Source organism: Corallococcus sp. AB032C, from assembly GCF_003668935.1.
GTDB classification, from domain to species: domain Bacteria; phylum Myxococcota; class Myxococcia; order Myxococcales; family Myxococcaceae; genus Corallococcus; species Corallococcus exiguus.
This window is the reverse complement of record NZ_RAWP01000022.1, coordinates 1-105,919: the sequence shown is the minus strand read 5'-3', so window position 1 is coordinate 105,919 and position 105,919 is coordinate 1. Positions and strand designations below refer to the sequence as shown.

83 protein-coding genes and 1 pseudogene are annotated in these 105,919 nt (G+C 68.8%); 53 read left to right on the top strand and 31 right to left on the bottom strand.

Annotated elements, in window-relative coordinates:
• The coding region (hrpA, locus tag D7X99_RS12825) for an ATP-dependent RNA helicase HrpA (protein WP_233613329.1) at nt 1-3,681 on the top strand (3,681 nt) is incomplete at its 5' end.
• 47 nt (nt 3,682-3,728) lie between these two features.
• Here hrpA and D7X99_RS12820 read toward each other — a convergent pair.
• Nucleotides 3,729-4,088, bottom strand: a complete 360-nt coding sequence (locus D7X99_RS12820; protein WP_121778047.1) for a spore germination protein GerW family protein — start codon at nt 4,086-4,088, stop codon at nt 3,729-3,731.
• Between the two features lie 168 nt (nt 4,089-4,256).
• Between D7X99_RS12820 and D7X99_RS12815 the strand changes: the two genes are divergently transcribed.
• The gene (locus D7X99_RS12815; protein WP_121778046.1) at nt 4,257-5,186 is read left to right on the top strand and encodes a methyltransferase domain-containing protein; all 930 of its coding nucleotides are present in this window, start codon (nt 4,257-4,259) and stop codon (nt 5,184-5,186) included.
• Here the strand turns inward: D7X99_RS12815 and D7X99_RS12810 are convergent.
• A complete protein-coding gene (locus tag D7X99_RS12810; RefSeq protein WP_121778045.1) occupies nt 5,078-6,343 on the bottom strand; it encodes a hypothetical protein in 1,266 nt (421 codons plus the stop codon). The two genes, D7X99_RS12815 and D7X99_RS12810, sit on opposite strands and share 109 nt — an antisense overlap.
• Nucleotides 6,344-6,563: 220 nt before the next feature.
• Between D7X99_RS12810 and D7X99_RS12805 the strand changes: the two genes are divergently transcribed.
• The 3 genes from D7X99_RS12805 (at nt 6,564) to D7X99_RS12795 (ending at nt 10,744) form a co-directional block, all read left to right on the top strand.
• A complete protein-coding gene (locus D7X99_RS12805; RefSeq protein ID WP_121778044.1) occupies nt 6,564-7,883 on the top strand; it encodes an amidohydrolase in 1,320 nt (439 codons plus the stop codon).
• Between the two features lie 195 nt (nt 7,884-8,078).
• The gene (locus tag D7X99_RS12800) at nt 8,079-10,100 is read left to right on the top strand and encodes a hypothetical protein (protein ID WP_233613328.1); all 2,022 of its coding nucleotides are present in this window, start codon (nt 8,079-8,081) and stop codon (nt 10,098-10,100) included.
• A 38-nt stretch (nt 10,101-10,138) separates the two neighbouring features.
• Nucleotides 10,139-10,744, top strand: a complete 606-nt coding sequence (locus tag D7X99_RS12795) for a Crp/Fnr family transcriptional regulator (protein ID WP_121752466.1) — start codon at nt 10,139-10,141, stop codon at nt 10,742-10,744.
• Here the strand turns inward: D7X99_RS12795 and D7X99_RS12790 are convergent.
• From D7X99_RS12790 to D7X99_RS12780, 3 genes are all read right to left on the bottom strand, one after another.
• The gene (locus D7X99_RS12790) at nt 10,722-11,363 is read right to left on the bottom strand and encodes a DUF4386 domain-containing protein (RefSeq protein ID WP_121778051.1); all 642 of its coding nucleotides are present in this window, start codon (nt 11,361-11,363) and stop codon (nt 10,722-10,724) included. The two genes, D7X99_RS12795 and D7X99_RS12790, sit on opposite strands and share 23 nt — an antisense overlap.
• 351 nt (nt 11,364-11,714) lie before the next feature.
• Nucleotides 11,715-12,776 carry an alpha/beta hydrolase gene (locus tag D7X99_RS12785; protein ID WP_199733811.1) on the bottom strand — a complete coding sequence of 354 codons (1,062 nt, stop codon included), beginning with the start codon at nt 12,774-12,776 and terminating at the stop codon, nt 11,715-11,717.
• An 11-nt stretch (nt 12,777-12,787) separates the two neighbouring features.
• A complete protein-coding gene (locus D7X99_RS12780; RefSeq protein WP_121778042.1) occupies nt 12,788-13,987 on the bottom strand; it encodes an MFS transporter in 1,200 nt (399 codons plus the stop codon).
• Nucleotides 13,988-14,190: 203 nt separating this feature from the next.
• Between D7X99_RS12780 and D7X99_RS12775 the strand changes: the two genes are divergently transcribed.
• Entirely contained in the window at nt 14,191-15,096 is a 906-nt protein-coding gene (locus tag D7X99_RS12775; protein ID WP_121778041.1) for a LysR family transcriptional regulator, read from the top strand.
• Between the two features lie 137 nt (nt 15,097-15,233).
• Here D7X99_RS12775 and D7X99_RS12770 read toward each other — a convergent pair whose 3' ends face one another.
• Together D7X99_RS12770 and D7X99_RS12765 are read right to left on the bottom strand one after the other, a co-directional pair.
• Complete coding sequence (locus D7X99_RS12770) at nt 15,234-19,325, bottom strand: ELWxxDGT repeat protein (RefSeq protein WP_158627000.1); 4,092 nt, start codon at nt 19,323-19,325, stop codon at nt 15,234-15,236.
• Nucleotides 19,326-19,506: 181 nt separating this feature from the next.
• Nucleotides 19,507-20,880 carry a S41 family peptidase gene (locus tag D7X99_RS12765; protein ID WP_158626999.1) on the bottom strand — a complete coding sequence of 458 codons (1,374 nt, stop codon included), beginning with the start codon at nt 20,878-20,880 and terminating at the stop codon, nt 19,507-19,509.
• A 95-nt stretch (nt 20,881-20,975) separates the two neighbouring features.
• Between D7X99_RS12765 and D7X99_RS12760 the strand changes: the two genes are divergently transcribed.
• Nucleotides 20,976-21,578 carry a helix-turn-helix domain-containing protein gene (locus D7X99_RS12760; protein ID WP_121778038.1) on the top strand — a complete coding sequence of 201 codons (603 nt, stop codon included), beginning with the start codon at nt 20,976-20,978 and terminating at the stop codon, nt 21,576-21,578.
• 114 nt (nt 21,579-21,692) lie between these two features.
• Nucleotides 21,693-23,354: an invertase recombinase-like protein gene (locus D7X99_RS12755; protein WP_120595571.1), complete on the top strand. Its 1,662-nt coding sequence runs from the start codon at nt 21,693-21,695 to the stop codon at nt 23,352-23,354.
• Nucleotides 23,355-23,569: 215 nt separating this feature from the next.
• On the opposite strand, the gene D7X99_RS44260 is transcribed toward D7X99_RS12755, so the two are convergent.
• Complete coding sequence (locus tag D7X99_RS44260) at nt 23,570-23,698, bottom strand: hypothetical protein (protein ID WP_255428684.1); 129 nt, start codon at nt 23,696-23,698, stop codon at nt 23,570-23,572.
• On the opposite strand from D7X99_RS44260, the gene D7X99_RS12750 reads away from it, so the two are divergent.
• Nucleotides 23,697-25,037, top strand: coding sequence for a S41 family peptidase (locus D7X99_RS12750; protein WP_120595590.1), 1,341 nt, complete (start codon nt 23,697-23,699; stop codon nt 25,035-25,037). The two genes, D7X99_RS44260 and D7X99_RS12750, sit on opposite strands and share 2 nt — an antisense overlap.
• 35 nt (nt 25,038-25,072) lie before the next feature.
• Here the strand turns inward: D7X99_RS12750 and D7X99_RS12745 are convergent, their stop codons facing one another.
• Both D7X99_RS12745 and D7X99_RS12740 read right to left on the bottom strand, forming a co-directional pair.
• The gene (locus tag D7X99_RS12745) at nt 25,073-25,780 is read right to left on the bottom strand and encodes a hypothetical protein (RefSeq protein ID WP_147454529.1); all 708 of its coding nucleotides are present in this window, start codon (nt 25,778-25,780) and stop codon (nt 25,073-25,075) included.
• On the bottom strand, nt 25,777-27,756 hold the full coding sequence (locus tag D7X99_RS12740) for a hypothetical protein (RefSeq protein WP_147454528.1): 1,980 nt from the start codon (nt 27,754-27,756) through the stop codon (nt 25,777-25,779). Before D7X99_RS12740 ends, D7X99_RS12745 begins: the two co-directional genes overlap by 4 nt.
• 389 nt (nt 27,757-28,145) lie before the next feature.
• On the opposite strand from D7X99_RS12740, the gene D7X99_RS12735 reads away from it, so the two are divergent.
• The 3 genes from D7X99_RS12735 to D7X99_RS42800 are packed head-to-tail and all read left to right on the top strand — an operon-like array spanning nt 28,146 to nt 30,680.
• Nucleotides 28,146-29,636, top strand: coding sequence for a sigma-54-dependent Fis family transcriptional regulator (locus tag D7X99_RS12735; protein WP_120595568.1), 1,491 nt, complete (start codon nt 28,146-28,148; stop codon nt 29,634-29,636).
• Nucleotides 29,637-29,686: 50 nt separating this feature from the next.
• A complete protein-coding gene (locus tag D7X99_RS42805) occupies nt 29,687-30,181 on the top strand; it encodes a hypothetical protein (RefSeq protein ID WP_120595567.1) in 495 nt (164 codons plus the stop codon).
• A gap of 7 nt (nt 30,182-30,188) precedes the next feature.
• Nucleotides 30,189-30,680 (top strand): DUF4347 domain-containing protein, encoded by a 492-nt coding sequence (locus D7X99_RS42800; protein WP_158626998.1) that lies wholly within the window; start codon nt 30,189-30,191, stop codon nt 30,678-30,680.
• A 12-nt stretch (nt 30,681-30,692) separates the two neighbouring features.
• Here D7X99_RS42800 and D7X99_RS12725 read toward each other — a convergent pair whose 3' ends face one another.
• Nucleotides 30,693-34,058, bottom strand: a complete 3,366-nt coding sequence (locus D7X99_RS12725; RefSeq protein ID WP_158626997.1) for a bifunctional serine/threonine-protein kinase/formylglycine-generating enzyme family protein — start codon at nt 34,056-34,058, stop codon at nt 30,693-30,695.
• A gap of 261 nt (nt 34,059-34,319) precedes the next feature.
• On the opposite strand from D7X99_RS12725, the gene D7X99_RS12720 reads away from it, so the two are divergent.
• Entirely contained in the window at nt 34,320-35,219 is a 900-nt protein-coding gene (locus D7X99_RS12720; protein ID WP_158620698.1) for a serine protease, read from the top strand.
• A gap of 63 nt (nt 35,220-35,282) precedes the next feature.
• Here D7X99_RS12720 and D7X99_RS12715 read toward each other — a convergent pair whose 3' ends face one another.
• The 4 genes from D7X99_RS12715 to D7X99_RS12700 form a co-directional block, all read right to left on the bottom strand.
• The gene (locus D7X99_RS12715) at nt 35,283-36,242 is read right to left on the bottom strand and encodes a M12 family metallopeptidase (RefSeq protein ID WP_120596657.1); all 960 of its coding nucleotides are present in this window, start codon (nt 36,240-36,242) and stop codon (nt 35,283-35,285) included.
• A gap of 61 nt (nt 36,243-36,303) precedes the next feature.
• Nucleotides 36,304-37,221, bottom strand: a complete 918-nt coding sequence (locus D7X99_RS12710) for a hypothetical protein (RefSeq protein WP_120596658.1) — start codon at nt 37,219-37,221, stop codon at nt 36,304-36,306.
• Between the two features lie 7 nt (nt 37,222-37,228).
• A complete protein-coding gene (locus tag D7X99_RS12705) occupies nt 37,229-37,732 on the bottom strand; it encodes a hypothetical protein (RefSeq protein WP_120596659.1) in 504 nt (167 codons plus the stop codon).
• A 140-nt stretch (nt 37,733-37,872) separates the two neighbouring features.
• Nucleotides 37,873-38,736: a caspase family protein gene (locus tag D7X99_RS12700; RefSeq protein ID WP_121778035.1), complete on the bottom strand. Its 864-nt coding sequence runs from the start codon at nt 38,734-38,736 to the stop codon at nt 37,873-37,875.
• A 314-nt stretch (nt 38,737-39,050) separates the two neighbouring features.
• Between D7X99_RS12700 and D7X99_RS12695 the strand changes: the two genes are divergently transcribed.
• Nucleotides 39,051-39,866 (top strand): hypothetical protein, encoded by an 816-nt coding sequence (locus tag D7X99_RS12695; protein WP_121778034.1) that lies wholly within the window; start codon nt 39,051-39,053, stop codon nt 39,864-39,866.
• A gap of 159 nt (nt 39,867-40,025) precedes the next feature.
• Here D7X99_RS12695 and D7X99_RS12690 read toward each other — a convergent pair whose 3' ends face one another.
• The gene (locus D7X99_RS12690) at nt 40,026-40,658 is read right to left on the bottom strand and encodes an MXAN_6652 family MXYO-CTERM-anchored protein (protein WP_121778033.1); all 633 of its coding nucleotides are present in this window, start codon (nt 40,656-40,658) and stop codon (nt 40,026-40,028) included.
• Nucleotides 40,659-40,675: 17 nt separating this feature from the next.
• The gene (locus tag D7X99_RS12685) at nt 40,676-41,878 is read right to left on the bottom strand and encodes an MxcI protein (protein ID WP_233613327.1); all 1,203 of its coding nucleotides are present in this window, start codon (nt 41,876-41,878) and stop codon (nt 40,676-40,678) included.
• A 221-nt stretch (nt 41,879-42,099) separates the two neighbouring features.
• On the opposite strand from D7X99_RS12685, the gene D7X99_RS12680 reads away from it, so the two are divergent.
• Nucleotides 42,100-42,627, top strand: coding sequence for an ureidoglycolate lyase (locus D7X99_RS12680; protein WP_121778031.1), 528 nt, complete (start codon nt 42,100-42,102; stop codon nt 42,625-42,627).
• A gap of 8 nt (nt 42,628-42,635) precedes the next feature.
• Here D7X99_RS12680 and D7X99_RS12675 read toward each other — a convergent pair whose 3' ends face one another.
• A complete protein-coding gene (locus D7X99_RS12675; protein ID WP_121778030.1) occupies nt 42,636-44,012 on the bottom strand; it encodes a hypothetical protein in 1,377 nt (458 codons plus the stop codon).
• Between the two features lie 68 nt (nt 44,013-44,080).
• Here D7X99_RS12675 and D7X99_RS12670 point away from each other — a divergent pair, with 68 nt between their 5' ends.
• Complete coding sequence (locus D7X99_RS12670; RefSeq protein ID WP_158626996.1) at nt 44,081-44,890, top strand: SAM-dependent methyltransferase; 810 nt, start codon at nt 44,081-44,083, stop codon at nt 44,888-44,890.
• Between the two features lie 4 nt (nt 44,891-44,894).
• Here D7X99_RS12670 and D7X99_RS12665 read toward each other — a convergent pair whose 3' ends face one another.
• On the bottom strand, nt 44,895-45,809 hold the full coding sequence (locus D7X99_RS12665) for a DMT family transporter (protein WP_121778028.1): 915 nt from the start codon (nt 45,807-45,809) through the stop codon (nt 44,895-44,897).
• Between the two features lie 123 nt (nt 45,810-45,932).
• On the opposite strand from D7X99_RS12665, the gene D7X99_RS12660 reads away from it, so the two are divergent.
• From D7X99_RS12660 to D7X99_RS12645, 4 genes are all read left to right on the top strand, one after another.
• The gene (locus D7X99_RS12660) at nt 45,933-46,877 is read left to right on the top strand and encodes a LysR substrate-binding domain-containing protein (protein WP_121778027.1); all 945 of its coding nucleotides are present in this window, start codon (nt 45,933-45,935) and stop codon (nt 46,875-46,877) included.
• Nucleotides 46,878-46,980: 103 nt separating this feature from the next.
• Complete coding sequence (locus D7X99_RS12655) at nt 46,981-47,298, top strand: hypothetical protein (RefSeq protein WP_121778026.1); 318 nt, start codon at nt 46,981-46,983, stop codon at nt 47,296-47,298.
• 182 nt (nt 47,299-47,480) lie between these two features.
• Nucleotides 47,481-48,035: a MarR family winged helix-turn-helix transcriptional regulator gene (locus D7X99_RS12650; protein WP_121778025.1), complete on the top strand. Its 555-nt coding sequence runs from the start codon at nt 47,481-47,483 to the stop codon at nt 48,033-48,035.
• Complete coding sequence (locus D7X99_RS12645; protein ID WP_121778024.1) at nt 48,022-49,911, top strand: chloride channel protein; 1,890 nt, start codon at nt 48,022-48,024, stop codon at nt 49,909-49,911. Before D7X99_RS12650 ends, D7X99_RS12645 begins: the two co-directional genes overlap by 14 nt.
• A 10-nt stretch (nt 49,912-49,921) precedes the next feature.
• On the opposite strand, the gene D7X99_RS12640 is transcribed toward D7X99_RS12645, so the two are convergent.
• Nucleotides 49,922-50,908, bottom strand: a complete 987-nt coding sequence (locus D7X99_RS12640) for an NAD-dependent epimerase/dehydratase family protein (RefSeq protein WP_121778023.1) — start codon at nt 50,906-50,908, stop codon at nt 49,922-49,924.
• A 108-nt stretch (nt 50,909-51,016) separates the two neighbouring features.
• Here D7X99_RS12640 and D7X99_RS12635 point away from each other — a divergent pair, with 108 nt between their 5' ends.
• From D7X99_RS12635 to D7X99_RS12610, 6 genes are all read left to right on the top strand, one after another.
• Nucleotides 51,017-51,640 carry a TetR/AcrR family transcriptional regulator gene (locus tag D7X99_RS12635; protein WP_171805199.1) on the top strand — a complete coding sequence of 208 codons (624 nt, stop codon included), beginning with the start codon at nt 51,017-51,019 and terminating at the stop codon, nt 51,638-51,640.
• Nucleotides 51,641-51,814: 174 nt separating this feature from the next.
• Nucleotides 51,815-52,636: a TadE family protein gene (locus tag D7X99_RS12630; RefSeq protein WP_121778021.1), complete on the top strand. Its 822-nt coding sequence runs from the start codon at nt 51,815-51,817 to the stop codon at nt 52,634-52,636.
• 2 nt (nt 52,637-52,638) lie between these two features.
• Complete coding sequence (locus D7X99_RS12625; RefSeq protein WP_121778020.1) at nt 52,639-54,264, top strand: pilus assembly protein; 1,626 nt, start codon at nt 52,639-52,641, stop codon at nt 54,262-54,264.
• Nucleotides 54,264-55,352: a pilus assembly protein gene (locus D7X99_RS12620; RefSeq protein ID WP_211483853.1), complete on the top strand. Its 1,089-nt coding sequence runs from the start codon at nt 54,264-54,266 to the stop codon at nt 55,350-55,352. Before D7X99_RS12625 ends, D7X99_RS12620 begins: the two co-directional genes overlap by 1 nt.
• A complete protein-coding gene (locus D7X99_RS12615) occupies nt 55,349-56,206 on the top strand; it encodes a hypothetical protein (RefSeq protein ID WP_121778018.1) in 858 nt (285 codons plus the stop codon). Before D7X99_RS12620 ends, D7X99_RS12615 begins: the two co-directional genes overlap by 4 nt.
• Nucleotides 56,203-56,403 carry a hypothetical protein gene (locus tag D7X99_RS12610; RefSeq protein ID WP_121778017.1) on the top strand — a complete coding sequence of 67 codons (201 nt, stop codon included), beginning with the start codon at nt 56,203-56,205 and terminating at the stop codon, nt 56,401-56,403. The genes D7X99_RS12615 and D7X99_RS12610 overlap by 4 nt, the downstream gene beginning before the upstream one ends.
• A gap of 16 nt (nt 56,404-56,419) precedes the next feature.
• Here D7X99_RS12610 and D7X99_RS12605 read toward each other — a convergent pair whose 3' ends face one another.
• A complete protein-coding gene (locus D7X99_RS12605; protein WP_121778016.1) occupies nt 56,420-57,163 on the bottom strand; it encodes a hypothetical protein in 744 nt (247 codons plus the stop codon).
• Between D7X99_RS12605 and D7X99_RS12600 the strand changes: the two genes are divergently transcribed.
• Nucleotides 57,162-57,812: a hypothetical protein gene (locus tag D7X99_RS12600; RefSeq protein WP_233613326.1), complete on the top strand. Its 651-nt coding sequence runs from the start codon at nt 57,162-57,164 to the stop codon at nt 57,810-57,812. The two genes, D7X99_RS12605 and D7X99_RS12600, sit on opposite strands and share 2 nt — an antisense overlap.
• Here the strand turns inward: D7X99_RS12600 and D7X99_RS12595 are convergent.
• Nucleotides 57,793-58,413, bottom strand: a complete 621-nt coding sequence (locus D7X99_RS12595) for a hypothetical protein (RefSeq protein ID WP_233613325.1) — start codon at nt 58,411-58,413, stop codon at nt 57,793-57,795. The two genes, D7X99_RS12600 and D7X99_RS12595, sit on opposite strands and share 20 nt — an antisense overlap.
• A gap of 190 nt (nt 58,414-58,603) precedes the next feature.
• Between D7X99_RS12595 and D7X99_RS12590 the strand changes: the two genes are divergently transcribed.
• Nucleotides 58,604-60,286 (top strand): DUF1800 family protein, encoded by a 1,683-nt coding sequence (locus D7X99_RS12590; protein ID WP_121778014.1) that lies wholly within the window; start codon nt 58,604-58,606, stop codon nt 60,284-60,286.
• A 5-nt stretch (nt 60,287-60,291) separates the two neighbouring features.
• Nucleotides 60,292-61,839 carry a DUF1501 domain-containing protein gene (locus D7X99_RS12585; RefSeq protein WP_121778013.1) on the top strand — a complete coding sequence of 516 codons (1,548 nt, stop codon included), beginning with the start codon at nt 60,292-60,294 and terminating at the stop codon, nt 61,837-61,839.
• A gap of 65 nt (nt 61,840-61,904) precedes the next feature.
• On the opposite strand, the gene D7X99_RS12580 is transcribed toward D7X99_RS12585, so the two are convergent.
• Nucleotides 61,905-62,789 carry an NAD-dependent epimerase/dehydratase family protein gene (locus D7X99_RS12580; RefSeq protein ID WP_121778012.1) on the bottom strand — a complete coding sequence of 295 codons (885 nt, stop codon included), beginning with the start codon at nt 62,787-62,789 and terminating at the stop codon, nt 61,905-61,907.
• 93 nt (nt 62,790-62,882) lie between these two features.
• Here D7X99_RS12580 and D7X99_RS12575 point away from each other — a divergent pair, with 93 nt between their 5' ends.
• Nucleotides 62,883-63,803, top strand: a complete 921-nt coding sequence (locus D7X99_RS12575) for a LysR family transcriptional regulator (protein WP_121778011.1) — start codon at nt 62,883-62,885, stop codon at nt 63,801-63,803.
• A 6-nt stretch (nt 63,804-63,809) separates the two neighbouring features.
• Here D7X99_RS12575 and D7X99_RS12570 read toward each other — a convergent pair whose 3' ends face one another.
• Nucleotides 63,810-64,895, bottom strand: coding sequence for an aldo/keto reductase (locus tag D7X99_RS12570; RefSeq protein ID WP_121778010.1), 1,086 nt, complete (start codon nt 64,893-64,895; stop codon nt 63,810-63,812).
• Between the two features lie 94 nt (nt 64,896-64,989).
• Between D7X99_RS12570 and D7X99_RS12565 the strand changes: the two genes are divergently transcribed.
• The 4 genes from D7X99_RS12565 to D7X99_RS12550 all read left to right on the top strand — a co-directional run bounded on the left by D7X99_RS12565 (nt 64,990) and on the right by D7X99_RS12550 (nt 68,545).
• Entirely contained in the window at nt 64,990-65,397 is a 408-nt protein-coding gene (locus tag D7X99_RS12565; protein ID WP_169825038.1) for a MarR family winged helix-turn-helix transcriptional regulator, read from the top strand.
• 87 nt (nt 65,398-65,484) lie between these two features.
• On the top strand, nt 65,485-66,867 hold the full coding sequence (locus D7X99_RS12560; RefSeq protein ID WP_147476141.1) for a hypothetical protein: 1,383 nt from the start codon (nt 65,485-65,487) through the stop codon (nt 66,865-66,867).
• 324 nt (nt 66,868-67,191) lie between these two features.
• Nucleotides 67,192-68,310: a hypothetical protein gene (locus D7X99_RS12555; protein ID WP_199756338.1), complete on the top strand. Its 1,119-nt coding sequence runs from the start codon at nt 67,192-67,194 to the stop codon at nt 68,308-68,310.
• A 7-nt stretch (nt 68,311-68,317) separates the two neighbouring features.
• Nucleotides 68,318-68,545 carry a hypothetical protein gene (locus tag D7X99_RS12550; protein WP_121778008.1) on the top strand — a complete coding sequence of 76 codons (228 nt, stop codon included), beginning with the start codon at nt 68,318-68,320 and terminating at the stop codon, nt 68,543-68,545.
• Here D7X99_RS12550 and D7X99_RS12545 read toward each other — a convergent pair.
• Nucleotides 68,532-68,861 carry a DUF3817 domain-containing protein gene (locus D7X99_RS12545; RefSeq protein WP_121778007.1) on the bottom strand — a complete coding sequence of 110 codons (330 nt, stop codon included), beginning with the start codon at nt 68,859-68,861 and terminating at the stop codon, nt 68,532-68,534. The genes D7X99_RS12550 and D7X99_RS12545 overlap by 14 nt on opposite strands.
• Nucleotides 68,858-69,226: a hypothetical protein gene (locus tag D7X99_RS12540; protein ID WP_121778006.1), complete on the bottom strand. Its 369-nt coding sequence runs from the start codon at nt 69,224-69,226 to the stop codon at nt 68,858-68,860. The genes D7X99_RS12545 and D7X99_RS12540 overlap by 4 nt, the downstream gene beginning before the upstream one ends.
• Before the next feature lie 163 nt (nt 69,227-69,389).
• Between D7X99_RS12540 and D7X99_RS12535 the strand changes: the two genes are divergently transcribed.
• Complete coding sequence (locus D7X99_RS12535) at nt 69,390-70,403, top strand: GlxA family transcriptional regulator (protein WP_121778005.1); 1,014 nt, start codon at nt 69,390-69,392, stop codon at nt 70,401-70,403.
• Here D7X99_RS12535 and D7X99_RS12530 read toward each other — a convergent pair.
• Nucleotides 70,336-71,268: an MBL fold metallo-hydrolase gene (locus D7X99_RS12530; RefSeq protein WP_121778048.1), complete on the bottom strand. Its 933-nt coding sequence runs from the start codon at nt 71,266-71,268 to the stop codon at nt 70,336-70,338. The genes D7X99_RS12535 and D7X99_RS12530 overlap by 68 nt on opposite strands.
• 113 nt (nt 71,269-71,381) lie before the next feature.
• Here D7X99_RS12530 and D7X99_RS12525 point away from each other — a divergent pair, with 113 nt between their 5' ends.
• The 11 genes from D7X99_RS12525 to D7X99_RS12475 all read left to right on the top strand — a co-directional run bounded on the left by D7X99_RS12525 (nt 71,382) and on the right by D7X99_RS12475 (nt 94,946).
• Nucleotides 71,382-72,269 carry a LysR family transcriptional regulator gene (locus D7X99_RS12525; RefSeq protein WP_121778004.1) on the top strand — a complete coding sequence of 296 codons (888 nt, stop codon included), beginning with the start codon at nt 71,382-71,384 and terminating at the stop codon, nt 72,267-72,269.
• Nucleotides 72,270-72,308: 39 nt separating this feature from the next.
• On the top strand, nt 72,309-72,896 hold the full coding sequence (locus D7X99_RS12520; RefSeq protein WP_120547129.1) for an NYN domain-containing protein: 588 nt from the start codon (nt 72,309-72,311) through the stop codon (nt 72,894-72,896).
• A 27-nt stretch (nt 72,897-72,923) separates the two neighbouring features.
• On the top strand, nt 72,924-74,672 hold the full coding sequence (locus D7X99_RS12515) for a DUF885 family protein (protein WP_121778003.1): 1,749 nt from the start codon (nt 72,924-72,926) through the stop codon (nt 74,670-74,672).
• Nucleotides 74,669-75,547, top strand: a complete 879-nt coding sequence (locus tag D7X99_RS12510; protein WP_147476140.1) for an alpha/beta hydrolase — start codon at nt 74,669-74,671, stop codon at nt 75,545-75,547. The genes D7X99_RS12515 and D7X99_RS12510 overlap by 4 nt, the downstream gene beginning before the upstream one ends.
• A 174-nt stretch (nt 75,548-75,721) precedes the next feature.
• Nucleotides 75,722-82,504, top strand: coding sequence for a polyketide synthase (locus tag D7X99_RS12505; protein ID WP_199756337.1), 6,783 nt, complete (start codon nt 75,722-75,724; stop codon nt 82,502-82,504).
• Nucleotides 82,501-88,956 (top strand): non-ribosomal peptide synthetase, encoded by a 6,456-nt coding sequence (locus D7X99_RS12500; RefSeq protein ID WP_121778000.1) that lies wholly within the window; start codon nt 82,501-82,503, stop codon nt 88,954-88,956. The genes D7X99_RS12505 and D7X99_RS12500 overlap by 4 nt, the downstream gene beginning before the upstream one ends.
• A 28-nt stretch (nt 88,957-88,984) precedes the next feature.
• Nucleotides 88,985-89,761, top strand: a complete 777-nt coding sequence (locus D7X99_RS12495) for an alpha/beta fold hydrolase (RefSeq protein WP_121777999.1) — start codon at nt 88,985-88,987, stop codon at nt 89,759-89,761.
• Entirely contained in the window at nt 89,761-90,600 is an 840-nt protein-coding gene (locus D7X99_RS12490) for an alpha/beta fold hydrolase (protein WP_120595094.1), read from the top strand. Before D7X99_RS12495 ends, D7X99_RS12490 begins: the two co-directional genes overlap by 1 nt.
• 122 nt (nt 90,601-90,722) lie before the next feature.
• The gene (locus D7X99_RS12485) at nt 90,723-91,160 is read left to right on the top strand and encodes a hypothetical protein (RefSeq protein ID WP_121777998.1); all 438 of its coding nucleotides are present in this window, start codon (nt 90,723-90,725) and stop codon (nt 91,158-91,160) included.
• Nucleotides 91,161-91,492: 332 nt separating this feature from the next.
• Nucleotides 91,493-93,634: a hypothetical protein gene (locus tag D7X99_RS42305; protein ID WP_147476139.1), complete on the top strand. Its 2,142-nt coding sequence runs from the start codon at nt 91,493-91,495 to the stop codon at nt 93,632-93,634.
• Nucleotides 93,635-93,896: 262 nt separating this feature from the next.
• Nucleotides 93,897-94,946 carry a LuxR C-terminal-related transcriptional regulator gene (locus D7X99_RS12475; protein ID WP_121777996.1) on the top strand — a complete coding sequence of 350 codons (1,050 nt, stop codon included), beginning with the start codon at nt 93,897-93,899 and terminating at the stop codon, nt 94,944-94,946.
• 20 nt (nt 94,947-94,966) lie between these two features.
• Here D7X99_RS12475 and D7X99_RS12470 read toward each other — a convergent pair whose 3' ends face one another.
• Entirely contained in the window at nt 94,967-95,656 is a 690-nt protein-coding gene (locus tag D7X99_RS12470) for an iron-containing redox enzyme family protein (RefSeq protein WP_121777995.1), read from the bottom strand.
• Nucleotides 95,657-95,742: 86 nt separating this feature from the next.
• The gene (locus D7X99_RS12465; protein WP_121777994.1) at nt 95,743-96,537 is read right to left on the bottom strand and encodes a GNAT family N-acetyltransferase; all 795 of its coding nucleotides are present in this window, start codon (nt 96,535-96,537) and stop codon (nt 95,743-95,745) included.
• Between the two features lie 207 nt (nt 96,538-96,744).
• Here D7X99_RS12465 and D7X99_RS12460 point away from each other — a divergent pair, with 207 nt between their 5' ends.
• The 6 genes from D7X99_RS12460 (at nt 96,745) to D7X99_RS12435 (ending at nt 103,628) form a co-directional block, all read left to right on the top strand.
• A complete protein-coding gene (locus D7X99_RS12460; RefSeq protein ID WP_121777993.1) occupies nt 96,745-98,409 on the top strand; it encodes a bifunctional aspartate transaminase/aspartate 4-decarboxylase in 1,665 nt (554 codons plus the stop codon).
• Nucleotides 98,410-98,735: 326 nt separating this feature from the next.
• Entirely contained in the window at nt 98,736-99,263 is a 528-nt protein-coding gene (locus D7X99_RS12455) for an RNA polymerase sigma factor (RefSeq protein WP_158626995.1), read from the top strand.
• A complete protein-coding gene (locus D7X99_RS12450; RefSeq protein WP_147454495.1) occupies nt 99,250-99,642 on the top strand; it encodes a hypothetical protein in 393 nt (130 codons plus the stop codon). The genes D7X99_RS12455 and D7X99_RS12450 overlap by 14 nt, the downstream gene beginning before the upstream one ends.
• On the top strand, nt 99,639-100,367 hold the full coding sequence (locus D7X99_RS12445; RefSeq protein ID WP_121777990.1) for an ImmA/IrrE family metallo-endopeptidase: 729 nt from the start codon (nt 99,639-99,641) through the stop codon (nt 100,365-100,367). The genes D7X99_RS12450 and D7X99_RS12445 overlap by 4 nt, the downstream gene beginning before the upstream one ends.
• A 2-nt stretch (nt 100,368-100,369) precedes the next feature.
• Nucleotides 100,370-101,557, top strand: a complete 1,188-nt coding sequence (locus tag D7X99_RS12440; protein ID WP_121777989.1) for a hypothetical protein — start codon at nt 100,370-100,372, stop codon at nt 101,555-101,557.
• A 19-nt stretch (nt 101,558-101,576) separates the two neighbouring features.
• Nucleotides 101,577-103,628, top strand: a complete 2,052-nt coding sequence (locus D7X99_RS12435; RefSeq protein WP_121777988.1) for an ATP-binding protein — start codon at nt 101,577-101,579, stop codon at nt 103,626-103,628.
• A 79-nt stretch (nt 103,629-103,707) separates the two neighbouring features.
• Here the strand turns inward: D7X99_RS12435 and D7X99_RS12430 are convergent, their stop codons facing one another.
• Nucleotides 103,708-104,070, bottom strand: a complete 363-nt coding sequence (locus D7X99_RS12430; protein WP_121777987.1) for a hypothetical protein — start codon at nt 104,068-104,070, stop codon at nt 103,708-103,710.
• Nucleotides 104,071-104,354: 284 nt separating this feature from the next.
• On the opposite strand from D7X99_RS12430, the gene D7X99_RS12425 reads away from it, so the two are divergent.
• On the top strand, nt 104,355-105,725 hold the full coding sequence (locus D7X99_RS12425; protein WP_121777986.1) for a hypothetical protein: 1,371 nt from the start codon (nt 104,355-104,357) through the stop codon (nt 105,723-105,725).
• Nucleotides 105,726-105,729: 4 nt separating this feature from the next.
• On the opposite strand, the pseudogene D7X99_RS42795 reads toward D7X99_RS12425, so the two are convergent.
• Nucleotides 105,730-105,919, bottom strand: a pseudogene (locus tag D7X99_RS42795) (hypothetical protein); the annotation flags it as partial.

The window sequence follows — 105,919 nt, the reverse complement described above, 5'->3', positions numbered from 1 at the left end:
CCCGGCGACTTGCCCACCCTGCGCTTCCCCCCTGAGCTCCCCATCTCGAGCCGGGTGGAGGACATCACCGCGGCCATCTCCGCCCATCAGGTGGTCATCGTCGCGGGGGCCACCGGCTCGGGGAAGACGACGCAGCTGCCGAAGGTCCTGCTCGCCATGGGGCGCGGCCGCCCGCGCCAGATTGGCGTCACCCAGCCCCGGCGTATCGCCGCGACGAGTGTGGCGGCGCGCGTGGCTCGCGAGCTCGGCACGGAGCTGGGCACGGACGTCGGCTACCAGATCCGCTTCGAGGACCGCTCGTCCCGGCGGACGGCCGTGAAGTTCATGACGGACGGGGTCCTGCTCGCGCAGATCCACAGCGACCCGCTCCTGAGCCGCTACGACACCATCGTGCTCGACGAGGCTCACGAGCGCAGCCTCACCATCGACTTCCTGCTCGGGTGGCTCAAGCGCATCCTCCCCAGACGCCCCGACCTCAAGGTGGTGGTGAGCTCGGCCACCATCGAGACCGAGCGCTTCTCGCAGTTCTTCGGGGGCGCTCCCGTCATCCAGGTGGAGGGCCGTACCTTTCCGGTGGACGTACTCTACGAGCCGCCCCCCGAGGACGACGAGCTGGCCGACTCCGTCGCCAATTCGGTGGCGAACGTGCTCTCGCTCGACCCGGACGGGGACGTGCTCGTGTTCCTCCCTGGTGAGCGGGAAATCCGTGAGGCCGAGAATGCCCTCAACGCGCGCGAGCTCCGCGGCACGGTGGTGCAGCCCCTGTATTCGCGCCTGTCGGCCTCCGAGCAGTCGCGCGTCTTCGCCACCATCCCCCAGCGCCGGGTCATCCTCGCCACCAACGTCGCGGAGACGTCGATCACCATCCCGGGCATCGTGTACGTCGTGGACACGGGGGTGGCGCGCCTGTCGCGCTACGACCCACGCTCGGGCACCACGCGCCTGCAAATCGAGCCGGTCTCCCAGGCCAGCGCCGACCAGCGCAAGGGGCGCTGCGGACGCGTGCGCGAGGGCATCTGCGTGCGCCTCTATGACGAGGTGGGCTTCACCACGCGGCCCGCCTTCACCGACCCGGAGATCAAGCGCACCGGGCTCGCGGGGGTCATCCTGCGGATGAAGTCCCTCGGCCTCGGTGACGTCGAGGACTTCCCCTTCCTCGACCCGCCCCAGTCGAGGGCCATCGCCGAGGGATGGCGGGTGCTCGAGGAGCTCGGGGCCATCGAGGGCAAGGAGCGCACCTTGACGCCGCTCGGGCACCAGCTCGCGCGCTTCCCGGTGGACCCGCGCATCGCGCGGATGATTCTCGCTGGCGCCGAGTACGGGTGCGTGGACGAGGTGCTCATCGTCGCCGCGGCGCTCAACCTGCAGGACCCGCGCGAGCGGCCCCGGGAGCTCGCGCAGAAGGCGGACGAGCTGCACCGGCGCTTCCGTGACGAGCACTCGGACTTCACGGGGCTGCTCAAGCTGTGGGCGTTCGTGCGCGAGGCCGAGGAGCGCGGGACGTCCCACCTGCGGCGCGTGTGCCGGGACAACTTCCTGTCCTTCCTGCGGGTGCGCGAGTGGCGGGACGTCCAGCGCCAGCTCGAGGAGACCGTCCGCGAGCTGCGCCTGCCGCGCAAGGGCCGGGGCGCCCCGGCGCGCGGGGACGTCCTGCACCAGGCGCTCCTCACCGGGCTGCTGTCCCGAATCGGCCAGTGGAATCCGGAGCAGCGCCACTACACGGGCGCGAAGCAGACGCGCTTCATGGTTCATCCCTCGTCGGCGCTTTCGAAGAAGCCCCCTGCCTGGGCGATGGCGTTCGAGCTCGTGGAGACGACCCAGCTGTTCGCGCGCACCGTGGCGAAGCTCGAACCGGAGTGGCTCGCGTCGGCGGCCCCCCACCTGCTCAAGCGCAGCTACTCCGAACCGCACTGGTCGGAGAAGTCCGCGCGCGCCATCGTGAAGGAGAACGCGACCCTCTTCGGGCTTCAGGTCTTCAAGGAACGCCCCGTGGCCCTGGCCAGCATGGACCCCGCCCGGGCACGGCTGATGTTCCTCGAGCATGCCCTGGTGCGCGGCGAGTACCGCACCCGGGGGGCGTTCCAGGAGGAGAACCAAGAGGTGCTCGATCGCGTGGCGAGCCTGCGGGACAAGGCCCGGCGCAGCGAGCTGCTCGACAGCGAGGCGCTGCTGACGTTCTTCGACCAGCGCGTCCCGGCGGACGTGACGGACGGAGCGGGCTTCGAGGTCTGGCGCCGCAAGGCCGAGGCGGCCGACCCCGACGTGCTCATCCTCTCGATGGAGGATGCCCTCTCGCACGACCCGGGCCTGTCCCCGGCGCACTACCCGGACGCCATCACCCTTCACGGCGCGTCCGTACCGGTGACGTACACCTTCGACCCCTCGGCCGAGGACGACGGCATCACCCTGAGCGTGCCGCTGCTGCTGCTCGCCCAGCTCGTCCCAGGTGAGCTCGACTGGACCATCCCCGGTTGGCAGCGGGAGAAGCTCACCGCCCTGCTCGAGCAGGTTCCCCGCGCCCTGCGCAAGCAGTTGGGGCCGGTGCCGGCCCTGGTCGACCGTCTCGAGAAGGAACTCGTGCCCTTCCGCGGGCCGATGATTCCAGCGCTCGCGCGTGCGGTGTCCCGGCTGTGCGGCGTGGACGTGCCCGAGGAGTCCTTCCGGGCGGATGCGGTGGTGCCGTACCTGCGCATCACGCTCCGGGTTCTCGACGAGCGGGGCAAGGAGCTCGCGAGGAGCCGCGACGCCGACGCGCTGCTCGAGCAGCACGGGGGACATGCGCGGGCGGCGCTGCGCAGCGTGGCACCGACTTCGGACTGGGAGCGCAAGGGGCTGACGGCCTGGACCTTCGAGCTGCCCCCCGTGGTCACGCGGCGGGTCGGCGGGCTCGAGGTCCGCACCTACCCCGCGCTCGTCGACCGGGGCGCTGCCGTGGACCTGGTGCTGCTCGAGACCTCCGCCGCCGCCGACGCGGCCACGCGCACGGGGGTCCGCAGGCTCCTGATGCTCGCCGCGCGCGGACACGTGGCCGTCAGCGCCGCGCGCATGCCGCTGCCCTTCCCGTCCCTGGACGGCGCGCCGCCCGCGCGGGGCCTGGCCGACGCCTTCCGGGCGCTCGTCCTCACACGCAGCGTCGACGATGCGTTCAAGCTCGCACCGGGTGCACCGCTGCCCCGCACGAAGGCGGCCTTCGAGGCGCTGGTCCGTGAGGGCTCACCGCGCATCGAGCAGACGGCCCGGGACTGGACGAACGTCGTCGTTGCCACCTCCGCGGAGCTCGCTGAGACGCTCGCCGCACTCAAGGCAGCCTCCAAGGGGCAGAGCGGCGCGGCGGCCGTGCGGGACATCCGCTCGCAGCTCGGGCAGCTGTTCCCCGCGAAGCTCATCGAGTGGATTCCCTTCGCGCGCCTGCTGAACTACCCGCGCTACCTCCGCGCGGCCCAGGCACGGCTGTCGCGTGCGGTGGCGAACCCCAGCAAGGACGCAGGGAAGGCCGCGCCCTTTACCCCCTTGTGGGACACCTTCCTCGCCAGGAGCGCCACCGTGCGTGACCAGGAGGCGGCGCAGGAGCTGCGGTGGGCCTTCGAGGAGCTCCGCGTGGCCATCTTCGCTCCGGAGGTGACGACGCCCGTGTCGGTGACGGTGGCGAAGGTCGGCGCGGCCCTCGCGGCGCTGCGCTAGAAGCGAGCGGCTGTGCGTGCGCGACGAGAGCTTCGGCCGGGGACGGCCTATCGCCGGCCACTCAGCCGCGTGCGCGAGTAGACGAGCAGGGCAATGCCAGCCAGTACCTGCAAGCCAAGAACGATGCGTGTGGGCTCCACGACAGGCAGCCACGACACCTTGTCTCCGCGGATGACAAAGGCGCCGGCCGGGCGCGCGCTCAGCCCGAAGCCCGTGCCCTCCCCACGTCCCATGCCTTCCTTCGAGTGGCCCTCATGGACCGGGCCCTCGCCCCCACCGCCGCCTCCACCGCCCCTCACGTGCGCGACGGGAATCACGGTGACCTCGCCCTGCTGGATGGGTTGGCCGAAGACGCAGCGCGCGGAGATGCTGTCGCGGGTCCGGTCGATGAGGTCGATGATGTCCATGGCGGATAACCCCTTCGAGTGCTCCCGCCAGAGATAGGCACGGAGGGAGCGCGCGCCATCACACCAGGCCACCGACCCGGGGCCAGGCTCGCCGTCAAGTCTGGAGCGAGGTTCCCGCAACCGCGTCCGCCAGCATGGAACTCGGCTGGTTGATACAACTCCTGACCCATGGCGCCCTCTCCCCCCGTTCCCCCCGCCGCGCCCTGGTGGGTTGAGCGCGCAGAAACGCTCCTGGCCCCCAGCGATTTGCGGACGATGGGCCTGGGCGCGCAGTGGGAGCTCTTCGAGCGGTTCGCCTTCGTGCAGGAGAACGTCGAACCGGAGTTGCTCCTGCTGGATGTGCGGGCCCGCCCGGAGCTCCAGGCGCTCTGGACCGCGCTCCAGGCGCGTGCACTCCTGGTGACCGCGGCGCTGGATGCGTCCGGAGACGACGTCGCCCAGCAGCTTCGAACGGGAGACCTCTCGCCAGCCCGCTTCCGGGAGCAGTGGGAGGGGCTCGGCTTCACCGAGGCCACGGGCCGCGCGAGCACGGCGGCGGATGACTGGCTCGAGGGCCTGCTACGCATTTCACGTATCACCACCGGCCAGGACCGCCCCCCGTTCGGTCAGGTGAACATGGCCTCGCGGGCCCAGCGCATCTCCGACTTCCTCTCCACCACGAGTCCGGGGCCGCGCGACACGGTCTACGATCTCGGCTGTGGCAACGGGAAGTTCGCCATCACCGTCGCGGCCAGCTCCTCGGCCCGGGTCAAGGGCGTGGAGTATGGAAAGACATACGTCGAGTCCGCGCGCAGCAACAGCGCACGTTTCGCGCTGCCGAACCTGGAGTTCATCCACGCGGATGTCCGCGATGTGGACCTGTCGGATGGCACCGCTTTCTATTTGTATTTCCCCTTCTGGGGAGAGGTGGCGCACGCGGTGGCCCGGATGCTCGGGGACGTCGCGCGGGCGCGGGACATCACCGTGTACGCCTCGGGTCCCCGCCATGACTACGGCGAGCACTTCCTCGAGCAGGTGTCGCAGGGAGCGCTGTGTCTTGCGCCGCAGCGCCACGACTTCGCCGACGTGATGGTCCTGCGCAGCGCCGCCTTCGCGTGAGGGGCCTGGCGTTCCCCTGCCTCTTCATCCGTGTCGCCCCAAGCCACCGGAACCGGCGGGGAGTCGGCCAATGTCTCTCGCACCCACGCGAGCTGTGCTGACTTCTCCCTGGCCAGGAGCGGCCCGGGCGAGGCGGCGGTGAGCGCCGGCTGCTGGCTGAGCGGCTGCAGCTCACGCTCGTAGTCACACGGACCAATCCGCATCATCGTGCAGAGGACGCAGGCGCCCCTGGGGCGCCGCAGGTGCCCGGTCCGTGGATTCATGGCGAGCCGGCCCGCCCTCGCCTCCTCCAGGAGTTGCTCGATGACCCGCGCTCGGGACTTCTCGAAGTCGGCGGAGTCCCCGGTGCTGTGAGGCGCGAAGATGACTCGCGCCCCCAGCTCGCTGCCATCCGGCGCGGCGCCGAACCTCAAGCGGATCTCCCGGGACATCAGCGACTCCAGCGGCTCCCCTGGCTGGGGAGCGCCCTTCACGAAGAGAGGCTTCAACTCGGAGATGAGCGCGTTCGCGGTGCTCTGGCTGAAACACAGCAGCACGGAGGGCAGGCTCTGGAAGAGCTGTCGGAGGAAATACCTCCGCTCGCGGAAGCACTCGCCGACGATGCCATCCCGCTGGGCGACCGTCATCGGGGGCAGCTTCGGATCCTCCGGGGAGGCTCTCGTGGTCCACTTCGCCGAGGGACACGCCACCATGTTCCCGTAGGAGAGATCCTCCCCGACCCGGAGCTTGTGACCGCTCCAACCCATCCCCTCCGCCACGGCGTCCAGCAGCCCCTGATACGTCTCATACATCTTCTGGGGCTGGAGCTTGAGGGGCACCCGGCGAGCACCGGTCTCGTCCGCGGGCACTTGAAGCTCGAAGTCGGAGTCCGGGGTGTCCTGCTCGCCGCCGCCGAAGCGCTCGTAGTCGGCGCGCGGCACCTCCAGCTTGTCCACCGCGCGGTACCGGAAGTAGTGCGCGTATTGCTGGTAGTCGTCGAACAGCGGGTAGAGCGACTGGCGCTTCGCGCTCCACCACGCCGGGAGGTTGGGGTTGATACCCACCGCCATGATGGGGGCCTTGCGGCAGCCACTCAGCGCCTCGGGGACCAAGGGGGCGCGCCCTACGTACTTCGCCGGGTGGACGATGCCTGGCTCGGGAGGCGGGCGGTCCTCCACGTAGTCGTAGCTGTGGTAGCTCCCCCCACTGACGGAAATAGGCGCAGGGATGGGGCGGCCGGAGGGGTTCCTGCGCCGAGCGCATGGCGTTGCAGGGCATGAGTTCGTAGATGAGCTCGACCTCAATCGGAAGATTGCTCGTGGACATAGGTCCCCCCGACTCGAATGTATGCCTCGCCCGAGTACAGTGAGGGCTCCCTGACGGTCAGGAGACCCCCTGGTGAAAACGCTCCCCCTGCTTCCCCTGCTCTTCGCCTGTGTCGCGGCGCCCGGCGGCCTCGCGCTCGCGGAGGCGCCCCCTCCCACGGTCCTCGCGGGCCTGGACGCGCTGTACCCCGAACTGGACGCGCTCTACCGCGACCTGCACCAGACGCCCGAGCTGTCACTCCAGGAGGAGAAGACGGCCGCGAAGCTGGCCGAGCGCCTGCGCAAGCTCGGCTTCGAGGTGACACCGAAGGTGGGCGGGCACGGCGTGGTGGCCCTGTTGCGCAACGGCAAGGGCCCCACGGTGATGCTGCGCACGGACCTGGACGGGCTTCCGGTGGAGGAGAAGACGGGGCTGCCCTACGCCAGCAAGACGAAGGCGAAGGATGCAGGCGGGACGGAAGTCTCGGTGATGCACGCGTGCGGGCACGACGTGCACATGACGTCATGGATTGGCACGGCCACGCTGCTGGCGCGGACGAAGGACCGGTGGCGTGGCACGCTGATGCTGGTGGGGCAGCCCGCCGAGGAGATTGGAGCGGGGGCCCGGCAGATGCTGGCGGACGGCCTGTTCAAGCGCTTCCCCAAGCCGGACGTCGCCGTGGCCATGCACACCGTGGCCAACGCCGCGGCGGGGACGGTGCAGTTCACCCCCGGCTATGCGCTGGCGAGTGTGGACTCGGTGGACGTCACCCTCTACGGCAAGGGCGGGCACGGTGCGTACCCGCACACCACCGTGGACCCGGTGGTGATGGCGGCGCGAACCATCCTCTCCCTGCAGACACTCATCAGCCGGGAGAAGAGCCCGCTGGAGCCGGCGGTGCTCACGGTGGGCTCCATCCACGGAGGCACCAAGAGCAACATCATCCCGGACGAGGTGCGCCTGCAGCTCACGCTGCGCACATACAAGCCGGAGGTCCGCAAGGCGCTGCTGGCCGGCATCGAGCGCATCGCCAAGGCGGAGGCGATGGCATCTGGAGCGCCCCGCCCCCCCACCGTCAACGTCACCGAAGGCACGCCCGCCACCTACAATGACCCGGAACTCACGAAGCGGCTGGTGGCCGCGGTGGGCAAGGTGCTGGGCGAGAAGAACCTCAGCGAGACGCCATCCGTCATGGGCGGAGAGGACTTCTCCGAGTACGGCCGCGCGGGCGTGCCCTCGGTGATGCTGTGGCTGGGCATCACCGAACCCAAACGCTTCGCCGAGGCCAAGGGCACGGAGGAGGCACTCCCCTCCCCGCACTCGCCCCTCTACGCGCCGGACCGCGAGCGCGCGCTGCGCACCGGCGTCACCCTGATGACCACCTCCGCGCTGGAGCTGCTGGGCAAACCCTGACGTCCCCACCCGGGCGCCTCGGGCTTTTCATCCGTTATTGACGGAGTGCCAATAGAGGCCTATCGTTTCGCTTAGCGAGGCGCCCGACCCTCATCCTCCGCGCGCCCCTCCGCCTCGCCGTCAGCAAAGTCAGCCGCGAAGCAGGAGGAGCTCATGCGCGTTGTGAGAAGGCCGTTCGTCGGAAGCGGCGCCGCCGTGCCATTCGTTCGCATGCTGTCTGTCATGGCGGCGTTGGCGGTGCCTGGCGTCGGCGCCGCGAGTGATTTGCTGGGGAGCAGTCGAGGCGGCTCGGCGCAGTGGGACTTCTGCTATGGCAAGCCGGACAGTGCGCTCTTGCCGGTGGATCCTCGGACCCTGGTGCAGCCCGGCATCAGTGACGGGCGGGCGGTGCACTTCAATGCCTACTGGAAGAATTGTCATGTCGACCCGGAGGTCGTGAAGGAGCAGGGAGCAGCGAAGAGCTGTGGCGAACTGCGTGCGCGCTTCGCGCATGGCGAGGGGCTGCTGACCAATGGCCATCCCGGAGTGGGCGTGCTGTTCACCGGCACCAACTACACGCGGCCCGAGGCTGCGTTCGGCATCGCGACCTTCTCCGCGGCGCAGTACAACGAACTGTGGCGCGTCTGGGGCTTTCCCTTCCGTCCCGACAACTTCGACACCCTGGTCTCCCAGCGCTACGGGTCGGGGCAGAGCACCGCGCGCAATCCCTATCCATTGCCCGGGCAGCTTCCGAATCTCTCCAACGGCGGGAGCGGACAACTGCCGCAGATGCTCACGCAGCTTCGCAACCCGGATGGGAGCTGGAGCGGCCGCATCGGCGTCACCTGTCATGCCTGCCACAGCGGCATGGTGGGCAAACCCGGGGATGGCCCGGGCCTGGGGGTGCAGGTGGGCGGCGGCAGCAGCCTGGCGGACCTGGACCTGTTCCTGAGCGACCTGTTGCCCCTGGGCTACCCGGCGTCGCTCGCCACGTTCCTGAACCTCAACCGGACCCGTGGCACCAACAACGCCAGCGACATCAACCTCGCCTTCCTGTTCCCGGACGAGAACCTGCTGACGCCTTCCGAGGTGATTGGGCTCATCAACTCCGGCTCGACCGCCGGAATGGATACGCCCGCCTGGTGGAACATGGGGCACCGGCCGGTGAAGTTCGTCGACGGCGTCTTCCCCATGGATGCGCCGCGCGTGGACATGGTGTTCTACACGCCGTTCATCGGCCTGTTCGGAAGCGCCGGCGGGCCGCTGAGTGAAGCGGGCCAGGACTGGATGCGGACCAACGGCCCGGCGCTCAACACCTGGGTCGATTCCCTCAAGTCACCGCCCTATCCACTGCCCATCAACCAGACGCTGGCCGAGCAGGGGGCGGTGCTGTTCCACACGCTCGACATGTGGGCACCGGCGCGCAACAACGCCGTGCCGCGGCCTCAGGGCAACGGCTCGTGCGCGAGCTGCCATGGGGCCTACTCGCCCCGCTACGTCAACAACCCGGCCTTCCTGGCGACACCGGCGCTGGAGGGCATGGCGAGCTACATCGCCCCACTGAGAATCATTGGCACCGACCCGGTCCGGGTGAATACCAACAACGCGGCGGTTCAGTCCGCGGGCGCCAAGAACTTCTTCGGCTACCCCTCAACGGCTGGCACCGCCAACGACTGTGGTCCGCAGAACCAGCCGCACATCCGTGGCAATCGGGAACTCGGCTACCTCGCGCCGCCGCTGTACGGGGTCTGGGCCACCTCGCCGTACTTGCACAACGGCTCGGTTCCCAATGTCTGGGAGGTGCTCAAGCCCGCTGACCGCAAGCCCATCTGGCGCCGGGTCTCCGCGCCGCCGCGGTGGGATCAGCCGCTGAGCCTCATGGGCTTCGACACGGACCTGCAACGCGCCTACGACTCCACCAGGCTCGGCTGGAAGTACGACACCATCCCCTGCAAGTGGCGCACGCCCCTGAATCCAGCGGTGTCGCCGTACATCAACTGCCAGCCGGGCGACGAGTTCACCACTCCCCTGGCGCAGGAGATGATGAACGTGCTCTTCAGCAACCTGGCTCTTTCCTGGAACATCCTCTTCCCGCCCACCCGCACGCGGCAGCAGCTCGAGGACCGGAAGATCTACAACACCAACGCCTTCGGCCAGGACAACGGCGGCCACGAATTCAACTCCGTGCTCACCGACCCGGAGCGTCTGGCCATCATCGAGTACCTCAAGACGCTCTGACTTGAGAAGATGGGGCCCCGCCGTCGCGCGGGGCTCCCATGAAGAACAAGCTCGTCGACTACTTCCGCCGCATCGCTCCTCTGTCGGATGAGGAAGCCCAGGCCATCCTGGACAGCATGGTGGTGAGGACCTGTCCGAAAGGCACTCACCTGCTCATGGCGGGCCAGGTCTCCACCGAGGCCTACTTCGTCCTCCAGGGCTGCGTCCGCCAGTACGCCCTCGTCGACGGGGAGGAGCGGAGCAACGGGTTCTTCAGCGAGGACGAATGGGTCCTCTCGATTCACAGCATGATGAATCGGACCCCGGCGGATCACTTCATGGTCTGCGCGGAAGACACCACGGTGGTCGTGGGCACCGAGCAACGCGAGGGGGACCTGTATCGGCGCTTCCCGCGCTTCGAGAGCATCTCCCGGAGGGTGATGCAGAAGGTCCTGGCGGAACAGCAGGAGCGGTTCGCTTCCTATCTCACTGAGACGCCGGAGCAGCGCTACCTCAAGCTCTCGAAGGCGCGGCCGGACATCCTCCAGCGGATTCCCCAATACCAGCTGGCCAGCTACATCGGCGTGAAGCCCGAGTCGCTGAGCCGGATCCGGAAGCGCATCGCCACGCGCGGCAAGCCGGCTACGCCGCGACGGAGGGCGTGACCGTCCGGAACCCCCGGGCGATGAGCCAGCCGCCGAGGATCAGCTCGAACAGGCCCCCGGGCCCGGAGAAGTGGATGCCCCACGGCAGCCCGAAGAGCTCCAGCACGGCCCCCAGCGCCAGAAGCCCGTAGCCCACCGCGCCCACCAGCGGGAGCCACGAGGGAAGAAGCCGGGAGCGGTACAGCGACAGGCAGAACGCCACGCTGCCGACCCCCAGGATGATCATCGCGAGCTGGTACGCCCAGAAGTTCCCTTTCGACAGCAGCTGGACCAGCGTCGCCTGCCCTTGCGCGGATTCTCCGAGCTCAAGGATGCACAGCAGGAACACCACTCCGACGATGAGGGTCAGCGCCTCCATCACCCGCGTGCAGACGTACGCGACGGCGATGCCCGGGCTCCGCTCACGGAGGAGGGGAAAGAACAGCACGCCAATTCCGACGACGAAGAGGGAGTTCAACAGGAGCAGCAGCGCGCCCCCCACGAACAGCGTCCTCTGTCCGGCCAGGTGCTCCGGCTCATTCAGGACGGAGGTGACGAGCGCGGTGCCGATGCCGTAGGCGAAGAACGGAAGGAGAAAGAGAGCTCCCAGGGAGCGGGAGTGAAGGCGGGAGGTGTTCATCACGAGGGCACCAGAACGTTCAGCGACGTTGTGGCCTCCAGACTGGAGGGGGGAGCCCTCGCCCGCATTGACGAGGATCAAGAAGTGGGCACGGCCCGGTCCACCCTACCCGCCACGCGGGTCCATACTCCGCGTGAACCCGGGCTTGCGGCGCGCGTGCGAAGCCTGCTCGTTGAGCTTGATGACCGAGCACAGCGGCAGGTCCTCGATGCGGCCGAGCGCACGGATGCGCCCGAGGTAGGCCTCAGTCAGCCCGCCCGCAGCTCCGCGACCGTCGCCGCTTCGAGCGCGAAGGCACCGGCCGTGGTGGCCCCGATGCCTCCTCCGGGAGGAAGGGCCCGCTTGCCTCGGTCACTTCAGGTTCGTCATGAAGAACGTGGTCAGCTTTTCAAAGGGAATCCGGCCGACGCGGTCGTAGAGGTCCACGTGACCCGCGCCGGGCACGAGGACCCGTTCCTTGGGTTCACCGGCGAGCCGGTAGGCCTCGTCGCTGAACTCCCGGGAATGGGCGTTCTCGCCCGCGATGAAGAGCATCGGCCGGGGAGAGATCGTCTCGATGTCCGTGAACGGGTAGAAGTTCATGAACCGGGTATTGCTGCTGAGCGTCGGGTGCGTCGTGGTGTTCGAGTGGTGCCCACGCGCGGTGCGATAGAAGTCGTAGAACTCGCGATCCGTCGCAGTGGATTGGTCATTCAGGGTCTCGGGCGTTCCGCTCGTATATTTCGTTTCACCGCCCGCGAACTCCACATCGCGCTGCAGGGCTGCCTCCTCGATGTACTTCTTCCTCTGCTCGAGGCTCACCGAATGCCGGAGCCCGTTCCGGTTGGCGGCGCCCATGTCATACATGCTGACGGTCGCGATGGCCTTGATGCGAGGATCGATCTTGGCGGCGCTGATGACGAAGCTCCCGCTGCCGCAGATTCCGATGGCGCCCACCCGCTCCTTGTCGACAAACGGCTGGGAGCGCAGGAAGTCCACCGCGGCGCTGAAGTCCTCGGCATAGATGTCCGGCGCGACGACATTGCGGGGTTGGCCCGCACTCTCGCCCCAGAAGGACAGGTCCAGGGACAGGGTGACGAATCCCTGCTCCGCCATCTTCGTGGCGTACAGGTTCGCGCTCTGCTCCTTGACCGCACCCATGGGATGTCCGACGACGATCGCCGGGGTCTTCGCGTCGCGGTTCAGGCCTTTGGGAACGAACAGGTTCCCAACGACATCCATCTTGTATTGGTTCTTGAAGACAACCTTCTCCACGGTGACCTGGTCGCTCGTGTAGAAGTTGTCCGCACCGTTGGATGTGTCACCAGACGCGAGGCCCGGTGTTGGACGCGCCACTGCTGCCGACGGCGATGCGCAGGCCGCGAGCGCGGAGAGGGACACCCGCAAGAGCGCGCCAGGCAAACGTGATTTCATTGTCTTCATCCTCATGGGTTGATTGAGCCTTCAGGCTTCGACGCTCGGATGGCCAGCAGGGCCGCGCCCCCGAGCAGCAAGGCGCTCACTCCGAACGAACTCCGGTAGCCGCTCCGGTCGAACAGCAGCCCTCCAAGCGAAGCGCCCACGGTGATGGCGAGTTGGATGGCCGCGACCATGAGGCCGCCGCCAGCCTCCGCGTCGCGCGGCAGTGTGCGGCTGAGCCACGTCCACCACGCGACCGGTGCCGCCGTGCCGATGAGTCCCCACCCCACCAGCAGGACGGCCGTTGCCGCGAGGGATGGGCCGAAGACGATGAGCAGGACCGCGATGACGGCCATCGCCACGGGGGCTGAGATGAGCACCGCGGACAACCGCCTGCCCACGAGGAAGCCGATGAGGTACGTGCCCAGAAGCCCCGCGACGCCCATTCCCAACAGGAGCAGCGAGAGGGTGGACACCCCGACCCGTGTGACGGTTTCCAGGAAGGGACGCAGGTACGTGAAGAGGGCGAACTGGCCCATGAAGAAGAGCGTGACCGCCAGGATGCCCCACCGCGCCTTCGGGCGCCGGAGGATGGCGAAGGTGCTCGGAGGCGGAGCGGCGCGCTCCGTGGGCATTGGGGGCAAGGTGGAGGCCTGCCACACAAGGGTGATGGCCGCGAGCGGAACGACCGCGAAGAACGCGCCCCGCCACCCGATGTACTGGCCCAGGAAGCTGCCGAGCGGCGCCGCGATGGTGGCGGCCAGCGCGTTGCCACCGTTCAGCAGGCCAAGCGCGCGCGGTACCTCGTCCCGGGGGACCAGGCGCATGACGGTGGCCGCGGACAACGACCAGAAGCCGCCAATGACGACGCCGATGAGCGCACGGCCCACCATGAGCACGGCGTAGCTGGGCGCGAAGGCGGTCACGAGCCCCGAAGCCAACATGACGCCGGTGAGACCGAGGAGCAGCCTCCGGCGGTCGACGGACCTGGCCAAGGACGTGATGAAGAGGCTCGTCAGCACGGCGAAGAGACCGGAGACGGCGATCGCCTGGCCCGCGCGGCCTTCGCTCAGGTGAAGGTCCGACGCGATGGGCGTCAGGAGGCTCACCGGCATGAACTCGGACGCGATGAGCGTCGAGACACACAGGGTGAGCGCGAACACGGCGCTCCATGACGCGGAGCGCGGGGCCGGCGCCACGGACGCGCCAGCGAGTGAGATGGACATGAGGCTCCCTCAGGTTGTCGGGCGCGCTGGAAGGCTTCGACGTCCGCAAGGCCCTTGCCGTGCGCGTCATGCCCCCGAAGCAGCAGGGCCCGGTGAAAGAACTACGCGGCGCACCCTCCGAGGACTAGATGTCGAGGAGCGAACGGGCCGTTAAGCAGGAGTTGATGGTGGCCCGGCGATTCGTGCCCCAGAGGAGTCCCGACATGAAGACGGTCCTCTTCCAGCAGCTGCACGTGTTCCTTGCCGTCGCGCGGCTTCAGAGCTTCCGTGGCGCGGCGCGCGAGCTCGGCGTCTCCACGGCCGCCGTGAGCCAGTCCGTCCGGCAGCTGGAGGAGCAGCTGAGCGTGGTCCTGCTCCACCGCACCACTCGCAGTGTGTCCCTGACGGATGCGGGACGGCGGCTCGTGGAGGAGGCCGGTCCGGGCCTTGCTCAGGCGGCCGCCGCGCTCCACGGTGCCTCGGCCGAGCCAGGGGAGGTCGTCGGACGGCTGAAGCTGTCCGTGCCACGAGCAGCGGTGTCCCTGCTCATCGCGCCCGTGCTGTCAGCCTTCCGCGCGCGATACCCCCGCGTGGAGGTGGACATCATCGTCGAACAGCGCCTCATCGATATCGTCGCGGAGGGCTACGACGCAGGCGTGCGTCTGAGCGAGACCATCGAGCGCGACATGGTGCAGGTACGTCTGACGGATGCCTTCCGCTTCGTGGTGGTGGGTGCACCGGCCTATCTCGATAAGCGCGGGGCTCCTGAGCGCCCCGAGGACCTGCTCCAGCACGAATGCATCGTCCTGCGCTCACAGACGACCGGAACTCCCTATGCCTGGGAGCTGGAGCGCGAAAGCAGGACCTGGCGCATCCCGGTGCGCGGCAATGTCGCCACCAACGACGAGATGGCCGGCGTGACATTCGCCATCGAGGGGCTGGGGCTGGCGTACGTCCAAGAGCCAGCCATCCAGGAGCATCTGGATTCCGGACGCCTCGTGCGGGTACTGGAGGACTACGCGCCCTTCGTGCCGGGTTTCTTCCTCTACTCCCCCAGCCGCGCACAGCGCTCGGAGCCCCTGCGCCGCTTCATCGGGGCAGCGAAGGAGCTGGCTGGCAGGGCGGGCTGAATTGCTCGGGTGCCGCGCCTTCGCGGAGCAGTTCCAGGTGGCCATTCGTGGCTGCGCGGAGTCGCCCCATCCCACGCTCTTGAGCACCAGCAGGTCCGGGACGCCCTGCACGAGGGAGTGGCCCCGGGCCCTTTGCCTCAACACTCCCGGCGGGAACGCCTCTGGAGCCAGAAGGCGCTCCCCAGGAGCGCGAACCACGCGGCGCCTCCACCACCGCCGGAAGCCTCCGCCGAGCACGCGCACCCCGTCGTCACCTCCCCGCCCGCCGGTGGGGGCACGAAGTACGCCACCGTCACCTGGAACGTGCACGAAGCGGAGAGGCCTGACGCATCCTGGGCCGTCGCTGTCACGACCGTCGCGCCGCGCGGAAACCCACTGCCAGACGCGTGGCTGTAGGTCACGGGAACCACCGGCGTCACCGCATCCCGGGCCACGGCCTCCGGGAAGGTCACGACCGTGCCCTCGTCGCTCCCGGTCTTGATCACCACATCCGAGGGGCAGCTGAGCTCGGGGGGCGTGGTGTCCCTCACGGTGATGGAGAAGGCACACGTGGCGGCATTGGACGCCGCATCCGTCGCCGTCACGGTGACCTCCGTGGTTCCCAGCGGGAAGCGGGCCCCCGCACTGGCGCTGGACGTCACCGAGGGGAAAGGCGTCACCGCGTCCCGGGGATTCACGAGAAGGAACGGAACGGACGCGCCGTCGGGGCCCTCTGCTTCGGCCACGAGGTCCCCCGGACAGCCCACTTGCGGCGGCGTGGTGTCGCGCACGGTGACGGTGAAGGCACAGCTCGCCGTGCGCCCTCGTTCGTCACGTGCGGTCGCCGTCACCAACGTGTCCCCCAGCGGGAACACGCTGTCGCTCGCGGAGCTGTACGTCACCGACACCCCGCCGGTCCCCGTGGCGCTCGCTTCCGGGTAATGGACGGGCGCACCCGTGGCGGCAATGGCCTCGGCCTGGATGTCCACCGGACAGGTGATTGCCGGTGCTGGCGTCTCCGCCACCTGGACTTGGAAGGCGCACGAAGAGGAGTTCCCGGCGGCATCCGTCGCCACGACCGTGACCTTGGTGAGCCCCAGACCAAACCGTGTCCCGGTCGCATGGCTGTATTCGAGCGTCGCGGCGGAGACCGTATCCGTCGCGATGGCGTCCGGATACTCCACCGTGGCGCCGTCATTGGCCGTCGCCCAGGTGCTCACGTCCACCGGACAGGTGAGTTCCGGCGGCGTGGTGTCCCACACGTCGACCGTGAAGGAGCAGGTGGCGCTATTGCCCACGGCGTCGGCTGCGGTGACGACCACCGACGTGGTCCCCAGCGGAAACGGGGTCCCGCTCTCCTGGCTGTAGCGGAGCGTCGGAGTCTCCCCGCGCTCATCGGTTGCCGTCACGAGCGGGTAGTCCACCGTCGCACCCTGGGCGCTCGTCGCCTCGGCCACCAGGGACGCTGGGCACGTCAACCGGGGTGGCGTCTGGTCTATGACCCGCGGGAGGCGCCACACCTCACTCCCGTGCAACCCGTCGTAGGCGACGAAGATCAGATCGTCGCCCAGCTGCGCCAGCTGCCCCGGATTGGACCACTCCCCGCCTCTCGCGAAGGGCTGCGTCCCCGTCGACGTTCCATCGCTCTGCCAGATCGTCGTTCGGCCCTGGCCAGACAAGGTTGTGAACAAGAGCGTTCCCCCGACGACCACGAAGTTGCTGGGATAGGAACCCCCGACGCCGGGGACGAGGTCCTTGACACAGACCGTGCCCGCCTCGGAGCCATCCGTGCGCCACAGCTCGTTGCCCTGCTGGCCGTCGAAGAATCCGAAGAAGAGCTGCCCCTGGTAGACCTTGAGATTGGATGCGGAGATGGTGGAACTGGCGCTCCCAGGAGAGAGGTCCTTGACGCGCACGGTGCCTTCTTCCGTGCCGTCACTCCTCCAAAGCTCCGTGCCACTCGAGCCATCATTGGCCATGAAAAAGGCCACTCCGTCCACATCGACGAATTGGCCCCAGTCGGGCGTCCTGCTGCTGGCGGTCCCGGGCCAGATGTCCTTCACCCGCATGGTGCCGGCCTCGGTGCCGTCGCTCTTCCACAACTCGGAGCCCGTGACGCCATCATTGGCGAAGAAGAAGAGCTGCTCGCCCACCGTGGAGATGTCGATGGGGGTACTGCTCCCGCTGCCCACGGCGATGTCCTTCACCCGCACGGTGCCCGCCTCGGTCCCGTCGCTCTTCCACAGCTCGTAGCCCGAGGTGCCTTCGGAGGCCGTGAAGTAGACGTGGTCCTTGAGGATCGCGAGCCCGGGAAGGGGCGGAATGCTTTGCGCCACGGGATCGATGTCCTTCACCCGCACGGTGCCTGCCTCGGTCCCGTCGCTCCGCCACAGCTCTCGCCCCCCGATTCGCTCCGAGGCCGTGAACAGCAGCAGGTTCCCCAGTCGCCGCAGGTTCGCGACATCCCTCCCTCCTTCGGGAAAGCTGTTCAGCACCTGCATGGTGCCTGACTCGGTGCCGTCGCTCTTCCACAACAGGGAGGACCCCGCGGCGTCCAAAGCCGTGAAGTAGAGCAGGCCCCCCATCGGCGTCAGTTGCGTGGGCATGCCCCGCTTCTGCCCTGGCAAGAGGTCCTTCACCAACGCGGTTCCCGCCGGAGTGCCATCCGTCCGCCAGAGTTCCCGCCCATGCGGGCCATCCTCAGCGCCGAAGTACAGCACGCCATTCAAGGCCACGCCGAAAGAGGGAGCGGAGCTCTTCTTGAAGGTGGAGATATTCCGCATCTGCACGGTGCCAGCCAAGGTGCCATCGCTCCTCCAGAGCTCGCGGCCGCTCACCCCGTCATCGGCCGCGAAGTAGAGCGCATCCCGGACGACCCGCAGGGAGGAAGGCGCCGAGCTGGCGGCACCAGGCCACAGGTCGACCGCCCGGACCGTCCCGGCTTCCGTGCCGTCGGTGCGCCACAACTCGGCTCCGCTCGTCTCATCTTCGGCGGTGAAGTACAGCAGGCCCTGGAAGGCGGCGAGCGAAACGCGCTCTTGCACCGAGCTCCCGCGACGGATCACCATGACGCGCTGGGTCCCCGACTCCGAGCCATCGCTCTTCCACAACTCGCGGACGCCCGCCCCGGTGCGACGGGTGAAGAAGAGGAGGTTGCCCACCACGGTCAGAGACTGCGGCCTGTCTTCTTCCCGGGAGGCGGGAAACAGCGAGACCTCGACCGTCCCCTCCGCGGTGCCATCGCTCTTCCACAACGCGACAAGGCTTCGATCCTGAGCGGTGAAGAAGAGCGTGCCATGGACGTTCGTGAAAACACCAAGCCGGTTGTCCGCGCCACGGGAGGTGATGTCCTTGATGCGCACGGTGCCCGCAGCCGTCCCATCGCTCCGCCACAGCGCCCGTCCACCCGATGGCTTGGGCCCCTCGAAGTACAGCCGGTTCCCGATGACCGCGCAGGCCAGGTCCGGGGTCGGTTCGAAATCGCCCCAGTTTTCCTCATTGAGGGTCCTGACGACGACGGTGCCGTTCGCGGTGCCATTGCTCTTCCACAGCGCGAGGCCGTACGTCGAGCTGTTGGCGACGAAGAACAGCGTCCCGTTGAAGTTCGTCAGACAGCCGGGTTCCTGCATCGTGGGGGGCTTCTGGGGCTGCACCAGGACGGTGCCCGCGGTCGTTCCATCGCTCTGCCAAAGGCGTCTTCCGTACGCGCCGTCGTCGGCAGTGAAGAACAGCGTGTTCCCCACCGCCGTGAGCTGTTCCGGATACGAGCTATCCGACGGGTGGAGGTTCCTCACGCGCGAGGTTCCCATGGCGGTGCCATCGGTCTTCCACAGCTCAACATCCTGATTGCTGGTGTCCGCATCTCCGGCGGTGAAGAAGACGGTGCCGTTCACCGCGGTGAAGGACGCCACCTCATGAAGGCTCAGCTCTGGGCGCGGGTAGGGAGGAAGAAGGCGGACGGTCCCGTTGACGGTCCCATCGCTCCTCCAGGGAGCATGGAAGTCGGGAAAGAGTCCGGCCGAGAAATAGAGGAGTCCATTCGCCTCCGTCAGCGTCATGGGCGAGGAATCGGTGTCCCCCGGCCACAGGTCGCCCAGGAACTCAGCGGCGTACTGTGGCGGGTCCAGCAGTCGCGCCGACTGAGTGACGGGCGAGAAGGGCTTCTCCTTCGCCTCCTCGCAACCGCCCACGCCAATGAGCGCCCCCACCGCGGCCAGAACCGCGAACAGCCTCAACCCCAACGAACTCATGCCGGGAAACATCGCCGGGGGAGCCACTCCAGATCAAACCGGGTTCGGACACACTCACCCGCGAGCAGCACGGCTCCCAAGACATACTTGGAAACCGGGCCTCACCCGGGAAGCGTGAACTTCCCACCTGAAACGACCACGAGCGGCCTTCGCTAGGAGACCGCCCGCAGTGAGGACAACCTCAGGGAAGGTGCGAGCCCACGGGCCGCGACAGCAAGACATCCACGGCGGCGTGGGGGTGCAACGGATCGTCGTCGAGCACCACGTCCGGCCGCAGCAGCACCGGTTCCCTCGCCCCCGAGGGACGGTCCAGCACGAACCGGGGATAGGACAACATCAGCCCTGTGTTTGGCAGGGCCACGCTCTGCACGCCGCCGGACTGGCGGACCCGCACCGCGTCCCCCACTCCCGCCACGGCACCGAAGTGGTAGTCCTGGACCACGTTGCTGAAGAGCACCGCTGACGAATAGGTGAGCGGCCCGACCAGCAGCCAGACCTCCCCCTTGAAGCGAAGCGGCTCATCCACGCGAGGCTCCTCGAGGCTGGTGATTTCGCCGGCAACCACCTGCCCGGTGGTCTCCCCTGGCTTGCGAGAGCGCTTGCGGTAGCTCGAACCCGCGCGATAGGGCCGGTCCGCCACGTAACGGAGGATGCCCTCCTTCCACATGTCGTCATCCCCTCCGCCATTGGCGCGCAGGTCGATGATCAGCCGTCGCGTCCCCGCGGTGCGCATCCTGCTGAAGGCGTCCTGGGTGAAGGCGAAGTAGCGCGCCTTGTCCGGCCAGGAGCACGAGCCCAGCGTGAGCAGGGCATCCCCACCCTCGAGAAGCTCGAAGCGGTAGAGCCGCTCGAAGTCATCCTCGGCCTGGAGCATCGCGGGAAGCTCGTGGCTCGCCGGCACGCGTACGACTTCAACCCCGTCCAGCTCCACTTCGAAACGCGCCGGCGTGCCGTGAAGCTTCCAGTAGTAGAGCCACCATCGCTGCGAGAGCAATGCCGCGCGGAAACGAGGCGTGTCTCCGTGCATGCGGGACATCAGCTCCCGCACCACTTCGCGCGCGTCCTGTCCGTTGATGCGCGTGAGTGCCCGGCCGGCATGCGCCGTGGAGCCTCCGCCGAGCGCCGAGAGAATCCTCGGCGCACCGTCCGGCCCGAGGAACACCTCGAACGGGAAGAAGCCGCCCCCCGAAGACAGATGCGCGCGGCTCGCCTCCCGCCAACCCTGGGGTCCCATCAGCACGTGTCCGTCCGCGAAGGCCGGGTTCAGCCGGGCCAGCGCCGCCCATGCCTCGTCACGCGGCAGGGGATGGTCGAGCGTGCGTTCGACCTCCGCCCGAGTTCGTTCGAGTTCGCTCCGGTCGACGGAATGCACCAGGTCCGGATGGTTGCGTTCGAGGGTCTCCATCGCGAAGCGCAGGTCCGCCCGCACCGCCTCGGGCGAGAGCGTCTCCGGCGCGGCGGAAGGTGGGGGGATGGAGGCACAGGAAGCGAGGACGGCGGTGGCGAGTGCGAGCGCGCCACGACGCACGGTGTGGAACACAGACGAATCGAACATGAAGGCTCCGAGGCTGCCCGGCATGGCTTGCAGCGGCCACCCCATTGTTGAAATACTGCACGAAATTTCAACAAAGAAGCCGGAGCCGACCGCGCATGCCCAGGACGTTCGATCGCCGCGCCATCCAGGATCCCGCACAGATCCGGCTGCTCTCCTCTCCGGTGCGGCAGGAGCTGGTGGACACCCTGGCCGCGCTCGGCGGAGAGGCGAGCGTCGCCGACCTGGCGGAGGAGCTCGGGCGTCCGGCGGACGGGCTCTACTACCACCTGCGCGCGCTCTGCCGTGGCGGGCTGGTCCGCGAGGTGGCTGCGACCGAAGGAGACGAGCGGCGCTACCGCCTCGCTGGCACCGGTGATGCGCCTCTCCGGCTGGCCTACCGCGCGGGAAGGGCTGGCAATCTCGGAGCTGTGGGAGGTTTTGCCCGGGGCCTGCTGCGCGTCGCGACGCGCGACTTCGAGCAGGCGCTGAAGTTGGAGGACGTGGCCCTCGACGGTCCGCGACGCGAGCTCTGGACCGCTCGCAACAAGGGCTGGCTGAGCGCCAGGGACGTCGAGGAGGTCAACAGACTCATCGAGCGCCTCTGCGAGCTCACCAGCCAGCCGAGGGCGCCCGGCCGCGAGCAACTGATGAGCCTCTCCTTCGTGCTCGCGCCCATCCGGGCTCGCGCGAAGCGGCGGGCTCCGTCCGGAACCCGCTGAGGCCCGCCAGTCCGCGGTCCATTCCGGAGGAAGAAACGCGCCACCGGCCCCTGGGGAGGTTGCTCTCCGGTACAGTGTGGTACGAAAGATCCAGTTCTGAAACCGGAGGCTGCGTTGAAGTTGTTTCGAGTGTGCCTGACTTCGCTGTTGGTGTTGGCCGTCGCGTGCGGCGGTGATTCGGATTCTCCGGAGGCGCCCGACGCCGGGCAGTCCCGGCCGGACTCGGGCACCGGGACGCCCGACTCGGGCAATCCGCTGCCGGACTCCGGCACCGAGACACCGGACTCCGGCACCGAGACACTGGACTCCGGCACTGAAACGCCGGATTCCGGCACGGAGACGCCCGACGCGGGCTCCGAGACTCCCGACTCCGGCACCGAGACGCCTGACGCCGGCACCGAGCCGACCGACGCGGGCTCCGGGAATCCGGACGCGGGCGGGCCCACCGAGGTGAACGTCATCGACAACGGTGGCTTCGAGGAGTGGTCCGGTGCGCTTCCTGCGCGGTGGTCCGGGAGCACGACGAACATCGAAGAAGTGGTTCGGAAGGTCACGACGCAGCCCTTCGAGGGCGTGAACGCGGCCCAGCTGATCAACACCTCGGCCACCCACAGGCGCTTCACCACCGTGGCGAAGTCCATGGCAGCGGGCCGCTACTCCTGCACCTACCAGGCGCGGGGAACCGGTGACGTCCGCAACGGCTGGTTCGGCACCGACTACTCCAGCTACTCGGCCTACACCTCCGTCGACACCCGGACGTGGACCCAGGTGAGCTACAACTTCAACCTGGCCAACTCCGTCTTCGACACCTTCGAGCTCATCTTCAGCGTCCGGAACACCAGCGGCGATCACCTGCTCATCGACGACGTTCGCTGTGTGCGGGCCCCCGAGCCGTGCGACTCGGTCAGCTGCGAGGCCTGGGCGCGTTGCGACAACACCACCGTGACCTGCAAGCCGCTCTCCGGCCGCTGCGACGACGCCACGAACTGCAGCGAGTGGCAGTCCTGCGACGCGACCCACACCTGCGTGACCGCCGAGGACCGCTGCACCCGCCACGCGGATTGCGCGGGGACCCCGGAGACGCCCGTCTGCGACACCGCTTCACACCTCTGCATCGAGGGCGACCCCTGCGCCGGCGTTACGTGCAGCAACCCGGCGACGAGCTGCAACCCCAGCACGGGCGTGTGCGAGCTGGCCGAAGGCGCCTGCTTCACGACGTATGACTGCCGCGGCGCCCTGCCTGCCTGCGACCCGGCCACCCGCCGCTGCGTCGCGGCCAGCCACTCCGCGAACATCATCCGCAACGGCGGCTTCGAGAACTGGAGCACCCGCGCCATCCCCTACTACGGGAACAACTACGTCCCGGACTACTGGTACGGCCTGGACAACGGCATCACGGACCCGGGTTCGGAGATCAAGCCCTCGCGCCTCGCGCGCTACACGAGCGCGGTGCACGGCGGCTCGGCGGCGCTGCAGTTCGTGGTGCCCATCCAGGTCGCGGAGCGCTTCACCACGGAGAAGTTCAACGTGCCGGTGGGCAACTACTCCTGCTCGTACCGGGTGCGCGGCCACGGCAGCATCCGCCACCGCAGCTACTCGAGCGGCGGCTGGAGCCCGCAGACGGACTTCGTCACCGTGGACAGCGACGAGTGGCAGCCGGTGTTCTTCCGCTTCACCGGCAACGTGCGCGACTGGCGCCTGTTCTTCTATCCGAGCCGCAGCGTCGCCGACCGCGACCACCTCCAGGTCGACGACGTCGTCTGTACGAAGGACTAGGAGTCGTCGCTGACATGAGGGGAGCGATGTGCGCGTGAAGCGTCATCGCTCCCTTCGCGCCATGGACAGCCAGGCGCCAAGGCGACCTCCCCACTCGATCCGAGCGAAAAGACGCACGCCTCCGTGCCGATGAACGGGCTCGAGCGTTGGCTTCGCTCGGACCTGGGAGTCGTCGCCAGCGAGGGCCGGATTTCACGGTGGAAGCACCCAAGGGGTCATGGCCGCGACGGCATCATGGACAGCGCTCCGAGGCAGCCCGCGCTCGTCGCCTCCGCCGCGGCCTGCGCGCGCGGGTGGGTGACCTGCTGCACCTCGAAGATTCCGACGCACCTGGAGCGACCCATGATTCCAAGCGCTGACCGTCTGCTCATCGCAGTGACCGCCCTGTGGCTCGTGACAGGACCCCTGCCCTCCTTCGCGCAGCGCCCCGTCAGTGGCGCCGTCACGGCCCCCGCGCGGCTCACCGCCACGGAGCGCGACGCGGCGCTGTCCTCCATCCAGGCGGAGCTCCAGCGGACCTACGTCTTCCCGGAGAAGCGCGCGGCGCTCGTCGAGCGTCTGGAACAAGAGCGGAAGGCGGGACGCTACAACGTGGACTCGCCAGCGGCGTTCGCCGAGCGCGTCACCGCCGACCTGGTGGATGCCAGCAAGGACCGGCACATGTACCTGGTGAACGATGCCGCGCGGTACACCGCCGCGGAGGCGCCCAGGGTGCGGGCGACGGACACCGACGCGTACTGGCACCAGCTGGCCCTGCGCGAACACCACGGCCTCACGGATCTGCGCGTGCTGCCGGGCAACGTGCGCTACCTGAGGGTCACCGGGTTCCACTGGGTCCAGGACGAGACCGGTACGGCCTATGACGACGCCCTGCGGTTCCTGAAGGACGGGGACGCGATCATCATCGACCTGCGGGACAACGGAGGTGGCTCCCACGCGGCGGTGCGCTACCTGGTCAGCCACTTCCTCGATGGGGACGTACCGCTGCTGACGTTTCTCTCCGGCTCCAAGCCTCCCGAGCAGTCCCGGACGCTGGAGCACCTTCCCGCCGGGAGGTTGATGGGCAAGCCCCTGTACGTGCTGATCAACCCGCGCGTGGCTTCAGCGGGGGAAGAGTTCGCCTATCACGTCCAGCAGCTCAAGCTGGGCGAGCTGATCGGCGCCAGGACCGCGGGGGCCGCCAACAACAACTCGCTCGTGCCCGTCGCCCCCTGCTTCGTGCTCAGCGTCTCGCATGGGCGCCCGGTCCACGCGGTCAGCCAGACGAACTGGGAGGGCGTGGGCATTGCTCCGGACGTAGAGACACCTCCCGAGCAGGCCCTGGAGGTCGCGAAGTCCCGCGCCTTGAAGAAGCTGCTGGCGACTCCCGGCCTCGCCCCCGAGCAGCGCTTCGAATACGCCTGGGCCCAGACGACGGTGGAAGCAGGGCTGCACCCGGTCTCCATCGCGCCGCAGGCCCTCAAAGCCCTGGCCGGCCGCTTTGGACCGAATGAGGTGTCCTGGAAGGACGGAGTCCTGTGGCTCCGCCGGGGAAGCCGGGCCCCCGCCCGCCTCACGCCCCTGACGCCGGAGGGGCTGTTCGCGGTGGACGGCTACGAGGTCCTGCGCGCGCGGCTGACCGGCAAGGCGCTGGAGCTGCTCTGGAGCGACACCCCGGAGCCGACCGTGTTCGCGCGCGGCTGAACGCTCACCCGGGAGAGCGGGCACGGAGCCCCACATCAGGGGGCCACGCGGAGGGTCACTCCCGTTCGGACGCTGCCCGCGATGGCGTCGATGCGCATCCCAAGCGTGTCCACTGGAACCAGGATGCTCGCGCGGAAGGCGCCGCGCGCATCCGAGACACCCGTGGCAGGGAGCACCTGCGTCGCGGGGACCGCCTCCACGCGGATGGGGATGCCTGGAGCGGACACCCCATCCAGTGTCGCGAGGACCGTCACCTCGACCACCTCCCCCGCCGCGGGCAGCACCGCTTGAGCCGGGTCGACGCGGAGCTCCAGGACGCCGCGCGTCCCGAAGGCCACCCGCTCCTCCCGGATGGCACCGGCAAGTGTCGCCCGGACAAGCACCTCACCTCCTTCGGGCCATGCCAGCTCCACCTCGCCGGCGACCTGTTCACAGGGGCTCTGCGGGCTCAGCGTCGCCAGGGCGGAGACCTTCGCGTCCTCTGGAGCCGCCGCGGTGACCAACTCCACGGTCGCGGTGATGGGCTCGCAGAGGTGGGGGATGAATGCGTCCAGCCGCACCTTGAACGTCCCTCCGGATTTTAGCGGCAGGGTGCCGTTGGGCTGCCTGTCCGGGAAGACGAGGGTCAGCCCTGGATCGAACTCCGCCTCGGGCTTCGCGTCATAGCCTTTCACCGTCTCGTTTCCACCGCATCCCGCCAGCAGGACCGACAACGCCAGACACACACCAAAGAATGCCTTCATTCCGTCACCCCCACGCTCTTCAGCAGCGACTTGCCGGCATCCGTCAACACCGAGGCATCCACTCCGAGCCCAACCGACCATCCAAACCTTGGCTGGTATTCGAGCCCGGGCGGAGCGGGAACCTTGGGCTCCTCTCCGTTCGCCAGCGCGATGCGTGAGCCCAGCGGGGCCTCCTTCGTGGCCGTCTGGACGAACCGCAGGCTGGGACCGGTGGTCAAGACCACTCCTCGTGCGAACTCCCAGCCCGCGCGCAAGCCCAGCTGCGAGAACGTCCCCCCGGAAGTGCCCACGAGGACGCTGGGGCCTCCGGCCAACAGCCAGCTCCGAGACAGCCTCACTCCGAACAGGACTGAAACAGAAGCCAGGTCCTGGGTGCGGTAGTCACCGCGCAACTCGTAGACCCGCTGCGGGCCGGCGCTGCTCCCCAGCGGCGCGTATCGAGGGGTGGTGAATCCCCCCTGCCCCTCCATGGCCGCCGTTCCCGCCACCTCCACCAGCAACAGGAAGGAACTCCCCTGGTCCGCGTCCAGAATCACCCGATTGCGGACCTTGACGTTGTCCTTCGAAGGCTCGCAAGGCTTCGCATCACATACATAGACTTCGCGTCGTGAGCCCTTGTCGAGCGGCTCCACGACGAGGGTGCGCGTGCCAATGCGGGCGAGCGGTGGCGCGCCCATGTCCGCTTTGAGCGTAGCCTTCAGGACCCTTTCCGATGCGCCGGCCGGGGCCGTTGTCTGGTCGAGGCAGATGAGGGTGGGCGCCTTCACGCTGAAGTCCAGCTCTCGGTGAGCCGCCGGGAAAACCTTCCCTCCCACCGCGGCAGGCAGCGCCCCAGGGGCGAGCTTCGCCAGGCGGATCATGAAGGAAAAGGCTCCCGCCACTGCATCCGCTGCGTCATTGCGTCCGGTGATGACCTGCTGCGTTCCGACGCCCAACTCGACCCCAGACGTGACATCGTGGAGCAACACCGCGAGCGGCTTGTGCATCCCAGAGGAAAGGTCCTGTCTGGAGTCACCGCCGCCGTACGTCGCCTCGACGATCCGTGCGCCGTCCACCAGCGGGAGCTCGACCTGGGCGACCAGGTGCGGCCTCTCGTCGTCGTGGAGCCAGTTCAGCATGGCAATCTGTGTGCAATGTGCTTCGCGGGCTTCGCCCTCAAGCCGCGCTCCAGGCTTCAGGGTTTCGGCGGCGGCTCGCAGCGCAACGCGGAACTCCGTGCGCCGCTCCTTGAGGGCAGCGTCCCTCATCGCGCGAGAATAGCGATCGAGCGCCTCGGACACGGTTCCCAGCTGCGAATCCAACGACCGGTTTTCCTCGCAGAGCTTGTTGAGCAGTGCGGGACCGGACGCAGCGGAGCCAGCACCCGGACACGCAGCTCCGAGCTGCGCGACGATGCTCAGGGCGTTGGCAATCACAGCCTTCGCGAGGACTTCCTCCTTGCCATCGGTCGACAATGCGAACTGCTCCACGGTCTTGGCGACCAGGCCCACTTCCGCCCAATCCCGGAGCGCAGCCTGCTCACTTTCGATGATCCCGGGTGTGAGGAGCACCTTCTCGCGCTCCTCGCGAACGGAGCGGAGCCGGGCCTGCTCCACCGCGCTGCGGGGCAGGTCGAAAAGGCGCACCACCAGGACGTCCTTCTCGGTCTCCGGGTCGGCCTCGGGAAGCCGATAACGCATCCCATCATCCACTTGGCCGCAAGCCACGGGATGGCGGACGCCCTTGTGGGTGACCCGCTCGACCTGGACCCAGGCGGGATGCGCATTTCCTCCCAGATTGAACTCCATCAAGAGGTTCTCTTTCTTCTTGGAGAGCGTCACCGCGCCCGACCTGTTGATGACGAACCTGGGGTCCTCGGCGGCGTCCAAGACGGGAGGAGGCACAGCGTCTGTGCAAAGAAGCTCCATTTCCGGGATGCGGGTGTCAGCCTCGGACTCCGCGGCATTCACAGGCGTCCCCCTGAGCAGCAGGCCCATGGCGCACAGCCATGCCAAGGCCCCGACACACACGGAAAGTCTGTTTTCATCTCGCGTCTGGACAGGCATCGACGATCTCCACTACGGCGTGAGCAGGGCGTGAACGCCAACGCCGCCGCTGGCGAGGTTCCCCCCCGCGGACCCACCCTCGGCGGCGCGGCGCTCCCTTTCTCCACAGCAGCCTTCGTGCCAGGACTGTTCGCCCGGCGACATGCCGTCGCGGTGTCCAATCGCCTTGAATCTCCGGCCTCGGAGCTGACCAGTCCGGTGGACAGTCTTTGGCGGCTCGCCCCGGGATGGGGGCTGGCGCGCGAAATGCTTACCTCACGGACATGCACGTCGCGGGAAGGCCATTTGTCTCACTGCGAGAGGGTCCTAGAGTCTCGGGAATGACCGAGCTGGAAATCCGCCTGACCCGCGAGCGGAGTCTGTACCTCCACCTGCTCCGCCTCCTGGGGGCCCCAGCGCCCGGTGAGCCCCTGCGCGACGTGCTGACCGCGCTGGTGGAGGTGACCCAGGCGGAACGCGCCTACCTGGAGCTGTACGCGGACCTGGCGGCGGGCGGGCGCCAGTGGTCCCTCTCCCATGGATGCTCGACGAGCGAGGAAGAGCACATCCGCGCGGTGACCTCGCGAGGCATCGTCGCGGCGGCGATCGCCTCCGGACAGACGCTCCATACGCCCTTCGCGCTGCTCGACCCACGCTTCTCCAGCGCTCGCAGCGTCAAGGAGCAACGGCTGGAGGCCGTGCTCTGCGTGCCCCTGAGCGGAAGCGGCCCGGGCGTCCTCTACCTCGAGGGCCAACGGGGCGCGGGGCCCTTCTCCGCGGAGGCGGTCCAGGTGGCGGAGACCGTGGCTCGCTTCGTGGGCACGGCGGTGCAGCACGCGGGCTCCGGGAGCTGGCGAGAGGCGGAGGATCCCACCCGGCCCTTCCGGGAGAAGCTCCGGCTGGATGCCATCGCGGGGCGCAGCCGTGTCATGGCGCACGTCTTCGAGCAGGTGGCGCTGGCGGCGCCCCTCGACGTCTCCATGCTCGTCACCGGTGCCTCCGGCACGGGGAAGACCCAGCTGGCGCAGGCCATCCACGACAACAGCAAGCGGCGTGGCGGCCCCTTCGTGGAGATCAACTGCGCGGCGATTCCCGAAGGGCTCATCGAAAGCGAGCTCTTCGGGGCGCTGCCCGGCGCGTTTCCAGGGGCGCGGCGCACGGTGGGCAAGGTGGAGGCGGCGGAAGGCGGCACGCTGTTCCTGGATGAAATCGCGGAGATTCCACTGGCGGCCCAGGGCAAGCTGCTGCAGCTGCTTCAGTCAAAGCAATATTATGCGCTGGCGAGCTCGCGGCTCGCGAAGGCGAACATCCGGATCATCGCCGCCACCAACGCGTCGCTGGAACAACAGGTGGCCGAGCGGCGCTTCCGCGAGGATCTCTTCTACCGGCTGAATGTCTTCACGCTCCGCATGCCCAGCCTTGCCGAGCGGAAGGAGGACATGGGGTGCCTCGTGGAGCAGTTGCTGGAACGGCTGTCGGAGGAGCATGGGCTGCCGGCACTCAGGGCTTCCCCCGGCTTCCATGCGGCCTGCGAGGCCACTGAATGGCCTGGCAACGTCCGGCAGCTCCGGCACCGACTGGAGGCGGCGCTCATCCGCGCGAGCGCGGAAGGCGCCAGCTACATCGAGCCGCGCCATCTGGCGGAGGGACTTCCCTCCCAGCAGGAGGGCCCCCTCTCCTTCCATGAGGCGACGCGGCGGTTCCAGGAGAAGCTCTTGCGGCGAGGGCTCAAAACTTTTGGTGGGAACGTGAGCGAGGTGGCCCGCCAGTTCGACCTCACCCGAGCGCATGTCTACAACCTCATGCACTCTTTCGGCCTGAAGCGGGAGTAACGCGCGGGTCTTTCACGCAGTACCACACGCGGTCTGAGACGAGGCAGTTCATGGCAGACACCATTTCGACCGAGGACTACTACCGGGCGGATATCTCGACGAAGAAGCATCCGGACGAACTGGGCGCCTGGTGGTTCAAGAACTGGGTGCGCCTCTACAACGCGTTCAAGGTCAGGTTCGAAAGCCGGACCACGGACCTGCAACAGAAGAAGGACCTCCTGACCTTCCGGTTCGCTCGGAATGAAGCGCTCGGGCCCTTCTACGTCGACCTCAAGGATGATTACCGATTCGTGTGGTCGGACCTGCCTTCGACCATTCAATTCGCCACGAAGGACGCGCCCTACGGATTCCTGCTGCTGTCGCCGGAGTGGGTCGCCACACAAAGCCAGACGGTGGGCACGAATCTGGGTGCTTTCGCGGAGGGTGGAGGGAAATGGCCCATTGGCGCGGGAGAGAAGTCCCTGCGCGAGTTCATCATGGAACGCGTTCACGACAAGCAACGGCAGGATGACCTCCTGGAACTGCTCGACCTGTTGCTCAAGTAGACGGCACATGGGAATCCACCTCACGGTCATCTCCTATCCTCAAACCATCCATCCGATGTTCGAGGCGGTCGCCCTGGCGGCCAACAACCAGTCCAGCGACCACAAGTTCGCGAGGTGTCAGAATGGGAGTGGCCTGCGCCTGGCCATCGCGAACAGCAGGCCTCGGGGTCCGGAGAGACTGCCGGACGTGTCGGTCCTCGACCTCGTGGGACACGGTCGCGCGGGCTATTTCAAGCTGGGCGATGAGATCCTCGTCGAAAACGGCAGGATCCGCTCCAGCGTGGTCCGTGAGCTCAATGACCTGCTCCCCCGCGCCACCACGATCCGGTTCCTGGGGTGCCTGACGGGCGCCGAGGACACGGGGCTGCAGATGTTCAACGACGTCAAGCAGGTCCTAAAGCAGAAGATCGCCGTATCCACCGGCGTCCTCGAGCCCTGGCACTTTGGCCAGACAGGACTGTCGGACGACTACCAACACCTGCTGCTTTCTTCGGCTTAGGAGGGGGCCGCGTCAGCGGATCCCGGACTGCCCCGGGAATGAGCTGGGACGGGGGCGCTCCACGCAGCGCACCCCGATGCCGAACTCGAAGCGCCGAGGAGGCAGGTGGTTCGTCCACGTGACCTCGTGGTGTCCCTCCTCCCTCGGCGCATCCCACCGCCCGCCCAGAAGGCTTCGCAGGTTCTGGAAGTCTCCCTGCATGGCCGTCGTCTCGGTCCACTCCGCGACGTTGCCCGCCATGTCGAACAGGCCGTATGGACTCAGGTCCTCTGGGAAGGAGCCCACGGGCGCGACCCCCGGATACGGATCGTGCCCCAGGAGGTTCGCGGGCGGGTCCTTCCTGGGCGTCAGCCAGGCGGTCTTCCGCTTCGGCGCAGGGTTGATGCGCGTCCCCGACTCATCGAGCGTCAGTCCCCCCCGGAAGCCCTTGCGCCATTCGTCCGCGGTCGGGAGCGCCTTTCCCAGGTAGCGACAGAAGGCTTCCGCGGAGAAGGCATCCAGCCCGGTCACCGGACTCGCCAGCTCGAGCGAGCGCGAGAAGATGGGATGCTGAGGTGGGAGCTCGTGGACATACGGCGTCCGCCGCAGCACGCCCTCCTCGAAGAGGCGGAACTGGCCGTTGGTGACCTCGGTCTGGTCCATGGCGAAGCCCGCCACGTCGACCGTCCGCTCCGGCTCGCGCGTGTCGTCGTCCGCCGGGCGCCAGAAGGGTCCCGCTGGAATGGAGACCAATCCCACACGCGAGGCCTCGCACGTCGGAATGGGCAGGCGGATCTCCTGGACGGGTATCCGCTCCCGGTGGCCGGGGAGCCGCTCCAACCGGAGGATGGACGGCCCGCAGCTCTCTCGCTCCACCACCAACCACGCCGGCCGGGAGGGCACCTCGACACGCTCCCGAGGACTTGCGTCCGCCTCCCGGAGGAGCTGCCGCCGCTGGAGGTCCGGCTCCCGGTAGGGAAGCGCGTCCTCCGCCTTCGTGTCGCCCTGGACGGGTGCCAGGCGCCAGGCCACCACGTCCGACCGCGAGGCCTTCGTCCAGCGCTGCGTCATCGGATCGAAGTCGTGGGACTCCAGGATGAGGTCGAACTCACCGATGTCCGCCGAGGCCAGACGGAGGGTGGCCTGCTGGCGGATGGCTTCGAGCTGGTTCTGACGGAAGGCCAGCGCCGCGAGCACCGCCGCGATGGAGACCCCCACCAGCAGGCTGATGAATCCCCCCAACAGCCACCGGCGGCGGCGAGTCAGGGTCCAGGCCCGCCGCTGCCCCGCCTCCAGGAAGGACTTCGAGCGCGTGGGCAATGAGATGTTCCAGGCCTCTACCCGGCGCAGGGCCTGCCGCAAGGGTTCGTCCGCCCACGTCTCCCCGTCCGGCCGCCCCCTTTGCTCCCAGAGCCGTGACGCCTCCTCGAGCTGCTGCACCAGCACGCGCTCTTCGCGGGTCTCCTCCACCCAGTGCGCCAGCGCGGGCCAGGTGGTCGCGAGCGATTCGTGGGCCAGCTCCACCAGCGGCTCGTCTGTCTGGGTGTCGCGGGTCGTCACCACCAGCCGGTTGGCGTGGAGCTTCTCCAGCACGCCCGGCGCGGAGTCCGCGAGGCCCTCCAGCAGCTCGGCCAGGGGACGGGGCCGGCGCGTGCCCGCGGCGGTGACCAGACGCAGTAGGAGGCCGCGCGCCGCGCGTATCTCCTCGGAGGGAAGCTGTTGCAGGAACTTCTGCGCATAGAGCGCGAGCGCTCCCCCCACGCCCCCCAGGGCCTCGTGGACGGAAGCGCGCAGCGTGCGCGAGTCGACGTCGCGCCGCTCCCACAGCGCCATGCAGACGAACTGCAGCAGGGGCAGCCCGGCGGGTTGGGCCTCCACCTCCTCCACCAGCCGCGAGACCAGCGAGGGCGAGTCGACGGAATATCCCACGCGCCGCAGGGGGCCTGTAATCGCCTCCCGCAGGGCCGCGGGCGTCAGCCTGGCGAGCGCGAAGGCAGCACCCAGGGAGGTCCTCAGCGGCTCCAGCCGCGAGTACTGGCCCAGATAGTCGTCCCGCAGCACCAGGACGATGCGCCAGGGTTCCTCCAGGGATGCGGCCGCCATCAGGCACGCGGCGACCCGCGCGGCCTCCTGTGGCGAGGCGAGCGTGAAGACCTCCTCGAATGCATCCAGCGCCAGGAGCACGCTGCCGCCCGTCTCCTGGCAGAGGCGCCGCAAGTGACGCACGATCTCTCCAGGCCGGCTGGCGAGCGACTCCGCGACGGTGCTGACGGAAGGCTCCCCCTCCCGCCCCGACGTCAGCAGCGCGGCAAGTCGGGTCAACGGGTTCGGACCGGGCCGGGCGTGCAGCACCGACCAGCGCTCCATCCGCCGGTACCGTGCGAACACCGCCGCATGGAGGAACGAGCTCTTGCCAATGCCCGAAGGCCCGATCAGTGGCACCAGGGGTTCATGGCGCAGGCGTTCAACGAAGCCATCGAGCTCCAGCTCACGGCCGAAGTAGTCCCCTGCGTCGGCCTCGGTGAACGGCCGCAGTCCACGAAAGGGGGCCCGGTCCACCAGGCGGAGTGGCTCAGGGATGAGTGCCTCCGACAGCGCCTGGGCCACGTCCCTCGCGCTGGGGCGGGCCTCGGGCTCCAGCGCGAGGCAGCGCTCCAGCACGTCGCCTCCTGGAAGCCCTCGCAGGCGGGGGGAGAAGGCCAGGGGCTTCGGCGTGAAGGCGAAGGTGGCGAGCTGCACGTCGTCGAGCGGACGCCGTCCCTCCAGCATCTCACACGCGATGATGCCCAGGGACCAGAGGTCCATGGCGGGCGAAGGGGGGGCGCCCCGCCAGCGCTCGGGCGCCATGTACGCCGGAGTGCCGGACGCGGCGCCCTGTTCCCCCCCTGCATGGCGCGCCAACCCGAAGTCCACCACCCGCACCCGCCCGTCCCGGGGGATGAGGATGTTCTCCGGCTTGAGGTCCGCGTGGATGATGCCGTGCTGGTGCGCCTCCGCGATGGCCTCCGCGATGGCGCGGCAGATGCGAAGCGACTCATGGAGGCCGGGCGTCTCGCGGGCGATCCGCTCGCGGAGCGACTCGCCATCCACGTACTCCAGCGCCAGGTACGGGCGTCCGTGATGCCGGCCCACCGCGTGCACGGTGACGATGTGGGGGTGACTGAAGCGCGCGGTCGTGCGCGCTTCGTCCATGAGCCGCTCCGCGTGCGCCTCCCCCAGCAGCTCCACCTTGAGGAACTTCAATGCCACCCGCCGGCCCAGCTCCTCGTCCTGGGCGAGGAAGACTTCGCCCATTGCTCCTTCCGCGAGGAAACGCACGATGCGGAAGCCATCCACCTGGCTGTCCACCTCGATGGCACCCGGCCCGGAGGGGGGCGGCGCGGCAGGTTCCCCTGGCATCGGACCCCGAGTGTCCGCCAATGCCATCCACGCATGCAACTGCACACCGGGCCAGTGAGGCGGACCGCACCTCGAAGGCGCCACGCCGTCCATCCGGCTCGACAGGCCACGGGCACGCAGTCGCCCGGATTGGACAGGCCCGACGGCCCAACGACAAGGAGCGACGCGCGCCGGGCCGCAACCGGGTGGCGGCACAGTTCACGCACTCCCGTGGGACGAGCGGCCCTCCTTCCGTGCCGCGACACCTGGAGCATCCGTCCGATGATGCTTGTGCCCCTCGGCCTGTTCTGGAGCATGACCCTGGCCGTACCTCCGCACCGCCCCGCGCCGCCCGTGGCCTTGTCGCTCGAGGACAGCACCCGGGTCATGTTCAAGGCCCGGGGCGTGTCGCAGCCCTCCGCGAGCGAGCGCCCGTCCACCAAGGCCGCGAGCCCTCGCGCCGAACGGGTCCGCGCCACCCAGTCCATCGCGGGAGGTCGCGAGGCCGCGCCTGGAAGGTGGCCCTTCAGCGTCGCCATCACCTATCGCAACCAGCAGGGCACCCTGACGCAGTATTGCAGCGGCTCATTGATCTCACCGGACACCGTGCTGACCGCCGCGCACTGCGAGGTCTCCACCGGCCACTACGCCGTCATTGGCAGACATGACCTGTCCACGACCCGGGGACGCGCGCTCCGGATCGTCGCGGTGACCTCACCTGTGGGATTTGACAGCCAGAGCTTCCAGAACGACGTCGCCCTCCTCCGGCTGGCCGCCCCCGTGACGGAGTTCGCCCCCGTGCGGCTCGCTGAACCGGACCTGGTGCTGGAAGAGGGGCAGGCCCTGACCACCCTCGGCTGGGGCCGCGCGCACGAGGGGCACGCCAGCACCCCGGTCCTGCGCGAGGTGGCGGTGCAGGTGGCCCCCCGAGCCGCGTGCGCGACCCGCTACCGGGGGAAGTACCCCATCACGCCCGGGATGCTCTGTGTGAGCGCGCCCGGGACGGCGGACGCATGTCCGGGAGACAGTGGCGGGCCACTCCTGATGACCACCGCCGAGGGCAAGGTGCTTCAAGTGGGCATCACGAGCTTCGGCGTGGGCTGCGCCCGCCCGGACTTCCCTGGCGTCTCCACGCAGGTCTCCTCCTTCCGGAAGTGGATGGCCCATCCGGTGTCACCCTGAGCGCCGCATGACGGGCGAGCAACCGCCCGCCGCGGGTTGACCCGCGGCGGGGACCCGCTCGGCTCAGGCCGCGTCGATCAGGAGGTCTTCATCCTGGACGTCGTCGCTCTCGGGCCAGTCGTTCTCGGTCCAGCCGCGCCCCATCGCGGGGAGCCCTCCAGCCCGTGGGTAGATTTTGGCGACGAAGTCGGCATCGGACGCGGTGATGTCCACGCCGCCACGGATGGGCTTGCCGTCGATCGTGATGCCCCCCGGCAGCTGGTAGCACATGATGGAGTCCTCATCCGCGGGAGTGGCCATGATGGACGCATCCTCCAGAGGCGTGAGCACCTGCTGGTCCACGGTCGACCGATTCCAGCCCTGGGTGCGCAGGAAGTAATCGTAGGCCTTCTGACGATCAATCCGTTCCACCAGCTGTCTGCGCATGTGCTCGTGAGGCATTCCCAGGGTATGTCCCGCCTCGTGGCGGACCACGCGCCTGAACTCGCTCTCATCCGTGCTCATGGTGAAACCCTGCAGGTTCAGGGTCGGCAGATGTTGGGGGATGAGCAGGACGTCCGTTCCCAGATAGGACCAGTATCCCTTCGGCTCACGCGCGATCCGGATCTGCCCGACACCCGAGGTCTCGACGAACTCGATGCACCCGAACCGCGCCCATGCGTTCAGGTGCGTGACGATGCGCCTGCGCAGGTCCACCGGCGCGTTGTCCATGAAGCTCACGGTGAGTCTTCGGGGCTTGAGGCCCCAGTACTTGGAGGTGATCACCGCCGCCATCATGGGCGTGAGCAAGGCGCCCTCGGCCGCCGCGGCGATCCGCCCGAAGACAGGCTCGTTCACGGGATTGAGCCTGCTGGCCACCTCCGCCGCTCGCATCAGGAGGCGTTCGGGCAGTTGCTTCACTGAACAGCCCGGCTCGCCTGACGCGGCCTCCTCCGCCAGGTGCGCAGCCTCCAGCCTGTGCGGGCCCTTCCGTGGGTCAGCCCTCGCCAGGAACCGCTCAAGCCCCTTGGTTCGCATCGCCATGAATATGTCCTCCCTGACATCACATGCTGCGTTGAGACATCCGAACTGGACCGCGAAGGACTCAGCGCCTCCGTGAGCGCTTCGTCCCGCGAGGCTCCGGGTGAGGCGTGGCAGGCGCGAACAAGAGCCCTGGAAGCCCGTCAGCCCCCAGCGCCTGCATCATCGCGGGCAGGAGAGGGACGGGATCCGGGCTGCTCCAGCCCATCAGCAGGGGCGGCTTGCCGGGGACGTCGTGGATGAGCACCAACCGGCAGTCGCAGGCGAACGTGACCTGGATTCCCTCGTGGCGGAGGCTGAAGTCCGGCCGCGCCAGGGGTTGACCTCGGCCCAGCGGCTGGAAACCCGCGGGGAAGAACTGCTTCCAATGAAGCAAGGCCTCCACGTCCTGCATGTCCAGCGTGAGCAGATGGGTGAGGTACGGATTGCGCCCGGACGCGGCTCCAATCGCCGGAGCCGTGAAAGGGATTGGCAAGGGCCTCGCGATGTCGGTCCTGCGGGAGGAGTGAGTCGCCGTGAAGCTGTTCAGCAGCCCCTCGGCCCCGAAGTGCTCCGGCTCCACCCGCGAGGTCGTCCCAATCACAGTCTTGTCTCCCAGGGCCGCGGAGGCGGCCTGGATCATGGCGAGGCCCTCCTGGCCAATGCCCGTCAGGCATCCCAGGACGCGGACCTCGATGTCGTCGGGCAGCTCCTTGGCCAGTTGCTTGAGCACCGGGTGCGGTTCGCGCCCCAGTTCCAGCAGGTCGCCATCTCCGAGCCGGAAGCGCGTGGGAGAGCCATGGCCCACGAGGTCGAGGCGCGTGAGCAGACGCCCGGCGCCCATGACGATTTCGTAGAGCTGGGCCGGGTCCTGGCACCTGTAGAAGCGGTGCTGCGCGTCCTGCCGTTCTTGCGAGTCCTGCCGTTGCACGTTGAAGGCGATGCTCTCGAAGACGGTCTCCATCTTCGCCGGGTAGGAGATCACCGTGAGGTAGGAGTCCATGGTGCGCTCAGCCCTTCGAAGGGAGGTGCTCAGCCATCAGCCGCTGCACCTGCTGGCGCAGACCTTCGTCCTGCAGCGCCTCCAGCACCTGAAGGGCGAGCGCGGGCGCCAAGGCGGCACCAATCGGCCACTTGCCGCCGCCTTCAGCGAGCGCCTCGGGAACACCGTTCTGCGACAGCCACAGCGAGGTCAGGAAGAGAAACCCGAACTGGTCCTTGAAGCCCCACTGGGCCGTCGAAGGCAGGTCGGGCCAGACGTAGCCATGTTCGAGCTGCAGCTTCAGCTCGAAGGGCTTGTCGGCGGGCGAGGGATGGCCGACCACGAAGAAGCGCAGCACCCGAACCCCATCCTCGAGCGCATTGCTCTCGATCTTGACCTTGAACGGCAGGTAGCCGCTGTATGCGAGGTTGTTTGGCAGCCTGCGGTCCCACCATGCGGTCAACGCATCCACCGTGGACGTGGGCATGCGCGTGGACTGCATGAACGAATCGGTCTTGCCGGCCTTCTCCATGAGACCCCCTGGGTTGTGAGACCCAGGGAGGCAAAGCATTTCGCGAGCCAGGGGCCGTCCCAGCGAGCCCTTTCGCGAAACCGTCCACTCCGCTGGTCAGGAGGGCCTCCGCGCCGTCCAGGCCCGTTGACCCCTTCGCGTCAGCCGACGTGGAATGGCACCATGCGCTCGAACTCGCGGCTGGGGACTCCGATGATGGAGTACGCCGGAGACTGGATGGGCGGCATGGTGCGCAGGATGCGGCGGTGGAAGGTCGGGTAGCTGGCCTTGAACTTCCCTTCGTTCCAGACGCGCAGCAGCTTGGCCGTGAAGAGGCCGTTGTACTCGCCGTCGCTGGAGAGCTGGTTGTCCTGGCAGCCGGAGATGAGCAGCACCGTGGCCTTGAGCGTCAGCCTCGGGTCGTCCTTGGGCAGCCCCTTCAGGATGCCGTCGTACATCGCCTTGTTCTCGCGGTACGTGCGCCGCTCGATGCCCAGGGGCATCTCCTTGAAGCGCCGCTCCGCGGGCTCCGTGGTCCGCATCGAATCCGCCAGCAGTTGCAGGCTGCCGCTGGAGCGCAGGGCCGCATAGGCCACGCTGCTCACCGTGCCGCTGTGGCAGCTGTCGGAGAGCATGAAGACCCGCACGCCCGCCTTGAGCTTCCCCATCGCCTGGTAGATTTCGTCGTCGACGAGCTCCCCGTCATACAGACACCACGTCTCATCCAGCCCGTCGTCCTCATCCCCGTTCATGTCGGGGAGCTGGCCGCCGTGCCCTGAATAGGTGAACAGCAGCAGGTCCCCCGCCTGGAGCACCGACGCCGCCTCGCCCACCTCCGCCAGCACCTTCGCGCGCGTGGCGTCCTTCGTGAGGAAGGGGCGGACGCGGCTGAACTCCTGCGCCTTCGCGATGCTGACCATGTCCTCGGCGTCCGCTTCGCACGCCTGCAGCTGGCCATCCCAGCCCGCGTAGTGCTTCGGATCCACCGCGTTCAAACCGATGTTGATGGAATATCCCTGAGCCATGACAGTCTTTGCCTCCTTCACTCACGGTGGAGACGGACGGCCGGGATGACAGAGAGGGGGCGGGGCGCGCCGCGTCCTTCCGGCCCTTTCCCGACCGGGAACCCGGGGCTCGATCCCTCCGCTCCCGTGTGACACGACAGGTTACGCAGTGCGCCTGGCTGTGACCTGACACGCCACGCGGACTGGCCTCACGGCGCCCTGCCCAGAGGAGGAGCCACCGGGTCGACGGGTGGCTCGGTGGGTGCATGAACGACCCGCGCCGGGCTTTACCGGGACCGGCACGCAGTCATCCCCCACCGACGAGAGGTCTCTCCATGATGATGAAGCTGACGGGCCGCCTGCTGACGGCCGCGCTCCTGAGTGTCACGGCCGCGGGCTGCCAGGGTGAAGAGCCCACCACGAGCACGGGTGACTCGCTCACCACGCAGGAAGCCAAGGCCGAGCGGACCTGTATCGAGGGCTTCGAGGGCATCAAGAACTGCGCGACGGGCCGCGCGACGCTCACGAAGACCGGCAAGAGCATCGCCGTGTCCAACCTGACCAACGTGAAGACGGACGGCTTCTCCAGCGAGTTCCCTCGCGCCGTCGACTGGGTGCTGAAGACGGAGCTGGGTGGCGTGGGCGCCGCGGGCCAGGGCTTCACGCTCGCCGCGCGTGACGGCGACCAGGTGGTCAGCACCATCAGCGTCCAGCCGGGCAAGGACCGCGATCAGGTGACCCTGCGGCCCTCGTTCACGGGCCGGGCGGGCGGTTCGCCCTTCACCGTCAACCTGTGGCGCGGCAACATGCTGATGAACTCGCACTACTTCGAGCCCGATTACGGCGTCGGTTCGGTGTGGTACCAGATCCACATCGGGCTCACGCGGTACGACTTCGGCTTCAAGAACCACGGCATGGGGAGCAGCATGTACGGCCGCGTCGCCCCGGGCGCCTGCAGCTGGACCTTCCGCGGCACCGGTGACGCCTTCACGCTGAATGTGGATGGCAAGCCCGTCAGCGGCGACTTCCTGGAGATCGTCGAGGACATCGGTGACGGCCACTATCCGTACACCGGCTTCTCCTCCATCGACGTGAAGGCCGCCGCCAGCACCTTCAACATCCTGGGCGAGTCCACCGTCGCCGCGAAGTAACCGGCTTTGACGCGCCGGGCAGGGTCCCTCCCCTGTCCGGCGGCCGGTTGTCAGACACATTGCAAGGAGCCCGGTTCCTTCGCGGACTGACGCGAAAGAAGGCCCCTTCCCCACGCATGCGGGAAAGGGGCCCAATACTTCAAGACGACCGTGGGTGCTTCAGCTCCGGCGGCGACGGCGGCTCACCGCCAGCGGCAGGCCGGCCAGCGCGAGCGCCCAGAACGGAGCGCTGCTCGCGGCGGCGCAGCCCCCGCCCTCGTCTTCGCCACCGCCCGGCTGTTCCGTCACGGGCGAGCCGTTGCCCACCTTGATGCTCAGCTTCGTGGACGCCGCGCGGTCGCCGTCGCTCTTCTGGTCCGCGTTCGCCGAGTTGCCCGCGCCGAAGAGGTTGAGCGTGACGTCCGTGGCGGGCGCGACGAGCGAGAAGTTGAAGCGCAGCTCCGTGCCCGTGAAGGCCTGGGGCGCGGAGTGGGAAAGCTCACTGCCCAGCTTCTTCAGCCCGGTGCCGGCCACGAGGCTGGCCCCCGCGTCGTCCACGGCGATGCCCGCGCCGCCCGTCTTCGCGGCCCCGCCCCGGATGATGAGGGTGTACTGGCCGGTGGCGCCCTTCTCCAGCGTCGAGGGGCCCTCGAACTCCACGGTGGGAGCCTCACCGCCCTTGTGGCACGTGTTGCAGGTCGCCGTGTCCTTACCGGAGTTGCCGCTGATGCCCGTGCTGGTGGCGAAGGCGGACGTCGCCCCCAACAGCGCAATGACAAACACGCCCGCGTGGCGCATCGAATTGCCGTTCATGGTCTTCGGTCCTGGGACTAGCGCAGCTGGAGGAAGGAGAAGGACAGGCCCGGCGTCTTCACCGTGGCCTTGCCGTTGTCGCCCAGCACCCGGAAGGTGGTGGACGAGGCGCCGGCCCCGAACTCGGTGTAGAGCGTCTGGTTCTCCGACTCGAAGAGGAAGACGCTGCCGGAGGTGGACGGGAAGTCAGCCTTCCGCGTCGCGGTCAGCGTGGCCAGGTTCAGCTCCCACCACTGCCAGCCGGTGCCGCTCGCGAGCGTGCGCGGATGCGAACCCTCCGACACCGGAGTGATGCTCTCATCGAGCACGCGCACGTACGCCGTTCCCGGCGTGTGGCTCGGGATGAGCGCGCCCGCGGTGCCACCGCCCACCAGCTCCGCCAGCGAGCGGTAGAAGGTCTTGTCGAAGTCCCGCGTCGTCGGATCAAACCGGAGCAGGCAGGGCTCCGGCGATTCCACGCCCACCACCCGGCGCGACGCCGCGCCGTACGCCTCCGTCGCGATGTACACCTTGCCGTCGGTGCCGAGCGCGGCGTCGTGCGTGTAGCCGCAGCGGTCGTCCGTCGCGAGCGTGACGGAGTCCGTCGCCGTGTCGATGGAGACCACGCCCGCCTTCTTCGTGACGCTGCTGCCCTCCACCGGCCGCCAGCCCACGGGCATGATGATCTGCCCACCGGTCCGCACGACCGCGCCGGAGAACGCCATGACCGTGTCCGGGAGGACCAGGGCGTCCAGCGAGCGGGTGCCCGTCACGGTCATCGCCGTGGGGTTCCAGATGACGATCTTCGCGGCGTTACCGTCGAAGAAGTACGCCTTCGTCTCCGAGACGAACTGGAAGTTGGCCTGGTACTCGCCCAGCGACGTCACGCCCTGGGCGCTGAAGCTCACGGTGCCCGAGGCCTCCAGCTTGCCGGCGCTGTTGAGCTTGTAGCGGGTCACCGTGGCGCTCTCGTCGCTCACCACGTAGACGGAGCCCGTCTTGGGGATGCCCACGCCCAGGGCGCGGCCGGAAATCTTGATGGCGCCGTCCAGCGACAGCGACGCGGCCTTCTCCGCGTCCGGCGTCACCAGGACGTAGCTGTCGGAGGGGTCCTCCGCGAGCATCTGGGTGGTGATGGCGTACAGCGGACCGTTCGTGTCCGTTCCTTCCGCTTCGTCGTCGCCGCAGCCCGCGAACAGGGACAGGGCGATCGCCACGGTGGAGAGTCGCAAGGAACGCAAGGCAAACAGATGCTTCATCGGCAGTGGCCTCTTGGAGTGGGGGGATGAGCGCCTGCCCTTTTCAGCCGGGACGGGGGCCCGGACATGAAAATGATAGGCATTCTCATTTTCACTTCCTCTAGAGATCTAGACGCGTGATGTCAAGAAAGAGGCGTGTTCTCCTTGAATCAGGACTACCGGGGGTGGGGTGGGACCCGGGCACTCGCCCCTATAGTCCCCTCATGAAGGACGCTTCCGCCCCGCTCCGTTCCATCGTCGCCCTGCCCCTGACGCAGGAGGGCTTCGCTCCCTTTGGAGACGTCGTGTCCGCCGGGCTCAAGAGCGGCGCTTCGGCGAACCAGGGCACCGCGGTGCGCTTCGACTGGTCGGCGCGGCTGGAGAACGGCCGGCCGGAGGCGAAGCCCAACCTCGCCGTGTTCCGCTCCGTGCCGCAGCAGATTCCCTTCACCGTGAAGCTGCTCGAACACCATCCCCAGTCCAGCCAGGCGTTCCTGCCCATGCGCTGCTCGCGCTTCCTGGTGTGCGTCGCGCCGACCGCGGCTTCAGGCGGGCCCGACCTGGACGGGCTCGTCGCGTTCGTCTGCGGCCCCGGCCAGGGCGTGAACTACCACCGGGGCGTGTGGCACCACCCCATCATCGCGCTCGATGAACCGGCCGAGTTCGCGATGCTGGCGTGGGAGGACGGGGGCGCGGAGGACTGCGTCGTGCGGCAGTTCTCCACGCCCGTCTCCGTCATCGTCGGGGACTGAGCGGTCTCCTACCCCTCCGACTTCGGCTGACGCGCGAGCCACGCGCGCCACTCCTCGGCGGTCTCGTACTGCTCGCCGGAGAGCTGCTTCAGCACCATGACCGCGGGGTCGCGGTTGATGGGCAGCGTGAGCGCGGACATCTCCACCAGCCGTTCTCCCAGCTGGCGGAGCAGCCCGGAACGCTGCGCCTTCAGCGCCTCGGGTGAAAGGTCGTCCAGCAGATAGGAGAGGAGGTGCGTCGCCTTGTTGCGGTCGGTCGCCTTCGGCATCGCCACCGCGTCCACCACCGTCGCCACATCCAGCAGGGGCTTCGTCGCGGCTTCCTGCGTGGACGCCAGCACGCGCAGCACGCTGTTGCGCACGCCGGACTCTGGATCACGGGTGAAGGGCTGCAGCCGTAGCGCGGTCTCCTCAAGCGTGGGGGCGTAGGCCAGCAGGTATGCCGCCGCGACCCGCTTCTCCGGGTCCGCCTCCTCGCGCACGATGGCGGTCAGCGCGTCCAGCTGCCCTGGCACCTTCGCGATGAACTCCGGCTCGAAGGACGCGAGGTCCGGATGGCCGAACCCACCGATGCAATTCGCAACCTTGCAGTTGGAGTCTTCAGACAGCTTGCCTTGCATCTGGAGCTGCTGCAGGCGCTGCACATAGTCGTTCCACCGGGCAACCAGTCCTTCCGGATCCGTGGGGTGACCCTTGGGCTCGGGAAGGAAGTGCAGCCGGGCCGCGTCCGCGGCATCCACCATGTCCACCACCACGAAGGCGGTGCCCTTGCGCTCCTCGGCGAAGTAGATGGACATGCCCACATGGGCATAGGCGAGGCCGTACTGTTCACGCAGCGCCGCCTCCTTCTGCTTGAAGATCGCGCCGCTGTGCACGATGGGCTTGCCCACCTCCAGCCCCATCAGCCGCTGGACCGTCTCCCGGTCCACCTTCCGCGAACCGAAGGCATCCACGCCCATGAGCGTCATCGTCATGAATGGCGCATCGGGTGCCTTCGCCAGGTTGGCGCGGGCCTCCGCGACGATTCCGCTCCACGCGGGCAGCGCGTGCAGCGCCGCCAGCTCCGGGTTGTATTCGAGGTGATCCGCGTCGAAGTAGCCGCCCTGGACCGCCTGCTTCAGCACCTCCACCGCCGCGTCCGTGTGGCCCGCGAGCGAGGCACACCCTGCCGCACGATAGAGGGACTCCGCGCGGTCCGGCCCCTCCCCGTTCGCCTCGCCAGAGGCGCGGAAGCGCTCAGCGCACCGCTCGAAGTCCAACGCTTCATAGGCCTGCTCTGCTTCCGCCGAGAGCCGCTGGGCCCGCGCCGCCGGGTCCGGCGGCTTTGGAGCATGCGCACAGCCCGCACCCAACGCGACCACGCCCAGCGCCATCACGAATCGCATCTGGACCAACCTTTCGAGAAAGCGCGTATCTCATGCAAGCTGCGAGCAGGTTTCAAGGAGCGCCAACCATGGCCAACGCCATCTCGAAGACCGCGTACTACACCCTGGCCTGCCGGGCGGAGGACGCGCGCAAGCCACGACCGCTGTGCAATGACACCTACGCGGCCCGCTTCATGGATGACGAGGCGCGGCGGATCTGGTCCAACTTCCAGTCCTTCGACCGGCCCAACGCGAGCAACGCCGCGCGGCACCGGATCATCGACGCGTTGGTACAGGAGGAGCTGGACCGCGCTCCGGACGCGCGGGTGGTGGTGCTGGGCGCGGGCTTCGACACGCGGGCCTACCGGCTCCGCGGCGGCCGGTGGCTGGAGGTGGACGAGCCCGCCATCCTCACGCTCAAGGACGCGAAGCTGCCGGTGACGGAGGCGAAGAATCCGCTCGAGCGGCTCCCCATCGACTTCGGGACGGAGTCACTCGCCCGGAAGCTCGAGCCCTACCAGGACGCACAGCGCACGCACGTCATCATCGAGGGCGTGCTCATGTACCTGTCCACCGCGCAGCGCCGGGACATGCTCGCGGTGCTCCAGCAGGCGTTCCCCCACCACGCCGTGTACTGCGACCTGATGCGCGCCAGCTTCCAGCGCGAGTACAGCGCCGACCTGCACGCGGTGCTCGCCAGCATGGGCGCGTCCTTCCAGGACATGACGGACACGCCGGAGTCCCTCTTCCTGGAGGCGGGCTACACGGCCGCGTCCTCCACCTCCGTGCCCCAGCGCGCGCTGGAGCTGGCCGGGAAGCGCGTCCCGGCGTTCATCGTCCGGCGGTTCATGCAGCCGGTTCGCGACGGCTACCGCATCTGGAAGTTCGAGCGGCGCTGACGCCTCACTTCGCCTTCGGCGCCGCGGGAGCCTGCCCCAGCGCCACGCTCCCCAGGATGAGGGTGCCCGCCGCCAGCATGGTGGGCGTCAGCGGCTCGCCCAGGAGCAGCCAGGCCCAGGTCAGCGCGAACAGCGGCACCAGGTAGGTGACGACGGCGGCGCGCGGAGCGCCAATGCGCTGGATGAGGCGGTAGAACACCGCGTACCCGAAGCCGGTGCAGATGACGCCCAGGGCCGTCGCCGCCAGCCAGGGACGCATGCCGATGGGCTCCGTGGGCCACGTGGCCACCGCGAAGGGCAGCAGCAGCACCGCGCCGCAGGCCAGCGTGGCGGCGGCGACCGCGGCGGCTGGCAGTCCGGTGAAGTGGCGGCGCACCAGGTTCGAGCCGATGCCATAGAGGAACGCGCCCGTGGTCCCCGCCGCCGCGGCCCAGGCGACGCTCGTACCCGCGGCCTTGCCGCTGGCCAGCACCACCACCCCGGCGAAGCCCACGAACAGCGCCACCGCGCGCCGGCCCCCGATGCGCTCTCCGTAGAAGAGGAACGCCACCAGGGAGGTGAAGAGCACCGCCATGCTGTTGGTGATGGCCCCGACACCCACGGGGGCCTGCCGCGCGGCCCAGGCGAACAGCGTGAAGGGCACCGCCGCGTTGACGATGCCCACCAGCGCCAGCCGGGGCCACAGCGCGGGACGGAGGGCCGAGCGCGCGCGCCAGAGGAAGGGCATCAGCACCGCCGCGCCCAGCACCAGGCGCAGCGCCACCAGGGGAATGGGGCCGAAGGCCGGCGCCGCGATGCGCAGGAACAGGAAGGACGTGCCCCAGATGGCCGCCAGCCCGCCCAGTTCCAGCGGCGTGAGCCACGCCCGGTTGAAGGTGGGAGTCACGGCCTGGGGATGGGTGGGAACGGATGCGCTCATGGCGGCCCCCTCGTGCGAGGAAGGAATCTGACTTCTGTCTGGCCCTCTCTTCACGCCGAGGCCCTTTCTTCACAAGCGCATCCTTTCCGTGTCAGACATGAGCCAGATTTGAGGCTTGTCCCCATGCCCCTCCACACCGACCTGCTCCCCGCCCTGGCGGCCTTCGAGTCCGCCGCCCGCCACCAGAACTTCGCCCGCGCGGCGGAGGAGCTGCACCTGACCGCGAGCGCCGTCAGCCACCACGTCCGCAAGCTGGAGGACCGCCTGGGCGTCGCGCTCTTCCAACGGCATGCCCGGGGCGTGGCGCTGACGGCCGAGGGGCGCCAGCTCGCGGACGCCGCCAGCAACGCCCTGTCGGACATGGACCACGTGCTCGGGGGCCTCAAGCATTCGCGGGACGAGGACGCCGTGGTGCGCGTCACCACGGTGCACTCGCTGACGTACGCGTGGCTGTTGCCGCGCATGCCGGACTTCACCACGCGGCATCCGCGCATCCGGATCCACGTGGACACGGAGATGGCGCTCACCCGCTTCGACGAGGGCGGGCCGGACCTGGGCATCCGCTACGGCCAGGGGCCCTGGCCGGGCTTGAGCGCGCAGCCGCTCATGGACGACGCCCTGTTCCCCGTGGCCTCGGCGCGGCTCGCGGGCATCGAGCACGTGCGCGACGCGGCGGACGTGGCGCAGCTCCCGCTCATCGCGGACCTGTCCCGTCAGGGCTGGCAGGACTGGTTCCGCTCGGCGGGTGTGCGCGGGGCGCGGTTCGAGGAGCGCTACAGCTTCAGCGACACCACCGGCGCGCTGATGGCCGCGGTGCAGGGCCTGGGCGCGGCGCTGGCGCGCGAGAAGATCGCCACGCCCTACTTCGCGGACGGCCGGCTCATCCGGCTGCCCGGGCCCATCGTGCCCACCCGCGCCAGCTACTTCGTGGTGTACCCCGCGCACCGGCGCCTGCGTCCGGCCGCGCGCCTCTTCGTGGACTGGTTGCTGGCGCAGCGCGACAGCGCGTCGGTGCCGCCGCCCGCGACGCAAGGCGTTGCACCGTCACGCCGGAAAGCTTCCCAATGACAATCCCTGCCCCGGGTGACCCCAAACCCGACCCATGACATGCATTTACTTGTCTGGGAAACAGGCTCACAGTGTCCGCGCAGTCCCCTCACGAGGAGCACGCATGCGCACGCTGGTGAAGTCCCTGTTGACTGCCTCCGCTGTGTTTTCGCTGGCCCCCACGGCTGCCTTTGCCCTGCCGCCCCAGTGCAGCAACAGCTTCTGTGAAGCCAATGACTGCGACACGGAGTGTTTCCTGGGGCCCAAGTATCCTTTGACGTGTGGTGAATACATGGGCACCCCCTGCCTGAACGGAACCCCTGCGCCCGCCGAGCCCACCGCCTCCGTGACTGGAGCCGAGGCCCGTCAGGCCGAGGATGCCTCGCAGGTGTGCAGCGAGGAGCACCCCGCCGCCGAGCAGTCCCTCACCGCCGGCACCTGAGCCGCGGTCCGTTTCCTCGCGAGGCCCGGGCTTCATGTCAGGGCATCGCTGTCGTTCATGTCGTGACACGTACCGGCCGTGCGCTCCGACGGTGAACCACTCCTCAGCCCCCAGGCAGCCAGGCATCCCCCGCACTTTCGCTTGTGTCCGCCTCCCCTGCTCCGTAGGTTGCGGGCAATTATATGGGCTCCCATACAAATCGGCCGCCACCGCCCCCGGAGGCGTCCGGAGAGGTGCGCGCGGCCATGGACGGCGTGCGGCGGCTGGTACGGCTGCTGCGAGTCTCTGCTCGCGCTTCCGAACGGCTGGTCGGTATCAGCGGCGCCCAGCTCTTCATCCTCCAGGAACTGGCGGAGAGCGGGCCCTGCTCCATCAATACGCTCGCGGAGCGCACGCTCACGCACCAGAGCAGCGTGTCCGTCGTCGTCACCAGGCTGATTGAGCAGGGGCTGGTGAGCCGCCGCCGCTCCGACGAGGACGGCCGCCGCGTGGAGGTGGCGCTGGAGCCCAAGGGCCGCGCGCTCATCCGCAAGGCGCCGCCCATGGCCCAGGCCCGGCTCATCTCCGGGCTGCGCGGGATGAAGCCCGACGTGCGCGCGGGACTGGTCCAGGGGCTGGACGCCTGGGTGCGCGCCCTGGGGCTCGACGGGGACGTGGCCCCGCTCTTCTTCGAGGAAGAAAACGCGCGCCCTTCGCGGCGCGGAAAGACACAGGAGCACACCGATGAAGAAACCTGATGGGGAACGCATCGAAGAGGGCCTGGGCGAGGGCGCGGAGGCGCGTTCCAGCCTCCCCGTGGCCCCGTCGATGGGCCCCGCGCTCGCCAGCCTGCGCACCCCTCCCGTCTCCGTGTCGGTGGACTCCCGCACCGTGCTCATCAGCGGCATGGCGGTGGTGCTCGCGGTCGTCGCGGGCCTGGTGGCGCAGGGGCTGGGCTCCCTCATCCACTTCGTCACCAACCTGGCCTTCTTCGGGCGCCTGTCCGCTCAGCCGGTGTCGCCCGGAGACAACATGCTGGGCGGCTGGGTCATCCTGGTGCCCGTGGCGGGCGCCATCATCGTGGGGTTGATGGCGCGCTACGGCTCGCGGGCCATCCGGGGCCACGGCATTCCGGAGGCCATGGAGCAGGTGCTGTTCAACCAGAGCCGCATCCCGCCCCGCATGACGCTGCTCAAGCCCCTGTCGGCGGCGATCGCCATCGGCACCGGCGGCCCGTTCGGCGCGGAGGGCCCCATCATCGCCACGGGTGGCGCGCTGGGCTCGCTGCTGGGACAGGGGCTCCACGTCACCGCGGATGAGCGCAAGGCGCTGCTCGCCGCGGGCGCCGCCGCGGGCATGGCCGCCACGTTCGGCGCGCCGGTGTCCGCCGTGCTCCTGGCCGTGGAGCTGCTGCTCTTCGAGTTCAAGCCCCGCTCCGTCATCCCCGTGGCCCTGGCGACCGCCACCGCCACCGGCGTGCGCATCGCCTTCATGGGCGGCGCGCCCGCGTTCGCCATCCCGGACCTGACGACTCCGTCCGGCAGCGCGCTCGCGTTCTACGGCGTGATGGGCCTCTTCATCGGCGCAGCCTCCGTGGCGTGCACGCGCGCGGTGTACTGGCTGGAGGACATGTTCGAGAAGCTGCCCATCCACTGGATGTGGTGGCCCGCGCTGGGCGCCATCGTCGTGGGCGTGGTGGGCTTCGTGTCCCCGCGCACGCTGGGCGTGGGCTACACCAACATCGAGGACATCCTGTCCGGCCGCTTCGTGGGGACGACGATGCTCGTCTTCTGCGCGCTCAAGTTCATCTCCTGGTCCGTCGCGCTGGGGAGCGGCACGTCCGGCGGAACGCTGGCGCCCATCTTCACGCTGGGCGGCGGCCTGGGCTCCGGCCTGGGGTTGCTGGCCACGCAGCTGTTCCCCAGCCTGGGCGTGGATGTGCGCGTCGCGGCGCTGGTGGGCATGGCCGCCCTCTTCGCGGGGGCGTCACGCGCGCTGCTCGCGTCGGTGGTGTTCGCCTTCGAAACCACGCGGCAGCCGCTGGGCCTGCTGCCGCTGCTCGCCGGCTGCGCGGCGTCCTACCTGGTGTCCGCGCTGCTCATGCGGCACTCCATCATGACGGAGAAGCTGGCCCGCCGCGGCGCCCGCATCCCCACGGAGCTGGGCGCGGACGCGCTGGGGACGGCGCTCGTGCGCGACCACGGCCTCAAGCTCGTGGTGACGCTGCAGGCGGACATGCTCCTGGAGGAGGTGCGCACGTGGCTTGCGTCCGACGCCTCGGGCTCCAAACACCAGGGCTTCCCCGTCGTGTCACGGGAAGGGACGCTCGTGGGCGTCGTCACGCGCAGGGACCTGCTGGATGGCCACGCGAGCGAAGGCCGGCGGCTGAGGGACGTGGTGAAGCGGCCGCCCGCGGTCGTCTTCGAGGACAGCTCCCTGCGCGAGGCGGCGGACCTGATGATGGACGAGGGCGTGGGCCGCCTGCCCGTCGTCTCCCGCGTGCAGCCCCAGCAGGTCGTGGGCATCCTCACCCGCAGCGACCTGCTCGCGGGCCACCGGCAGCGGCTGGCGAACGAACGCACGCGGGAGCGCGGCCTGGGCCCCGCGCGTCCTCCGGCGCCCCGGCCCGCGTGAGCGCTCCGGCTCAGGTCGTCGCGGCGACCCGGGCCGGACCTGACTTCGCCTCCTGCTCGCGGCGCAGCGCCGCGAGCGTCTGGCGGATGCCATCCGCGTAGGGCGTCTTCTGCACCGTGCCCAAGAGGCCGCGCAGCGCGGAGTCGTCCATCAGCACGGGGTTCGTGAGCAGGTAGTACATCTCCACCAGCTCGCGCATGAAGGGATCGAAGAGGCCCGCCAGGCGGACCATCCCCTTCCCCATGGCCAGCGTCTTCGGCGCGTGGCCCGCCTGCGCGAACATCTCCTTCACCATCTCCCGCTGCGTGGTGGCGCCCGCGCCCGCCAGGTTCCAGAAGCGGCCGTACGCGCGCGGCTCGTCCATCAGCGCGGTGACGATGGGGCCCACGTCGTTCACGAAGACGAACTCATGCGGCGTGTCCAACGGCCCGATGAGCGGGGCGCGCTTGCCCTGGTTCGCCGCGACGAAGGCCCGGTACAGGAAGCTGCGCTCCACGCCCGGCCCGTAGAAGTCCGGCAGCCGGAGGATGGTGCCCTTGATTCTCCCCGCGGCGTCCGCCTCCAGCAGCAGGTCCTCCTGCGCCTTGCGCATGCGGCCCTTGTAGGAGTTCGGCTCGCGCGGATGGGACTCCGTCACCGTCGCGGTGCGCGGCAGGCCGTAGGGATACACGGTGCCGATGAGCACCACCCGCTCCACGCCCTCCGCGATGGCCGCGTCCAACGTGCGGCGCATCAGCTCCGGGTGCAGGTGGAACTGCCAGTAGTTCACCCCCACCATGTAGAGGAGGGTCCGCACGCCCCGCGCCGCGGCCCGGATGGAGGCCGGGTCCTCCGGATTCCACGTCACCACCTCCGCCCGCGGATCCGCGCCGAACTCCCTGCGCAGGCTGCCCTCCGAGCGCCCCACCACCCGGTAGGCCCGCCCCTGCGCCTGGAGCGCCCGCGCCACGGACTGACCGATGACGCCCGAGGCGCCGAACAACGCCACCGTTTCCATGTCGCTCTCCTGGGGAAATTGAACGGTCCAACTTTTTATGAACACCGTTCTGTGAACACCGTTCATTTATTGCTGTCCGTTCGTTCCGTCAAGGCCTACCCTCGTGACATGGGCATCACGGAGCGCAAGGAGCGACAGCGGGCGGAGCTGCGGGAGAACATCCTCCGGGTGGCTCGCGACATGGTGATGAAGGAGGGGTTCGGGGCCCTCTCCATGCGCAAGCTGGCGGACGCGGTGGAGTACGCGCCCGCCACGCTCTACCTGCACTTCGAGAACCGCGACGCCATCGCGCGGGAGCTGTGCGTGCGCGGCTTCCAGGAGCTGCTCGCGGCGCTGGAGCCGCCGGCCACCGTGAAGGAGCCCGTGGAGCGGCTGTCACGCATGGCGGAGGCCTACGTGGCCTTCGGCCTGGAGCACCCGGAGACCTACCGCCTCATCTTCATGGAGGACCCCAAGCTGTCCGCGGAGCTCTTCCAGGACAAGCTGCACGGCGAGGGCCCCCGGTCCTTCGCACTGCTGGTGAGGGCCTTCGCGGACCTGAAGGCGGCCGGCCGGGCTCCGGAGGCCACACCCGCGGAGCAGCTGGCGGAGGTCTTCTGGGCGGGGCTGCACGGCATCATCAGCCTCAAGCTCACCTGCTCCGGATTCCAGGGATCTCCGGCGGAAGTGCTGGCGCGGACCCTCGTCGCCTCGCTGGTGCAGGGCCCGAAACCCGGAAAGCGCTCCCGGTAGCTTTCGCCTCCACCCGGCGGGTGGCCCCTTTCGGCACGGCGCGTCCACGTGTCCGATACCGTCTTTTTACGTCGTGTATTGGATACCGCCCTGTTTCGTGGGGAAGGCTGGCGGCCGACCGAGGGGCCGCCAACTGGCATCCCGGTAACACGCCGTGTGAAGATTGGACGTCCCATGAAAAGGTCCCATTCAACCCATCCCGGTGAGTCGGGTCAGGCGCTCGTGGAGTCCGCGCTGGTCATCCCGGTGATGGTGTTCCTCATCCTGGGAATCATCCAGTTGGGGACGCTCCACCACGCGCGGCTGATGACGGAGTACGCCGCGTACCGGGCGGCGCGCGCGGGCATCGTCAACAGCGGCGACTGCGAGATCATGAAGGACGCCGCCTACGTGGCGCTGCTGCCCACCCTGGGTCCGCCCAGGTCCGGCGGCAAGGGCCGCGTGGACACGCTCATCAACGTGGCGCTGGTCCATGACGCGTACACGGACGACAAGCTGGCGGCCCAGAACCAGCGCTACCAGCAGGTGAACCTGGAGCGCGTGCGGGTGGAGGTGCTCAACCCCCGGCGCAGCCAGCTGCCCACCCTCTTCTCCTCCTATGGCTCGCACCTGTCGGGCCTGGAGGTGGACTTCGACGACGTCCGCAACGCGCAGGTCATCGAGGCCAACCTCCTCACGGTGCGCATCACGTACTTCTACGAGATGCGCATCCCGTTCGCGAACTGGCAACTGCACGCCTTCTACATGGGCCGCGAGGCGCTCAACGGCCTGGCCATGCGGGGCGTCAACTTCACCACCCAGAAGGTGAACGGCGGCAGCCTCACGGACCACCTGGAGGACGAGGGCGCGGGCCAGAGCAACGACCACAAGAAGATCCGCACGCTCGCGGACAGCAACGTCTTCGCCATCCCCGTCGTGGCCACCTATTCGATGCGCATGCAGTCCAACCTCCTCAACGGCACGCACGGCCCCACCTCGTGCGCCGTGGACGGCTAGCGATGTTCCGGATTCTTCGAAGACTGCGGCGCGACGAGCGCGGGCAGGCCATGGTGCTCGGGGTGGTGGTCATGCTGGTGCTGGCCGTCACCATCATGACGTCGGTGGGCATTGGCCAGGGCGTCTACGAGAAGATCAAGCTGCAGGACGCCGCGGACGCGCAGGCGTACTCGCTGGCGGTGAAGGAGGCGCGGGCCTACAACTTCCTCGCGTACACCAACCGCGCGATGATCGTGCACTACTCCGCGATGCTCACGTTGATGTCCTTCGTGAGCCACGCGGTGTACCTGGACCGCACCATCGGCGTCGCGGCCAAGTACCTGCAATACATCCCCGGCATCGGCGCCGTCTTCGCGGCGGTCTCCCAGGCGATAAAAGCCTGGAAGGTCACGGTGGAGACCGTCTCACGACTGCTCATCCCCGTGATTACAGCGCTCAACGTCGCGCTGTGGCTGGCCCAGGAGGCCATGCTCACGGGAACCCTCTTCGACCTCTACACCACGAAGGGACGGGGGAACGTCATCGAACAGACCGACCCCCGCGCGGACGTCACCGAGGACATGGACTCCGGGCAGTCCTTCAACAACGCGTCCGTGGCCTCGCTGTTCGGAAACCCCAGCGACATCAACTACTCCAACGCCAAGAACTTCCTGCACGTCCTGGACGACGGCCCCTTCAGCAGCAGTCCCACCATGGGCGTGGACCCCACCGGCATGCTCACGCGAGGAAAGCTGGTGACGGGCAACAAGCTGTCGGATCCGAACATGGCCAAGTACCGCCTGCTCATGGGCAACCTGGCCAACGGCGTGCGCCGGCCGTGGACGGCCGAGGGCGAGGGGCCCATCCTCATTGGCCGCAAATGGGAGTTCCGGCTGTGCGTCGTCATTGGCGAGCTGCGCATCCGCAAGACGGCGGACAGTCAGATCAAGAGCTTCGACGAGAACTTCGAGAACAACCGCAAGGATCAGCTCTTCGCGTCGGACGACATCCGCATCGAGGTGCGCCCCACCTGCTTCATCTTCGGCTGGAGCGACGTCTTCCGGCTGCGCTTCCGGGCGGCGGCGGACAACCGGGGTGGCTTCCACCAGGAATACGGCTCCAACAAGACGGATGACCACCACCCGTGGCTGGGCATCACGCCGTTCATCACGTCCGACACCAGCTTCGTCAGCCCCCGGCAGAACCACTTCGGCTACCCGTGCAACCTCATCGTCCTGGGCAAGGACATGGGCGCGGACCGCACCGGCGGCGCCCCCGTCTACGAGCTGGAGAACCTGAAGCGCAACGCGTTCATGGAGGGCAGCGGCGACGGCAAGTACAACACCGCGGAGAACAACGACGAGGGCATCCGCGAGTCGTACCTGGACATGACCTGGGAGTACGTGGGCGGCAAGCAGGACGGCTACGCGGCGGACTTCCGCCAGCGCACGGGCGGCATGATGGCCATGGCGGTGGGCCGCGCCATCTACCACCGCCCCAATGCGTGGAAGGAGGAGCCCAACTTCTTCAACCCGCTCTGGACCGCGCGCCTGGCGCCCGTGCAGACGCACTGGGACGCGGATCACCTCAAGTGGCTGGTGCCCGCCTGGGAGGACAGCGAATGGCTCATTCAAGGCATCAACTACTGATGCGCCCGGGCCGCCGTGCCTCACGGGGAGCCGCGACGGTGGAGCTGGCGCTGCTGGCGCCGCTGCTCGTCGTGCTCGTCCTCTGGGCGAACTACTTCTGGGAGGTCCAGCGCGCGCGCATCAAGATGGCGGAGATGGCGCGCTTCGTCGCCTTCGAGCGCACCGTGCGCCAGGACCTGTCCACCGTCGCGGCGGAGGCGAGGCAGCGCTACCAGGACCTGGACGGCTCCACCAAGACGGGCACGCTGGGCACGGCCTACCGCAACGGCCTCACCATCCAGGTGCAGGCCCAGAACGCGGACGCGCCACTCGAAGGCACGGACATGTCCAAGATGGGTGGGCAGGCCGGCGTGGGAGGCATCGCGGGCGCGGCCATCGGAGCGCTGGGCGGTTCTCCCGCGCAGCTGGCGGAGAACATGGGCTTCGACCCCAGCGTGGGGGCGGTCCAGGCGGACGTGCAGGTCCGGATGATCAACCACATCATCCCCCGGGAAGTGGCGCTCTACACGACGGGCTTCGACGGCAACCAGCTGGACCTGAACTTCCAGGAGCACTTCTACCTCTTCCACGACACGTGGAAGGCGTGGGGACCGGGGGACGCTCCATCGCAGACCTATCCGCGCGTGGAGCAGCTCACGCATGACCGCTCCAGCCAGATTGTCTACGCGGGCGTCAGCGGCGGGGCGATGAACTCCATCTCGGCGGTGCTGTCCGTGCTGGGGCTCGATTTCCCCTTCTCCGACGAATACATCCGCCAGTCCGTGGTCATCCGCGAGGTGACGGCCGCGGGCCGGTTCAACGCGGTCCGGCCGACGCGCACGGTGCCCGGCGACGTGCTCCAGGCCGCCTATTGGCGCAACGACACCAGCTACTGCTACGGCAACTGCGAGCCCAACGACATCCGGACGAAGCGCGGCCTCTCCAACTCCGGAGGCCGGGGCGACAACTGGCCCATGCGCTCGTACCGGTGCCGGGGAAACTTCTTCCAGGGCGCGATCATCTCCAACCAGCCGGAGTCCGTCTACACGCAGTCCACGACGGCGGCGGCGGCGTACTTCCGCTACAACAGCGACGCCTGCGTCCCATGAGCGGACTGACGGACCACACGGGCGCGCTCACGCGCTGGCTGGGCCTGGGCGGGTTGCTCGCGCTCGTGGCCACCGCCGCGCTGCTCAAGGACCCGCCGGCCCCGTCGACGGAGGCCCCGGCGAGGCCACCCGCCACGCCCCAGGTCGCCCTTCCTCCGGCGCCGCCGTTTCCGGATGCCGGCGTGGGCCGGGTGCAGCGGCTCATCCCGCCCTTCCCCGGCGCGGTGATGGTGCCCATGGGCCAGCTGGTGACCAACGGCAGCCCCATGGAGATGGGCTACTTCGAAACGGACCACCCGCCGGGCGAGGTGCTGGAGTTCTACGCGCGGGAGTTCCGGCTGCGGGGCCGCCACATCGTCACGCAGGACGACGGCGCGGGGGGCGGCTCCGTGAACTACTACGACGAGCGGATGGGCGCGCTGGTCGCCGTCACCACCATCCGCGTGGGCGGCGCCGCGACGCGCACGCTCGTGTTCCCCTCGGTCGTTGAGGCGCGCGAGGGCATCCACCTGCAGGGCACGGCGCCCGCGGCGCTGCCGCAGCCGCCGGGCGCGGTGACGGTGCTGCGCGTGGATGAAGGCAGCGAAGGCCTGGGCGCGGGCAGCACCACGCTCACGCAGGTGGCGCACGGCACGCCCCAGATGCTCGCGGAGTTCTACCGGGCGCAGATGCCCTCCCGAGGCTACGCGCCTTCGGGCCGGAGCCTCGCGCGCGGCGTGGAGGTGCTCGACTTCGAGCGCCCCGGTGAGCGGTTGTCGCTGACGCTGGCGCCGCTCGACAAGGACGGTCCCCCCGAATCCCTCATCACGTTCGTGCTCGAGCGTGCCCCCCTTCCCCAGGAGTCGAATCGATGAATGGCTGGTTGTCGCGTGGCTACCGGTGGATGCGGCGTCCCCGCTCGCGGGGGCAGGCCATGGCGGAGTTCACGGTGCTGCTGATGGCGTTCATGTTCGGCGTCGGCGCCATCACCACGTTCGCGCCGGAGATGTTCGCGGCGCTCACCATCTACATCCGCGGCTTCTACTGCGTGCTGGGCTACCCTTTCGGCTGAAGCAGATGCCCTCGGCTCAGGGCACGGGCAGCCGGGGCAGCGTGAGCGGCACGGAGTCCAGCGTGGGCCGGGCACCGGCGCCGCTCTTCTGCGCCGTCCAGGTGACCTCGGCGTCGCGCAGGGACTCCACGCCGAACACGGGCACCCGGGCCGCCGTCACCACGGTCATCTGCTGGCCGGATTCCACGCGGAAGGTCTGTTCGCGGCCCTTGCCGGCGAAGGGGCCGGCGCGCACGTCGGTGTCTCGCTGGCGGACGAGCGCCCCCCGGATCGCGGCGTGGTCCGCGACGAGGTCCACCGGGATGGCGACGGGGGTGTTGGGCGGCACGGTGATGGCCAGCCGCTCCACCACGGCGCGGCCGGTACCGGCGCGGGCCACCCAGGCGATGATGAGCGCGCGGGGCGCCGTCTGGTAGTCCAGCTCCACCTGGTAGAGCGTGTCGCGTTCGCGCGGCGTCTCGCCCACGACGGCGGCGCGCACGGGGAAGGTGACCTGCTTCGAACGGACGGTGTATTCCACCCACGTGCCCACGACGGGCTGGAGCTGGCCGTAGAGCAGCAGCGGCGGCACCAGGGCGCGCGCCTCCGCGAGGCGGTCGGGAGCGATGGGCGGATCCGCGGGGCCGGGCGTTCCCGAGTCGGATGGGGCCACCGTCGTGGCGGCAGGGGCGGGAGCGATGCCCGCGTCGGGCGCGGCGGACATGGCCGGCGTGGCGAAGAGCAGCACGGCGGTGCACACGGGACACAGGAGGCGGCGCATGGGAACAGCACTATCGGTCCGGGGCTCCGCGCCGGACAAGTCCGGGAGACGCATGGGACGGCTGCTGACGCTGCTCGCGTTGCTGCTCGTGGGCCTGGGAGCCCTTCCCGCGCGAGCGCAGGGCAGCGCGCCGGATGCGTTGTTCGGCCTGCCGCTCGTCGTACGTGAAGGCGGCTGGGCGCGCTACGTGAACACGTCGCCGGACGGGCCCCCGCAGTTCGTGATCAAGCTGGGCGGTCCGGGACGCCATGAGGGCAAGCGCGGCCGCTGGGTCCTCATCGAACTCGACGTGCCCGCCGCCGGACGCGTGGGCTTCGATTTCCTGGTGGAGGGTGAGCGCTTCAGCGCGAAGAGCGTGCTGCTCATGCGTTTGCGCGTGCCCGGCCGTCCGCCGAACGACACGCCCGCGCCGTTCAATCAGCCAGGCGCCGACCGGAGGCCCCACCCCCTGCGCACAACCACGGAGACCATCGCCGGCAAGAAGCTGGCGGTGTCGGAGTACTCGTACGCCGGAGGCGTCATCGCCCAGTGGTCCCCCAGCGTCCCGGTGCTGGGCCTGGTGAGCGTCTCCGGCACGCAGTCCTTCCAGTTGGAGGCCTTCGGCGTGGGCGGAGACCCGTGGAAGGACGCTACCGCCGCCGGGCGCTAAGGCCCGCTCCGACGAGCGCGGTCCGCACCGCGTCCTCGTCCGCGCTCGCGAGCCGCACGGCCAGCAGCAGCCGCGTCCCGTGCCCCGCCTGGAGGCGCACGCGGGGCAGGTCCCCCGTCTCCCGCTGGAACGTGAACCACTCCAGCCGGGAGAACGGCGTGCGCCGCCCCAGCGAATCGATGAAGCCCGTGGGGCCCAGGAACAGCGCGGGCACTCCATGCAGGCCCACGCCCGCGAGCCACCCGGCGACGCCCAGGCAGAACGCGGCGAGCGCGGGCCGACCCTCCGACGAGAAGAGCCGCAGGCCCACCAGCGCCAGCACCGCCATGGTCGCGAGCACCAGCGCATAGGTGCCCATCTCCGCGCGCGAGCGCAGCGCCAGGAGCCTGCCGCCGCGCAGCAGCCCCACGAGCGCGCCCAGCGCCACGAGCGCCAGTCCCGCCGCGGCCACCGCCACGCCCAGCGCCATCATCCCGGGACGGCCTCCCAGCTCCCGCGACTCGCGCACGAGCCACGCGGCGCAGCCCGTGAAGAAGGCCAGCGTCACGCCATGGAAGGCGGCCGTGGAGACGGGGCGCGTGGGGACCAGGGAACGACTCACCCGGTCGTCTCTACACCACCTGGGCCCCAGGACCCGAGCACCCACCCGGGAAACCTCCGGCATCCCATGGTTCCGGCACTACCAGAAAAAGCCGCTTTCAATGAATTTACCTATCTCTTAGAATCTTTTGCGACGTCGCGGCCCCGGCGTTCCGGGGTCGATCACCCCCGCAGTCTCCAGGAGGTTCCGGATGTTTCGTCGCACCGCCCTGGCCCTCGTCCTGTGCGCTACGTCCTGCACACAGGCCGACGGGCCTTCCGCAACAGAGTCCCCTCCCCACGAACAGCAGGAAGTCCTGGGCCGCGCCGAGCAGGCCGCGGAGTCCCTGGAGACGCCCACCGAGGCGAACAGCATCCGCTTCCTGGAGCAGTCCTCCTTCGGTCCCAAGCTGGCGCGCGGCGTGGCCCCCGCGCCGGTGGGCACCGTGGAGCGGGTGATTGCCCAGGGCATCACCCAGTCGCTCACGGAGCAGTTCGCGCTCCAGCCCGCCACGCCGTACGACGGGGAGAGCGCCCAGGACCTGGCCTCGCAGTTCTTCCAGCGCGCGGTGACGGGGGAGGATCAGCTCCGCCAGCGCGTGGCGTTCGCGCTCAGCCAGATCCTCGTCGTCTCCCAGAACGGCATCCCGGAGTCCACCCGGACGCCGTACGTGGACTCCAAGGTGGCGCTCGCGGGGTACATGAACCTGCTGTCGCAGCACGCCTTCGGCGACTTCCGCGTGCTGCTGGAGGCCGTGACGAAGGACCCCGCCATGGGCCGCTACCTGGACATGGCGAACAACCGGGCCTTCGACAAGCAGGGCAACCCCATCGACCCGAACGAGAACTACGCTCGGGAGATGCTCCAGCTGTTCACGCTGGGCACGGACAAGCTGAACCTGGACGGCACCCCGGCGCTGGACGCCAGCGGCAACCGGCAGCGCGCGTACAGTGAGGAGCAGGTGAAGGCCTTCGCGCATGCCCTGTCCGGCTGGACGTGGAACGCCACCGCGTGTCCGGCGAAGGGCGCCGCCATCTCCACGCCCGACTACAAGAACCCGTTGATGGCCTGCAACGACAACCACGACACGAGCAGCCAGACGCTCCTGCGGGGCGTCACCACCTCGGCGGGCGGGAACATCACCACGCACCTGAACCAGGCGCTGAACAACGTCTTCAACGACGCCAACGTCCCGCCCTTCATCAGCAAGCAGCTCATCCAGCACCTGGTCACGAGCAACCCGACGCCCGCCTACGTCAAGCGCGTGGCCAACGTCTTCAAGAACGACGGCACCGGCGCGCGCGGCAACCTCCAGGCGGTGGTGCGCGCCATCCTGGAGGACACCGAGGCGCGCGGCGCCCAGCCGCCCGTGGCGCTGCGGCCCGGCTACGGCCACCTGCGCTCGCCCGCGCTGTTCGTCACCAACGTGGTGCGCTGGTTGGATCCCACGCTGGACACGGCCACCAAGGACCCGGGGCTGAAGCTCAGCAACTGGAGCAAGGCGATGAACCAGTGGGTGAGCCGTCCGCCCTCCGTGTTCAGCTTCTACCCGCCCAACGCGCCGCTGCCGGGCGCGGACGGCCTGGTCGGACCGGAGTTCGGCATCCTGGACACGGCCACCATCACGGCCCGCGCCAACTTCCTCCACGAGTTCCTCTACGCCAACACCGCCGCCAACGCGGGCATCACCGTGGACTACGACCTGCTTCCGTCCACGACCACGGACCTGGTCGCGCACCTGGGCCGCTACTGGCTGCACGGCACGATGGCGCCGGAGCTGGAGCAGAAGCTGCTGACGGCGATGGGTGACAGCCGGGCGAACTCGCTCATCCGCAAGAAGAAGCTGGCGCTGTACCTGACGCTCCTCTCCCCCTCCTTCCAGATCCAGCGGTGAACCCCATGACCACCACCCGTCGCCAGTTCCTCCGGCGCGCCACACAGGGCCTGGGCTTCCTGGCCGCCGCCGCCGCCCTTCCCCGCTGGGTGGGCAACGCCCACGCCGCCACCATCGGTGGCTACTCCGGCAGCCGCGTCGCCGTCTGCGTCTTCCTGCTGGGAGGCAACGACAGCAACAACATCCTCATCCCGCGCGAGACGAACGCCTACGCGAAGTACCTGGCCGCCCGGCCCACCATCGGTCTGAAGACGGACCAGTTGGACCTCATCAACCCCACGGACCTGGCCGCGGGCTCGTTCGCGCTGCCCAAGACGCTTTCGAAGCTGCGCGCGCACTTCGAGGCGGGCCGCGCCGCGTTCGTGTGCAACGTGGGCCCGCTGGTGCTCCCACTGACCAAGGCGGACTACCTGGCTGGCGGCACCACCGTTCCGGAGAACCTCTTCTCCCACAGCGACCAGCAGGACGCCTGGGCGAGCGCGCTGGCCAACCCCGGCTCCAGCACCGTCACCTCCGACATCAAGGTGACGGGCTGGGGTGGCCGCACGGCGGACAAGCTCCACGTGCTCAACACCAGCACGCCGCCGGACTACCCGGAGGTGACGTCGTTCGGAGGCAAGCCGCGCTTCTGCGCGGGCGTGGACCGCAAGCCCATGATGGTCGCCCCGGACGGCACGCTCGCGTTCCGCACCGTCAACACCCCGGCGTCGGACTTCGATCTGCTCCAGCAGGCGGCGCTGGCGGACGTGATGACGGTGCAGGACTCCAACGTGCTGGAGACGGCCTACGCGGGCGTGTTCACCACGGCGCAGACCTTCTCCGCCGCCCGCGCCGCCGCGCGCGACGCGGCGTGGGCGCAGCTGCCGCAGGCCACTCGCGACACCATCGAGGGCTACTTCGTGCCCACGCTGCCGCCGGAGGACACCGTGAAGTGGACGCTGCACACGCAGCTCTACCAGGTGGTGCGCGACCTGGTGGCGGGCGCGATGCCGGTGAGCAACGCGGGCCTGGGCCTCAAGCGTCAGGTGTTCTCCGTGGGCTTCGGCTCCTTCGACACGCACCAGAACCAGGACGTGGACCAGCCGAAGCTCCTGGAGCAGCTGGACTTCGCGCTCGACGCCTTCCAGAAGTCGGTGACGCTGCTGGAGACGCAGGCCGCGTTCGGCTCCAACGCGCCGCAGGCCACGCTCTTCACCATGAGCGACTTCAACCGGACGCTGCTGGAGAACGGCGACAGCGGCACGGACCACGCCTGGGGTGGCCACGCCATCGTCCTGGGCAACCGCGTGGCGGGCAAGAGGCTCTACGGCACCTTCCCCAACCTGGACCTGTCGGGCTCGTTGGACGGATCCACGGACGAGCGCGGCCGCTGGATTCCCACGCTCACGGTGGAGCAGTACGGATGGACGCTGGCCTCGTGGCTGGGGCTGAACACCGCCGCCGAGCGCGACTACGTGTTCCCCAACCTCTCCGGCTACGTGGCGGACGCGGTGGCGCGCAGCTTCCCGGCGCAGGCGCGCAAGTACAAGGTGGGCTTCATGCTGGCGGACTGACGCCGGCGTGAATGAAGAAGGCCGCGAGCCTTGCCGGGCTCGTGGCCTTCTTCGCGGGTGTTCGACTACTTCAGCTCCGCGAGCACGTCGAACACGGAGGGCCGGTGCGGCTTCCAGCCCAGCGCGCGGGCCCGCTTCGCGCGGATGCGGCTGTTGGACGCGAGCGCCAGCCGCCCCAGCTCCACGCCCCAGCGCTTCTCCCCATCCGCCAGCGGCATGCTGCCCACGGGCAGGCGGAGGCTCTTGCCAATGGCCGTCACCACGTCGCGGAAGTTCGCCTCGCCGTTCTCCGCGAAGAAGAACGTGCCGGCCGGCGCGCGCTCCAGCACCAGGAGGTACAGGTCCGCCAGGTCCTCGATGTGCACGTTGGACCAGACGTTCTCCCCCTTCCCGATGTAGCGCGCCGTGCCCGTCTCGCGCGCGTAGCGGATGAGCGGCGGCAGCTGCACGCTGTCCGGGTTCAGGCCCAGGCCCTTGCCGTAGACGAGGCACGGGCAGATGACGTTCGTGTGGATGCCGTCCTTCGCGGCGTCCAGCACCGTCTTGTCCAACGAGATGCGCGCCACCTTCTCCGGGACGGGCTCGATGGGCGTGTCCTCGTCGTGCACGCCCGCCGTCAGCTCGCCGCCCGCGTCGGTGGCGACGATGCTGGAGCCGCTGGTGTGGATGAAGTGCTTGCCGGAGCCCTTCAGCGCGGCGAGAAGCGCCTCCACCACCTTGCGCTCGTCCGCGGACGCCGCGTTGATGACCGCGTCGGATTCCTTCGCCAGCCGCGCGAGCGCGTCCAGGTCGTCGAACGAAGCGACCGTCGCATGGATGCCGCGCGCCTCCAGTTCCTTCGCCTTGTCCTGCGTCCGGGCGGTGCCCACCACCTGGTGCCCCGCCGCCATCAACCGCGCCGCCACCGACCCGCCGATGTACCCCGTCGCGCCCAACACGAAGACTTTCATGGTCCGCTCCCGTGAATGGGAGGAAACCTGCACTGTTCCCCCATGGCCGGGTAGTGGCTTGCCGGGCACATGTCCTGTTCCTAGAGTTCTCGAATGACCCTCATCCAGGAGCCGCTCGCCGGGTTGGGTGCCTTCGTGCGCACGCTCGAAACGGGCAGCTTCAGCGCGGCGGCCCGGGCGCTCGGCGTGTCCCCATCCGCGGTCAGCAAGACGGTGGCCCGCCTGGAGGGCCGGTTGGGGGTGCTGCTCCTCCAGCGAGGCACGCGGCGGCTCCAGCCGACACCGGAGGGGCTGTCCCTCTTCGAGCGGGGCCAGCGCATCGTGGCGGAGCTGGAGGCGGCGCAGGGCGAGCTGCGCGAGTCGAAAGGCCCACGGGGCCCACTGCACGTCACCGCGCCCATGGACCTGGGCCGTCACTGGCTGGTGCCACGGTTGCCGGCGTTCCTCGCCGCGTATCCCCAGATTCAGTGCGCGCTGGGGCTCACGGACCGCTTCATCGACCTGGTGGAGGAGCGCGTGGACGTGGGGCTGCGCATGGGGGAGAGCGCGGACACGCGGCTCGTGCGACGGCGGCTGGGTGAGTCTCGCGCCGTCATCTGCGCCTCGCCCGCGTACCTGCGCCGGCACGGCACGCCGAGGAAGGTGGCGGACCTCCAGCGCCACGCGTGTCTGGCCTACCTGCGCGGCAGCCAGCGCGTCCCGTGGCGACTGGATGGCAAGGAGGTGGAGGTGCCCGGCCCCTTCGCGTCCGACAACAACGAAGCGTTGCTGACGTTGGCGCAGGAGGGTGTGGGCATCGCGCGCATCCCGGAGTTCGTCGCCACGCAGGCGCTGGCCTCCGGAAGGCTGCGGGCCGTACTCAGCGAGGTGCACTCGCCGGGGCCCGATGTGTTCGTCGTCTATCCGGAGCGCCGGCACCTGTCGCCCCGCGTCCGCGTGTTCGGGGACTTCGTGGCGGATGCGTTCGCGCGCGAGGAGGCGAGGCCGGGCACGAAGCCCCGGCCTCGTCGGTGACGGCGGTCAGTAGACCTTGTCGCCCTTTTCCACGCCGAAGGGGGAAGCCGGCATCTGGATGCCGTTCACCGTCGTCCCGCCGTTGTGGATGGCGGGGAAGATGGGCTCCATGCTCTGCGGGAACCCGAACGCGGGCTTCGTGAGCGCATCCAGCCGGCCCACCTCCTCGGCCGTGAGCTTTACGGCAGCGGCCTTCAGGTTGTCCTCCAACTGCGCGAGCGTCCGCGCGCCGATGATGGTCGAGCCTACTCCCGGCTTCGCCATGACCCAGGCCAGCGCCACTCGCGCCGGGGTGCTCTCATGCGCACGGGCGATGGCCTCGAGCGCGTCGACGACGGTGTAGGTCTTCTCGTTCAGGTAGGGCTCGATGAAGGCGCCTCGGTCTCCCTTCAGCTGGCCCGCGTTCTTGCGGGTGTACTTGCCGCTGAGCGCGCCGCTCTTGAGCGGGGACCAAGGGGTGATGCCGAGCCCGTGCTCCAGGGCCATGGGGACCAGCTCCTGCTCCACGCTGCGCTCGAGCAGCGAGTACTCAATCTGCAACCCGATGAAGGCCGACCAGCCCCGGAAGCGCGCGGTGACGTTGGCCTCGACGACCTTCCAAGCAGGCGTGTCGGAGACGCCGAGGTAGCGGACCTTGCCGGCCCGGACCAGGTCCTCGAGCGCGCCCATCGTCTCGTCGATGGGCGTGTGCTTGTCCCAGTTGTGCAGCCAGTAAAGGTCGATGTAGTCGGTCTGCAGGCGGCGGAGCGAGTTCTCGCACGCCGAGATGATGGACTTGCGGCCGGAGCCTCCCCCGTTCGGGTCCCCGGGGTAGAGGTTGCCGCTGAACTTCGTGGCGATGACCAGGCGGTCGCGCCGGGCAGCGTGCTTGCCGACGTGGTCGCCGATGATCTTCTCGGAATGGCTCTTCGTGTAGAAGTTCGCGGTGTCGATGAAGTTGCCGCCCAGTTCGATGAACCGGTCGATGATCTGCTCGGACTCCTTCACGCTGGTGCCCCAGCCGAGGTCTTCACCGAACGTCATCGCACCGAGGCACAGCGGGCTCACGCGCAGGCCGGAGCGGCCGAGCGTGACGTAATGGTCGAGAGGCATGGGGTCTCCTGGGGATGTGTTACCGTTTCAGGGAGGCCGAATTGGTTCAGCCTTGAGTTGATTTAATTTTGTACCAATTTCCGCGCAAGGGCCCATGTCGAAAATCGACCCGGCGAAGATCTGGTCGCTGAACTACAACCTGCTGATGTCGGTCATCTCCGGTGTCTCCCCCGACATCGCCGGGCTGGGGTTGGACACGAAGGAGCTGTTCGTGCTGTCGCAGGTGGAGGAGCACCCCTACCCGGCCGAGCTGGCGGCGACGCTGAGCATGCCGAAGCCGACGGTGACGGTGTACGTGAAGCGGCTGGAGGCGGCGGGCTTCCTGCGCCGGGAGATCGACGCCGAGGACCTGCGGCGGCACCGGCTGCAGGTCACCCCGGCGGGTCGCAAGGTGACGGCGAAGGGGCTCGCGATGCTGTCGGAGGCGTTCGGCGCGCGGCTTGGCCGCTTGAGTGCGGCGGAGCAGGCCGAGCTCCGGAGCCTGCTCGAGAAGCTGAGCTGACGGCGGCTTGAATCCAGCCGATCCCCTGGTGCGTAATTCCGGCCATGACGCCGAGGCGGTTTCCGCCCGGCCGGGGGTTCCCCATACATGCTGACGCGTCGCGCGGGTGAAGTGGTTCTGGGTGCACTGGTGTGCTGGATGCTCGCGGCGTGCGGTGGCGACGACAAGGTGAAGGTCCGGGGGCACGTCACCAACGGAGGCGGGCAGCAGTCGCAGGGACTCACCGACGGCGCGCCCGCGCTGGCGGGGGATGGAACGGTCGCGGCGGCGACCACGGTGCGGATCAGCCGCGTGGTGGCGTCCGGCGACCTGACGACGCTGGCGGAGGCCGACGTCGCGGCGGATGGCAGCTACACGCTGGAGCTGGACGACGCGGGGCAGCGGTTGATCATCGAAGCGGTGAGCGCGTCCGCCGCCACGGTGGGCTCCGCGGTGCTGGACTCCACGACGCCGCAGTCCGGTCAGGAGGTGCGCACGGCGCCGCCCATCACGAGTGAGTCCTCGCTGGAGGCGGAGGTCTTCGTCCAGATGGTGCGGGACGGGGACTCGCCAGCCGGCGTGGACACGGTGGACCTGCGCGCGCGGCTTAACTCGGAGCAGGCGGCGGCGGTGCGCGGCCAGCTCAAGGCGACCGCGGCGGAGTCGGTGGAGGCGTTGAGCGCGGCGGTGCGCGCCGCGCAGGCCACGCGGATCAAGGCGTACGCCCGGGCCGGCGTGACCGTCACGCAGGAGCAGCTCTTCAGCGCGTCGTTGGATGCGTCCGCGCAGTTGGACGCGGCGCTGGATGCCGGCGGACAGTCCGCGGCGGGCGCCTACGACACGTTCTTCGCGGCGGTGCGAGCGGCCACGCCCCAGGCGAACGACGCGCAGGATCAGCAGGCGGAGCGCGAGGCGAGCGTGTCCTATCGCATCGCGGTGGATGCGCGGCTGTCCTCGGGAGCGGGCATCGCGGTCGCGGACGCGTCGGTGCGAGCCGCCGCCGCGCTGGAGGCCCGGGCTACCGAGGCCGCCGTGAAGGCCCTGCTCCAGGGAGCGAGCGCCACCGACCTGACGCTGCAACAGGCGAACACCGCCGCCACGTCGCTGCGCGCGAACCTCTCTTCCGCCACGTCGGCCGGCGCCGCCGCGACGGCCTGGGCGAACTACAACACCCAGCTCGCCACCGGCGGCAGCGCGACCGTGATGGGCGCCCAGCTGGGGGTGACGAGCAGCAACCAGCTCGCCTTCGACTCGGCGGTGCATGCGGGCGCGCAGGCCAGAGCGACGCTCGAAGCAACACTGGGCACGGTGCTGGAACAGTCCGGCAAGGCGTCCGCCACGGCGCTCGCGGACGCGGTGGTCAACGCCTTCGTCACCTATGACGCAGCGGTGCGAGGCGGCGCCACCGCCCCCCTGGTGGCCTTCGGCCCCAAGGCCACCACCGGAGTGGAGCTGCTGATCATCTCCGAGGGCTCGTTCCGCCTGCGGTAGGTGTGGCGCCCGGGGCTGCGTTCATCCGGACGTGGCCTCGGTGTCAGGTGGCGGAGTCCTCCGCCCGTGCACGGCTTCACAGGGTCCGTTTGACTGTAGGAGCCTCTCGGGAACGGATTTGTTCCCGGGGGGCTCCGCATGCGGATCCATTGGTCGTTACCGCTCCTGCTCCTGGCTATCGCCGGATGCGGTGGTGCCTCTCTCACTGTGCGACTGGACACAGGTGGCGGCACGTCCGTCAGGCTCCATCCGCGCGCGAAGGACGCGCCGGTGAGGGTAGACACGGATGACTTTGTCAGAGCCGTGGCGAACCTGGCTCGTTCCGTGAAGCCCTCAAGGCAGCCCCAGGAAGCAGCCCGGCGCCTGTGGCAGGTGGAGCCTCGCAGCGGGTCATACCTGTTCGACCCGAGCAGCCGTCGCATCACACCGCTCGGTCCAGGCGAAGACACGGAGGCGTATGTCTCTGCCCCGGACGCCGAGCTGACGCGCGCCTACCTGCGCTGGTGCGATCGCACGGGCAGGCCCGGCGACTGTCTGCGCCTGCTGTTGGAAAGCCCCACGGTCACTGGAGATGGGCGCTATGCGCTGGCCATGGCGCTCGCCCAGGGTGTCGTCCTGGAGGAGATGCAGGATGCATTCAGGGACATGGCCGATCCGCAGGCGGTGCTGACGACCGTTCTATGGACCTGGACCACGTATCTCATCCTGATCTCGGTGCCAGAGCCTCTCTCCAAGGGAGTCGCGGCGGTCATGACCGCCACGCTCATCGCCTACGTGGGCGTCGACACCTTCTGGAACCTCATCGTGGGCTTCAAGCAACTGGTGGAAGCCGCGGACCGGGCCACCACGTTCAACGCGCTGAGGGAGGCAGGGGAACGCTACGGCAAGGTCATGGGCCGCAACGCGGCACGAGCCTTCGCCATGCTGGCCACGGCGGCGATCGGCTCCACGGCCCCTGCATTGGCGGCGAAGGTCCCCAGGCTCCCCGGATCCGCACAGGCGGTCCTGCAGGCGGAGGCCCAGGTGGGGTTGGTGCTCACGGCCGTGGATGACGTGACGGCGGTCTCAGTTGGTGCATCGGCTGTCACGCTCTCTCTTGCACCCAATGCGGTAGCGATGAGCGCGCGGGACACGCCCCCGGGTGGCACTTCCCCGATTCGCATCGGCATTCCAGAAGGAAGGGCGAAACACATCTTCCGCTCGGCGCCAGGGCATCTCCCGGATACACCCGGCAATCGGAGGCTGCTTCAGGAGCTGGCGGCGGATGAATCCGCGAGGCTTGGAAGAGACCGGTTCGGCAACATGTGGTCCGCGAGACGCAATCCGGATGGCACTCCACTCTGGGTACAAGTCCGCAAAGGAGAGATCATCAACGGTGGACTGAACCCGGTGGCGCGCGACTACACCACCCAGATGGGGCTCTCCGCTCCCACCCGCCCCTGAGGCCACGATGAAAGACGTGCTCACGATCCAAGAGGCCTACGCGGCGATGTACGAATACCTCAAGGGGCTGTACGCGCTGAATCCTTCAGATGAGCTGGGCGGCCTGCTGGGAAGCATGTCCCTGCTCGATGACGGCACTCCCGCGGACCCCGCCGTCTGGACGGACTGGTTGCTCGCCGTGCAGAAAGCGCGGCAGGGCGCCGTCGACCTGCGCCTGAAGCTCAATCCGGAGTGAGCGCATCGCCGGAGCGGCTTCGCCCCTGCTCCCGCTCCTCCCGCCGCAGCGAGCGGTCCAGCACGAAGGTCCCGAACGGCACCAGCGACGCGCCGAACGCCGCGAGCGAACGGCGCGCCGTCCAACCGTGTTCGGACGCCGCGCGGAACAGTGAGGACACGAAGAGAAGGAACAACAGCCCGTGGACACTGCCTGTGATCCGCACCGCCAGGGGCTGAGCGAACAGGTACTTCACCGGCATCGCGATGAAGAGCAGCCCCAGGAAGGACATCCCCTCCAGGAAGGCCACCCACCGCAGCTGTCTCAGCGCATTCATGTGTCCACCCAGGGCCAGCGCGGCCGGAAGACCATCAGCACCAGCACGCAGAAGAACGGCACGGCGGCCCAGAGCGCTCCCGCCATCGTGCGCCGCTCACGGGACGCCATGGACACCAGCGCCAGCTGCGACACCAGCGACAGCGTCAAGCCGCCCAGGATCCACGCCTCCGTCAACGCGATGTTGAACTGGAGCGTGAGCAGGTAACCCGCCGTCCACGTCACCACCAACCCCGGTGACGCGATGGCGTGCACCGCGCGCTTGCGGTCCCGGGACTCCGTCGCGGCCAGCGCCCCCACGAGCCCGCCGCCGTAGAGCACCACGCCCACGAACTTCAGCAGGAGCAGCAAGCGGTAGATCAACACCCCGTCACACGTCCCTGGCACGCCGTGGCGGCCATCGCCACGAAGCCCCGTCCGTATGACACGGGCTCCTCTTCTGCCGTGAGTGGCGGAAACGCCATCTTTCGACGACTTCCCGCCACGACTTACCTTGGCGGGAACCCACCGGCCCTGGCATCGTCCCGACATGCACACCGTGGCAATCGTCGCGCTGGACGGAGTGGTGCCCTTCGATCTCTCGATTCCCACCGAGGTCTTCCGCCACGTCCGGCTGCCCTTCGGCGGCCCCGGCTATCAGGTCCGCGTCTGCGGGCTGACGCCGGAAGTCCACGCGGGCGCGTTCCGGGTGAAGACCCATTATGGATTGGGCGCACTGGCTCGCGCGGACACCATCATCCTGCCCGGCATCACGGACGTCTCCGGGCCCGTATCTCCCAGGCTCGTGAAGGTGCTCCGCGCGGCCGCGGGCCGGGGCACGCGCATCGCGTCCATCTGCTCGGGCGCGTTCCTCCTGGCCGCGACAGGGCTGCTCGACGGGCTGCGCGCGACCACGCACTGGATGGCCACGGAGGAGCTGGCCCGGCGCTTCCCGTCCATCCAGGTGGATCCGAACGTCCTCTACGTCGACAACGGCCAGTTCCTCACCTCCGCGGGCGCTGCGGCGGGGCTGGACCTCTGCCTGCACATGGTGCGGCGCGACCATGGCTCCGCGGTCGCGGCGGACGCGGCGAGGCTGGCCGTGATGCCACTGGAGCGCGACGGCGGCCAGTCCCAGTTCATCACCCACGTGCCTCCCGCCCCCGAAGGCGCGTCGCTGGAGCCACTCCTGCACTGGATGGAGGACCACCTGGACCGGCCGCTGACGCTCCCAGTCCTCGCCCGGAAGGCGGCGATGAGCGAGCGCACCCTGAGCCGCCGCTTCCGGGAGCAGACCGGCACCACCCCGCTCCAGTGGCTCCTCCACGCCCGCGTGCGCCGCGCCCAGTACCTGCTGGAGACCACCGAGCAGTCCGTGGAGGCCGTCGCGGAAGAAGTGGGCTTCGGCTCGCCCACCTCTTTCCGCGAACACTTCCAGCGCTTCGTCACCACCAGCCCCCTCGCCTACCGCCGTGCGTTCCGGGGAGCAGAACGCCTCAGTGCTGGTGGCCGAAGCGCACCTCCACCGCCGGGTGCGCCGCGACGAACGCGCGCAGCTTCTTGAAGCTCTCCACGCCCCGGGGCCCGTCATCCGTGAAGGAGCCCGGCTCCACGTCGTGCTCCCAGCCCCAGCGCGTGTGGCTGGCGTCGCCCAACAGCAGCACCGGCCCCTTCGTGGAGCGCACGAGGTACGCGGTACTGCCCGGCGTGTGCCCCGGCACCCAGAGCGCCCACACGGAGCCGTCCCCGAAGACGTCCACCGCGCCGTCGAAGAGGCCCTTCGGGTCGGCCGTGTAGTTCCACTCCGACAGCGCCGGCTTGCCCTCCAGCGCGCGGTCCGTGGCGCCCTGCACCACCAGGTTCCGGAAGGCGCGGAGGCCCGCCTCGCCCGGGCCGGTGTATACGGGCGTCCCCGCCGGCGCGTCCGCCATGCCGCTGATGTGATCCGGGTGCAGGTGCGTGAGGAAGACGCCGGAGAGCGGCTGGGGCTGCTTCGCCAGCCACTCGCCCAGCGGCGCCAGCACCGTCATCTTCTCCATGTGCATCGCGCTCGTGACGATGCCGCCCAGCGCCGCGCGGTCCGGCGCGTCCCGCAGCGCCGTCTCCACACCGGTGTCCACGATGAACATCCCCTTCGTGGGGTGGCGCAGCGCGTGGAAGAAGACCTGCACGGGTTCGTCCCCGTCCTCCAGGTGCGCCGCCTTCGCCGTCGGGTGGTCCAGGTTGATGAGGCCGCTGCGATTCACGGACCAGTCGCACGAGGTGACGGTCTCCAGTTCCACCGGACCGGGCACGTCCAGCTCCGCGAGCAGCGCGTCCGCCGGCCGCGTCACGCCGAGCGCGGACTTCTGGACGCCGTGCGAGGACGTGGCGCAGCCGGTGGCGAACCCAGCGACACAGAGGCAGAGCGCGAGCAGGGAGGACTTCATGACGGACTCCTTCTTCCTTCCGGCGCGAGGCACCGGGCGTTCGGGACAGGCGGCACGATGCGCGATGCGCTCATGGATGGGAATCCGCGAAAACGGCATGATGCCATCCATTCATGGATATCTCCTGGGATGACGCCCGGCTGTTCCTCGCCATCGCGGAGACGGGCAGCTTCAGCGGGGCCGCGCGGCGGCTGCGCATCGGACAACCCACGGTGAGCCGGCGGCTGGCCGCGCTGGAGTACGCGGTGGGCTCGGCGCTGTTCCGCCGGAGCGTGGATGGCGCGGCGCTCACGGCCGCGGGTGAGCGGCTGCTCGTGCCCGCGAAGAAGATGGCGGAGTGGGCCGGTGAGCTGCACCGCGCGGCGGAGTCCGCGGACAGCTCGCCCCGGGGCATCGTGCGCGTGACGGCCACGCCCTACATGAGCTTCGACTTCCTGGCCCCCTTCGCCGCCTTCGTCTCCCAGAAGCACCCGGGCCTGCGCCTGGAGGTGCAATCCCAGATTCAATACCTGGACCTGGGGCGCGGTGAGGCGGACCTCGCGCTGCGCGGACGGCCTCCCACCAGCGCGGACCTGAAGCTCGTGGACACGCTGGAGGTCCCCAACGCCGTCTTCGTGTCCAAGGCCCTGAAGGCCCGGCTGCCGAAGAAGCTATCGCTCCAGCAGCTGCCCTGGGTGGCCTGGGCTCCCCCCTTCGAAGCAGTCCCGCCCAACCCCCAACTGGAGTCGATGATCCCCGGCTTCAGTCCGTCATTCACGGCGGACAACTACCTGGTGCTGGTCGCGGCGGCGGAGGCGGGCCTGGGCGCGATGGTGATGGCGCGCATGGCGCACCGCTTCACCCGCCCCTCGCGCCTCGTCCCTCTGGAGGTGGACCTGGGGCCCTTCTCCCGGAGCCAGACCCACCTGGTGTGCGCGAAATCCGCGCTGGATATTCCCCGGGTGCGGCGTGTGTCAGAGCTGTTGCGCGAGGAGTTCCAACGAATTCGCCTGGGTCGATGAAAACCCCCAACGGCCGGCAGCCCGCGTATTGTGCCCGCCATGCAATCCGTCCGCCCCGCCGCCGCATCCTACGTCCTCATCGACGCCGAGAACGTCGATTGGGCCGTCTCCAACATCGTCGGGCGCAAGCCCGAGCCGCAGGACCGGGTGCAGTTCGACCGGCTCGTCGCCTTCTGCGACACGTATTTCCCCAAGCCGGTGCGCTGCGTGGTGGTGCTCAACTCGCGGGGCGAGCAGCTTCCGGACGCGATGATTGGCTTCGTGCGCGCGCTGAAGTCCGCGGGCTGTGAGGTGGCGCTGCTGCACGGCCGTCCGGATCAGAAGGTCGTGGACCTGGGCATCCTCAAGCTCCTGGAGAACATCCGCACCCAGCGTCCGCAGGCGGCGGTCGGCCTGGCCAGCCACGACGGCGCGGACTTCGCGGAGGCGCTCAAGCCCCTGCTCGAAGAGAAGCGGCAGGTCGCCGTGCTGGGCCTGCGCGAGTACGTGAGCCAGAAATTCCGCGAGCTCACCCCGATGGGCCTGAAGGTCGTCGACCTGGAGCTCAACGCCCGCGTGTTCCAGCGCCCCCTGCCCCGGCTGCTGCCGGTCAACGTGGACGAGTTCGATCCTTCTCTGTTCGTCTAGCCGCGGTTTCCACGCCGGAGTCCGTCCATGTCATCCGAGTCCGTCCCCCAGCGCGGCGCCGCGTCCGCTTCGCTGCACACCCTGCTGGAAGCGGAGTGGCAGTACTCGCTCCAGCAGTACCCCACCTACGCGTCGCTCCTGGGGGACCGGCGCTGGAATGACCGATGGGATGACCTGAGCCTCACGGCGCTGGATGCGGATCACCAGCACAGCCACGCCGTGCTGCGCAGGCTCCAGGACGTGGACCGCGCCGCGCTGGACAGCGACGCGGACCGGCTGCACCTGGACCTCTTCCGCCGGATGCACGAGACGTGGCTGGAAGAGTACGGGGTGAAGAGTCACCTCCTGCCCCTCAACCAGATGGGAGGCCTGCCGGAGGGGCTCAAGCAACCCCCGGGGCTCCAGACGGCGTACCAGCTCGCGGACACCCTGCGCTTCGAGACGGTGCGGGACTACGAGGACTGGGTGAAGCGGCTGGAGGGCTTCGGCGCCTACGCGGATCAGGTGGTGGCGCTGATGCGCGAGGGCATGCGCCAGCACCGCATCCACCCGCGCATCGTGCTCCAGCGCATCCCGCCGCAGCTGGAGCGGCAGGTGGTGAAGGATGCCACGCAGAGCGGCTTCTTCAGTCCCTTCACCCGCATGCCCAAGGACTTCGCGCCGGAGGACGTGCGACGGCTTTCGCAGGCGGGCCGCGACGCCATCGCGAACACCGTGGTGCCCGCGCTGAAGCGCGCCCTGGACTTCGTCACCACGGAGTACCTGCCCGCCGCGCCGGAGACGGTGGGCGTGTGGCAGTTCCCGGACGGTGAAGCGCTGTACACGGTGCTCGCGCGCCGGCACACGACGACGCGGATGACGCCGGAGGAGATCCACGCGGTGGGCCTGACGGAGGTCCAGCGGCTGCGCGCGGAGATGGACGCGGTGATGGCGCGCACGGGCTTCACCGGCACGCTCCAGGGCTTCTTCGACACGCTGCGCACGGAGACGCGCTTCTACGAGCCCACGGGCGAGTCGCTGCTCGCGCGCTACCGGACGCTGGCCCGCCGCATCGACCCGCTGCTCCCGCGGCTGTTCCGGACGATGCCGAAGAAGCCCTACGTCGTCGAGCCCATCCCGGAGGCCATGGCCCCGGACGTGACGACGGGCTTCTACTTCCCGGCCTCCGCGGACGGCTCGCGCCCGGGCACCTTCCAGGTGAACCTCTACCGCCCGGAGACGCGGCCCGTCTGGGAGATGGTGCCCCTGACGCTGCACGAGGCCGTGCCCGGCCACCACTTCCAGGTGTCCCTGGCCTCCGAGCAGACGGACGTGCCGGACTTCCGCCGCTTCACGTCCTACGTGGCCTTCGATGAAGGCTGGGCGTTGTACAGCGAGTCCCTGGGCGACGAGCTGGGTCTGTACGACGACCCGCACGACAAGTTCGGCCAGCTCGCCTACGAGATGTGGCGCGCGGTGCGGCTGGTGGTGGACACCGGCCTGCACGCGAAGCGGTGGACGCGGAAGCAGGCGCTGGACTTCTTCATGGAGAACGCGCCGCGCCAGGAACTGGACGTCACCAACGAGGTGGACCGCTACATCGCGTGGCCCGGCCAGGCGCTGGCGTACAAGGTCGGCCAGCTGCGCATCCGCGAGCTGCGTGACAAGGCGGAAGCCGCGCTGGGGACGCGCTTCGACGTGAAGTCCTTCCACGACGAGGTGCTCCTGACGGGCTCGCTGCCGCTGGACGTGCTGGAGGCGAAGGTCGACGCGTGGGTGGCCCGGGAGTCCGCGTGAAACGTCCGCTCGTCGCCGGGCTTCTGCTGGGAGGCATGGCCCTGCTGGCGATGGCCGCCTGGGTCGCGGTGCGCAGCGCGCGCTACATCTCCCAGGAGGTGCGCCCGCCCCGGCAGCCGGTGGGCAGCCCTCCACAGGAAACGGAGTTCGCCGGCCTGCGCGACGTGGCGTTCCAGGACCGCGACGGCCTCCAGCTCAAGGGCTGGTACCTGCCTCCGCGCGATGGGGCGCTCGTCGTCCTGGTCCATGGGCTGTCAGGCAACCGCACGCAGCTGTTGCCCGAAGCGCGGTTCCTGGCCCGGGCCGGGTACGGGCTGGTGCTCTTCGACCTGGGCGCGCACGGCGAGAGCAGCGGAACAGTGTCCACCTATGGCGACCGCGAGGCGACCCAGGTGCAGGCGGCGGTGGACTTCGCCGCGCTCCAGCCGGAGGTGGACGCGAAGCGCATCGGCGCGCTCGGGTTCTCCCTGGGGGGCTACTCGGTGCTGAAAGCCGCGGCCGAGGATCCGCGCCTCAAGGCCGTGGTGGTGGAGGCCGCGGCCGTGGCGCCCGCGCAGGCGCTCCAGGACGAGCTGGGACACTGGGGTCCCCTGGGCCTGTGGCCGGCGCTGGGGGTGATGAAGCGCGCGGGCGTGGACGTGAACGCCGTGCAACCCGCGCGGGACATGGCCGCGCTCGCGGGCCGCCCCGTCCTGCTGGTGGCGGGCGAGGCGGATCCCTGGGTGCCGGACGCAGCCCTGGAAAACCTGCTTCGCCAGGGTCAAGGCCCGTGGGAGAAGTGGCGCGTGCCGGGAGCGGGGCACGAAAGCTACCTCCAGGCCTCCCCCGAAGAATATCCACGCAGGGTGCTGGCGTTCTTCTCGCGCTTTCTCTGAATGTGGCGGTTGGGGAGCGGCCGAGGGGTCGGCCGGATGTAAGGAATCTGCCCAGACGCGATCATTCCTTTCCAGGCATGGCATGCTGCGTGCCCGGATTGGCCCGTCTTTCCCATTCTCTTCAATCTCAAACGCTCGGTACCTGACGGTCTGATGGACCCGGGGGATAAGTCCGTGGACGCAGCGCTCATGCAGACAGTGGTGGCGCGTTTCACCGCGCAGGCGTCCCGGACGCCTGACGCCGAGGCGGTCCGGTTCGAAGGCGCGGGGCTGACGTACGCGGCGCTGGACCGTCGCTCCAACCAGCTCGCGCACCACCTGCGGGGCCTGGGTGTCGCCACGGACGTGCTCGTCGGCGTGTGCCTGGAGCGCTCGGTGGAGATGGTGGTGGCGGTGCTTGCCGTGCTGAAGGCAGGCGGCGCGTATCTGCCATTGGACCCGGCCTATCCCGCGCCACGTCTGGCTTTCATGTTGGAGGACGCGAAGGCGCCGGTGCTGCTCACCCAGGCGAGGCTGCGCGCGGGGCTGCCTGCCTTCGCGGGCCCGGTGCTGTGCCTGGATGAGTCCCCTGCCCTCTTCGCTCCGGAGGCCCCGGCGTCGCCGGTGGACGCGTCGAGCCTGGAGGGGCTGGCCTACGCCATCTACACGTCCGGCTCCACGGGCACGCCCAAGGGCGTGGCCATGGGACACCGTCCGCTCGCCAACCTCATCGCGTGGCAGCTGGGCCAGTCCATCGCGGGGCCGGGCACTCGCACGCTGCAGTTCTCTCCGCTGTCCTTCGACGTGTCGTTCCAGGAGCTGTTTGGCACCTGGTGCTCCGGCGGAACGCTGGTGCTGGTGCGGGACGCGCTGCGGCTGGATGCCGTGCTGCTGTTGCAGCTGTTGGCCGACGAGCGCGTGGAGCGGCTGTTCCTGCCCTTCATCGCGCTGCAGAACCTGGCGGAGATCGCCACCTCGCACCAGAAGGTGCCGCCGGCCCTGCGCGAGGTCGTCACCGCGGGCGAGCAGCTCCAGGTGACGCACCACCTGCGCGCGTTCTTCGCCGCGCTGCCGGGCTGCGCGCTGCACAACCACTACGGCCCGTCGGAGACGCACGTCGTCTCCAGTTACGTGCTCCGGGGCTCGCCCGACGCGTGGCCCGCGCTACCGCCCATCGGCATGGCGGTGGACGGCTGCGAGCTGCTGGTGCTGGACGAGCAGAAGAAGCCCGTGCCGCAGGGCGATTCCGGCGAGCTGTTCCTCGCGGGCGTGTGCCTGGCGAAGGGCTACCTGCACCGCGAGGCGCTGACGGCGGAGCGCTTCGTGCCGCACCCGCTCAAGCCCGGCACCGGCGAGCGCGCCTACAAGACGGGCGACCTGGCGCGCGTGCTGCCGGATGGCAACGTGGAGTTCCTGGGCCGCATCGACGGCCAGGTGAAGGTGCGCGGCTACCGCATCGAGCTGGGCGAGATTGAAGTCGCGCTGGGCAGCCACCCGGCGGTGAAGCAGGTGGCGGTGGTGGCGCGCGAGGACGTGCCCGGCGACAAGCGGCTGGTGGCCTACATCGTCCCGGACGGCACGCTGGAGCACGCGGCCGGGACGCTGCGGCGCCACCTGTCCACGCGGGTGCCGGACTACATGGTGCCCTCCGCGTTCGTGGTGATGGACGCCCTGCCGCGCACGCCCAGCGGGAAGATTGATCGCCGCGCCCTGCCCGCCCCGCTGCCCACGCGGCCGGAGCTGCAGCAGGCGTTCGTCGCGCCGCGCTCGCCGCTGGAGCGCACGCTCGCGGACGCGTGGGCGCAGCTCTTGCGCATCGACCGGGTGGGCGTGCACGACAGCTTCTTCGAGCTGGGTGGCAACTCGCTGCTCGCGATCCAGTGCGTGGCGCGGCTGCGGCAGGCGCATGGGCTGGAGATCCCCATCGTCCAGCTGTTCCAGTCCCCCACCGTGGCGCAGCTGGCGGCGGTGCTGACGGGGGATGCGTCGCGTCCGTCGCTCAAGCAGCTGGCGGAGGCGCGGCAGGCGAAGCGTCAGCAGGCGGCGGGCGGCGCGGAGCCGGTGGCCATCATCGGCATGGCGGGCCGCTTCCCGGGCGCGCCCGACATCGAGACGTTCTGGAAGAACCTGGTGGGCGGCGTGGAGTCCGTCGCCACCTTCACGCGCGAGGAGGTGGACCCGTCCCTGCCCGCCGCCGAGCGCGACGCCCCCGAGTACGTGCGGGCGCGCGGCACCCTGGAGGGCGTGGAGCTGTTCGACGCGGCCTTCTTCGGCATCATGCCGAAGGAGGCGCAGGTGATGGATCCGCAGCAGCGCCTGTTCCTGGAGACGGCGTGGGAGGCGCTGGAGTCCGCCGGCTGCGTGCCGGAGACGTACCCCGGCCTCATCGGCGTCTTCGCGGGCACGCACAACAACAGCTACCAGCCGCTGCACGTGCTGCCCCGGCAGGACATCGTGGGACGGGTGGGCGCCTTCCAGGCGATGGTGGCCAACGAGAAGGACTACGTGGCGACCCGCGTCGCTCACAAGCTGGACCTGCGCGGGCCCGCGCTGTCGCTCAACACCGCGTGCTCCACGTCGCTCGTCGCGGTAGCGCAGGCCTTCTGGGCGCTCCAGACGCACCAGTGCGACGTGGCGCTGGCGGGCGGCGCGTCCGTGACGGTGCCGCAGAAGTCCGGCCACCTGTACCAGGAGGGCGGCATGCTCTCCCAGGACGGGCACTGCCGCCCCTTCGACGCGAACGCCACCGGCACCCTCTTCAGTGACGGCCTGGGCGCGGTGGTGCTCAAGCGCCTGTCGGACGCGCAGGCGGACGGCGACATCATCCACGCGGTGCTGCGCGGCGTGGGCATCAACAACGACGGCGCGGCCAAGGTGAGCTTCGCGGCGCCGGGCGTGGAGGGACAGGCCACCGCCATCGCGACGGCGCACGCGAACGCGGGCATCGACCCGCGCACCATCCGCTACGTGGAGGCGCACGGCACGGCGACGCCGCTGGGCGACCCCATCGAGGTGGAGGCGCTGTCGCAGGCGTTCCGCGCGCACACTTCCGACACGGGCTTCTGCGCCATCGGTTCGGTGAAGAGCAACTTCGGCCACCTCACCGCCGCGGCGGGCGTGGCGGGCCTCTTGAAGACGGTGCTCTCGCTGAAGCACCGCGAGCTGCCGCCGACGCTGCACTTCCAGACGCCCAACCCCAAAATCGACTTCCCGCGCAGCCCCTTCTTCGTGCAGGCGAAGCGCTCCGCGTGGCCGGAGGGCACCGGCCCCCTGCGCGCGGGGGTGAGCTCGTTCGGCGTGGGCGGCACCAACGCGCACGTCGTGGTGGAGGAGGCCCCGGAGCGTCCCGCCTCCGGCCCGTCGAAGCCGCGCCAGCTCCTCACTCTGTCCGCGAAGACGCCCGCGGCCGTGACGCAGGCGGCGCTACGGCTGGCCGCGCACCTCCAGGCGCATCCGGAGGACTCGCTCGCGGACGTGGCGCACACGCTGGCCACGGGCCGCAAGGCGTTCCCGTTCCGCCGCGCCGTGGTGGCGGGCACCCATGAGGAAGCGGTGCGGGCGCTGACGGCGGCCGAACCGGAGGCCTCCGCGCTGGAGTCCACGCCGCCCGTCGCGTTCCTCTTCCCGGGACAGGGCTCGCAGCATCCGGACATGGCGCACGGGCTGTACCGCCACGCGCCGGCCTTCCGCGCCACGGTGGATGCGTGCGCGGAGGTGCTCAAGCCGCTGCTCGGGCGCGACCTGCGCGAGGTGCTCTTCCCGAAGGACCCGGAGTCCCCCGAGGCCGCGGAGACGCTGCGCCAGACGTCGTTCGCGCAGGCGGCCCTCTTCACGGTGGAGTACGCGCTCGCGCAGCTCTGGTGGAGCTGGGGCGTGCGGCCGGGCGCGCTCGTGGGCCACAGCGTGGGCGAGTTCGTCGCCGCGTGCCTCGCGGGCGTCTTCACGCTGGAGGACGCGCTGCACCTGGTGGCGAAGCGCGGCCAGCTCATGCAGGCGCAAGCACCGGGCAGCATGCTGTCGGTGCGACTGTCCGCCGAAGCGGTGGCTCCCAAGCTGACGGACGGGCTGGCCATCGCGTCGGACAACGGGCCCCGCCTGTGCGTGGTGTCCGGCCCCACGGAGGCCGTGCAGCGACTGCAGGCCGCGCTGGAGGCAGAGGGCACCGCGTGCCGGATGCTCCAGACGTCGCACGCGTTCCACTCGCCGATGATGGAAGCCGCGGTGGCGCCGTTCCTGGAGACGGTGAAGGGCATGCGCCTGTCCGAGCCGCGCATCCCCATCGTCTCCACCGCGACGGGCACGTGGCTGAAGTCCTCCGAGGCGACGTCCCCTGAGTACTGGGCGCGGCACCTGCGCGACACGGTCCGCTTCTCTCCCGCGCTGCGCACGCTCTGGGACAAGGGCGACCACCTGATGTTGGAGGTGGGCCCGCGCGTGACGCTCGCCACGCTGGCGCGGCAGCAGGCCACGGCCGACCAGCGCTCGCGGGTGTTCGCGTCCCTGGGCGAGTCCACCGGCGATGCCGCGGACTGGAGCGCCCTCCTGACCGCCGCGGGCCAGCTCTGGCGCCGGGGCGTGGCCCTGGACTGGCGGGCCTTCCACGCCGACGAGCAGCGCCAGCGCGTCACCCTTCCTACGTATCCCTTCCAGCGGCAGCGCCACTGGATCGACCTCGAGCGGGCGCCCGTGCCCGCCCCCACCCTCTCCACCGGAGTCGCCGTGAGTCCCGCCCCCGTTCCCCGTGCCGAGCGTCTTGTCCCCACTCTGCGCAACCTGTTCGAGGAGCTGAGCGGCCTGGAACTGGCCGACGCGGATCCGGGCGCGAGCTTCCTGGAGCTGGGGCTCGACTCGCTGGTGCTCACGCAGGCGGCGCTCGCGGTGCAGAAGCAGTTCGGCGTGAAGGTGACGTTCCGGCAGCTGCTGGAAGAGGTCGCGTCGCTGGGACAGCTCGCCGCGTACCTCGACGGCCGCATGCCGCAGGAGACCGCGCCCGCGCCGGTGGCCGCCGCCCCGGCCGCGCAGATGACCGCGAACATCCTCGGACAGCCGCAGGCCGCCCCCTCCGCGGGCGCCGCGTTCCCGGCGCAGGCCATGCCTGCTGTCGGTGCCTTCCCCGCGCAGGGCGCGCCTGCGCAGTTCGCCTCCGCCGGTGCCGCGTTCCAGGCCCAGGCGATGGCCGCGCCCGCCGGGACGCTCCAGGCGCTCGTCGCGCAGCAGCTCTGGCTGATGACCCAGCAGCTCGCGCTCCTGTCCGGTCAGCCCGCGCAGGCGCTGGTCCCGCAGTCCTTCGCCCAGGCTCCCGCCGCGCAGCCTCAGGCCGAGCAGGCCCCCGCCGCGCAGCCGCAGGCCGCCCAGCCCACCGCTCCCGCTCCGGCCGCCGCGCCGGATGAGGCCGACCTCAAGGGCCCGGTGAAGTACGACGTGAAGAAGGCCTTCGGGGCCATCGCGCGCATCAGCCTGGCGCCGAAGGACTCGCTCACGCCCCGCCAGCAGACGTTCCTGGAGGACTTCACCCGCCGCTACAACGCGAAGACGCAGGGCTCCAAGCGCTACGCCCAGGACAACCGCAACCAGCTGTCGGATCCGCGCGTGGTGACGGGCTTCCGCCCGCTGCTCAAGGAGCTCATCTACCCGCTCGCCGTGAACCGCTCCAAGGGCTCCAAGCTCTGGGACATGGACGGCAACGAGTACCTGGACGCGCTCAACGGCTTCGGGTCCGTGCTGTTCGGCCACGCGCCGGACTTCATCACCCAGGCCGTGCACAAGCAGGTGGACGACGGCTACGAGCTGGGGCCCATGCACCCGCTGGCCGGCGAGGTCGCGAAGCTCGTCTGTGAGTTCACCGGCGCGGACCGCGCGGCGCTCTGCAACACCGGCTCCGAGGCGGTGATGGGCGCGATGCGCATCGCCCGCACCGTCACCGGCCGAAGCACCATCGCCATCTTCAGCGGCAGCTACCACGGCATCTTCGACGAGGTGCTGGTGCGCGGCACCAAGAGCCTGCGCACCGTGCCGGCCGCTCCGGGCATCATGGCGGGCGCGGTGCAGGACGTGCTGGTGCTGGACTACGGCACGCCGGAGTCGCTCGAAATCCTGCGCTCCCGCGCGGACTCGCTGGCCGCCATCATGGTGGAGCCCGTGCAGAGCCGCCGCCCGGACTTCCAGCCGCGCGAGTTCCTGCACCAGCTGCGCGACCTCACCCAGAAGTCCGGCTCCGTCTACATCTTCGACGAGGTCATCACCGGCTTCCGCATGCACCCGGGCGGCGCCCAGTCCCTCTTCGGCGTGCAGGCGGACGTGGCCACCTACGGCAAGGTCGTGGGCGGCGGCATGCCCATTGGCGTCATCGCGGGCAAGCGCCCGTTCATGGACGCGCTGGACGGCGGCCACTGGCAGTTCGGCGACGACTCCGTGCCCACGGTGGGCGTGACGTACTTCGCCGGCACGTTCGTGCGTCACCCGCTGGCGCTCGCCGCCGCGAAGGCCGCGCTGGAGCACATGAAGGCCGCGGGCCCGGAGCTTCAGCGCAGCGTGAGCGCCAAGGCGGACACGCTCGCCACCACGCTCAACGCGTTCTTCGACGAGGTGGGCGCCCCGCTGCGCATCAAGCACTTCGGATCGCTGTGGAAGACGTTCGTCACGGCGGACGCCGCGAACGCGGACCTGCTGTTCTGCCTGCTGCGCGACAAGGGCATCCACATCTGGGATGGCTTCCCGTGCTTCTTCACCACGGCGCACTCGGACGCGGACCTGCAGCGCCTCATCACCGCGTTCCAGGACAGCGTCACGGAGCTGCAGGACGCGGGCTTCCTGCCCGGCACGGCCCGCGCCCAGACGCAGGCCCCCGCCGCCTTCGATTCCAACCAGCCCCCCGTCCCCGGCGCTCGCCTGGGGCGTGATCCGCAGGGCAACCCCGCCTGGTTCGTCCCGCACCCCACGGTGCCCGGCAAGTTCGTCAAGCTGAGCGAGACCCGATGAAGACCCCCGCGACCCCGATTCAGGACCTGCCCGAGGACTTCGACCCGTTCGCAGGGCCCGCGCTGCTGCTCACCGCGACGTCCACCGAGCCCCAGCGCGAGGTGTGGACCGGCGTGCAGATGGGCCCGGACGCGTCGTGCGCCTTCAACGAGTCCATGTCCGTGCGGCTGCACGGCCCGCTGAACGTCGAGTGCCTGCGCGCCGCGCTCCAGGACCTGAGCGAGCGGCACGAAGCGCTGCGCACCACGTTCAGCGCGGATGGCCTCACGCTGTGCGTGGCCGCCACCACGCCCTTCCCGCTGGAGCTGCTCGCGCTGGACGCGCTGCCGCCCTCCGAGCGCGACGCCCGCGTCCGTGAGCTCGTGGCCCAGGAGGTGGAGACGCCGCTGCCCCTGGAGTCCGGGCCGCTGCTGCGTCCGCGCCTGACCCGGCTGTCCGCGGAAGAGCACCTGCTGACGCTGACCGCGCACCACATCGTGTGCGACGGCTGGTCCATGGCGGTGATGCTGCGCGACCTGGCGACATTCTATTCGGCGCACGCGCGGAGCACCCCGCACACGCTGTCGCCCGCGCCCACGTTCAGCGACTACGCGCGCGCGCAGGCCCAGCTGGCCACGACGCCGGAGTACGCCGAGCACGAGCGCTATTGGCTGAAGCAGTTCTCCGGTTCGCTGCCGGTGCTGGAGCTGCCGCTGGACCGGCGCCGTCCGCCGTCCAAGACGTACAGCTCCCGGCGTGAGGACTACGTTCTGGAGCCCGCGCTCGTGGAGCAGATCAAGCGCGTGGGCGCGCGCCACGGTGGCAGCTTCTTCACCACGCTGCTGGCGGGCTTCAAGGCGCTGCTGCACCGGCTGACGGGGCTGGAGGACGTGGTGGTGGCCATCCCCGCCGCGGGCCAGTCCGTGGCCGGCCTGAAGGACCTGGTGGGCCACTGCGTGAACGCGCTGCCCCTGCGCAGCAACGTCGCCGCGGAGGCGCCCTTCACGCAGGTGCTCAAGCAGCTGCGCACCACGATGCTCGATGCCTACGAGCACCAGGAGTACACGTTCGGCACGCTGCTCAAGCAGCTGGCGCTGCCGCGCGACCCCAGCCGGCTGCCGCTGGTCAACGTGCTGTTCAACGTGGACCAGGCCGTCACGGGCGAGCAGCTGGCGTTCCAGGGCCTCACCTGCACCCTGGCGAGCAACCCGCGCCACTACGAGAACTTCGACCTCTTCATCAACGCGGCCGAGGCCCATGGCCGCGTGGTGCTGGAGTGCCAGTACAACACCGACCTCTTCGATGGCTCCACGGTTCGCCGCTGGATGTCATGTTACGAAGAATTGCTGCGGGGCGTGGTCGCCGACGCGGAATCGCCCGTTTCGCGCCTGCCGCTCTTGCCCGCCGCCGAGAAGCAGCGTGTGCTGGTGGACTGGAACGCCACGGAGAAGCCGTTCGACCGTCAGGCCTTCGTCCACACGCTCGTGGCCGCCCAGGCCCAGGCCACGCCGGACGCGATGGCCCTGCGCGTGGGAGAAGTGACGCTCACGTACCAGCAGCTGATCCAGCGCGCCCATCAGGTGGCGAACGCGCTGAAGCAGGAGGGCGTCGCGGCCGGGAGCCTCGTCGGCCTCTTCACGAATCGCGGCGCGGACATGGTCGTGGGCCTGTTGGGCATCCTCGAAGCGGGTGCGGGTTACGTCCCGCTCGACCCCGGCTTCCCGCCGGAGCGTCTGGCCTTCATGGTCGAGGACGCGAAGCTCTCCACCATCCTCACGCAGCAGGCCCTGGTGGCGTCCCTGCCGTCCACGAGCGTGAAGCCCCTGCTCATCGAGGACACGGCCTCGCAGCCCGAGTCCGCGCTCCCGGCGCAGGACGTCTCGCCGGAGGCCGTGGCGTACGTCATCTACACGTCGGGTTCGACGGGCAAGCCCAAGGGCGTGCGCGTCCCGCACCGCGCGGTGGTGAACTTCCTGGGCACCATGCAGGAGGCCCCCAGCCTCTGTGCCCAGGACGTGCTGCTGGCCGTCACCACGCTCTCCTTCGACATCGCCGTGCTGGAGCTGCTGCTGCCCCTCACCACTGGCGCCCAGGTGGTGCTCGCCTCGCGTGACACGGCTTCCGACGGCGCGCTCCTCAAGGCCGCGCTGGAGTCCAACGCCGTCACCGTCATGCAGGCCACGCCCTCCACCTGGCGCCTCCTGCTGGAGGCCGGCTGGCAGCCGCGCCCCGGCTTCAAGGCCCTCGTCGGTGGCGAGGCCCTTCCCCGCGAGTTGGCCGAAGCGCTGCTCGCCCGCGTCGGCAGCCTCTGGAACATGTACGGCCCCACGGAGACCACCGTCTGGTCCACCACCTGGCGCGTGCAGCCTCCCCTCTCCTCCATCCGCATCGGCCGCCCCATCGCCAACACCCAGCTCTACCTCCTCGACCCTCACCTGGCCCCCGTGCCGGTGGGCGTCGCGGGCGAGCTGTACATCGGCGGCGACGGCGTGACGCTCGGCTACCTCCACCGGCCCGAGTTGACGCAGGAGCGCTTCCTGCCCAACCCCTTCCGCTCCGGCGAGCGCATGTACCGCACCGGCGACCTGGCCCGCTGGCTGGCCGACGGCACCGTCGAGTACCTGGGCCGCAATGACTCGCAGGTGAAGCTGCGCGGCTTCCGCATCGAGCTGGGCGAAGTCGAGGCGGCCCTCGCCTCGCATCCGTCCCTGGCCCAGGCCGTGGCCCTCGTTCGCGAGGACCGCCCCGGTGACCGCCGCCTCGTCGCGTACCTCATCGCGCGGCCCGGCCAGACGATTCCGGCGGACGAAGCCCTGCGCGCGCACCTCAAGCAGGGGCTGCCGGAGTACATGGTGCCGCAGCACTTCGTGGCCCTGCCCGCGCTGCCGCTCACGCCGAACGGCAAGGTGGACCGCAAGGCCCTGCCTTCGCCGCAGGTGGAGTCGCAGGAGGACGCGTTCGTCGCGCCTCGCGATGAGACGGAGCAGAAGCTCGCGGCCATCTTCGCGGACGTGCTGGGGCTGCGCCGGGTGAGCGTCACGGCGGACTTCTTCCGTCTGGGTGGCCACTCGCTGCTGGCGTCGCAGGCCCTCACGCGCGCGAGCCGTGACCTGGACGTCAGCCTCACGCTGCGCCGAATGTTCGAAGCGCCCACCGTGGAGAAGCTGGCCCGGCTGGTGCGCGGCGACGACGGAGCCACCAGCCCCGCGCAGCGCATCTCCGCCCGCGCCGGCACCGCGCCCGCGCCGCTGTCCCTCATGCAGCAACGGCTGTGGTTCCTGGAGCAGCTCAACCCGGGCACGGCCGTCTACAACCTGCCCTCCGCGTTCCGCCTCCACGGCGCGCTGGACGTGGGCGCGCTGCGCTTCAGCTTCAACAAGCTGATGGAGCGCCAGTCGTCCCTGCGCACCTTCGTTCGGTGGGACGAAGGCACGCCGGTGCAGCACGTGGCCCCGTCCCTGACGGTGGAGCTGGAGCCGGTGGACCTGGAGCCCGTCCCCGCGCACACGCGCGAGGAGGACCTGCTGCGCCGCCTCCAGGCGATGGCGGACGAGTCCATCCCCATCACCGCCGCGCCACTGTTCCGGCTGACGCTGTTCCGGCTGGGCGCCAACGAGCACGTCCTCTTCTTCATGCCCCATCACCTCATCTGGGATGGGTGGTCGTTCGATGTGTTCCTGCGCGAGCTGGACATCATCTACTCCGCGCTCACCCAGGGCCAGGAGCCCAAGCTCCCCACCCTGCCCATCCAGTACGCGGACTTCACCGAGTGGCACCGCCACTGGCTCCAGGGCGAGGAGCTGGAGCGGCAGGCGCGCTACTGGAAGGGGAAGCTCTCCGGGAGCCTGCCCGCGCTGGAGCTGCCCACGGACAAGCCGCGCCCCGCGCAGATGAGCCTCAAGGGCGGCACGGAGCCCTTCGTCCTCACCGGCGCGGAGGTGGCCGCCCTCACGAAGCTGGGCCGCGAGTCCAACGCGACGCTGTACATGGTGCTGCTCACGGCGTTCAAGACGCTGCTGCACCGCTACAGCGGCCAGGAGGACCTGGTCGTGGGCACGCCCATCCGGGGCCGCTCGCATCCAGAGGTCGAGGACCTGCTGGGCTTCTTCGTCAACACGCTCGTCCTGCGCACGCAGCTGGCGCCGGAGCAGACGTTCCGGCAGCTGCTGGAGCGCGTGCGCACCACGTGCATGGAGGCCTTCGGCCACCAGGACATGCCCATCGAGCTGCTGATGCAGCAGCTGGGTGTGCAGCGCGACCTGAGCCGCACGCCGCTGTTCCAGACGTTCTTCACCTTCCAGGACGTGCGCAACCGCGGCTCCAGCCTGGGTGACCTCACCTACGGCCAGGTGCACGTGCACGCGCACGCGACGCCGCTGGACCTGAGCTTCTGGGTGAAGGAGACGGCGAACGGCATCGTCGGCGGCATGGACTACAACACCGACCTGTTCGAGCGGGACACCGTCGTCCGCATGCTCGAGCAGATCCGCACGCTGCTGCGCGCCGCGGTGTCCGACGCGGAGGTGCCGGTGTCGCGCATGCCGCTGCTTCCCGAAGCGGAGAAGCAGCGCGTGCTGGTGGACTGGAACGCCACGGAGAAGCCGTTCGACCGTCAGGCCTTCGTCCACACGCTCGTGGCCGCCCAGGCCCGGGCCACGCCCGACGCGGTGGCGCTGCGCTCCGGCGCCGTGACGCTCACGTACCAGCAGCTGATCCAGCGCAGCCACCAGGTGGCGAACGCGCTGAAGCAGGAGGGCGTCACCGCCGGGAGCCTCGTCGGCCTCTTCACCGAGCGCGGCCCGGACATGGTGGTGGGCCTGCTGGGCATCCTCGAAGCGGGCGCGGGCTACGTCCCGCTCGACCCCGGCTTCCCGCCCGAGCGTCTGGCCTTCATGGTCGAGGACGCGCAGCTCTCGCTCGTGCTCACCCAGCGCGCGCTCCATAGCACCCTGCCCTCCACCACGGCGAAGTCCCTCTTCGTCGAGGACACCACGTCGCAGGCGGACACGGCCCCCGAGGTTTCCGCCGTCACGCCCGAAGCCGTGGCGTACGTCATCTACACGTCGGGTTCGACGGGCAAGCCCAAGGGCGTGCGCGTCCCGCACCGCGCGGTGGTGAACTTCCTGGGCACCATGCAGGAGGCCCCCAGCCTCTCTGCCCAGGACGTGCTGCTGGCCGTCACCACGCTCTCCTTCGACATCGCCGTGCTGGAGCTGCTGCTGCCCCTCACCACAGGTGCGCAGGTGGTGCTCGCCTCGCGTGACACCGCCTCCGACGGTGCGCTCCTCAAGGCCGCGCTGGAGTCCAACGCCGTCACCGTCATGCAGGCCACGCCCTCCACCTGGCGCCTCCTGCTGGAGGCCGGCTGGCAGCCGCGCCCCGGCTTCAAGGCCCTCGTCGGTGGCGAGGCCCTTCCCCGCGAGCTGGCCGAGTCGCTCCTCGCCCGCGTCGGAAGCCTGTGGAACATGTACGGCCCCACGGAGACCACCGTCTGGTCCACCACCTGGCGCGTGCAGCCTCCCCTCTCCTCCATCCGCATCGGCCGCCCCATCGCCAACACCCAGCTCTACCTCCTCGACCCTCACCTGGCCCCCGTGCCGGTGGGCGTCGCGGGCGAGCTGTACATCGGCGGCGACGGCGTGACGCTCGGCTACCTCCACCGGCCCGAGTTGACGCAGGAGCGCTTCCTGCCCAACCCCTTCCGCTCCGGCGAGCGCATGTACCGCACGGGCGATTTGGCCCGCTGGCTGGCCGACGGCACCGTCGAGTACCTGGGCCGCAATGACTCGCAGGTGAAGCTGCGCGGCTTCCGCATCGAGCTGGGCGAAGTCGAGGCGGCGCTCGCCTCGCACCCGTCCCTGGCCCAGGCCGTGGCCCTCGTCCGTGAGGACCGTCCCGGTGACCGCCGCCTCGTCGCGTACCTGGTGACGAAGCCGGGACAGGCCTACACGGACACGGAGCTGCGCAAGCACCTGCGCTCGCAGCTGCCGCAGTACATGGTGCCGCAGCACTTCGTGGAGATGGAGGCGCTGCCGCTCACGCCGAACGGCAAGGTGGACCGCAAGGCCCTGCCGCCTCCGGCGGGTACCACGCGTCCCGTCGAGGACGCCTTCGTCGCGCCGCGCACGCCGACGGAGCAGCACCTGGCGCGCATCTGGCGGGAGGTGCTCGGCATCGCGCAGGTGGGCGTGCACGACAACTTCTTCAACATCGGCGGGCACTCGCTCCTGTCCTTCCAGGTGGTGATGCGCGTCAAGAAGGAGCTGAACCAGGAGCTGCACCCGCGCACGCTCCTGCTCAACACGCTGGAGCAGGTGGCCTCGCAGCTGGCGCCCGCGGCGGCGGCTCCCACGCCCGCCGTCAGGACGCAGCCCGTCATGCCGCCAAAGACTGCCACTCCGGAGACTTCTGTTCCCCTGGCGCAACGCTTGTTCAATAAGCTGAAGGGGAAACTGCCGGGACGCTCGGACTGAGCGGCCCTTTGAGGAGAATGGTCAGACCGTGACGCCCTGTTTCTTCGGCACCTCCGAACGACAGCTCTTTGGCATGCACCACCCCGCGCAGGGCGCCGAGCGCTCCACCGGGGTGGTGCTCTGCTACCCCGCCGCGCAGGAGTACATGTTGACGCACTGGGCCTTCCGGAAGCTGGCCGGGATGCTCGCGCGCGAGGGCTTCCACGTCTTCCGCTTCGACTACTACGGAACGGGGGACTCGGCCGGCGAGGTCCACGAGGGCCGGGTGGCCACGTGGGTCCAGGACATCCGCAACGCCGTCAATGAGTTGCAGGACGTGACGGGCGTGCAGCGCGTGGCGCTCGTGGGCTTGCGGCTGGGCGCGGCGCTCGCGGTGCGCGCCGCATTGGACGGACTGTCCACCGCCGCGCTCGTGCTCTGGGAGCCCCTGGTGGAGGGCGAGGCCTGGCTCCGGGAGCTGGAGTTGCTCCAGGCGCGCCGGGACACCCGCACGCTCTTCCCCCGGCCTGAGAGCCCGCTGGACGTGCGCGAGGAGCTGCTCGGCTTCCCGTTCCCCCGCGCCCTGCGCGACGACATCCTCTCGCTGGACCTGGCCGCGCTGCCCGCGTGGCCGTCAACGCGCACGCACCTGGTGGCCAGCGCGCAGAAGCCCGAGTACCAGCGGCTCCAGGAGCACCTGGAGAGGACGGGCCTGCCCTTCCAGCACCACCTGGTGCCCGAGGAGGGCGCGGGCGGCCAGGAGTCCGCGCTCTTGTCCAACCGCATCCTGCAGACCATCACCACGCTGCTGAAGGAGGCCGCGTGATGCGCGAGCGAATCTGTACCTTCGGCCCCGAGCAGAGCCTCGTGGGCATCCTCACGGAACCGGACCCGGCGAAGGTCCTGCCGGAAGCGCCCGTGGTGGTGCTGTCCAACGTGGGCCTCAACCACCACGTGGGCCCGTACCGGGTGTGGGTGGAGCTGGCGCGCCAGTTGGCGGGGCGCGGCTTCACCACGCTGCGCTTCGACCAGTCCGGACTGGGAGACAGCCGCCCCCGCCGCGAGGGCGGCGCCGACGAGTTCCAGCGCGCCCGCGAGGAGACGTGCGCGGCGCTCGACTACCTGGAGCAGAAGAAGGGCCAGAAGCGCTTCGTGCTGATGGGCCTGTGCTCCGGCGTGGACAGCGCGCACGCGGTGACGGTGGCGGATCCGCGAGTGGTGGGCGCGGCCTTCATCGACGGCTACACGTACCGCACGCTGGGCTACCACCTGCGCTTCCACCTGCGCTACCTGAGCCCCCGCCGGTGGACGCGCTTCCTGCGCAAGCGCAAGCTGCCCGCCCAGCTGCGAGAGGCCGGCGAGGCCGACGAGGTCTACACGCGCGAGTACCCGGAGCGCTCGCAGCTGACGCAGGACTACAAGCAGCTCATGGAGCGCGGCGTCAGCCTCTGCTTCGTGTTCTCCGGTGGCATGGGGCTGTCCTTCAACCACGAGGGCCAGTTCTACGAGATGCTCTCGCCGCTGAAGCTGGAGGGCCGCGTCACGTACGCCTTCTACCCGCGCGCGGACCACCTCTTCTCCGTGCCGGAGGACCGCGCGGAGCTCCTGCGCAAGCTCACCGCCTGGGCCGTGGGGACGGTGCCTCCGCGAGCACTGGCGGGCTGACGGGCGCCTGCTCGCCCGGCGAGCGGGGACGCGGCTGGGGGTCGGGTGTGCGTCAAGCGCTTGTTTCCCACCCGACGGTCGCCACCTTCGAAGCACACACGTTCTTCGAAGGAGCGCCACCCATGAAGCTCCCCCTGATGGCAGCACTGGCAACACTCGCCTTCTCCGGTCAGGCGTTCGCGCAGAGCCACACCGACCACGAGGCGCCGCCCATGCAGGAGCCGTCCACGGACGCGCCCCAGGACAGCGCGGAGCGCTGGGACAAGGCCACGGGCGGCTCGGGCTCGTCGGGCGTCCTGGCCCCGGATGACGACAGCGTCGTGGACCCGGACCGCGTCGACGAGGGCGTGGGTGGCTCCGGCTCCACCGAGCAGGGGAGCAACAGCACCAGCGATCACTCGTCCTCGGCGAAGCCGGGCACCCCGAACGCCGGCACCCCGGGCAACAAGGGGGCGAAGATGGAAGTGACGCCGCCGGCCTGGGACAAGAACAAGGAGATGGGCAGCCCCGTCAGCCCCACCACGGGCACCCCGCCGGTGGAAGGCAGCGCCGGTAACTAGCTGATCTCCTCGATATAGGTCTGCCTCTGCTTGATAGGTCTGCCTCTGCTTGGACCAACCTTCGGCACCAGAGCAGGGCGCAGACGAGTCGAACGAAGCCAAAGTGGTCGCGCGCCCACTAACTGGAGTAGTGGGCCTTCGACCTTTGGGGCGCTCCTAGTTGAAAACTAAACGAGGACATGCAGCCTCCCTGCGAGCAGGAAAGTCGCCACATGCCTCTCGTAAAGCTCCCCCACCGAGAACACAAACCGCGCCCCATCCCAACCTGAAGCGACTAGCATCCACCACTCCAACAACCACACCTCACTACAAACGAGATGAGCAACACCATCATGTACTCCATCGAAGAATTACTAAAACTCACCTCCACATTGGGCAATGGAGATTGGACCAATGGAGCCCTCGTAGCCCCCCCCGGAGAGCTTGACGAAGCGGCATTCGCACACATCAAGAACGAGATCGGCAAACACATCAGCGCCGGACGAAAAGGAAAGGCGCACAACTGGCTATTACTGTCAATCCGAATCTCAAAAGAACAAACACTGAACCAAGCATCCTTCATAGACATACTGCGACCATCGAAAATCCCACCACACAAACTCTCAAGTGCCGCCTCACTTCTCCGGCGCACCCTAAAAACATACAAAGAACAATTCAAAAAAGACGACCTTGGCGAAAAACTAGAATCGCTCGCAACATACGTTGAGGCGGTCTCAAAAACAACAGAAGAGCGATTCGCTCTCGCGCTAGCGCTCAGAAAATCGAAGCATTCGGCAATTTCCCTCCTGGCGCTTGTTGAGCAGCAGTTTTGCGGAATCAAAGATGCCGCTCGTTGGCCACAAACCCAACACGACCGCTCCACCGCTGGCCTCTCCATCGAAGACAGCGCCTCAGCCGCTTCTTTTGCCATTAGCATACTCAACAAAGAAACCCCTCTGAGCGCTAAATTCTTTAGTGCCTTCACCAGGAAAGACGACAACCCAGAGCGATTCGAAACTGCACTACTAATTGCCTATCGGCTCCATGAACTTCAGGAAATGGAGGCCCAAGTATTTCGACTTAACTACAAATTCAGAAAAACAGGAAACGGCGAGTACACCATCGCCCCCCCCACAGATCGCATGGGCATGTCTCTCACTCTCGGCTTCATCAAGAACCAATGGATGTCGGCATCAGCCGGGGAGAACAAGGACCACGAAGCAGCTTCTTTCACACAAGCATGCGAACTGTGGTTCAAGAAATTTGGCAACCAATGTGTCTTCCTCACAGAAGGTAGGCTCCCACAACTTCGCGTCGCACTACCTGAACCACACGTCAAAATCCTAGGACAAGAAATCCTCCTTAGCGAAAAGCTATTCCAGGAAGAGATCAGAGCTCTTGATAATGCATATTACGAACTAAATTCGAATCCAGACGAGCTAAAGACATTCAAGATCACTGAGGACCTAGCCCTTTTCGACATTCTCATTATTTCCAGAATCTTCCGATTTATATTTCTCGCAAGACTTCCGCGCATCTTAGAACTGGAGCACAAGGATCCAATTGCCTTTTGGAACTCAATGTTAATCGGAGTATCCACCGAAGGCATCATCGGCCTCCTGAGCGCCTTCGGGCTTGACCGTCAAAAGGCAAGCTCATACGTGCAAATATTCAAATGGGATCCCAAAAACAACAAACACCACCCAGACATACAATATCGCCCATTCATCCTAATCGACGACATCCTAGCCATTCCACTTGCAGCCCACGCAAATTCGAACCTATTTCGTAACGCACTGATAACAGAGGAGAAGCGCCTCAACAGCGACGGGACTCACGATCCTGTTTCGACCAAGCTAGCGGAGGCGCTAAAGCTGAGGACTCCTCTCGTAGCAACAGGGGTCAAATACAACCACAACAGCAAAAAGGGGGACATCGACGCCCTGGCGATATTTGGCGACACGCTATACATATTCGAATGCAAGAATACGCTTCTGCCCGCCAGCACTAACGAGCAGCAGACCACTTACGGGCACATCCAGAAAGCAAAACTCCAAATCGACAGATTCCTGAGCCTTTGGATCGATCCTGGATTCATCAATCATTTCTCGCAAAAATCGAAGCTCGATCTAAAGAACGTCAAGACAATCAAACCAGCCATAGTCTTGAGCAACAGGCTTTTTTCCGGCTCATCCATTGATCGCTATCCAATTAGACACCTGCACGAACTGGTGAACATCATCACCCAAGGCACAGGCACTGCCTGGAACAGGAATGGTGAACATTACCCAATAAAAATGTGGAATAACGACTCATTCTCCCCTGCCGAACTCGACGACTACCTCCACGACGACGGGCTGGTCTATGGTCGACTCTGGCGCAGCTTCGAACGCCAAGACAGGGCGATAGAGTTCAGCGACGCCCGAATAACAGCGGCTGGGTTTGCCTTCAATCAAAACAAATACATCGCCGAACTCGGCATTAAACTGGAGTGATTCCGCTCTCCGGCCGGCGACTTGATAATTTAGCAACTGCCGATGCCTCACAGGCAAGACTAGAGACTCCCTGCAGGTTATGTGTCTTTGCGGCAGGAGTTTTCCAGCCGGGAGCTGTGCTGGCCGGTTTTGCAAGAAGATAGTAGTGTCGTCAACGGGCTTCGCGTACGCGGTGCCCGTCTATACCCCTTGTGGGGGACAGACCTCCGGGCTTTCCAACCTGTAAGTCCTTGCATGGACTGGTTGGAAGGAGGCCCGTGGGATGAACCTTACCGCGCACGAACAGGTGCTCGTGCTCGAGCTGACCCGGGCACTCTCCAGCTCATTGGATTTGACCGAGGTCCTGGCCCGCGCCCAGGGAATCCTCACGCAGCTCCTACCCTGCGACTACGCGGCCTTGTGCGTGTCCAGGCCGGAGCGGCCCGGGGACTATGAATGGATGGGGCTGGGGGCCCCGGGCATCCTCTTCGCGCACTACCCGGAACTGGCCACGGTGGGCGCCGCGCGCGCCACGAACCAGGTGCCGAGCAAGGAATTGAAGCGCAATCTCCTGTACCTGCGCTGCCGGGAGATGGGGCTCCCCCTGGAGAACGTCCTGGCGGTGCTGCTGGAGCTGCGGCAGGACTGGCACGGCGGCTTCACGCTCTACCGGGAGCAGACCCTTCCCTTCTCCGAACGGGAGCAGGACCTGCTGGAGGACCTGAAGCCCTACCTGGCGAACACGGTGCGCAACTGCCGGATGTTCGAGCACGAGGCGATGCGGGGCGACCTGCTGGACGCCCTCTTCCACCACCAGGGCGCCGAGTGCGTCGTGATGGATCCACCGGAGCACGAGAAGCTGAGGACCCCGGGAGCGACGGAGCTCCTACGGCGCTGGTACCCGGAGGAGATGAAGGCGGATGACTCGCGCCTGCCCCAGGAGCTGCGCGAGCACCTGACGCGTCTGCAGACCCCAGGGATGAATCGGCTCTTGAGCGTGGACACCTGGACGCGCTCCGGGCTGAAGCACGACCTGAAGGTGACGTTCGTGGAGCTGCCGGAGCAGCGCGGCCACCATCCCTGGGTGCTGGTGTTGCAGGAGTGCTCGCGGGCCATCCCCATGCCGGAGCCCTGGCGTCAGAAGCTCTCCAGGCGCGAAGTGGAAGTGGTCCAGGGGGTCCTCTGCAACTGGACGAACGAGCTCATCGCCGAGGACCTGGGCCTGACGCTCAACACGGTGAAGACGCACCTGCGCAACATCTTCCCCAAGCTGGGCATCGAGAGCCGCACGGACCTCCTCTACCAGGCCGCCTGGAGGCAGAAGCCAGGGTGAGGAGGTCCCGGCGCGCGTGCTCAAGGCTCCCGGAAGAACTTCGGAAACAGGGTGCGCGTGGTGCGGGCGGAGAGGATGAGCGCGTTCTGTTCCGCCGGGGACGTGAGCTTGCGCAGCTCCGCCTCCAGGTCCGCCACGTGGTCGCCGTCCGCGGCGCCGTGGCCCTTGAGGAAGAGGACGGCCTTGTCGATGTTGGGGATGCCGCTCTCCGCGATGAGCCGGTCCACGGAGCCCGGGGCCCGGTTCACGGACAGGTACTCCAGCACGTAGGCCGTGCCCAGGAACGCGGTGGGCACGCCCGACTGGGTGGTGAAGCGGTTCCACTCCACGTAGGCGCGCACTGCGGTGCAGATGGGCGCGCGCTCCACGCGCTCCTCGGTCCAGCCCAGGGCCTTCAGATCCTTGAGCAACCACTGTTCATGGCCCCGCTCCTCGTGCGCCTTCTGGAACAGCAGCTCCGCGAGCGCGGGGTTGCGGCCCTCACGGTGCACGCGCTCACCGGACTCGGTGAAGAAACCCTCGCTCCAGCGCACGTACTGGTACGACTGGATGAGGTAGTAGACGTAGTCGTCCTGGCGGATGCGCCCCTCGAAGGGGCGCCGCACGCCCGGCGTCGCGTCCAGCTCATGCACGAGCATCCGCGCCTCGTGCCGCAGGGAGTCCAGCCAGTCCGTCTTCGCCGTCTGCTCATGCCTGGGCTGCTTGCACATACACGTCTCCTGACTGGGGCCCGTGAAGGCCCGGTGGGTGTTGCGTTGAGGGTGAAGGGGGAAGTGCGGAGCGCGCCGGCCTGGGGTCAGGCGGCGTCGGCGTCCAGCGAGTCGAAGAGCTTCAGCGTCCGCCGCGGAATGTCATCCAGCGCGGCGACGAGCGGCACGGTGAAGCGGTTGAAGGCGGGATCGAAGTGCGGCGGTGCGATGAAGCGCGCACCCAGCTTGTCCGCGAACAACGACAGCACGGACGGCATGCGCAGGGCGGCCAGGTGGCCCTGGCGGGCCTGGGTGCGCTGCTCCGCGGTGAGCCGGGCGGCCAGGGGTTCCGCGGGCGGCGGGGGAAACTCCCGGGTCCGTACGCGAAAGCCGTCGCTCACCCAGCCCTGGCGCGCGGCGGCGAGGAAGTAGAGGTCCGCCTCCTCCTGCGAGTCCGTCTCCATGTTGGCCGCGGCGATCCAATGGGTGACGCCACGCCGGCGGCTCTCGCGGTACAGGCCGGCTTGGAGACGCAGCACGGCGGAGTTCCGGTGGCTCCGGGTGACGCAGTAGCGAGTGGTCTCCGCGAACACGCGGCCCGGCGCGACGAGCTCCGACAGGTCGAGCTTCTTCTCGATGTCCAGCCCCACGAGGGTGTCCGCGAAGGCCGCCACCTCCGCGTTGGGCGTCAGCAGCCGGGCGGTCGCCACCGGCTCCGCGCCCGCGTAGACGACGACGTGGGAGGTGGTGCGGAGCGTGTCGAAGCAATCCGTTTCACGCGGGGCCCGAGGCCGCTTGGGCCCCAGCATCCGCAGCTCCTCGCCAAAAACCCGGTAACGGATGCGGAGCGCGTCATCCAGTTCGCGCTGCGCTGTGGCGACACGGCAACTCAATGAAGGCATGGCGGGTCTCGCTTCCCCAGTGCTTGCCGGACTTGTGTGTCCGGCCCCGACCTTTCATTCGTCGCTGCACGGCTGAGTGCGCTCGCGGGTTGTCTTTTTTCATCGAGCCCGGCCAACCGCCCGCCACCTCCGCCCGCCCCACCCTGTGGCGCATGGCCCGAGTCCCCGGGAGTGGCTCACCTTGAACCGACACTGGAGGAGGACACCATGACCGAGCAGACGCCCGAGGCCCCGGGAGCCCCTTCCGAACGCAAGCTCCACAAGCTCAGCCCCTTCGAGCTGAAGGACGAGCTCCTCCAGGTCGCGGACGAGGCGGTGAAGACCCGAGAGGCCGTGATGCTCAACGCCGGCCGGGGCAATCCCAACTGGATTGCCACCACGCCGCGCGAGGCGTTCTTCCTCCTGGGCCAGTTCGCGCTCGCGGAGAGCCGGAGGGCCTGGGACGTCCCCGAGGTGGGGCTCGCGGGCATGCCCCGGTCCCCGGGCATCGCCAGACGCCTGCATGAGTTCCTGGACGCGAGCGATGACGAGCCCGCCGTGCAGCTGCTGCGCGGCGCGCTGAACTACGGGGAGCAGACGCTGGGCTTCAATCCGGACCGGTTCGTCTGGGAGCTCACGGACGCGGCCATTGGAGACAACTATCCGGTGCCGGACCGGATGCTCACGCACGCCGAGCGCATCGTGCAGGAGTACCTGACGCAGGAGCTGTTCGCGGGACGGCCACCTTCCGGCCGCTTCGACCTGTTCGCGGTGGAGGGCGGCACGGCCGCGATGACCTACGTCTTCCACTCCCTGATGGTGAACGGCCTGCTGCGCAAGGGAGACACCATCGCGCTGGGCGTGCCCATCTTCACGCCGTACCTGGAGATTCCGCGCCTGGAGGAGTTCAGCCTGCGCACGGTGGACATCCTTCAGAGCGCGACCTCGAAGGACGGCCACCACACCCGGCAGTACCCGGACGCGGAGCTGCGCAAGTTGGAGGACCCGCGCATCAAGGCGTTCTTCGTCGTCAACCCGTCCAACCCGGGCGCGGTGGCGATGCGGAAGGAGTCCGTCCACAAGCTGGTGGAGCTGGTGCGCAAGCGCCGGCCGGACCTGTTGATCATCACGGATGATGTCTACGGCACGTTCGTCAACGGCTTCCGTTCGCTGGCCGCGGACCTGCCGCGCAACACGGTGCTGGTGTACTCATACTCCAAGCACTTCGGCTGCACGGGCTGGCGGTTGGGCGCGGTGGCGCTCCACGAAGACAACATCCTGGACGAGGCGCTGGCGAAACAGCCCTCGTCACAGCGCGCGCTGCTGGAGGCGCGGTATGGCGCCATCACGTTGCACCCGGGGCGGCTGAAGTTCATCGACCGGATGGTGGCGGACAGCCGGGCCGTGGCGTTGAACCACACAGCGGGCCTGTCGCTGCCGCAGCAGCTCCAGATGACGTTGTTCTCGCTGTTCGCGTTGTTGGACAAGGAAGGTGTCTACAAGAAGTACTGCCAGCGCATCTGCCAGGACCGGCTCCAGGCCCTGTGCGAAGGCATGGGCATTCCGATGCATGAGGATCCGCTGCGCACGGCCTACTACCAGACGCTGGATTTGGAAGCCTGGTGTCGCGAGCAGATTGGCGAGGACTTCGTCCGCTTCATCGAGGACCACCACGACCCGCTGGAGATCGTCTTCACGCTGGCCCGGCGCTACGGAGTGGTGCTGCTCAACGGCAGCGGCTTCGACGGACCTCCCTGGTCGGCCCGTGTGTCATTGGCGAACCTGGAGGACGACGCGTATCCACGGATTGGCCGGGATCTCCGGGATGAGGTGCTCCGCGCCATTGATGCGTGGAAGAAGGCCCGCGGGGAATCGCCTCCAGGCCTGCACTGAAACACGTCTCAATGGGATGAAACGGACCCTGGTCTCCATGCACGGAGGCCAGGGTCTTTTTCGATCCCGGGGGATCACGCGAGACCCTGTCCCCAAAGGCAGTACCACCTCCGAGGTAGAGACACGGATCCTCGACCTCGCCAACCTGTCGGCTCGGACGGAGACGCTCAGTCGTCGAACTCTACAGGCCTGTAGCGAAAGTCCGTACGGACCGTAGCCAACCTGAAAGCGGGCGTGCGCATGTCAGTGAGGTGTGGGGGATGAGCAGTCCATCGCAAGGACGTGACCTTCACGAACGGGTCTTGAACGGGGACAGGACGGCGTCCGTGGACGTCTTCCTGACGTTCATGGATCCCATGGTCCGGGCGTTGAAAGGGAATCCGGGCTGCAACGATGACGACGCGCACGACTCCGCCATCGACGCGGTGTACGCGTACCTTCAGAGGCCCCAGCGGTACGACCCGGACAAGAGCAACCTGGGCACCTACCTGAGCCGAATTGCCCTGCGAAAGGCCCAGGATCGCTTCCGCGCCTCCACCTCCAGGGCGCGCCGGAACAGGGATTTCGGGGGTGCTGTCGCACTTTGGGCCGGGGCTCCGAACAAGGAGATGGAGACCCGCGTGGAGGTGCATCTGATTCTGGAGACGATCAACCAGGCTGGCTTTTCAGAGAGAGACCGGGCCTGTCTCCGGCTCATGTTCGCCGGGGAGCGGTCCACGGACCGGCTGGCGGAAGTGCTGGGATTGATGCACCTGCCCCAGCTCGAGCTCCGGCGAGAGGTGAAGCGCACCCAGGACCGCCTCATGAAGGCGCTGAAGCGCCTCTTCGAGGAGGAACACGATGACGAATCCTGATTGGTTGAAGCGAGCGGCGGAGCGCAGCACGAGCGAGGCGGGAATGCTCGGCAACGTCTTCGACGCCTACCGTGAGATGGAGAAGCTCTCGGAGGACTCGCTGGTCCAGCGACTGGGGTGCACGCCCGAAGTGTTCCAGTGGCTGTCCCTCTGCATGACGCCAGAGAAGGGCCCGGCCTTCGAGGAGCAGACCCGCGCCATCGCAGCCCGCTTCGAGGTCGACGTCCAGAAGCTCGTGCTGGTGCTCCGGCGCGTCCAGACCGTGCGGTCCTTGAACAGGCCAATGCGGGACATGACGGAAGCCGAGCGGGCCCCGCTGCAGTTGGCGGCCCGGGACCGCGACGACGACGAGCCCTTCGACGACGAGTTCGAGCCATGACCGAGCAATGGCTGGTGGAGGCCATGGCGGCGAGCAGTCTCTCCTTCCCGCCGGGGTTTCCCCGCGACATCGCGGCGGAGGCCCCGCTGCGCCATCCGCTCGACCTGGTGGGGATGCCGGGCCTGACGGTGGAGGGCGTGCGGCAGTGGCTCGTCCAGCGCGGTCTGCCGGCCGAGCTGAGCGGCGCCGACAGACGGCTCTACGGCTGCATGGTGGCGAGGGCGGGCGCGGCCGCGCTGTTCTTCGACAGCGACGACTCCGAGGCGGAGCAACGCTTCACCCTGGCCCACGAGGTGGCGCACTACGTGCTCGACCACCTCCTGCCCAGAACGCGGGCCCTGGACTTCTTCGGCGAGGGCATCCTGCCCGTGCTCGACGGCGAACGGGAGCCCCGGCTCAACGAGTACATGGACTCGCGCTTCAGCGACGTGCCCCTGGGCCTCCAGGTGCACCTGATGAACCGCGGCGAAGCGGGAGACGCGGACTCGGGGGCCGTGCTGCTGGCGGAAGAACGGGCGGACCACCTGGCCCTGGAGCTCCTCGCGCCCATGACAGCGGCCCGCGCGGAGTTGAACGAGGTGACCGTGACGGAGGGCCCCCGGCGACTGGAGACCGTGTTCGGTCTACCGACGGCCGCCGCGCGCACCTACGCCCGGATGCTGCGCAAGCGCCGTCGGCGTCCGGAGTTCTCCGTAGTCGACTTCTTCGGTGATGACGAAAGGTGACAATGGCTGACGAGACTCCCCCTGACGACGACGAGTCCAACCTCCTGGGTGACCAGGAGTTCCGGTCCACCTTTGGCGAGGACCTGGCGGAGGCGTTGAACCTGGAGACGTGGAATCCGGGCGTGGATCCGACGGCGATCATGACCCGGTTCCAGCGGGAGGTCTCCACCTCGGTCCAGAAGGAAGACCGCATGCGGCAGGTCATCCGCACGGAGCTGCTGCCACGGCTCGCGGGACGCAAGCGCGCCCCTCCAGAGTCGGGCGTGTTCCGGGCCTACGGGAAGGAACTGGCCACCATCCACGAAGGCCTGCTGTTCCCCGGCAACGTCGTCGCTGTGCTCGGCACGTCGGTGTCCCATGAAAGTCTGCCTTTGGGCATTACCCAGATCGGTGTCGCGGCCGTGGGTTATCAAGGGAGCGCGGGGACCTTCTCCCAGCGCCTGTTCCGGAAGGACCTGACGGCGAAGGACACCAATCCGCTCAGGGAGGCCATCGACTACATCGCGAACCGCCACAACTCGAAGACCGTCAGCCACCGGGAGATCCTCTCCCGTCTGGCCCATCGGGGCATCCGCACCTACGCCGAGCGGGCCGTCCTGGTGGACAAGGTGACGGCGGAGTGGCGCATCGGGCAGGGCAATCCCTTCGCGCATGAGCTGCTGACCGGCTCGGGCCACCTCAGCCTGTTGAAGGCCTCGCTGGACGTGCTGGAGCGCCTCGTCCGGGACCAACAGAAGTTCGTGTTCGTCTCCAACGCGCAGATGGAGCGGGGGCTGCTGACGCTGGGCCTGGCGCTCGACGCGGGCGAATACATCATCTTCGAGACCCTGGAGCGGCAGAGCGAACAACTGCTCCACTCATGGAGAGCCACCGACCCCCGCCTGCCGCTGGCACAGAAGTTCGTTCAGACCTACGGCAAGGACGTGCTCCTGGGCGTCTTCCGGGTCTCGGGCCGCACGGCCCCGCGCCTCTTCTACGCGCACCGTGAGCACGTCCACCTGGCCGCCCGCGTGGCCATGGCGGACAGCGTCCTGCGTCTGGAGAAGAGCTATCCCCTCCTCCTGGACGTCGCGGAGCTCACGTGCCGCAGCGTCTTCGGCGAGGACGGCTTCGAAGGCCTGGTGCAGGACGCCTACGCGCAGGCGGGAGCGCACCTCCAGTATCTGCTCGAGCGCGAATCACGTCGGTAACGGGGGAAAGACACACACCATGTCGAACAACGGCAAGACACCGCATCCAGCAGGCACCGCGTCGCCCAACGGCGCTTCGCAGCCCCCTCCGCCCCGGCAGGCCGGCAACCCCGCCGCCGCTCCCGTCTCCGCGGACGGCCGGCCCGCGCCGCCGCAGGGTTCACGAAGGCCGCTCATCAGCCAGACGCCGCCCCGCACGCTCAACGAACTGGCCGACATCAGCAACCGCGCTGGGCTGTCCCTCCCCGACCCCGAGCTGGCGAACGCGGTGGGCTTCACGCACTTCGACACGTCGAGCAGCGACGACAACGTCCTGACGGTGTTGATGACCCGTGACGACCTGCCCAGGCTGGCCTCCCAGACGCTCGTGCGGGTGAAGTCGCGCGAGGACAAGCGTGACTACCTGGGGGTCGTGGTCCGGGGACCGTTCGCGGAGCCCAACGCCGTCCCCGCGAATTCCACCATGGCCGTGGGGGTCATCACGCACGGCAAGAAGCTGACGTACACCTTCGAGTACCACGGCCGCGCCGAGGTGGAGCTGTTGGGACAGGAGGTCGGCGGGGTGCTGCAGCCGCCCCGCTTCCGGCCCCGGCCCCAGAGCCCGGTCTTCGTGTTGAGCGAGGAGGAGAGCGCGAAGGTGCTGGGCGTGGGCGGTGCGCTGAGCCTGGGCCGGGTCGTGGGGTATGACAACATGGAGGCGCGGCTGAATCCCCGGGACAAGGCCATCCTCCCCCGTCACACCGGCATCATCGGCACCACGGGTGGCGGCAAGTCCACGACCGTCGCGACGCTCATCCACCGGGCGCAGCTCTCCGGAATCGCGACCATCGTCTTCGACGTGGAGGGGGAATACACCCACGTGGACAAGCCCACCGACCACGAGGCGATGCGGGAGCTGCTCAAGCAGCGGAAGCAGAAGCCAGAAGGGGTGAAGGACCTGCACATCCATCACCTCACGGGCCGGGACAGCCGCAACCCCCGGCATCCGCACCGGCATGGCTTCTCGCTGAAGTTCTCCAGCCTGTCGCCCTATGCCATCTCGGAGATCCTGAGCATGTCGGACGCGCAGCATGAGCGCTTCCTGCGCGCCTTCGATGTCACGAAGCTGCTCCTGGAGGACTTCAAGCTCTTCCCTCGGAACGAGGCCGAGAGGCAGCAGGTCCTGGAGCTGGACGAGCAGGACACCGGCTATCCACGGATGACCATCGACCACATCCTGGACGTGGTGAATGCGTACACGTACAGCCTGAGCAGCGAGGGCAGGACGGAGCCGCGGGCGGCTGCCGGGCGGCGCAGACGGACAGAGGAGGACGACTCGGATGGCGAGGACGGCGACTCCGAGGAGCTCCCCAGCGTCCCACGGGGCCTCACGCTCCTCAGCGAGTTCAAAGCCAACGTCAAGCTGGTGAGGGCGCGGGTCATGGCGCAGAGGAGCACCCATGAGTCGAGCTGGAAGACCCTGGGCAACAAGCTTCAGCTGCTGAAGCGACTGAAGGTCTTCGACGTCGAGAACACCGCGGGCGTGAACTACGACTCCATGCTCCAGGCCGGGCGGGTGTCGGTCATCGACCTGTCGAACACGGACTCGCCGCAGCTGAACAACCTGGTCATCGCGGACATCCTCCGGGGGCTCCAGGAGCACCAGGAGAAGCGCTACCAGGAAGCCGCCGAACGGGACGCCGCCGTCACGCCCGTGCTCATCATCATCGAGGAGGCCCACGAGTTCCTGTCCGCCAACCGCATCAAGCAGATGCCCGTGTTGTTCGAACAGGTGGCGCGCATCGCCAAGCGGGGCCGCAAGCGGTGGCTGGGGCTCGTCTTCGTCACGCAACTGCCCCAGCACCTGCCCGACGAGGTGCTGGCGCTGCTCAACAACTTCATCATCCACAAGATCACCGACGGTGCGGTCATCAACCGGATGCAGAAGTCGGTGGGCAGCATCGACGAAAGCCTGTGGAACCGAGTCTCCCGGCTCGCGCCAGGTCAGGCGCTGGTGTCCTTCAGCAACTTCACCCGGCCCCTGATGGTGGCCGTGGACCCCGCGCCCGTGAAGCGGCTGCTCGTCGACTGAGCCAATGACACGCAAAGGCGTCGTCCTCGCCCACACGGCGGGGACGGCGCCTCCAGCATCACCCAGACGTTGGCGTCTGCTACTCCCAGCGGATGCGCTTGCGAGTGCCGTGGTTGGCGCAGGCGCCCGCGGCCCACGTGCCGCAGTTGCCGCAGACCTGCGCGGATTTGAAGAGCGAGTCATCGCAACAACGGACCGCACATATCGCGACGTCCGCGATACAGGGCTGGACATACTCGAGCGCGCAGTACTGCGCGGTCACGGTTCCAGAGGAGTTCTCCTCCTGGTCCTGCCAGTTGTACCCCGCCATCTCCTCCGCCACCTGAGCCGGCGTCGGCGCGTTGCCGCTGGGAGCTTCGGGGGACTCCACCGGGCCTCCACAAGCGCTGACCAGGAACATCGTCACTGCCAACAACGCACCGCGAGCAAAGACACGGGCCATTTCAGGCCTCCAGTTCGTGTACCGCGTGGGGGGTTGCTTCGGATGTTGCACACACAGGAATAGCAACTCTTTCCGCTTGATGGAGCCTTTCCAGTTTGTCCCCAGGTGGAATGGGATTGAAACCGAACGAACGACAGCCCTGGTGAGGGAGGATTTGTTGGTTGCCCGGCAGTCATGGCGCGACCACACCCGGAGTCCGCCAGTCATTTCCACCTCTCGCGCAATGCTCACGTCACGCAAAGTCCAGGAATCGCAGGAGGCAGGAGCGATATAGGGCCAGCCTCATGCTCGGCTCCGCGCTCCTCGCCTCCGTCATCGTTGCCCAGGCTCCCGTGTCCCCGGCTTCACGTGCCGCGGAGACGCTGGGCCTGGGCCCTGTGCTCGACTCCGTCGTCCATCAGGGAGTGACCTACGTCGCGCTCGGCCGTGGCGGCATCGCCGTGCTCAAGCTCGACGACGCCGCGCCCCAGCTCGTCCGGCGAATCGAAGAGGGCCGGCGCTTCGTGCGGCTCGTCGTCGTGGGCCAGTCGCTCCTCGCCATCGAGCAGCGCGAGGAGGCCCATGCGTTCTCGCTCGCCACGCCGGAACAGCCCCAGCCGGATTCGCTGGCCTCCGCGCTGGGCGCGGCGCGCGACCTCACCGTCGTCACGCAGGCACCGCCTCCGCTCCAGGCCCCGCCGCCCACGGCCACCCCATCCTCCGCGCGGCTCACTGTCACCGCCGTGAAGGAGGGCGACGTGACGCTCTCCGGGGGTGCCCTGGCCGGCCTGGGCGAAGGCACCCGCGTCCGCGTGCGCACGCAGGACTCCCGCGAGGTGGTGCTGAAGGTCATCGAATCGCGCGAGGACTCCGCCATCGCCCGCCTGGGCCGCGGTGAGAACGTGCGCGTGGGCGACACCGCCATCGTCACCGACGCCCCCGCCACCGCGCGCCTCTTCTTCCCCGAGCCCGGTGTGCCTCGGCTGCGCTACGGCTTCCATGCCCGGCCCTTCCTCGCGTTGGACGCGAAGACGCGCGAGGGGAAGTCCGCTCGCGCGGGCGGCCTGCTCCTGGATGCGTTCATCGCGTGGCGGCCCGGGGACCTGCCCCTGGTATTGAGCGCGCAGTTGGATCCCGTCGGCTTCGGCCTGGGCACCGGCCTGCGCCACTCGCCGGGCTCCGCGTACGTGGCCGCGGCCTACTCCACCGACTTCCTGGAGGTCGGCATCGGCGCGGGCGCGCTGTTCGGACAGAAGGCGTGCACCACCCAGTTCGAGTACGACCCCAACACCTACGAGCCCATCAACCCCAGGACCGTGTGCGACGCCAACGCGGGAGTGTCCTTCCAGCAGGTGCTGCGGCTGGGCGCGCTCGACGGGTTCCACATCGCGTGGAACTCCGCCATCCTCTCGCGCGACAACCAGTTCCGCTTCGGCTCCGGACGCGGCGAGGTCCAGGTGCCGCTCACGCCCAGCCTCTCCCTCTTCGGTGCGGGCGGAGGCTCGGCCAGCGGATGGAACTTCGGCGAGCTGGGCGTGCGCAGCTTCCTCAAGGGCACCGGCGGCGCCGGCACCACGGTGCTCTCCGCCAGCGTGGGCATCGTGTCGCTCTCCGACGGCACCGGCGAGGCCCTCACCGGCCCCTCCATCGCCATCGGCATCGAGCGCCGTCCCTGAAGCGTCAGTGGCCAGACGCCATCGACGCGGCGAACTCCTCCGGCACCATCTCACCGGAGATGGGGAAGTTCTTCGGCGCCCGCTTCCACGCCTTCCCACCCACCGGGCGGACAGGCCCCCGAGGGAGCTTCCCCAGGCCGATGAGCGTCAGCGACACCAGGCCCAGCCCCACGGCCCCCGCGGCCAGCTCGTCC

Bases quoted from the DNA above. Each gene is read 5' to 3' on its own strand.
- D7X99_RS12470 (WP_121777995.1), bottom strand. From the start codon at position 95,656: ATGTGCAAGCAGCCCAGGCATGAGCAGACGGCGAAGACGGACTGGCTG.
- D7X99_RS12700 (WP_121778035.1), bottom strand. From the start codon at position 38,736: ATGGCTCAGGGATATTCCATCAACATCGGTTTGAACGCGGTGGATCCG.
- D7X99_RS12575 (WP_121778011.1), top strand. From the start codon at position 62,883: ATGACCCTCATCCAGGAGCCGCTCGCCGGGTTGGGTGCCTTCGTGCGC.
- D7X99_RS12780 (WP_121778042.1), bottom strand. From the start codon at position 13,987: ATGTCCATCTCACTCGCTGGCGCGTCCGTGGCGCCGGCCCCGCGCTCC.
- D7X99_RS12465 (WP_121777994.1), bottom strand. From the start codon at position 96,537: ATGCCTTCATTGAGTTGCCGTGTCGCCACAGCGCAGCGCGAACTGGAT.
- D7X99_RS12705 (WP_120596659.1), bottom strand. From the start codon at position 37,732: ATGGAGAAGGCCGGCAAGACCGATTCGTTCATGCAGTCCACGCGCATG.
- D7X99_RS12530 (WP_121778048.1), bottom strand. From the start codon at position 71,268: ATGAAGTCCTCCCTGCTCGCGCTCTGCCTCTGTGTCGCTGGGTTCGCC.
- D7X99_RS12600 (WP_233613326.1), top strand. From the start codon at position 57,162: ATGGGAACAGCACTATCGGTCCGGGGCTCCGCGCCGGACAAGTCCGGG.
- D7X99_RS42305 (WP_147476139.1), top strand. From the start codon at position 91,493: ATGTACTCCATCGAAGAATTACTAAAACTCACCTCCACATTGGGCAAT.
- D7X99_RS12675 (WP_121778030.1), bottom strand. From the start codon at position 44,012: ATGCGATTCGTGATGGCGCTGGGCGTGGTCGCGTTGGGTGCGGGCTGT.
- D7X99_RS12440 (WP_121777989.1), top strand. From the start codon at position 100,370: ATGGCTGACGAGACTCCCCCTGACGACGACGAGTCCAACCTCCTGGGT.
- D7X99_RS12610 (WP_121778017.1), top strand. From the start codon at position 56,203: ATGAATGGCTGGTTGTCGCGTGGCTACCGGTGGATGCGGCGTCCCCGC.
- D7X99_RS12525 (WP_121778004.1), top strand. From the start codon at position 71,382: ATGGATATCTCCTGGGATGACGCCCGGCTGTTCCTCGCCATCGCGGAG.
- D7X99_RS12820 (WP_121778047.1), bottom strand. From the start codon at position 4,088: ATGGACATCATCGACCTCATCGACCGGACCCGCGACAGCATCTCCGCG.
- D7X99_RS12650 (WP_121778025.1), top strand. From the start codon at position 47,481: ATGGGCTCCCATACAAATCGGCCGCCACCGCCCCCGGAGGCGTCCGGA.
- D7X99_RS12645 (WP_121778024.1), top strand. From the start codon at position 48,022: ATGAAGAAACCTGATGGGGAACGCATCGAAGAGGGCCTGGGCGAGGGC.
- D7X99_RS12660 (WP_121778027.1), top strand. From the start codon at position 45,933: ATGCCCCTCCACACCGACCTGCTCCCCGCCCTGGCGGCCTTCGAGTCC.
- D7X99_RS12655 (WP_121778026.1), top strand. From the start codon at position 46,981: ATGCGCACGCTGGTGAAGTCCCTGTTGACTGCCTCCGCTGTGTTTTCG.
- D7X99_RS12625 (WP_121778020.1), top strand. From the start codon at position 52,639: ATGTTCCGGATTCTTCGAAGACTGCGGCGCGACGAGCGCGGGCAGGCC.
- D7X99_RS12445 (WP_121777990.1), top strand. From the start codon at position 99,639: ATGACCGAGCAATGGCTGGTGGAGGCCATGGCGGCGAGCAGTCTCTCC.
- D7X99_RS12570 (WP_121778010.1), bottom strand. From the start codon at position 64,895: ATGCCTCTCGACCATTACGTCACGCTCGGCCGCTCCGGCCTGCGCGTG.
- D7X99_RS12790 (WP_121778051.1), bottom strand. From the start codon at position 11,363: ATGAACACCTCCCGCCTTCACTCCCGCTCCCTGGGAGCTCTCTTTCTC.
- D7X99_RS12565 (WP_169825038.1), top strand. From the start codon at position 64,990: ATGTCGAAAATCGACCCGGCGAAGATCTGGTCGCTGAACTACAACCTG.
- D7X99_RS12720 (WP_158620698.1), top strand. From the start codon at position 34,320: ATGATGCTTGTGCCCCTCGGCCTGTTCTGGAGCATGACCCTGGCCGTA.
- D7X99_RS12680 (WP_121778031.1), top strand. From the start codon at position 42,100: ATGAAGGACGCTTCCGCCCCGCTCCGTTCCATCGTCGCCCTGCCCCTG.
- D7X99_RS12710 (WP_120596658.1), bottom strand. From the start codon at position 37,221: ATGGACTCCTACCTCACGGTGATCTCCTACCCGGCGAAGATGGAGACC.
- D7X99_RS12490 (WP_120595094.1), top strand. From the start codon at position 89,761: ATGCGCGAGCGAATCTGTACCTTCGGCCCCGAGCAGAGCCTCGTGGGC.
- D7X99_RS44260 (WP_255428684.1), bottom strand. From the start codon at position 23,698: ATGGGTCGCTCCAGGTGCGTCGGAATCTTCGAGGTGCAGCAGGTCACC.
- D7X99_RS12460 (WP_121777993.1), top strand. From the start codon at position 96,745: ATGACCGAGCAGACGCCCGAGGCCCCGGGAGCCCCTTCCGAACGCAAG.
- D7X99_RS12635 (WP_171805199.1), top strand. From the start codon at position 51,017: ATGGGCATCACGGAGCGCAAGGAGCGACAGCGGGCGGAGCTGCGGGAG.
- D7X99_RS12695 (WP_121778034.1), top strand. From the start codon at position 39,051: ATGATGATGAAGCTGACGGGCCGCCTGCTGACGGCCGCGCTCCTGAGT.
- D7X99_RS12425 (WP_121777986.1), top strand. From the start codon at position 104,355: ATGCTCGGCTCCGCGCTCCTCGCCTCCGTCATCGTTGCCCAGGCTCCC.
- D7X99_RS42800 (WP_158626998.1), top strand. From the start codon at position 30,189: ATGGGAATCCACCTCACGGTCATCTCCTATCCTCAAACCATCCATCCG.
- D7X99_RS12545 (WP_121778007.1), bottom strand. From the start codon at position 68,861: ATGAATGCGCTGAGACAGCTGCGGTGGGTGGCCTTCCTGGAGGGGATG.
- D7X99_RS12745 (WP_147454529.1), bottom strand. From the start codon at position 25,780: ATGAAGGCATTCTTTGGTGTGTGTCTGGCGTTGTCGGTCCTGCTGGCG.
- D7X99_RS12690 (WP_121778033.1), bottom strand. From the start codon at position 40,658: ATGAACGGCAATTCGATGCGCCACGCGGGCGTGTTTGTCATTGCGCTG.
- D7X99_RS12585 (WP_121778013.1), top strand. From the start codon at position 60,292: ATGACCACCACCCGTCGCCAGTTCCTCCGGCGCGCCACACAGGGCCTG.
- D7X99_RS12775 (WP_121778041.1), top strand. From the start codon at position 14,191: ATGAAGACGGTCCTCTTCCAGCAGCTGCACGTGTTCCTTGCCGTCGCG.
- D7X99_RS12560 (WP_147476141.1), top strand. From the start codon at position 65,485: ATGCTGACGCGTCGCGCGGGTGAAGTGGTTCTGGGTGCACTGGTGTGC.
- D7X99_RS12450 (WP_147454495.1), top strand. From the start codon at position 99,250: ATGACGAATCCTGATTGGTTGAAGCGAGCGGCGGAGCGCAGCACGAGC.
- D7X99_RS12785 (WP_199733811.1), bottom strand. From the start codon at position 12,776: ATGAAATCACGTTTGCCTGGCGCGCTCTTGCGGGTGTCCCTCTCCGCG.
- D7X99_RS12430 (WP_121777987.1), bottom strand. From the start codon at position 104,070: ATGGCCCGTGTCTTTGCTCGCGGTGCGTTGTTGGCAGTGACGATGTTC.
- D7X99_RS12500 (WP_121778000.1), top strand. From the start codon at position 82,501: ATGAAGACCCCCGCGACCCCGATTCAGGACCTGCCCGAGGACTTCGAC.
- D7X99_RS12740 (WP_147454528.1), bottom strand. From the start codon at position 27,756: ATGGGCCTGCTGCTCAGGGGGACGCCTGTGAATGCCGCGGAGTCCGAG.
- D7X99_RS12815 (WP_121778046.1), top strand. From the start codon at position 4,257: ATGGCGCCCTCTCCCCCCGTTCCCCCCGCCGCGCCCTGGTGGGTTGAG.
- D7X99_RS12670 (WP_158626996.1), top strand. From the start codon at position 44,081: ATGGCCAACGCCATCTCGAAGACCGCGTACTACACCCTGGCCTGCCGG.
- D7X99_RS42805 (WP_120595567.1), top strand. From the start codon at position 29,687: ATGGCAGACACCATTTCGACCGAGGACTACTACCGGGCGGATATCTCG.
- D7X99_RS12760 (WP_121778038.1), top strand. From the start codon at position 20,976: ATGCCCAGGACGTTCGATCGCCGCGCCATCCAGGATCCCGCACAGATC.
- D7X99_RS12550 (WP_121778008.1), top strand. From the start codon at position 68,318: ATGAAAGACGTGCTCACGATCCAAGAGGCCTACGCGGCGATGTACGAA.
- D7X99_RS12630 (WP_121778021.1), top strand. From the start codon at position 51,815: ATGAAAAGGTCCCATTCAACCCATCCCGGTGAGTCGGGTCAGGCGCTC.
- D7X99_RS12435 (WP_121777988.1), top strand. From the start codon at position 101,577: ATGTCGAACAACGGCAAGACACCGCATCCAGCAGGCACCGCGTCGCCC.
- D7X99_RS12515 (WP_121778003.1), top strand. From the start codon at position 72,924: ATGTCATCCGAGTCCGTCCCCCAGCGCGGCGCCGCGTCCGCTTCGCTG.
- D7X99_RS12735 (WP_120595568.1), top strand. From the start codon at position 28,146: ATGACCGAGCTGGAAATCCGCCTGACCCGCGAGCGGAGTCTGTACCTC.
- D7X99_RS12520 (WP_120547129.1), top strand. From the start codon at position 72,309: ATGCAATCCGTCCGCCCCGCCGCCGCATCCTACGTCCTCATCGACGCC.
- D7X99_RS12590 (WP_121778014.1), top strand. From the start codon at position 58,604: ATGTTTCGTCGCACCGCCCTGGCCCTCGTCCTGTGCGCTACGTCCTGC.
- D7X99_RS12765 (WP_158626999.1), bottom strand. From the start codon at position 20,880: ATGTTCGATTCGTCTGTGTTCCACACCGTGCGTCGTGGCGCGCTCGCA.
- D7X99_RS12580 (WP_121778012.1), bottom strand. From the start codon at position 62,789: ATGAAAGTCTTCGTGTTGGGCGCGACGGGGTACATCGGCGGGTCGGTG.
- D7X99_RS12620 (WP_211483853.1), top strand. From the start codon at position 54,264: ATGCGCCCGGGCCGCCGTGCCTCACGGGGAGCCGCGACGGTGGAGCTG.
- D7X99_RS12615 (WP_121778018.1), top strand. From the start codon at position 55,349: ATGAGCGGACTGACGGACCACACGGGCGCGCTCACGCGCTGGCTGGGC.
- D7X99_RS12535 (WP_121778005.1), top strand. From the start codon at position 69,390: ATGCACACCGTGGCAATCGTCGCGCTGGACGGAGTGGTGCCCTTCGAT.
- D7X99_RS12725 (WP_158626997.1), bottom strand. From the start codon at position 34,058: ATGCCAGGGGAACCTGCCGCGCCGCCCCCCTCCGGGCCGGGTGCCATC.
- D7X99_RS12605 (WP_121778016.1), bottom strand. From the start codon at position 57,163: ATGCGCCGCCTCCTGTGTCCCGTGTGCACCGCCGTGCTGCTCTTCGCC.
- D7X99_RS12750 (WP_120595590.1), top strand. From the start codon at position 23,697: ATGATTCCAAGCGCTGACCGTCTGCTCATCGCAGTGACCGCCCTGTGG.
- D7X99_RS12795 (WP_121752466.1), top strand. From the start codon at position 10,139: ATGAAGAACAAGCTCGTCGACTACTTCCGCCGCATCGCTCCTCTGTCG.
- D7X99_RS12715 (WP_120596657.1), bottom strand. From the start codon at position 36,242: ATGGCGATGCGAACCAAGGGGCTTGAGCGGTTCCTGGCGAGGGCTGAC.
- D7X99_RS12770 (WP_158627000.1), bottom strand. From the start codon at position 19,325: ATGAGTTCGTTGGGGTTGAGGCTGTTCGCGGTTCTGGCCGCGGTGGGG.
- D7X99_RS12485 (WP_121777998.1), top strand. From the start codon at position 90,723: ATGAAGCTCCCCCTGATGGCAGCACTGGCAACACTCGCCTTCTCCGGT.
- D7X99_RS12665 (WP_121778028.1), bottom strand. From the start codon at position 45,809: ATGAGCGCATCCGTTCCCACCCATCCCCAGGCCGTGACTCCCACCTTC.
- D7X99_RS12475 (WP_121777996.1), top strand. From the start codon at position 93,897: ATGAACCTTACCGCGCACGAACAGGTGCTCGTGCTCGAGCTGACCCGG.
- D7X99_RS12640 (WP_121778023.1), bottom strand. From the start codon at position 50,908: ATGGAAACGGTGGCGTTGTTCGGCGCCTCGGGCGTCATCGGTCAGTCC.